Source organism: Hyphomonas sp., from assembly GCF_018402285.1.
In the GTDB taxonomy this organism is placed as follows: Bacteria; Pseudomonadota; Alphaproteobacteria; order Caulobacterales; family Hyphomonadaceae; genus Hyphomonas.
Map to the genome: position 1 here is coordinate 273690 of NZ_JAGYJH010000003.1, position 108472 is coordinate 382161.

121 protein-coding genes, 1 tRNA gene and 2 pseudogenes (1 of these 124 running past the window's edge) are annotated in these 108472 nt (G+C 63.2%); 70 read left to right on the top strand and 54 right to left on the bottom strand.

What is annotated here, in order from left to right; all coding sequences use genetic code 11:
• Nucleotides 1–108: 108 nt before the first annotated feature.
• From KG722_RS03800 to KG722_RS03810, 3 genes are all read left to right on the top strand, one after another.
• The gene (locus tag KG722_RS03800) at nt 109–987 is read left to right on the top strand and encodes a 3-hydroxybutyryl-CoA dehydrogenase (RefSeq protein WP_213269618.1); all 879 of its coding nucleotides are present in this window, start codon (nt 109–111) and stop codon (nt 985–987) included.
• Nucleotides 988–1102: 115 nt separating this feature from the next.
• Nucleotides 1103–1597 (top strand): thermonuclease family protein, encoded by a 495-nt coding sequence (locus KG722_RS03805; protein WP_213269620.1) that lies wholly within the window; start codon nt 1103–1105, stop codon nt 1595–1597.
• Nucleotides 1598–1672: 75 nt separating this feature from the next.
• Nucleotides 1673–2413, top strand: a complete 741-nt coding sequence (locus KG722_RS03810) for a hypothetical protein (RefSeq protein ID WP_213269621.1) — start codon at nt 1673–1675, stop codon at nt 2411–2413.
• Here KG722_RS03810 and KG722_RS03815 read toward each other — a convergent pair.
• Nucleotides 2410–3000 carry a TlpA disulfide reductase family protein gene (locus KG722_RS03815; protein WP_213269623.1) on the bottom strand — a complete coding sequence of 197 codons (591 nt, stop codon included), beginning with the start codon at nt 2998–3000 and terminating at the stop codon, nt 2410–2412. The two genes, KG722_RS03810 and KG722_RS03815, sit on opposite strands and share 4 nt — an antisense overlap.
• Before the next feature lie 46 nt (nt 3001–3046).
• Here KG722_RS03815 and argH point away from each other — a divergent pair, with 46 nt between their 5' ends.
• The 6 genes from argH to KG722_RS03845 all read left to right on the top strand — a co-directional run bounded on the left by argH (nt 3047) and on the right by KG722_RS03845 (nt 9882).
• Nucleotides 3047–4453: an argininosuccinate lyase gene (gene argH / locus KG722_RS03820; protein ID WP_213269625.1), complete on the top strand. Its 1407-nt coding sequence runs from the start codon at nt 3047–3049 to the stop codon at nt 4451–4453.
• Entirely contained in the window at nt 4450–4692 is a 243-nt protein-coding gene (locus tag KG722_RS03825; protein ID WP_213269627.1) for a lipoprotein, read from the top strand. Before argH ends, KG722_RS03825 begins: the two co-directional genes overlap by 4 nt.
• The gene (locus KG722_RS03830; RefSeq protein ID WP_213269629.1) at nt 4692–4922 is read left to right on the top strand and encodes a hypothetical protein; all 231 of its coding nucleotides are present in this window, start codon (nt 4692–4694) and stop codon (nt 4920–4922) included. The genes KG722_RS03825 and KG722_RS03830 overlap by 1 nt, the downstream gene beginning before the upstream one ends.
• A gap of 12 nt (nt 4923–4934) precedes the next feature.
• Complete coding sequence (gene lysA / locus KG722_RS03835; protein ID WP_213269631.1) at nt 4935–6209, top strand: diaminopimelate decarboxylase; 1275 nt, start codon at nt 4935–4937, stop codon at nt 6207–6209.
• Nucleotides 6188–8854 (top strand): DUF4175 family protein, encoded by a 2667-nt coding sequence (locus tag KG722_RS03840; protein WP_213269632.1) that lies wholly within the window; start codon nt 6188–6190, stop codon nt 8852–8854. The genes lysA and KG722_RS03840 overlap by 22 nt, the downstream gene beginning before the upstream one ends.
• A 65-nt stretch (nt 8855–8919) precedes the next feature.
• Complete coding sequence (locus tag KG722_RS03845) at nt 8920–9882, top strand: MBL fold metallo-hydrolase (RefSeq protein WP_213269634.1); 963 nt, start codon at nt 8920–8922, stop codon at nt 9880–9882.
• 2 nt (nt 9883–9884) lie between these two features.
• On the opposite strand, the gene KG722_RS03850 is transcribed toward KG722_RS03845, so the two are convergent.
• The 5 genes from KG722_RS03850 to KG722_RS03870 are packed head-to-tail and all read right to left on the bottom strand — an operon-like array spanning nt 9885 to nt 11998.
• A complete protein-coding gene (locus KG722_RS03850) occupies nt 9885–10457 on the bottom strand; it encodes a cob(I)yrinic acid a,c-diamide adenosyltransferase (RefSeq protein ID WP_213269642.1) in 573 nt (190 codons plus the stop codon).
• A gap of 20 nt (nt 10458–10477) precedes the next feature.
• Nucleotides 10478–10690, bottom strand: coding sequence for a twin transmembrane helix small protein (locus KG722_RS03855; protein ID WP_213269644.1), 213 nt, complete (start codon nt 10688–10690; stop codon nt 10478–10480).
• A gap of 42 nt (nt 10691–10732) precedes the next feature.
• A complete protein-coding gene (locus KG722_RS03860; protein WP_213269647.1) occupies nt 10733–11410 on the bottom strand; it encodes an EI24 domain-containing protein in 678 nt (225 codons plus the stop codon).
• The gene (locus KG722_RS03865) at nt 11407–11718 is read right to left on the bottom strand and encodes a cell division protein ZapA (protein WP_213269649.1); all 312 of its coding nucleotides are present in this window, start codon (nt 11716–11718) and stop codon (nt 11407–11409) included. Before KG722_RS03865 ends, KG722_RS03860 begins: the two co-directional genes overlap by 4 nt.
• Nucleotides 11705–11998 carry a DUF4164 family protein gene (locus KG722_RS03870; protein WP_213269651.1) on the bottom strand — a complete coding sequence of 98 codons (294 nt, stop codon included), beginning with the start codon at nt 11996–11998 and terminating at the stop codon, nt 11705–11707. Before KG722_RS03870 ends, KG722_RS03865 begins: the two co-directional genes overlap by 14 nt.
• Nucleotides 11999–12103: 105 nt before the next feature.
• Here KG722_RS03870 and tkt point away from each other — a divergent pair, with 105 nt between their 5' ends.
• Nucleotides 12104–14077 (top strand): transketolase, encoded by a 1974-nt coding sequence (tkt, locus tag KG722_RS03875; protein WP_213269653.1) that lies wholly within the window; start codon nt 12104–12106, stop codon nt 14075–14077.
• A 61-nt stretch (nt 14078–14138) separates the two neighbouring features.
• Here the strand turns inward: tkt and KG722_RS03880 are convergent, their stop codons facing one another.
• Together KG722_RS03880 and KG722_RS03885 are read right to left on the bottom strand one after the other, a co-directional pair.
• Nucleotides 14139–14585: a hypothetical protein gene (locus KG722_RS03880; RefSeq protein WP_213269654.1), complete on the bottom strand. Its 447-nt coding sequence runs from the start codon at nt 14583–14585 to the stop codon at nt 14139–14141.
• Nucleotides 14582–15067 (bottom strand): MmcB family DNA repair protein, encoded by a 486-nt coding sequence (locus KG722_RS03885; RefSeq protein ID WP_213269656.1) that lies wholly within the window; start codon nt 15065–15067, stop codon nt 14582–14584. Before KG722_RS03885 ends, KG722_RS03880 begins: the two co-directional genes overlap by 4 nt.
• 190 nt (nt 15068–15257) lie before the next feature.
• On the opposite strand from KG722_RS03885, the gene KG722_RS03890 reads away from it, so the two are divergent.
• Nucleotides 15258–16145: an RNA polymerase factor sigma-32 gene (locus KG722_RS03890; protein ID WP_213269658.1), complete on the top strand. Its 888-nt coding sequence runs from the start codon at nt 15258–15260 to the stop codon at nt 16143–16145.
• On the opposite strand, the gene KG722_RS03895 is transcribed toward KG722_RS03890, so the two are convergent.
• Complete coding sequence (locus KG722_RS03895) at nt 16146–16937, bottom strand: thermonuclease family protein (RefSeq protein WP_213269659.1); 792 nt, start codon at nt 16935–16937, stop codon at nt 16146–16148.
• A gap of 112 nt (nt 16938–17049) precedes the next feature.
• Here KG722_RS03895 and KG722_RS03900 point away from each other — a divergent pair, with 112 nt between their 5' ends.
• Nucleotides 17050–18342: a cystathionine gamma-synthase family protein gene (locus KG722_RS03900; RefSeq protein ID WP_213269661.1), complete on the top strand. Its 1293-nt coding sequence runs from the start codon at nt 17050–17052 to the stop codon at nt 18340–18342.
• 53 nt (nt 18343–18395) lie between these two features.
• Nucleotides 18396–18472 (top strand) — tRNA-Arg (locus KG722_RS03905).
• Between the two features lie 712 nt (nt 18473–19184).
• Here KG722_RS03905 and KG722_RS03910 read toward each other — a convergent pair.
• On the bottom strand, nt 19185–19646 hold the full coding sequence (locus KG722_RS03910; RefSeq protein WP_213269663.1) for a DUF2721 domain-containing protein: 462 nt from the start codon (nt 19644–19646) through the stop codon (nt 19185–19187).
• A gap of 318 nt (nt 19647–19964) precedes the next feature.
• Here KG722_RS03910 and rpsO point away from each other — a divergent pair, with 318 nt between their 5' ends.
• The 4 genes from rpsO to KG722_RS03930 all read left to right on the top strand — a co-directional run bounded on the left by rpsO (nt 19965) and on the right by KG722_RS03930 (nt 24115).
• Nucleotides 19965–20234, top strand: a complete 270-nt coding sequence (gene rpsO, locus KG722_RS03915; RefSeq protein ID WP_213269664.1) for a 30S ribosomal protein S15 — start codon at nt 19965–19967, stop codon at nt 20232–20234.
• A gap of 68 nt (nt 20235–20302) precedes the next feature.
• Complete coding sequence (gene pnp / locus KG722_RS03920) at nt 20303–22444, top strand: polyribonucleotide nucleotidyltransferase (RefSeq protein WP_213269665.1); 2142 nt, start codon at nt 20303–20305, stop codon at nt 22442–22444.
• 94 nt (nt 22445–22538) lie between these two features.
• Nucleotides 22539–23225 (top strand): uridine kinase, encoded by a 687-nt coding sequence (gene udk, locus KG722_RS03925; protein WP_213269666.1) that lies wholly within the window; start codon nt 22539–22541, stop codon nt 23223–23225.
• 62 nt (nt 23226–23287) lie between these two features.
• Nucleotides 23288–24115: a CAP domain-containing protein gene (locus tag KG722_RS03930; protein ID WP_213269668.1), complete on the top strand. Its 828-nt coding sequence runs from the start codon at nt 23288–23290 to the stop codon at nt 24113–24115.
• On the opposite strand, the gene KG722_RS03935 is transcribed toward KG722_RS03930, so the two are convergent.
• The 5 genes from KG722_RS03935 to KG722_RS03955 form a co-directional block, all read right to left on the bottom strand.
• Entirely contained in the window at nt 24105–24704 is a 600-nt protein-coding gene (locus KG722_RS03935) for an NAD(P)H-dependent oxidoreductase (RefSeq protein WP_213269671.1), read from the bottom strand. The genes KG722_RS03930 and KG722_RS03935 overlap by 11 nt on opposite strands.
• Before the next feature lie 110 nt (nt 24705–24814).
• On the bottom strand, nt 24815–25072 hold the full coding sequence (locus KG722_RS03940; RefSeq protein WP_213269674.1) for a YjhX family toxin: 258 nt from the start codon (nt 25070–25072) through the stop codon (nt 24815–24817).
• Between the two features lie 258 nt (nt 25073–25330).
• Nucleotides 25331–26149, bottom strand: a complete 819-nt coding sequence (locus KG722_RS03945) for an enoyl-ACP reductase (RefSeq protein WP_213269676.1) — start codon at nt 26147–26149, stop codon at nt 25331–25333.
• Between the two features lie 69 nt (nt 26150–26218).
• Nucleotides 26219–26773, bottom strand: a complete 555-nt coding sequence (gene fabA / locus KG722_RS03950; RefSeq protein ID WP_213269679.1) for a bifunctional 3-hydroxydecanoyl-ACP dehydratase/trans-2-decenoyl-ACP isomerase — start codon at nt 26771–26773, stop codon at nt 26219–26221.
• Nucleotides 26774–26846: 73 nt separating this feature from the next.
• Nucleotides 26847–27410, bottom strand: a complete 564-nt coding sequence (locus KG722_RS03955) for an SH3 domain-containing protein (RefSeq protein ID WP_213269681.1) — start codon at nt 27408–27410, stop codon at nt 26847–26849.
• A 137-nt stretch (nt 27411–27547) separates the two neighbouring features.
• Here KG722_RS03955 and KG722_RS03960 point away from each other — a divergent pair, with 137 nt between their 5' ends.
• Nucleotides 27548–28534 carry a D-glycerate dehydrogenase gene (locus KG722_RS03960; RefSeq protein WP_213269683.1) on the top strand — a complete coding sequence of 329 codons (987 nt, stop codon included), beginning with the start codon at nt 27548–27550 and terminating at the stop codon, nt 28532–28534.
• A gap of 10 nt (nt 28535–28544) precedes the next feature.
• On the opposite strand, the gene KG722_RS03965 is transcribed toward KG722_RS03960, so the two are convergent.
• The 5 genes from KG722_RS03965 to KG722_RS03985 form a co-directional block, all read right to left on the bottom strand.
• On the bottom strand, nt 28545–29543 hold the full coding sequence (locus tag KG722_RS03965; RefSeq protein ID WP_213269686.1) for an alpha/beta fold hydrolase: 999 nt from the start codon (nt 29541–29543) through the stop codon (nt 28545–28547).
• 75 nt (nt 29544–29618) lie between these two features.
• Complete coding sequence (locus KG722_RS03970) at nt 29619–30359, bottom strand: ThiF family adenylyltransferase (RefSeq protein WP_213269689.1); 741 nt, start codon at nt 30357–30359, stop codon at nt 29619–29621.
• Nucleotides 30356–30943 carry a nicotinate-nucleotide adenylyltransferase gene (locus KG722_RS03975; RefSeq protein WP_213269692.1) on the bottom strand — a complete coding sequence of 196 codons (588 nt, stop codon included), beginning with the start codon at nt 30941–30943 and terminating at the stop codon, nt 30356–30358. Before KG722_RS03975 ends, KG722_RS03970 begins: the two co-directional genes overlap by 4 nt.
• Nucleotides 30940–32226: a glutamate-5-semialdehyde dehydrogenase gene (locus tag KG722_RS03980; RefSeq protein ID WP_213269694.1), complete on the bottom strand. Its 1287-nt coding sequence runs from the start codon at nt 32224–32226 to the stop codon at nt 30940–30942. The genes KG722_RS03975 and KG722_RS03980 overlap by 4 nt, the downstream gene beginning before the upstream one ends.
• A gap of 49 nt (nt 32227–32275) precedes the next feature.
• Complete coding sequence (locus tag KG722_RS03985) at nt 32276–33967, bottom strand: SUMF1/EgtB/PvdO family nonheme iron enzyme (protein ID WP_213269701.1); 1692 nt, start codon at nt 33965–33967, stop codon at nt 32276–32278.
• 134 nt (nt 33968–34101) lie between these two features.
• Here KG722_RS03985 and KG722_RS03990 point away from each other — a divergent pair, with 134 nt between their 5' ends.
• Nucleotides 34102–35670, top strand: a complete 1569-nt coding sequence (locus KG722_RS03990) for a long-chain-fatty-acid--CoA ligase (RefSeq protein WP_213269702.1) — start codon at nt 34102–34104, stop codon at nt 35668–35670.
• A 6-nt stretch (nt 35671–35676) separates the two neighbouring features.
• On the opposite strand, the gene soxR is transcribed toward KG722_RS03990, so the two are convergent.
• Complete coding sequence (gene soxR, locus KG722_RS03995) at nt 35677–36132, bottom strand: redox-sensitive transcriptional activator SoxR (RefSeq protein WP_213269704.1); 456 nt, start codon at nt 36130–36132, stop codon at nt 35677–35679.
• Between the two features lie 81 nt (nt 36133–36213).
• On the opposite strand from soxR, the gene KG722_RS04000 reads away from it, so the two are divergent.
• Complete coding sequence (locus KG722_RS04000) at nt 36214–36651, top strand: VOC family protein (RefSeq protein ID WP_213269705.1); 438 nt, start codon at nt 36214–36216, stop codon at nt 36649–36651.
• A gap of 73 nt (nt 36652–36724) precedes the next feature.
• On the opposite strand, the gene KG722_RS04005 is transcribed toward KG722_RS04000, so the two are convergent.
• The 8 genes from KG722_RS04005 to KG722_RS04040 form a co-directional block, all read right to left on the bottom strand.
• Nucleotides 36725–36994, bottom strand: a complete 270-nt coding sequence (locus KG722_RS04005) for a hypothetical protein (RefSeq protein ID WP_213269708.1) — start codon at nt 36992–36994, stop codon at nt 36725–36727.
• A 231-nt stretch (nt 36995–37225) separates the two neighbouring features.
• A complete protein-coding gene (locus KG722_RS04010) occupies nt 37226–37630 on the bottom strand; it encodes a GFA family protein (RefSeq protein WP_213269710.1) in 405 nt (134 codons plus the stop codon).
• Nucleotides 37631–37770: 140 nt separating this feature from the next.
• Nucleotides 37771–38295 (bottom strand): CarD family transcriptional regulator, encoded by a 525-nt coding sequence (locus KG722_RS04015; protein ID WP_213269712.1) that lies wholly within the window; start codon nt 38293–38295, stop codon nt 37771–37773.
• Between the two features lie 281 nt (nt 38296–38576).
• Nucleotides 38577–38918 (bottom strand): ferredoxin FdxA, encoded by a 342-nt coding sequence (gene fdxA, locus KG722_RS04020; protein ID WP_213269714.1) that lies wholly within the window; start codon nt 38916–38918, stop codon nt 38577–38579.
• A 99-nt stretch (nt 38919–39017) separates the two neighbouring features.
• Nucleotides 39018–39464: a TerB family tellurite resistance protein gene (locus KG722_RS04025; protein WP_213269716.1), complete on the bottom strand. Its 447-nt coding sequence runs from the start codon at nt 39462–39464 to the stop codon at nt 39018–39020.
• Nucleotides 39461–39748 (bottom strand): RNA-binding S4 domain-containing protein, encoded by a 288-nt coding sequence (locus KG722_RS04030; protein ID WP_213269718.1) that lies wholly within the window; start codon nt 39746–39748, stop codon nt 39461–39463. Before KG722_RS04030 ends, KG722_RS04025 begins: the two co-directional genes overlap by 4 nt.
• 14 nt (nt 39749–39762) lie before the next feature.
• Nucleotides 39763–42606 carry a helicase-related protein gene (locus KG722_RS04035; protein ID WP_213269720.1) on the bottom strand — a complete coding sequence of 948 codons (2844 nt, stop codon included), beginning with the start codon at nt 42604–42606 and terminating at the stop codon, nt 39763–39765.
• Nucleotides 42607–42641: 35 nt separating this feature from the next.
• Nucleotides 42642–43115, bottom strand: coding sequence for a pentapeptide repeat-containing protein (locus KG722_RS04040; RefSeq protein WP_213269722.1), 474 nt, complete (start codon nt 43113–43115; stop codon nt 42642–42644).
• A 133-nt stretch (nt 43116–43248) separates the two neighbouring features.
• On the opposite strand from KG722_RS04040, the pseudogene KG722_RS15370 reads away from it, so the two are divergent.
• From KG722_RS15370 to KG722_RS04065, 5 genes and pseudogenes are all read left to right on the top strand, one after another.
• A pseudogene (locus tag KG722_RS15370) lies at nt 43249–43703 on the top strand (SAM-dependent methyltransferase).
• Between the two features lie 113 nt (nt 43704–43816).
• Nucleotides 43817–46123 (top strand): S8 family peptidase, encoded by a 2307-nt coding sequence (locus KG722_RS04050; RefSeq protein WP_300998221.1) that lies wholly within the window; start codon nt 43817–43819, stop codon nt 46121–46123.
• Between the two features lies 1 nt (nt 46124).
• Entirely contained in the window at nt 46125–46787 is a 663-nt protein-coding gene (locus KG722_RS04055; protein WP_213269724.1) for a hypothetical protein, read from the top strand.
• On the top strand, nt 46784–47446 hold the full coding sequence (locus KG722_RS04060; RefSeq protein ID WP_213269726.1) for a hypothetical protein: 663 nt from the start codon (nt 46784–46786) through the stop codon (nt 47444–47446). Before KG722_RS04055 ends, KG722_RS04060 begins: the two co-directional genes overlap by 4 nt.
• A gap of 44 nt (nt 47447–47490) precedes the next feature.
• The gene (locus KG722_RS04065; protein ID WP_213269729.1) at nt 47491–48597 is read left to right on the top strand and encodes a peptidoglycan DD-metalloendopeptidase family protein; all 1107 of its coding nucleotides are present in this window, start codon (nt 47491–47493) and stop codon (nt 48595–48597) included.
• 68 nt (nt 48598–48665) lie between these two features.
• Here the strand turns inward: KG722_RS04065 and KG722_RS04070 are convergent, their stop codons facing one another.
• Entirely contained in the window at nt 48666–49010 is a 345-nt protein-coding gene (locus KG722_RS04070) for a P-II family nitrogen regulator (protein ID WP_011648376.1), read from the bottom strand.
• Nucleotides 49011–49073: 63 nt separating this feature from the next.
• Entirely contained in the window at nt 49074–49817 is a 744-nt protein-coding gene (locus KG722_RS04075; RefSeq protein ID WP_213269731.1) for a methyltransferase domain-containing protein, read from the bottom strand.
• A gap of 56 nt (nt 49818–49873) precedes the next feature.
• Here KG722_RS04075 and gloB point away from each other — a divergent pair, with 56 nt between their 5' ends.
• Complete coding sequence (gloB, locus tag KG722_RS04080) at nt 49874–50644, top strand: hydroxyacylglutathione hydrolase (RefSeq protein ID WP_213269734.1); 771 nt, start codon at nt 49874–49876, stop codon at nt 50642–50644.
• A 47-nt stretch (nt 50645–50691) separates the two neighbouring features.
• Entirely contained in the window at nt 50692–51093 is a 402-nt protein-coding gene (locus KG722_RS04085) for a cupin domain-containing protein (RefSeq protein WP_300998222.1), read from the top strand.
• Between the two features lie 82 nt (nt 51094–51175).
• Here KG722_RS04085 and phbB read toward each other — a convergent pair whose 3' ends face one another.
• Nucleotides 51176–51901, bottom strand: coding sequence for an acetoacetyl-CoA reductase (gene phbB, locus KG722_RS04090; RefSeq protein WP_213269738.1), 726 nt, complete (start codon nt 51899–51901; stop codon nt 51176–51178).
• A 156-nt stretch (nt 51902–52057) separates the two neighbouring features.
• Between phbB and phaR the strand changes: the two genes are divergently transcribed.
• A complete protein-coding gene (gene phaR / locus KG722_RS04095) occupies nt 52058–52648 on the top strand; it encodes a polyhydroxyalkanoate synthesis repressor PhaR (protein ID WP_213269741.1) in 591 nt (196 codons plus the stop codon).
• Nucleotides 52649–52678: 30 nt separating this feature from the next.
• On the opposite strand, the gene KG722_RS04100 is transcribed toward phaR, so the two are convergent.
• Together KG722_RS04100 and KG722_RS04105 are read right to left on the bottom strand one after the other, a co-directional pair.
• On the bottom strand, nt 52679–53149 hold the full coding sequence (locus KG722_RS04100; protein WP_213269744.1) for a hypothetical protein: 471 nt from the start codon (nt 53147–53149) through the stop codon (nt 52679–52681).
• 212 nt (nt 53150–53361) lie between these two features.
• Nucleotides 53362–53691: a DUF983 domain-containing protein gene (locus KG722_RS04105; RefSeq protein ID WP_213269746.1), complete on the bottom strand. Its 330-nt coding sequence runs from the start codon at nt 53689–53691 to the stop codon at nt 53362–53364.
• Nucleotides 53692–53874: 183 nt separating this feature from the next.
• On the opposite strand from KG722_RS04105, the gene KG722_RS04110 reads away from it, so the two are divergent.
• Entirely contained in the window at nt 53875–54816 is a 942-nt protein-coding gene (locus tag KG722_RS04110) for a prephenate/arogenate dehydrogenase family protein (RefSeq protein ID WP_213269748.1), read from the top strand.
• A 3-nt stretch (nt 54817–54819) separates the two neighbouring features.
• Here KG722_RS04110 and KG722_RS04115 read toward each other — a convergent pair whose 3' ends face one another.
• Together KG722_RS04115 and KG722_RS04120 are read right to left on the bottom strand one after the other, a co-directional pair.
• Nucleotides 54820–55392 (bottom strand): ActR/PrrA/RegA family redox response regulator transcription factor, encoded by a 573-nt coding sequence (locus tag KG722_RS04115; protein WP_213269751.1) that lies wholly within the window; start codon nt 55390–55392, stop codon nt 54820–54822.
• Nucleotides 55393–55451: 59 nt separating this feature from the next.
• Nucleotides 55452–56819 carry an ActS/PrrB/RegB family redox-sensitive histidine kinase gene (locus KG722_RS04120; RefSeq protein WP_213269754.1) on the bottom strand — a complete coding sequence of 456 codons (1368 nt, stop codon included), beginning with the start codon at nt 56817–56819 and terminating at the stop codon, nt 55452–55454.
• Between the two features lie 62 nt (nt 56820–56881).
• On the opposite strand from KG722_RS04120, the gene KG722_RS04125 reads away from it, so the two are divergent.
• Nucleotides 56882–57508, top strand: coding sequence for an SCO family protein (locus tag KG722_RS04125; RefSeq protein WP_213269756.1), 627 nt, complete (start codon nt 56882–56884; stop codon nt 57506–57508).
• Nucleotides 57509–57513: 5 nt separating this feature from the next.
• On the opposite strand, the gene KG722_RS04130 is transcribed toward KG722_RS04125, so the two are convergent.
• Nucleotides 57514–58260 (bottom strand): glycosyltransferase family 2 protein, encoded by a 747-nt coding sequence (locus KG722_RS04130; protein WP_300998224.1) that lies wholly within the window; start codon nt 58258–58260, stop codon nt 57514–57516.
• Between the two features lie 206 nt (nt 58261–58466).
• Here KG722_RS04130 and KG722_RS04135 point away from each other — a divergent pair, with 206 nt between their 5' ends.
• Nucleotides 58467–60317, top strand: coding sequence for a glycosyltransferase family 39 protein (locus KG722_RS04135; RefSeq protein WP_213269759.1), 1851 nt, complete (start codon nt 58467–58469; stop codon nt 60315–60317).
• Here KG722_RS04135 and KG722_RS04140 read toward each other — a convergent pair.
• The 5 genes from KG722_RS04140 to ftsE all read right to left on the bottom strand — a co-directional run bounded on the left by KG722_RS04140 (nt 60290) and on the right by ftsE (nt 64060).
• Nucleotides 60290–60853 carry an HNH endonuclease gene (locus KG722_RS04140; RefSeq protein ID WP_213269762.1) on the bottom strand — a complete coding sequence of 188 codons (564 nt, stop codon included), beginning with the start codon at nt 60851–60853 and terminating at the stop codon, nt 60290–60292. The two genes, KG722_RS04135 and KG722_RS04140, sit on opposite strands and share 28 nt — an antisense overlap.
• 155 nt (nt 60854–61008) lie before the next feature.
• Nucleotides 61009–61650, bottom strand: a complete 642-nt coding sequence (locus KG722_RS04145; protein ID WP_213269764.1) for a DNA-3-methyladenine glycosylase 2 family protein — start codon at nt 61648–61650, stop codon at nt 61009–61011.
• Nucleotides 61647–62387, bottom strand: coding sequence for a lysophospholipid acyltransferase family protein (locus KG722_RS04150; RefSeq protein WP_213269767.1), 741 nt, complete (start codon nt 62385–62387; stop codon nt 61647–61649). The genes KG722_RS04145 and KG722_RS04150 overlap by 4 nt, the downstream gene beginning before the upstream one ends.
• A 45-nt stretch (nt 62388–62432) precedes the next feature.
• Nucleotides 62433–63305 (bottom strand): cell division protein FtsX, encoded by an 873-nt coding sequence (locus KG722_RS04155; protein WP_213269769.1) that lies wholly within the window; start codon nt 63303–63305, stop codon nt 62433–62435.
• On the bottom strand, nt 63302–64060 hold the full coding sequence (ftsE, locus tag KG722_RS04160; RefSeq protein WP_213269772.1) for a cell division ATP-binding protein FtsE: 759 nt from the start codon (nt 64058–64060) through the stop codon (nt 63302–63304). The genes KG722_RS04155 and ftsE overlap by 4 nt, the downstream gene beginning before the upstream one ends.
• Before the next feature lie 66 nt (nt 64061–64126).
• Here ftsE and KG722_RS15375 point away from each other — a divergent pair.
• From KG722_RS15375 to msrB, 6 genes and pseudogenes are all read left to right on the top strand, one after another.
• Nucleotides 64127–64222, top strand: a pseudogene (locus KG722_RS15375) (MJ0042-type zinc finger domain-containing protein); the annotation flags it as partial.
• Nucleotides 64223–64234: 12 nt separating this feature from the next.
• Entirely contained in the window at nt 64235–64873 is a 639-nt protein-coding gene (locus KG722_RS04165; protein WP_366910215.1) for an FxLYD domain-containing protein, read from the top strand.
• Nucleotides 64870–65403 carry a phosphoribosyltransferase family protein gene (locus KG722_RS04170; protein ID WP_213269785.1) on the top strand — a complete coding sequence of 178 codons (534 nt, stop codon included), beginning with the start codon at nt 64870–64872 and terminating at the stop codon, nt 65401–65403. Before KG722_RS04165 ends, KG722_RS04170 begins: the two co-directional genes overlap by 4 nt.
• 748 nt (nt 65404–66151) lie before the next feature.
• The gene (locus tag KG722_RS04175) at nt 66152–66775 is read left to right on the top strand and encodes a hypothetical protein (RefSeq protein WP_213269787.1); all 624 of its coding nucleotides are present in this window, start codon (nt 66152–66154) and stop codon (nt 66773–66775) included.
• Between the two features lie 19 nt (nt 66776–66794).
• The gene (locus tag KG722_RS04180) at nt 66795–67106 is read left to right on the top strand and encodes a transcriptional regulator (protein ID WP_213269789.1); all 312 of its coding nucleotides are present in this window, start codon (nt 66795–66797) and stop codon (nt 67104–67106) included.
• A 75-nt stretch (nt 67107–67181) separates the two neighbouring features.
• On the top strand, nt 67182–67694 hold the full coding sequence (msrB, locus tag KG722_RS04185) for a peptide-methionine (R)-S-oxide reductase MsrB (protein ID WP_213269792.1): 513 nt from the start codon (nt 67182–67184) through the stop codon (nt 67692–67694).
• A gap of 64 nt (nt 67695–67758) precedes the next feature.
• On the opposite strand, the gene KG722_RS04190 is transcribed toward msrB, so the two are convergent.
• From KG722_RS04190 to KG722_RS04210, 5 genes are read right to left on the bottom strand one after another with little or no spacing between them, the layout of a single operon-like run.
• On the bottom strand, nt 67759–68151 hold the full coding sequence (locus tag KG722_RS04190) for a hypothetical protein (RefSeq protein WP_213269794.1): 393 nt from the start codon (nt 68149–68151) through the stop codon (nt 67759–67761).
• Nucleotides 68148–68486 carry a heavy metal-associated domain-containing protein gene (locus tag KG722_RS04195; RefSeq protein ID WP_213269797.1) on the bottom strand — a complete coding sequence of 113 codons (339 nt, stop codon included), beginning with the start codon at nt 68484–68486 and terminating at the stop codon, nt 68148–68150. The genes KG722_RS04190 and KG722_RS04195 overlap by 4 nt, the downstream gene beginning before the upstream one ends.
• Nucleotides 68487–68498: 12 nt before the next feature.
• Nucleotides 68499–69134 carry a hypothetical protein gene (locus tag KG722_RS04200; protein ID WP_213269799.1) on the bottom strand — a complete coding sequence of 212 codons (636 nt, stop codon included), beginning with the start codon at nt 69132–69134 and terminating at the stop codon, nt 68499–68501.
• Between the two features lie 50 nt (nt 69135–69184).
• Nucleotides 69185–69556, bottom strand: a complete 372-nt coding sequence (locus KG722_RS04205) for a hypothetical protein (RefSeq protein ID WP_213269800.1) — start codon at nt 69554–69556, stop codon at nt 69185–69187.
• Between the two features lie 43 nt (nt 69557–69599).
• The gene (locus KG722_RS04210) at nt 69600–70382 is read right to left on the bottom strand and encodes a 3-hydroxybutyrate dehydrogenase (RefSeq protein ID WP_213269802.1); all 783 of its coding nucleotides are present in this window, start codon (nt 70380–70382) and stop codon (nt 69600–69602) included.
• A 95-nt stretch (nt 70383–70477) separates the two neighbouring features.
• Between KG722_RS04210 and KG722_RS04215 the strand changes: the two genes are divergently transcribed.
• The 6 genes from KG722_RS04215 to KG722_RS04240 all read left to right on the top strand — a co-directional run bounded on the left by KG722_RS04215 (nt 70478) and on the right by KG722_RS04240 (nt 76620).
• Nucleotides 70478–70912 carry a DUF350 domain-containing protein gene (locus tag KG722_RS04215; RefSeq protein WP_213269803.1) on the top strand — a complete coding sequence of 145 codons (435 nt, stop codon included), beginning with the start codon at nt 70478–70480 and terminating at the stop codon, nt 70910–70912.
• Nucleotides 70913–70915: 3 nt separating this feature from the next.
• Nucleotides 70916–71743, top strand: coding sequence for a serine protease (locus KG722_RS04220; RefSeq protein WP_300998225.1), 828 nt, complete (start codon nt 70916–70918; stop codon nt 71741–71743).
• Nucleotides 71740–72609, top strand: a complete 870-nt coding sequence (gene pyrF, locus KG722_RS04225) for an orotidine-5'-phosphate decarboxylase (protein WP_213269805.1) — start codon at nt 71740–71742, stop codon at nt 72607–72609. The genes KG722_RS04220 and pyrF overlap by 4 nt, the downstream gene beginning before the upstream one ends.
• A gap of 152 nt (nt 72610–72761) precedes the next feature.
• Nucleotides 72762–74888 (top strand): PQQ-dependent dehydrogenase, methanol/ethanol family, encoded by a 2127-nt coding sequence (locus KG722_RS04230; RefSeq protein WP_213271557.1) that lies wholly within the window; start codon nt 72762–72764, stop codon nt 74886–74888.
• Nucleotides 74889–75184: 296 nt separating this feature from the next.
• A complete protein-coding gene (locus KG722_RS04235; protein ID WP_213269806.1) occupies nt 75185–75724 on the top strand; it encodes a hypothetical protein in 540 nt (179 codons plus the stop codon).
• Nucleotides 75725–75795: 71 nt separating this feature from the next.
• A complete protein-coding gene (locus KG722_RS04240; protein ID WP_213269808.1) occupies nt 75796–76620 on the top strand; it encodes a sulfotransferase family protein in 825 nt (274 codons plus the stop codon).
• On the opposite strand, the gene KG722_RS04245 is transcribed toward KG722_RS04240, so the two are convergent.
• Together KG722_RS04245 and KG722_RS04250 are read right to left on the bottom strand one after the other, a co-directional pair.
• Nucleotides 76604–77296: a glutathione S-transferase gene (locus KG722_RS04245; RefSeq protein WP_213269810.1), complete on the bottom strand. Its 693-nt coding sequence runs from the start codon at nt 77294–77296 to the stop codon at nt 76604–76606. The genes KG722_RS04240 and KG722_RS04245 overlap by 17 nt on opposite strands.
• Nucleotides 77293–77589, bottom strand: coding sequence for a YciI family protein (locus KG722_RS04250; RefSeq protein ID WP_213269812.1), 297 nt, complete (start codon nt 77587–77589; stop codon nt 77293–77295). Before KG722_RS04250 ends, KG722_RS04245 begins: the two co-directional genes overlap by 4 nt.
• A gap of 166 nt (nt 77590–77755) precedes the next feature.
• On the opposite strand from KG722_RS04250, the gene KG722_RS04255 reads away from it, so the two are divergent.
• Entirely contained in the window at nt 77756–78445 is a 690-nt protein-coding gene (locus tag KG722_RS04255; RefSeq protein WP_300998226.1) for a TetR/AcrR family transcriptional regulator, read from the top strand.
• 362 nt (nt 78446–78807) lie between these two features.
• Here KG722_RS04255 and tsaD read toward each other — a convergent pair whose 3' ends face one another.
• Nucleotides 78808–79896 (bottom strand): tRNA (adenosine(37)-N6)-threonylcarbamoyltransferase complex transferase subunit TsaD, encoded by a 1089-nt coding sequence (gene tsaD / locus KG722_RS04260; RefSeq protein ID WP_300998228.1) that lies wholly within the window; start codon nt 79894–79896, stop codon nt 78808–78810.
• A 699-nt stretch (nt 79897–80595) separates the two neighbouring features.
• Here tsaD and KG722_RS04265 point away from each other — a divergent pair.
• From KG722_RS04265 to KG722_RS04275, 3 genes are read left to right on the top strand one after another with little or no spacing between them, the layout of a single operon-like run.
• Nucleotides 80596–80925, top strand: coding sequence for a thermonuclease family protein (locus KG722_RS04265; RefSeq protein ID WP_213269821.1), 330 nt, complete (start codon nt 80596–80598; stop codon nt 80923–80925).
• A gap of 53 nt (nt 80926–80978) precedes the next feature.
• Nucleotides 80979–81500, top strand: coding sequence for a sigma-70 family RNA polymerase sigma factor (locus KG722_RS04270; protein WP_213269824.1), 522 nt, complete (start codon nt 80979–80981; stop codon nt 81498–81500).
• Nucleotides 81493–82080, top strand: a complete 588-nt coding sequence (locus KG722_RS04275) for a hypothetical protein (protein WP_213269827.1) — start codon at nt 81493–81495, stop codon at nt 82078–82080. Before KG722_RS04270 ends, KG722_RS04275 begins: the two co-directional genes overlap by 8 nt.
• A gap of 43 nt (nt 82081–82123) precedes the next feature.
• On the opposite strand, the gene lepA is transcribed toward KG722_RS04275, so the two are convergent.
• Entirely contained in the window at nt 82124–83929 is a 1806-nt protein-coding gene (lepA, locus tag KG722_RS04280) for a translation elongation factor 4 (RefSeq protein WP_213271558.1), read from the bottom strand.
• A gap of 125 nt (nt 83930–84054) precedes the next feature.
• Between lepA and KG722_RS04285 the strand changes: the two genes are divergently transcribed.
• The 9 genes from KG722_RS04285 (at nt 84055) to KG722_RS04325 (ending at nt 90875) form a co-directional block, all read left to right on the top strand.
• Nucleotides 84055–84906 (top strand): hypothetical protein, encoded by an 852-nt coding sequence (locus KG722_RS04285; RefSeq protein ID WP_213269828.1) that lies wholly within the window; start codon nt 84055–84057, stop codon nt 84904–84906.
• A gap of 4 nt (nt 84907–84910) precedes the next feature.
• Entirely contained in the window at nt 84911–85705 is a 795-nt protein-coding gene (locus KG722_RS04290; RefSeq protein ID WP_213269830.1) for a hypothetical protein, read from the top strand.
• 86 nt (nt 85706–85791) lie between these two features.
• Nucleotides 85792–86370, top strand: a complete 579-nt coding sequence (locus tag KG722_RS04295; RefSeq protein ID WP_213269831.1) for a protease inhibitor I42 family protein — start codon at nt 85792–85794, stop codon at nt 86368–86370.
• Between the two features lie 8 nt (nt 86371–86378).
• Complete coding sequence (locus KG722_RS04300; protein WP_213269833.1) at nt 86379–87473, top strand: aromatic ring-hydroxylating dioxygenase subunit alpha; 1095 nt, start codon at nt 86379–86381, stop codon at nt 87471–87473.
• Nucleotides 87474–87617: 144 nt separating this feature from the next.
• Nucleotides 87618–88184 carry a fasciclin domain-containing protein gene (locus KG722_RS04305; RefSeq protein WP_213269834.1) on the top strand — a complete coding sequence of 189 codons (567 nt, stop codon included), beginning with the start codon at nt 87618–87620 and terminating at the stop codon, nt 88182–88184.
• A gap of 135 nt (nt 88185–88319) precedes the next feature.
• Nucleotides 88320–88823 carry a crossover junction endodeoxyribonuclease RuvC gene (ruvC, locus tag KG722_RS04310; RefSeq protein ID WP_213269835.1) on the top strand — a complete coding sequence of 168 codons (504 nt, stop codon included), beginning with the start codon at nt 88320–88322 and terminating at the stop codon, nt 88821–88823.
• The gene (ruvA, locus tag KG722_RS04315) at nt 88820–89440 is read left to right on the top strand and encodes a Holliday junction branch migration protein RuvA (protein ID WP_213269837.1); all 621 of its coding nucleotides are present in this window, start codon (nt 88820–88822) and stop codon (nt 89438–89440) included. The genes ruvC and ruvA overlap by 4 nt, the downstream gene beginning before the upstream one ends.
• Entirely contained in the window at nt 89437–90471 is a 1035-nt protein-coding gene (gene ruvB / locus KG722_RS04320; protein WP_213269839.1) for a Holliday junction branch migration DNA helicase RuvB, read from the top strand. Before ruvA ends, ruvB begins: the two co-directional genes overlap by 4 nt.
• Nucleotides 90468–90875: a GFA family protein gene (locus tag KG722_RS04325; RefSeq protein ID WP_213269841.1), complete on the top strand. Its 408-nt coding sequence runs from the start codon at nt 90468–90470 to the stop codon at nt 90873–90875. Before ruvB ends, KG722_RS04325 begins: the two co-directional genes overlap by 4 nt.
• On the opposite strand, the gene KG722_RS04330 is transcribed toward KG722_RS04325, so the two are convergent.
• On the bottom strand, nt 90872–91249 hold the full coding sequence (locus tag KG722_RS04330) for a DUF983 domain-containing protein (protein WP_213269843.1): 378 nt from the start codon (nt 91247–91249) through the stop codon (nt 90872–90874). The genes KG722_RS04325 and KG722_RS04330 overlap by 4 nt on opposite strands.
• Nucleotides 91250–91325: 76 nt before the next feature.
• On the opposite strand from KG722_RS04330, the gene KG722_RS04335 reads away from it, so the two are divergent.
• From KG722_RS04335 to KG722_RS04395, 13 genes are all read left to right on the top strand, one after another.
• Nucleotides 91326–92471: a DUF3137 domain-containing protein gene (locus KG722_RS04335; RefSeq protein ID WP_213269846.1), complete on the top strand. Its 1146-nt coding sequence runs from the start codon at nt 91326–91328 to the stop codon at nt 92469–92471.
• A complete protein-coding gene (locus KG722_RS04340; protein ID WP_213269848.1) occupies nt 92468–92926 on the top strand; it encodes a YbgC/FadM family acyl-CoA thioesterase in 459 nt (152 codons plus the stop codon). Before KG722_RS04335 ends, KG722_RS04340 begins: the two co-directional genes overlap by 4 nt.
• 210 nt (nt 92927–93136) lie before the next feature.
• A complete protein-coding gene (locus KG722_RS04345) occupies nt 93137–93847 on the top strand; it encodes a MotA/TolQ/ExbB proton channel family protein (RefSeq protein ID WP_213269850.1) in 711 nt (236 codons plus the stop codon).
• Between the two features lie 12 nt (nt 93848–93859).
• Nucleotides 93860–94309, top strand: a complete 450-nt coding sequence (locus KG722_RS04350; RefSeq protein WP_213269853.1) for a biopolymer transporter ExbD — start codon at nt 93860–93862, stop codon at nt 94307–94309.
• A 24-nt stretch (nt 94310–94333) separates the two neighbouring features.
• The gene (locus KG722_RS04355; protein ID WP_213269855.1) at nt 94334–95251 is read left to right on the top strand and encodes a hypothetical protein; all 918 of its coding nucleotides are present in this window, start codon (nt 94334–94336) and stop codon (nt 95249–95251) included.
• A 40-nt stretch (nt 95252–95291) separates the two neighbouring features.
• Nucleotides 95292–96647, top strand: a complete 1356-nt coding sequence (gene tolB / locus KG722_RS04360; RefSeq protein ID WP_213269857.1) for a Tol-Pal system beta propeller repeat protein TolB — start codon at nt 95292–95294, stop codon at nt 96645–96647.
• Nucleotides 96648–96879: 232 nt separating this feature from the next.
• A complete protein-coding gene (gene pal / locus KG722_RS04365; protein ID WP_213269860.1) occupies nt 96880–97425 on the top strand; it encodes a peptidoglycan-associated lipoprotein Pal in 546 nt (181 codons plus the stop codon).
• A 112-nt stretch (nt 97426–97537) separates the two neighbouring features.
• Entirely contained in the window at nt 97538–98488 is a 951-nt protein-coding gene (gene ybgF, locus KG722_RS04370; protein ID WP_213269862.1) for a tol-pal system protein YbgF, read from the top strand.
• Nucleotides 98476–99576 carry a tRNA lysidine(34) synthetase TilS gene (gene tilS, locus KG722_RS04375; RefSeq protein WP_213269864.1) on the top strand — a complete coding sequence of 367 codons (1101 nt, stop codon included), beginning with the start codon at nt 98476–98478 and terminating at the stop codon, nt 99574–99576. The genes ybgF and tilS overlap by 13 nt, the downstream gene beginning before the upstream one ends.
• 49 nt (nt 99577–99625) lie before the next feature.
• Nucleotides 99626–101545, top strand: a complete 1920-nt coding sequence (ftsH, locus tag KG722_RS04380) for an ATP-dependent zinc metalloprotease FtsH (protein ID WP_213269867.1) — start codon at nt 99626–99628, stop codon at nt 101543–101545.
• 125 nt (nt 101546–101670) lie between these two features.
• Entirely contained in the window at nt 101671–102276 is a 606-nt protein-coding gene (locus tag KG722_RS04385) for a hypothetical protein (RefSeq protein ID WP_213269870.1), read from the top strand.
• A gap of 181 nt (nt 102277–102457) precedes the next feature.
• Entirely contained in the window at nt 102458–102631 is a 174-nt protein-coding gene (locus KG722_RS04390) for a hypothetical protein (RefSeq protein ID WP_213269873.1), read from the top strand.
• A gap of 106 nt (nt 102632–102737) precedes the next feature.
• A complete protein-coding gene (locus KG722_RS04395; RefSeq protein ID WP_213269875.1) occupies nt 102738–103496 on the top strand; it encodes a YebC/PmpR family DNA-binding transcriptional regulator in 759 nt (252 codons plus the stop codon).
• Here the strand turns inward: KG722_RS04395 and KG722_RS04400 are convergent, their stop codons facing one another.
• Nucleotides 103497–104672 (bottom strand): CoA transferase, encoded by a 1176-nt coding sequence (locus KG722_RS04400; protein ID WP_213269878.1) that lies wholly within the window; start codon nt 104670–104672, stop codon nt 103497–103499.
• A 67-nt stretch (nt 104673–104739) separates the two neighbouring features.
• Nucleotides 104740–106167 carry a protein adenylyltransferase SelO family protein gene (locus tag KG722_RS04405; protein WP_213269889.1) on the bottom strand — a complete coding sequence of 476 codons (1428 nt, stop codon included), beginning with the start codon at nt 106165–106167 and terminating at the stop codon, nt 104740–104742.
• A gap of 187 nt (nt 106168–106354) precedes the next feature.
• Between KG722_RS04405 and KG722_RS04410 the strand changes: the two genes are divergently transcribed.
• Nucleotides 106355–108472 carry the 5' portion of a TonB-dependent receptor gene (locus KG722_RS04410; RefSeq protein ID WP_213269891.1) on the top strand. It continues 756 nt past the right edge of the window, so the window shows 2118 of its 2874 coding nt (coding positions 1–2118); the start codon lies at nt 106355–106357; the stop codon falls past the right edge of the window.

Sequence of the window (108472 nt, forward strand, 5' to 3'; positions counted from 1 at the left end):
GTGCCGGGCTTTTTCGTTTGATGGGCTGCGGCCCCCTGCGAGCCGGACTTTGACGCAGTGCACAATGGCGTATAACCATCACAAAAATAAGTTCAGGATGCAGCAGGTATGACAGCGATCAAGACGGTGGGCGTGATTGGCGCCGGGCAGATGGGTAACGGCATTGCGCATGTTTCCGCCCTGGCCGGGTATGATGTGGTGCTGAGCGATGTTTCCGAGGTCGCCTTGAAGGCCGGGATGGAAGCCATCGAGCGGAACATGAGCCGCCAGGTGGCGCGCGAAATGATCCAGCTTGAAGAAATGCAGGTCGCCCTCAAGCGCATCAAGCTCTCAACTTCAGTCAAGGCGCATGAAGCGTCCGACCTGATCATCGAGGCGGCGACCGAAAAGCGCGAAGTCAAAGAGCAGATTTTCCGCAGTGTTTGCGAAGTCGTGCAACCGCATGCCCTGCTGGCTACCAATACCTCCTCGATCTCCATCACCCGGCTTGCATCGGTTACCGATCGCCCTGAGCGGTTCATCGGCCTGCACTTCATGAACCCGGTTCCGCTAATGAAGCTGGTGGAAGTCATCCGGGGCCTGAACACCGATCAGCAGACCTATGAGACGGTGATCAAGTACACCCAGGCCATTGGCAAGACGACGACAAATGCCGAGGATTATCCGGCCTTTATCGTGAACCGTATCCTGATGCCGATGATCAATGAGGCGGTCTATACGCTCTATGAAGGCGTTGGATCGGTTCACTCGATTGATACCGCCATGAAGCTTGGCGCCAACCATCCGATGGGGCCCCTGCAGTTGGCTGACTTCATCGGCCTCGATACGTGTCTGTCGATCATGCAGGTGTTGCATGACGGGCTCGCTGATACGAAGTATCGCCCGTGTCCGCTGCTGGTAAAGTTTGTGGAGGCGGGCTGGCTGGGCAAGAAGTCTGGCAAGGGCTTCTACGACTATTCCGGCGACGTGCCCGTCCCCAGCCGGTAAGCCGGTTACCGGGTTTGCCGGAAAAATTAGAGATTCTTTCATTCCGGAAACGGTTCTAAACGCCCGGTTAATATCCTTTTGGCAGGCTCTGCGTGAATATTCCGGAGGCTGAGCTATGATTGTCCGCGCACGCATCGTGCCCGTGATGGGGTTCGTGGTATTCGTCCTGATCGCCCTGTTCGGCGCCAGGTTTGCCTCGGAGAATGCGCAGGCGGCAACCGAGCTTGGCGGAACGGTCTACTGGTCGGACGGGGATTCCGGCCAGCTGTCGGACGGCACGAAGTTCCGGCTGTATGGGATCGATGCACCAGAGACAGGCTCCATGAAGCAACGCGGCGGCGCCAAATGTGAAGCAGAGCGCGCACTCGGCTTTGATGCCAAAGCAGTGGCCGTAGAGTTGACGCGTGGACGGGAAGTGATCGTTACCCGCGTCATGGGCCGGGACCGGTACGGCCGCAATGTCGTTGCCCTCTCGCTGGACGGAGAGGACATGGCGAGCCTTCTCATTGGGCGCGGAACCCATCAGGCCTGGGACTATGATGGCGGCGCCCCCAAGCCGGACTGGTGTGGAAGTTTCGCGGATGGCGAGTCCAGCGCTGCGGCTCCGTGAAGTTTTATCAAGGTACTTGTAAACCGCCGACCGGTGGCTAGCGTTCTGGTCTCTACCTGGAATCGGAGGCCTGGGATGAAGCAAGCAGTGTTGGCTCTGTCTGCGGCCGCTTCTCTTGTGTTGGTGGTAGCCTGCGACGGCCAGCCCGCAGGACCGAAGCTTGGAGAGCTTGATCCGCAGGCGGGCAAGCCGGTCGCCATCGACACGATAGAGTCAGAGCAGTTTCGAAGCTGGGCGCTGTCCGAACGGGCGGCCTTTCTGATGGGCCGTGTGATCGCGGCAGATATGCTGTTCCGGGCAGGGGAGCGCGAAGCCGCGACCGCGCAGCTCGAGGGCCTCCCCAACCGGTTCATCGCCGCTGATGGCGGCGCGTTGCGGGCGCTGGGATTTGAACCGGAGCGGATCGACATGCTGTCGGCTGGACTGGAACTTGGGCGCGCCGAGGATGAAGTTGCTCGGCTCTTTACTGAGGCCGAGGCAAACCTCTCCGCTGCGCTCGCTGCGTCAGGAACGGCGCCGGAAGACACTGTTACCTTCCTCATGCGGCAATCAGCGCAAGCCTATGACCTTGGCGTCAGGTATGGCGAGGTTGAAGATGACAAGGCATATCAGGCAGCGTTCGGCTTTGCAGTGGCCGCGCGCGATCTGATTTCGCCGCTTGATCCGGCAGTCTATGGAGATCTGCGCCTGGAACTCGATATCCTCGTGCTGATGTGGCCCTCCTCCGGCCCGCTTCCAGGCCGCATACCGCCGCCGGAGATGCGGATGTCGGAGCAGTTCGCGCGGGTGAAGCTGGCGCTGACTAGGCTGCCTTAGCGGGCCGCCTTGATGGCTGCATCGATGAACTGGACCGCTTCATTCGACGCCCAGTCTGCCTCGCCGGCAAGGCGGGCGATCTCAAGGCCGTCCGGGCCGTAGAGGATGGTGGTGGGAAAGCCGCGCACGCCGGCGCCGTAGATGATGTCTCCTGAGTCCATCGGCGCGTGACGGAAAGGGATATGGGCCGCGCCCAGTTCTGTCAGGCGGCGTTTGGCATAGTCCACGTCTTCGGGTGCATCGACGCTGAGCGCGACGACTTCGAAGCCAGAGTCGCCGCGCGCGGTCTGCAGCGCGCCGAGCGAAGGCATTTCCTTTTCGCAGGGCGGGCACCAGGTGGCCCAGTAATTGACGAGGATGGTCTTTCCCTTGAACAGCTCCAGGCTCTGGGCCGTATTATCGGTGTCAATGAAAGTGCCTGTGGGGATGGGCTGGCCGGCGCTGCCGAAATCCAGCTTTTCCATCTGGCCGGTCGCGTAGGCGGCGAGCGGGTTTCCGGCGGGCCTTCCTGTCGCAGCGCTCATCAGCACATAGACAATCGCGCCAAGGCCGATCAAGAAGAGGCCGAGATAGGCGTAGCGGGTCATGGACAGGCCCTTCACTCACGTCAGTTACAAGTCGAAGGATATGGCAATGGCAGATGACAAAGGCCAGATGATGTGGGGCGGGCGTTTTGCCGCGACACCTTCTGCCATCATGGAAGAGATCAATGCCTCGCTGGATATCGACCGGCGGATGGCCGAAGAAGATGTCGCCGGCAGCCGTGCGCATGCCGACATGCTGGCTGAAATGGGCATTTTGGGCGTTGCCGACAATGAAGCGATCCAAGCCGGGCTGGACACGGTGATCGAGGAAATGAGGGCGGGCACATTCCCGTACCGCCGCGAGCTGGAAGACATTCACATGAATGTCGAAGCGCGCCTCAAGGAGCTGATCGGCGAGCCAGCCGGGCGTCTGCACACGGCGCGCTCGCGCAATGACCAGGTGATCACCGATTTCCGCCTCTGGACGCGGCGGGCGCTGGATGAGACCGGCCAGCTGGTCGTGGGCCTGCAAGGCATGCTGGTGCGCCGGGCGGCCGAGAATACGTCCACGGTGATGCCGGGCTTTACCCATCTGCAGACAGCGCAGCCGGTAACGCTTGGCCACCATTTGCTGGCCTATGTCGAGATGCTGGAGCGGGACCGCTCGCGCCTGCTTGACTGCGCCGTGCGGTTGAACGAATGCCCGCTTGGCGCGGCGGCTCTGGCCGGGACCGGCTTTCCGATCGACCGGGACATGACGGCCGAGGCGCTGGGCTTTGCCCGCCCGATGGCGAACTCGCTGGACGCTGTCTCGGCGCGCGACTTTGCGCTGGAGGCACTCAGCAATCTTTCGATTGCGGCTACGCACCTCTCACGCCTGGCCGAGGAGATCGTGCTTTGGACCAGCTCGCAATTTGGCTTTGCGCGGCTGAGTGACCAGTGGTCGACGGGGTCCTCGATCATGCCGCAGAAGCGCAATCCGGATGCGGCCGAGCTGATCCGGGCAAAGGCCTCGCTGATCACAGGACATTTTTTGGCGCTGCAGGGCGCGATCAAGGCGCTGCCGCTGGCTTATGCGAAGGATCTGCAGGACGACAAACGCCTCACTTTTGACGCCTTCGACACGTTCAATCTTTGCGTCCGGGCGATGACCGGCATGATCGAGACCATCAGCTTCAACCCCGATGTGATGCGGGCGGCAGCAGCCAAGGGCTTCTCCACGGCAACGGATCTGGCCGACTGGCTGGTGCGGGAGCTGGGAATGCCGTTCCGCGACGCGCATCACGTCACTGGCCGGATCGTGGCGCGGGCGGAAGCCAAGGGAGTTGATCTTGCTGGTCTGCCCTTGAAGGAGATGCAGGCGGTGCACGGCGCGATCACGCAGGAAATCTTTGGCGTGCTGAGCGTTGAAGCGTCAGCTGCGTCGCGTACTTCTTATGGCGCGACAAGCCCTGTTCGCGTTGCAGAACAGGTGGCACAATGGAAACAGAGACTTCGACTGGAGCAGCTCCCATGACACGTAAATTTGCCCTTGCGGCAGCCATCCTTCTCGCCACCAGCGTTTCTGCCTGCGGTCTTACCGGCCCGTTGCAGCGGCCTGGACCCTTGATTGGTAACCCTTCGGGCAGTGTCGATCCGGCGAGCCTGCCGGACGGCGAAGCGCGCGACCTGCCGGCGCTGCCTGATCGCCCGCAGAACCAGGAAAAGCCGCCCGAGGAAGAAGACGAACTTCTCGGCGGCCCGGGAGCGTTCTGATGAAGCTGCCTGCCACAATTGCAGCGGCACTCTCTGCGTCGCTGATCGCTGCCTGCCAGACAGCGCCGGCCGCGCCCGCGCCTGGACCTGCGGCTGAAGAAGTGCCCGAGGTGGAGCTTCCCATTCTGCCAGATTCCGATGAGCCGCGCGTCAACGAATGGGGCGGGGAAGTTCCCGAGAACAAGCCTGCCGGGGATGTCGACGAAGGCGGCCTTGGCGACCTCTCCTGATCTGGAGCCTGCATGCATCATTTCAATTATGCCGGAGGACGCCTCCAGTGCGAGGGCGTTGACCTTGGCCGCGTGGCGGACGAGGTCGGAACGCCGGTCTACGTCTATTCGACGGCGACCCTGGAGCGCCATGCCCGCGTCATTGCCGAGGCGTTCAGCAGCCAGAAGGTGCTGATCGCCTATTCGGTGAAGGCGAACGGCAATCTGGCTGTACTGGCGACGCTGGCGGGGCAGGGCTGCGGCGCCGATGTTGTCAGTGCCGGCGAAATGCAGCGCGCGATGAAGGCGGGCATTCCTGCTTCCCGCATTGTCTTCTCTGGCGTCGGCAAGACCGCTGCGGAAATGAAGCTCGCCCTTGAGGCAGGAATCCATCAGTTCAATGTGGAGAGCGCCGGTGAGCTGCGCCTCCTTTCCAGAGTAGCTAGCGGACTGGGTCTGAGCGCGCCTATTGCGCTCCGGGTAAACCCCGATGTGGCGGCCGGGGGGCATCCCAACATCTCCACCGGCAAGTCTGGCGACAAGTTTGGTGTGCCATGGGGCGATGCCGAAGCGCTGTATGCAGAAGCGGGCCGATTGCCAGGTATCCGGGTTGTCGGCGTGGACGTGCATATAGGCAGCCAGATCGGCGAACTCGGCCCGATGCGGGCAGCCTTCGAGAAAGTGGTTGCCCTCGCCCTGCGGCTACGCGGTCAGGGGCACGATATCCGGCGTATTGATGTTGGCGGCGGTCTTGGCATTCCCTATCGCGAGACAGACGCCCCGGCCCCGCCATCTGCTTACGCGGCGATGATTGCGGAGGTAACAGCGGGTCACGGCTTTGAGGTGATCCTCGAGCCGGGCCGCGTGATTGCGGGCAATGCGGGCGTCCTGCTGACGACAGCGCTGTATGAGAAAGAGGCTCCGGACCGGACCTTCCTGATCATTGATGCGGGCATGAATGATCTGATCCGCCCGGCGCTCTATGGCGCGCATCATGATATCCGGCCGCTCGAGGAGCCTGCTGAGAGCGCTGTGGAGAAGATTTATGACGTGGTGGGCCCGATCTGCGAGTCCACCGACAAGTTTGCCACCGCACGCGTCCTGCCGAAGATCGAGGCGGGTGACCGGCTGGCCTTCATGTCTGCAGGCGCCTATGGCGCAGTGCTGTCTTCTGCCTACAATGCCCGCCCACTGGTTCCCGAAGTCCTCGTCAGCGGTGATCGCTACAGTATTGTGCGCCGCCGGCCGGACTTTGACGAAATGACGATGCTGGAAGAGGTGCCCGATTGGATCACGGCGAAGGCCTGAACACGCTGGGGAGAAAGCTGGCGGCAACGCGCCGCCGGCTGACGCTTCTGGCGCTGGGCCGCGCCTGGTGGCCGCCTTTTGTTTATTCCGGCGCGTTCCTCGGCATAGCGCTGGCCGGCGGTTTCGACCGGCTGAGCAGCTTTGTGGGCGCTGCCATTCTGCCAATTCTCATTCTTGCCGGGCTTGGCCTTGTCTGGGTATCCTGGCGCCGTTATCGAAAGCCGCACGAGGCAGACGTTGTTTGCGCCCTTGATGGCCAATCGGACCTGCGCCCGGTTGCCTCCCTTTTCGACAGGCCGGCAGACCCCTCTTTTGCGCCGGCTCATCTCTGGCGGGCCCACCGCGAAAGACTGATCGCCGAGATCGGCAACCTTCGCCTGCCGCCCCTTGACGCTGAATGGGCTGCGCTTGACCCGGCCCGCCTGCGGTTCATTGTTCCGGTGGCCGTCATCGCCCTGGCGCTGATTGCCGGTTCTGCTGCGCCGGGCCGCATCGCGCGAGCATTCAGTCCTGATCTTGGCGCCCTGGCCGGGGCCGACAAGATGATCGTCGAGGCCTGGGTGACCCCGCCGGAATACACCGGACGCGCGCCGATTTTCCTTCAGGCCGGGATGAAGGATGTGCGCGTTCCCGTCGGGTCGGAAGTGACCTTGCGGACGCAGGCACCCTCTGCGCCAAAGCTGATCCTGCACGGGGACAAGCGCCATGCATCGCGCTTTACACGTACCCCGGACGGGGCGTTCGAAGCGCTCGCGCGGATCGAAAGCGACACCCGCCTGACCGTGAACTGGTGGGGCGAGCGGGCCCGGTGGAGTTTCCTCATTCTGCCCGATGAGGCGCCGCTGATTGCCTTCGACGCGCTTCCCGAACCCGGCGAGCGGGACCAGATCCAGTTCAAATGGAAAGCGGGCGATGATTACGGCGTATCGGCGGTTGAGCTTGCCATCCGTCTGCGCGAGCCCCATCCGGCGGCTCCGGACGCAGAAGACCGTGTGCCGGTTCCGATGCCGGGAGCGGCCGGCGCAAAGGAGTTGGCCGCCACAGCCCAACTCGACCTGACGCGGCATCGCTGGGCTGGCCTTCCCGTTGATCTGCAACTGGTCGCGCGCGACGGCGCCGGGCAGGAGGGTTTCAGCGAAACAGTCCCTTTCATTTTGCCGGAGAAGCTGTTCCTCGAACCCCTGGCGCAGGCCGTGCAGGAAGCGCGCGTGACGGTGCTGCGTGAGCCGCGCCCCTATGCGGAGCTGCAGAAGAACAATCAGGCGCTGTCGGACGGCGCTATCAACACCGCCGCCACCGGGCGGCTTGATGCGGCCCCTGAAGGTGTGCGCCTGGCGGCGTTGATGCTCGATTCGGTCACGTATCGGGGCGAGATGTTTTTCGATGATCTCGGCGCCTTTATGGGCCTGCGAATGGCGCTAGGGACGCTGGAGGCAGCCGGCACGAAGGCTGAGGCTGACGCGGTCGAGCCTCTGCTCTGGGCCATTGCCCTGAAACTGGAATACGGAAGTGTCGCAGATGCGCGGGCGCGGCTGGAGGCAGCACGCGCTGCGCTTGAGCGGGCTTTGCGCGACGGGGCCTCAGAGGAAGAAATCCGCAGGCTGATGGAAGCCTTCCGGGACGCGGCGAACGAATATCTTGCCGCCAAGATGGCTGAAGCGATGGCGGGCGGCCTTGATGCGCCCCAGCAGCAGGAAGACGGGCAGGCACAGGCAGGCGGCGACTCTCTCGGCGGCCAGGACTTTGAAGACATGCTCAACGCCTTGCAGGATCTGACCGAGACGGGCGCAGCAGACCAGGCCCGGCAACTTTTGTCGGACATCACGAACCTTCTCGAAAATCTCGAGTTCCAGCGTGGCGCGGGGCAGGGTGAGGGCATGCCGGGCCAGCAGGCCGAAGGCGAGGAAAGTGATCTGCCGCCGGAAGAGCAGGCAATGACCGACGCCATGCGGCGGCTGAACGAGATCCTGCGGGAGCAGCGCCAGCTGAATGATGACACGCTTGCCCAGCAGCGCGGGGAACAGCCCGGACAGATGGGCGATCAACCCGGTGTCGGCTCAGAGCAGGGTGAAGGCGGTAACCGGGACGGCCGGGAGCCAGGAGAGCAGGGACAAGGCGCGCAGGAAGGCGAGGGCGAGCCCGGGATCGGACGTGGCGGCACTTTGGCTGAGCGCCAGGCAGAATTGGGCGAGCTGGTGGAAGAACTAGCGCGTCGCGGCGGACGCAGCGGTGAGGAGGGTGAGGAGGGCGCGGGCCTGCCCGGCGCCCGGCTGGATGAGGAAACCTTGCGCGCGATCCTCGACGCCCAGCGCCGCGCCGAGCGTGCGCTGCAAAGCGGCAATGAAGGCCGCGCCGTGATGGATCAGGAGCGGGCAACGCAGTTGCTATCTGAGCTGTCACGCGAGATGGCCGATCAGATCGACCAGATGCAGGCGGCCCGGCGCGGCGAGCAGGGACAAAGTTCCGATGATCCACTGGGACGCCCGCTCACCGGGGCGGGCAATGACGGGCAGGGCGTTGAAATTCCCTCAGAGTCCGAGCGCCAGAGGGCGAAGGACATTCTGGATGAGCTGCGCCGCAGGTATGAGCAGGCCGAGGATGAAGAAGAGCGCGAATATCTCCGGCGGTTGCTTGAGCGGTTCTGATCTGTCGCTTGCGGGGCGGAGGGCCCCGTGGTCTCTTCAGGCAAAAGAATGACCGGGAGGAGAGCATGGCGGCGCGCTGGGAATATACCAAGGGCCTCAAGGATATCGGTAACGGGCTTTATGCCTGGCTGCAGCCCGATGGAGGATGGGGCTGGTCAAATGCCGGATTGATCTGTGACGGGGAGGCGTCACTGCTGGTCGATACTTTGTTCGACATGGCACTGACCCGGGAGATGCTTGAAGCGATGGCAGACGCCACAGGGATCGGGGCTGACAAGATCGGCGCCATCGTCAACACCCATGCCAATGGTGACCATTGCCATGGCAACGGATGCTGTCCGCAGGCTGAGATCATTGCCTCTGAAGCCAGCGCAAAGGAGATGGCCGAGGTGCCGCCTGCGATGCTGGCCCAGTTGAAGAAACTAGGCGCGCAGCTTGGCCCGGCCGGCAGTTACTTCGCGGACATCTTTGCGCCGTTTGACTTCGAGAATGTCGACGAGCGGGCGCCGACCCGGACCTTTTCCGGTACGCTCGATCTGAAAGTCGGCGACAAGGCCGTGACGCTGATCGAGGTTGGTCCGGCGCATACCGGCGGGGATGTGCTGGTGCATGTGCCCGGAGACAGGGCCGTGTTCACCGGGGATATCCTCTTCATTGATGGAACGCCCCTGATGTGGGCGGGGCCGGTGGCCAACTGGATCAGGGCCTGCGAGACGATCATTGCCATGGATGTGGATGTTATCGTGCCTGGACATGGTCCGGTCACGGACAAGGCTGGCGTGCGCCGGGTGGCTGACTATCTAGCCTTTGTGGACCGGGAGGCGCGGGCGCGCTTTGCTGCCGGGCTCGGCGTGCGCGAGGCGGCGCTCGATATTGCGCTCGGTGAGTATTCAGGCTGGAGCGACGCAGAGCGGATCGCTGTCAATGTGGACAGTCTTTACCGGGAATATCGAGGCGACGGAAAGGTAACGTCGGTAATCGATCTGTTCGCGCTGATGGCCGAGCTGCGGGACGCGCAGCGGCGCTAGCCTCAGCGGTTTGCGCCGGGTAACCATTTCACGTCATCGGCGCCGTCATTGTTGGCGGCGCGCCCGGCCACGAAGAGCCAGTCCGAAAGGCGGTTGACGAAGGCGAGCGCTTCGGCGGTGACCGGCTCGTTCTCCATCGAGGCCAGCTCTACCATGGCGCGTTCGGCCCGGCGGCAAAGGGTCCGGGCCACATGCAGCTGGGCGGCGAGACGTGAGCCACCAGGCAGAATGAAGCTGTCGAGCGGTGCGATGGACTCGTTCATCGCGTCGATCTCTTCTTCGAGGCGGGTGACCTGAGTGGCGATGATGCGCAGTGGCGTCCATTCCAGAACGCGGCCCCGGTCGGGGGTTGCGAGGTCTGCGCCAAGATCGAACAGGTCGTTCTGGATACGGCGGATCTGGATCAGCATGTCGCCGCCCGCTTCGAGCGCGGCAACCCCAAGGGCCGCGTTGAGCTCATCCACGGTCCCGTAGGCGGCAACACGCGGATGCCATTTGGGTACCTTTTCGCCGGTCGAGAGGCTTGTTTGTCCCTTGTCGCCGGTGCGCGTGTAGATCTTGTCGAGACGGACCATCAGCGGGTCTCCCTTGTGTTTCAGCCGCCGAAGTTGATGGCCCCGGAAGCGATACCGATGAGAACCAGGAAGGCAATCGCGATTGCTTGAAAGATAACCCGCATGCGCATTAGCTTGTTGGAGCGGCTGACTTGATCCCCGTCCCGGCGCGCAAGGTTAGCGATGCCGATGATCAGGACTACGGCCACGGCCGCCAGCGCGACATAGAAGCCGATCGTCAGAAATTGTTGCATGGCGTTTCGCCTTTCATCCTAGAAAGAGCCAATACTAGTGCGCTAACCGGGCCTGCGCCCTGCTGCATCGGGTCGCGGCAAAGTCTGCACCAGCCGGACCATTGCGCTGGCCCCGACAAGCGGCGCAAAGAAGGGGATGACCGAGCAGGCGAGCCCGACGAGAAACACAGACGCGGCGTGCTGGTTGCGCAGCCTGACGGCCTCTTGAAAGCCCATCTGCCGGGCCGCGGCGAGTGTCGCATATTCCCGCCCCATAAGGGCGCCATTGAGGCCGATGAAGACGATGAGGTTCAGGACCGGAACGAAGTAGAGCGGTATGACCAGAAGATTGAGCATCAGGGCGGGCAGGGCGATCTTCAGGCCGTTGGCCACCCCTTCGCCCAACGGAACAGCGCGCGCCGGCGGCGCGCCAACCGCCTTCTCGACACGCTCGGCGGCAAGGTCGAACAGGAAGCCGCCCACAACCATGGAAGCTGCAGGCGAGAGGGCGATGGCCAGAACGATCAGCACAAGGCTTGCGGCAACTTCCCCGGCAGTTGAAACGAGGCCCAGCCAGCCTGCGCCATCCGGGATCAGCGGCACGCCGTAGCGGATGACTGCAAAGGCAGCGCCGCCGGTCAGCGCCAGGGCGAGGATCAGGTTGAGCAGGGCAAACCAGGCAAGGCGGCCGAATGCGACATCCCGGATGCCGCCGATCGTGGCGGTGATTGCCCGCCTCATGTGCCCCCGCCGGCTTCCAGCCTTGCGGCAAGGGCCTCCACCTTGGTCGCCATCGCGGTCACCAGAGCGGCGGCGCGTTCATCAGCGGCGGTATCCGGAGCGGCCTGGCGGGCGGCGTCGAGTTCATCCATCAGGGCGAGCGCCGCGATCAGGAGCAGGCGATCATCGCCGATATCGCCCACCGCCGAAGAAATGCTGGCGAGGCGCGCGTCGAGCTGCTCGGCGAGGCGCTGTACCCGCATTTCCTGACCGGGCGTGCACGCGATGGAGTAGCTTCGGCCCCGGATGCGGATGTCAGCCTTGGCCATTTCCAGGCTCCTTGTCCTCAGGTCCAAGGGCGGCGCGGACTTCCTGGATTGCAGCGCCCAGGGCATCGCTGGCGGCATCTGCCAGTTGCTGCAACTCCAGCTCGCGCGCCAGGGCCTCATCGAGTTCTCCGGCGATCCTTGAGCGGTCAGAAACGAGCGCGGCGATCTCAGCTCTCAGGGCTGCAGGATCCCCCGCGCGGTTCAAATGGGCATCGAGCGCCACTTCAAGGCGTTTCAGGGCTGCGTCGAGGCGCCCGGCGGCCGAGTCCATCTCTTTCATCAAAATATGAAGTATCTGTATTGGTTTGCGCCGCCAAGCGCCTTGACGGGGCCAGTCAAGTCTGGCGTAGCACCCTCGGGCAAAAAATTCCGGGAGACCAGCAGAATGGCTGTCACGAACCGCGACATGGCCAATGCCGTGCGCGCCCTTTCCATGGACGCAGTTGAAGCCGCAAAGTCGGGCCATGTCGGCCTGCCGCTCGGTATGGCAGACGCCGCTACGGTCCTCTTTCGAAAGTTCCTGAAGTTTGATCCGAAGGATCCGAGCTGGGCCGACCGTGACCGGTTTGTGCTTTCGGCGGGCCATGGATCGATGCTGATCTATTCGCTTCTGCACCTGACAGGATATGCCTCGGTAAGTAGGGATGACATTCGCAATTTCCGCCAGATCGGTGCGAACACGCCGGGTCACCCCGAGAACTTCGTGACTGCTGGCGTTGAGACGACCACCGGCCCGCTGGGGCAGGGCATCGCCACGGCCGTTGGCATGGCGATGGCCGAGCGCCACCTCAATGCCCGCTTCGGAAACGACCTTGTCGATCACCGCACCTGGGTTGTTGCCGGGGATGGCTGCCTGATGGAAGGCGTCAGCCAGGAAGCGATCACGCTGGCCGGCCATATGAAGCTGAACAAGCTGATCGTCCTGTTCGACGACAATGCCGTTACGATTGATGGCTCGACCGATCTTTCCGATTCCACTGACCAGTGCGCCCGTTTTGAAGCGTCGGGCTGGGTCAGCCGCCATGTTGACGGGCATGACGAGAAGGATGTCGAGGCAGCCCTGAAATGGGCGACCAAGCAGAAGAAGCCGGTCTTGCTTGCCATTAAGACGATCATCGGTTTCGGTGCGCCGAAACTGGCTGGCACGGGCAAGGCCCACGGCGGTCCCTATGGCGCCGAGGAAATTGCCGGCATCCGCAAGTCGCTGGACTGGCCCCACGCGCCGTTCGAGGTTCCCGAAGCCATCGAGAAGGCCTGGGCCAAGGTCGGCGAGCGCTCCGCCGCAGAGCATGCTGCCTGGAAGAAGCGACTGTCGGCGAGCCCGCACAAGGGCGAGTTCAATGCGGCCATCGCAGGCCGCCTGCCGAAGAATCTCGGCAAGGCCATCAACAAGCACAAGAAGGCCGTCGCCGAAGGCGGGGCATCCAAGGCGACGCGCGTGTGGAGCGGGGAAGCGCTGGAAGTCATCACCGGCCTTGTGCCCGAGATGGTCGGCGGTTCAGCCGACCTGTCGGGCTCGAACAATACGAAGACCAGCCATACGTGCCCGATGAAGCCCAAGAGCTGGGGCGGGCGCTACATCCATTATGGCGTACGCGAGCATGCCATGGCGGCGGCCATGAACGGCATGGCGTTGCATGGCGGGATCATTCCCTATTCGGGAACGTTCCTAGTGTTTGCAGATTACAGCCGCGCGGCGATACGCCTTGGCGCCCTTATGGGCGCGCAGGTTGTCCATGTGATGACGCACGACTCGATCGGCCTTGGCGAAGACGGCCCGACGCACCAGCCGGTGGAGCATGTCGCCTCACTGCGCGCGATGCCGAACATGGTGGTGTTCCGCCCGGCTGACGGTGTCGAGACGGCTGAATGCTGGGAGCTGGCCCTGCACCGGACGGACGGCCCGGCAACGATGGCGCTCACCCGCCAGAATGTTGCCCCCGCCCGCAAGACGCATACGGACGAGAACCTTTCGGCCAAGGGCGCCTATGTCCTATCGCCTGCCGTTAAGGGGAAGGAACGCGGCACGCTGATCGCAACCGGCTCGGAAGTCGAGATTGCGCTGAAGGCCCAGGACATGCTGGCAGCAGAGGGGATTGCCGTGCGCGTCGTCTCCATGCCGTCGATGGAACTTTTTGGCCAGCAGGACGCAGGCTACCGTGAAGAGACGCTCGGCAAGGGCCTGCCACGGGTCGCCATCGAAGCGGGCGTCCGCTTCGGATGGGACCGCTGGATCGGCCCAGAGGGCGGCTTTGTCGGCATGGACAGCTTCGGCGCCAGCGCGCCCTACCAGCAGCTCTACAAGCATTTCGGCATCACGGCCGAAGCCGCTGCTGCGGCGATCAAGGAGCGGATCTGACCGTCAGGCCCGCATCTTCCGACAAGTGAGGCGCGGGGGTTTCCTCGCGCCGCCCTTCGTTTCAGCGTTTCAGATTTTTGCTGAAGAGGTCAAGCTGGTTCGGATCAACCGGCTTCTTTCGGCGGGTCTTGGTGCGGCCACGGCGAAAATAAAGGTCGTCGGTGTGATCGTCCTCAGCCGGAGGCGGGGGGAGCGGGGCCGGCTCGAAAGCGCGTTTTTCCGAGGTGGGTGCAGAGCCCGGGGCGACCATCTTCCACCAGCTGACGGCGACGACCGAATGACCGAGTGTATCCTCATAGCGCTGGAGATGCCCGGCCGGTCCATCAGCGCCCAAGGCCTTGAACAGGGCGTCTGCCTCGGTATCAGGAAGATGCAACCAGCTTGTCTCTAGGCCTTCCAGCGCGAGGCCCCGCGCAAAGGTTAGCGCTTCGCGGAGGCTGCGCGCGGTGGGCACGTCAGCTTTCAAGGCATCTTCAAGGGAACGGGCAACGGGATAGGAGAGGCTCATGGCAGAGGCGAGGTAAGCGTGTCCTCGCCCGGCGTCCAGCCCGTATCGCTCAGCCCGCTGAGCCGGGAGGCGGCAAGGCGCGCCAGACGAAGGGTCACCGCCTTGCGGCGTGCGGGAACAAGGCGGGTTTCCGGCGCCTCCCGGATGACGGCGCCATAGAAGGCGTCAGCGACGATTAGCCCGGTCTGCGGCGGGATCAGCTCCTGGGGAAAATCGGCCGCCACGGCGAAGGACAAGCGGTCGCAATAGTCCATGTACTCAGGCCATTTGGAATCACACCTGAAATCTTGGATGCTGGATTTGACCTCGATCATCCAGATGTCGCCGGCTGGGCCAACGGCGGCAATGTCGGCCCGCCGATTATTAGCGAGGGTCATCTCAGTGACGCCGAAATAGCCAAGCTCAGCCATTAGCCGCAGCGTGCCCCGGCAGATTTCAGCTGCCCGGCGCACGGGCGCCTGCTCTTTTATTGGGTCAGCCATAGTGGCGCGTTCCGGTATTGTTCTTTTTACCCTATTCCGGGGCGGGTTTTGGCGTCAAGGCCACCCTGGGCCTGTCCGGCCTGCTGGGGCAATCGGCGCGGAAATCAAGGGTGTGGGGTGATCCACCTTTGGCCCGGACGCGTAGAGCAGAGCAACAAGGGGCCAGACGTCCCTTCACAGGAGGTTGCACATGCCCAGTGCATATTCAGCGACAAGCCCGGCTGACAGACAGTTCGTCAAGACCGCCATGAAGGCACCCCTTCTCGATCCGGTGCATGAAGCCTCGCTGGCGCGGCGATGGAGAGAGGGGAATGATGAAGCGGCCCTCCACGAGCTTACCACTGCCTATATGCGCCTCGTCATCTCGATGGCCGCGAAGTTCCGCCACTACGGCCTTCCGATGGCTGACCTGGTTTCCGAGGGCAATGTCGGCCTGATGCAGGCGGCCGCCCGGTTCGAGCCAGCGCGGGAAGTGCGCTTCTCCACCTATGCCAGCTGGTGGATACGTTCTTCGATTCAGGACTATGTACTGCGCAATTGGTCTATTGTTCGCACAGGGACCACGTCAGCGCAGAAATCCCTGTTCTTCAATCTCCGCCGCTTGCGGGCCCGCATCTCCGATATGGGTGAGGGCACGATGACCCAAGAGAATCAGAAATGGGTCGCCGGGCACCTGGGTGTTCCGCTGCGGGATGTCGAGCTCATGTCCGCGCGCCTGTCCGGCTCTGACCGGTCCCTTAACGCGCCGTTGACAATGGATGGCGACGCCGAATGGCAGGACATGATTGCCGACGAGAGCGTCCCGCCTGAAGAAGCCGTGATGCGGTCCCGGGATACGGCGCGCCGCCATGGCTGGATCGAAGAGGCGATGAAGTCGCTGACGCCGCGCGAGACTTATATCATCACGCGGCGGCGCCTCTCCGAAGAGCCGCTGACCCTGGAAGCGCTTGGCGACGAGCTCGGTGTATCCAAGGAGCGCGTGCGGCAGGTGGAGCATCAGGCGCTGAGCAAGCTGAAGCGGGCGCTGGAAGAAATTGCCGGCGATCCGGAGACTGCCGGCCTGGTACCGGACGCCTGATCACGGATTTTCCAGAATTTCCAGATTCAGCGAATGATTGATCTCCATACGGAGATTTCGGACATGACCGCGTGCGCGAATCCTTGTCTCCGGATCAAGCCGGCAGAGCTCCGCCGCGCCGGTTTCGATTTCCAGTACCAGGAGGGAGCGATCCAGCATCACTTCGCAGGATACGCCGCGTATGTCCGAGCCCTGCATGCCGGCGGTTACCGCCTCGACCATCTGGAAGCCCTGGAAGCTGTCGGGCAACCCGGCGGCATCGGTTACCCTCCAGGCCGGATCCTTCCAGAGGCCGGTTTTTGCTTCACGCGCTTCGCGTTCCATAGGTAACAGCAGGTCATTGGCCGCGGCCGTATCGGGATAGACCCGGACGCGGGCGGCCCCGCGCCGGATCATTTCCGCATTGAGCCAGAGGGGCGGGGCGAGCGTATCGGTCGTCACGACATGCGCGAGGGCGCGCTCGTAGTGGTCGCGTGTCAGGCCGCCATAACGCAGCTCGACTTCCCGGCCGAGGGCCATCTCTTCCAGCGCGCGCTTGGACTCCTCGAAACCGTGATCGCCCTCCCGGTCGCGGTCGGGACCGGCCGGGGCCTCGATGCCGATGAGGCGCACGTTCTGGCCGGTGGAGAGGACGAGGGCGTCGCCGTCTATGACCCGGACCACCCGGCCGCGCTCTCCCTCGGCAAGCCCGGCGAGCGGATCTTCTGGCGCACGGCCGCAAGCCGCCACGAGCAGCGCGGCAGCCAAGGGCACCAGAATGCAGATCGGCGCCGGGCGCCCTGTATCGTCCATGTCCAGACTTATCACCTGTCCCATGGCAGCGATGCAAGCCACTTCGCCTTGCCAGACCTGACCGGCGCCCGTTAAGCCTTCCCTTACGATAAGTATCCCGGGAGGAACCCCAATGTCCAAACCACTCAAGTCCTATCGCAAGCGCGAGATTGCCGGCCACACGCTGAGCCCGGAATCGCTGGTGATGGGCTTTGGCTATGATCCCTTCATGTCCGAAGGCTCGATCAAGCCGCCAATCTTCATGACCTCGACCTTCGCGTTCAAGTCTGCCCGCGATGGGGAGGCCCTTTTCCGCCGGCTTGCGGGCCGGCGGGAGGAGGGGGACCCAGAAGACGCTGACCTGATCTACACGCGCTTCAACAATCCCAATATGGAAGTGCTTGAGGACCGGCTGACCCTCTATGATGACGGCGAAGCGGCGCTGGCGTTTTCTTCCGGCATGTCGGCCATTACCACCGCGCTCTTTGCCTGCGCAGAGCCGGGCACCGGTATCCTGCATTCCAGCCCTCTCTATGGCGCCTCTGAAGTTTTTATCCGGACATTCATGCCCGGCTGGGGCGTGCGCTCGGCGGAGTTTGATGCCTGGTCGACGGAAGATCAGATTCTCAAGGCGGCTCGCGATGCGGTTGCGCAGTTCGGGCCCATCTCGGTGATCTTCACCGAATCCCCTGCCAACCCCACCAATGCTCTGGTCGACATTTCGGCCTGCGCCAGAGTGGCAGATGTCCTTGAGAAGGAGACGGGCCGCCGCCCGGTGCTGATGTGCGATAACACGATGATGGGGCCGATCGGCCACAAGCCCCTGCGTCATGGGGCCGACCTCGCACTCTACTCGCTGACGAAGTATGTAGGCGGACATTCTGACCTCATCGCAGGCGGCATCGTCGGCAATGAAGAGATTTTGACAAAGGTCCGCCGTATGCGGAACTATCTGGGAACGATGCTGGATTCCCATTCTTGCTGGCTGTTGACGCGGTCTCTTGAGACGGTGCAGTTGCGGATGGAGCGGGCCTTCTCAAATGCCCGGGTCTGCGCCAACTACCTGAAGGGTCATCCCAACGTGGCCCAGGTCATGTATCCCGAGTTCCTGGCGGCGGACGACCCGCAGCGCAAGGTCTTCGAGGAACAGTGCGACGCGGCCGGAGCGACATTCTCTTTCGATGTGAAGGGCGGCAAGGAGGCGGCCTTCCGGATGCTCGACAAGTTGCAGCTCATTAAGCTCGCCGTCAGCCTTGGCGGCACCGAGAGCCTGATGTGCCATCCCGGCTCAACCACGCATTCGGCCGTTCCGGCCGATGTGCGCGCCCGGATCGGCTTTACCGACGGCCTGATCCGCTTTTCGGTCGGCATTGAAGCCCCCGATGACCTGATTGTGGACCTCAAGCAGGCCCTCGAGCATGTCTGAGGGCGCTTTTCCACTTCAAAATGGCGGCGTTTTCCGATAGGGAAACGCCGGCTGGTCCCGTAGCTCAGCAGGATAGAGCGACAGATTCCTAATCTGTAGGTCGTGCGTTCGAATCGCGCCGGGATCACCATCTTCTTTATTGCTCGGTACGTTTCTGGGATTTACCCACGGCACCTGCGCCTTCGCCTTGCTCGTAGGGGGCAGGTCTTATGAGCGCCTCGTGCACCGTTGGCCGGACTGGCGGAGCCATCCGCGTTCGGAGCAGTTTGGGTGGCTTAGCCAGTTGTTTTTCAGACAACTGGCCTTCTCGGGGCAATCGCAGTGCAATTGCTGATCCTTGGAGCCCCTCACTTTCGTGACCTCTTGTAAAAGAGGCGGGCCAGTCGGGATTCTCTACCGGCTTTCTGCTCCGGCTTGCCTGGATCAACGTCCCTCGAGATTGGCTGGACCGTAAAACCCAACCACTCCCATCTTCCGGGGCCTGCCCGGGAGATTGCAGTGTAGTCGCTGATCCTCGCAGTCCAACAAACGAAAGGTACCGGCGCGGCTCTTCGTGAGAAGGATGCTTGTTATGTGGCGGAGGTGGTGACCCTAGTCGATAAGTTGTCCGAAGAAATTCCGTTCATCCCCGCGCAGGCGGGGGTCTCGCTAGTAGCATCCGGACTGTCCTGGACCCCCGCCTGCGCGGAGGGAAGCGGAATTTTGGGGGAGCTTTCCGGGTCCCGGAGATTTGCTCTCGCTGAATCCAGGATGACGGGAGAAGGGGGCAGGGAATTGATGGATAGGGCTGTGCTTGTTCTCGCTGCCGAGCTCTCACCTCCCATGAATGGAAGAGGAGCGGCTCAGCGTCCGGTTTTACCGAGGACGGCGCGGGTGACGCGTAGGGAGCGGCTGGCGATGCGGACCTCCATCAGGAAGGAGACGAGGGCGATGGAGAGGAAGACCATCGAGGCGACAAACAGGATGGAGACGGCTTGCGCGACCGGGACGGGGGTGAGCTGGCCGGTGAACAGGAGGATGATGACAACGCAGATAAGCAGGGCCGCCAGCGTCGAGAGGGAAATCGCGAGGTGAATGCGCGCCATTCGCCTGTCGAGAACGCCGAGTTCCATGACGGCGAGGCGGCGCAGTTCCTCGGAGGACTCCGGCAGCCCGCCCTCCAGCGTGCGCCAGCGGTCCACGACGCGGGCGAGCCGGTTTGCCATAACGTTCAGAAGGGCGCCGATGCCGGCCAGGGTGAATACCGGAGCAATGGCCAGTTGGATTATGTGGGCGACGTCTTCGGGGAGGGGAACGGGGGTCATGTCAGGCCTGTGAGGATGATTCTGAGGCCGGTTTAGCCTAGATCATGACAACGATGTTGTCGTCCTGTGGCGAGGGGACAAAAAATGCCCTGCGGGGGCCAGGGATCGGTGGAAAATCTCCACACCGGGCCCTCTTTCATTTCCTCCCCAAATGGGTCATAAGCCGCGGTTTGGGGCGGAGGCCTGCCTGCTGACCCTGCTGGACGACATCCCGGCCGTGGCCAATTTGACAAGGGCCGCTCCCAAAAAACCCGCCAATTCAGGCGTTTAGAGAAACCCGCGTCCCTTTGGGGAAGCTTGAACAAGAAGGCTTTGCTGATGTCGATTACTGCTGAAAAGAAGCAGGAGCTCATCAAGAAATTCGCCACCAAAGAGGGCGATACGGGCTCCCCGGAAGTACAGGTCGCGATCCTCACCTACCGGATCAACAATCTGACCGATCACTTCAAGACCAACAAAAAAGACAACCACTCCCGCCGCGGCCTCCTGACCATGGTCGCCACGCGCCGGAAACTGCTCGACTATGTTAAGGGCAAAAGTGAGGATCGTTACACGAAACTCATCACGGAACTCGGCATCCGCCGCTAGGTCCGAAAAACAAGCCCGCCGGGCAATAGGGCTCTGGCGGGCTTTTCGTATGTGAAAGAAAGACTGAAATGTTCAACAAACAATCCGTGTCGCTGGAATGGGCTGGCCGCACGCTGACAATCGAGACGGGCCAGGTGGCACGTCAGGCCGATGGCGCCGTGATGGTGCAGTACGGCGACACAATCGTCCTCGCGACCGCCGTGTTCGCGAAGGAAGCAAAACCGGGTCAGGACTTCTTCCCGCTGACCGTCAATTACCAGGAAAAATACTTCGCCTCCGGCCGGATTCCCGGCGGATTCTTCAAGCGCGAAGGCCGACCCACTGAAAAAGAGACGCTAACCTCGCGCCTCATCGACCGTCCGATCCGTCCGCTCTTCGTCGACGGGTTCAAGCATGAAGTGCAGGTTGTCGTCACGACGCTGTCCTATGACCTCGAAAATGATGCCGATATCATCGCCCTCGTCGGCGCCTCTGCGGCGCTGGTGCTTTCGGGTGCGCCCTTCATGGGCCCTATCGGCGCCGCGCGCGTTGGATATAAAGACGGCCAGTACATCATCAACCCGACGATTGCCGAACTCGAAGAGTCCGAGCTTGATCTCGTTGTCGCCGGGACCAGCGACGCTGTAATGATGGTTGAATCGCAAGCCGCTGAGCTTTCCGAAGACGTTATGCTCGGCGCTGTGGTTGCCGGTCATGACGCGATGCAGCCAGTTATCGATGCGATCATTGCGCTGGCTGAAAAAGCTGCCAAAGAGCCGTTTGCCTATGAGCCGCCAGACCATTCGGCAGCGCTCAAGTCGGTGATCGACACGGTTGGCGCAGACCTCTCGAAAGCCTACAAGATCACCGCCAAGGGCGAGCGCTATTCTGCCATCGGCGCTGCCAAGGACAAGGCGAAAGCTGCCCTCGTAAGCACCGAGGACACCCCTCGGGCGATGACGGCCGAAGTGTTCAAGACGGTTTTCAAGGAGGCCGAAGCCTCTGTCGTTCGCGGCGACATCCTGAAGACCGGCGAGCGGATCGACGGGCGCAAGCTTGATCAGATCCGTCCGATCGTTGCTGAAGCGGGATTCCTTCCGCGTACGCACGGTTCGTCGCTGTTCACGCGCGGCGAGACGCAGGCGATCTGCGTTGCCACGCTTGGAACGTCCGATGACGAACAGTATATCGACGGCCTGGACGGCACGAAAAAAGAAAAGTTCATGCTGCACTACAACTTCCCGCCCTACTCGGTCGGGGAGACGGGCCGCATGGGCGGCGCAGGCCGCCGCGAGATCGGCCATGGCAAGCTTGCCTGGCGCGCACTCAAGGCTGTTCTGCCCAAGCATGAGGACTTTCCGTACACGATCCGTATGGTCTCCGAGATTACCGAATCCAACGGGTCTTCCTCGATGGCCACGGTTTGCGGTTGCTCGCTGGCCATGATGGATGCAGGTGTGCCGCTGAGCCGTCCGGTTTCGGGTATCGCCATGGGCCTCATCCTTGAAGGCACTGACTTCGCCGTTCTCTCTGACATACTTGGTGACGAGGACCATCTCGGCGACATGGATTTCAAGGTGGCCGGCACTGAAAACGGCATCACCTCGCTCCAGATGGACATCAAGGTGGCCGGTATCACAAAGGACATCATGGGCAAGGCCCTGGAACAGGCTAAAGGCGGCCGGATGCATATCCTCGGTGAAATGGGCAAGGCCCTGACTGCTTCGCGAGGCCAGCTGTCCGAGAACGCCCCGCAGATGGAAATCATCAAAGTGCCGACCGACAAGATCCGTGACGTGATCGGTTCAGGCGGCAAGGTCATCCGCGGTATCGTCGACGAGACGGGCGCCAAGGTGAACATCGATGATGACGGCACGGTTCAGATCTCCGCGATGGATCGCAAGTCGATCGAAGCGGCGATCAAGATGATCAAGGGCATTACGGCAGAAGCCGAAGTCGGCGAGATCTACGAAGGCAAGGTCGTGTCCATGAAGGACTTCGGCATCTTCGTGAACTTCTTCGGTCCCAAGGATGGCCTCGTCCACGTCTCCCAGATGGCCAATAAGCGCATTGGCCACCCCAAGGAGATGGTCAAGGAGGGCGACAAGGTGTGGGTGAAGCTGATGGGCTTCGACGAGCGCGGCAAGGTCCGCCTCTCCATGAAGGTCGTCGATCAGGAAACCGGCAAGGAACTCGCTGACGTTGCTGGCGACGACGCCTCGGAAGAGTAGACTTCCCACAGCTTGCCAAATGAATGAGGGCCGCTCCTTGATGGGCGGCCCTTTTTCGTGGAAACACCGGTCACACCAAAAGGGGCGCGCTGTCATGACCAAGAAGAAGAACTTCCTCATTGCGATGTCGGGCGGTTCAGGCTCGGGCAAGTCGACGCTGGCGCTGGCGCTGCTGGAGCGGCTGGGGCCAGGCCGAGCGGTGATGTTCGGCGAGGACGCCTACTACCATCCGATGAGCCATTATGGTGAGCCAAGGAGCGACGCGGAACGCGAGGCGCTGGTAGCGGGGATCAACTATGATGATCCCAAGTCCAAGGAAGTCGACCATCTTGTTTCCGACCTGAGGGCGTTGAAGGCGGGCGAGGGGGTTGAGCAGCCGATCTATGATTATGACCGGCATGACCGCTCGAAAAAGACCCGCCGGATCGAGCCGGCGCCGGTGCTGATCCTGGAAGGGATCCATGCGCTCTCTATGCCGAAAATCCGCACGCTCATCGATCTGTCGGTCTATGTCGATACGCCCGATGACCTGCGCCTTGCGCGGCGTATCCGCCGGGATGTGATCGAGCGCGGGCGGACAGTGGATTCGGTGCTGCAGCAATACATGTCGACCGTGCGCGCGGCCCACTACCGGTTCACCTATCCGGCGATGTTCGAGGCGGACCTTGTGATTGCCGATGAGGGCGTGCCTGCTTATGGCAATGTGAAACCGTCGGCCGAAGCGATCGAGCGGATGCTGGCGCCTGTGCTCTCGCGCCTGCAGACGGCCGGTGTAATTTGAGCGTTCGCGCCAAGGTGAATTGCCAAGGTGAAGTGCCAGGCCTTCCGTGATAGGAGGGGTGAATGCGCCGCCTGATTGCCAGCCTCGCTTTCCTGTTTCTTCTGCCGTTTCCGGCATTTGCCTGCGATCTGAGGATAGAGGGCCGGCCTGTTGCGGTGGCGGCCTATGTGGAGATGGCTCAGCCCTGCCTTGCCTGGCCGCCGGGTGGATATGGCTTTGAGGAAATGCTCGAGGCGCGCTTCCTGGACCTCGTCAACAAGGAGCGGGCAGCGGCGGGTCTAGCGCCTTTGCAGATGCGCCGCGAACTCACGGACGCCGCGCGGCTGCACAGTCTGGACATGGCGGTGAATGGTTTCTTCGGCCATGTCGGCCCGGACGGGCGGGGGCATGGGGAGCGGATTGCGGCGCTGGACCGGACGGCGCTGATGGACTTCTCGGCGGAGAATGTGGCCACGCTCTCGCGCGCCGGAGGGCGCATAGGGGCAAACTTTGCGGTCAAGCGGCTGCACGCCAACCTGATGGACAGCCCCGGCCATCGCGCCAACATTCTCCATCCCAAGGCGACGCATGCTGCTTTCGGCGTGGTGCGTACGAAGGAAGGAGTGTGGGTGACCCAGCTGTTCATGCGGGTATCGGGGACACTGCCTGCGGCCGCGCCGTTGCGGATCAGCGCGGCGCAGACTTTGCAGGGGCGCCCCAAGGGTCTCGAAGGCTGGCGGTTTGTGCGATATGAAGTGGTTGGCCCCTCCGGCGATCCGTTTCCCGGGGGCGGCAGGGCGAGGCCGGGGCGCGATGCGCGGCTGGCCGCTTATGCTACCCAGCCTGGGGATGATCCGTTGTCATACTACTGGATGCGGTTTCCGGGGCCTGCTGTGACAATTACGCCCTAGCAAGTTTCCTTGCCGCTGCCGCGCCACGCGCCTCTGCCTGTTTCAGCCATTGCTGGATCTTTTCTGGCCTAGCGGTCTTGACCGTTCCGACCTGCAGGGTACGGACGGGTTTGATGCCGGCAAATTTCAGGACGAGATTTTCGACCTGCAGCTTGGCGGGGCGTCCGTAGGAGAGTTGGTCAAACCAGGCCGGGCCATCGGCCGTCATCAGGACATCCGCCGAGCGGCCCGTGAGCAGCTTGTCCCACCACGGACCCGTATCGTGATAGCGCATGGCAAAGCCTGGGAGGTAGGCCCGGTCGATCACGCCTTTCATCTTGGCGGGCATGCCGCCCCACCATTGGGGATAGGCCCAACAGAGATGGTTTGCCCAGAGGATGTTCTCTCGCCATTCCTCCAGGCTGGGCTCCAGCGTCTTGCGGGACGTGTAGCCATCGGTGAGGTCTGGATCAAAAGTCATATCAAAGAGGTGCATGCGCCGGATTTCGGCGCTGTAGCCGCTCGCGCCACGGGTATAGGCGTCCGCCATGCCATGGCAGAGCGAACTTTCGCGAGGATTTCCGACCCAGATGAAGATGCGCGCTGACATGATGGCCCCCTGCGGAGCCATTGCTGCTCCAGGCTGAGCTTGTTGGCAAGAGGCCCCGACAAGCAACCCTCTCCAGTCCATGAAAGGAATGGAGAGGGGTCGGCCGGGGGCTAGAAATTGTCCGGCTGTGAACGGACGAGTTGCAGGCCGCGCCGCGTGATGCGGTAGGGCTGGCCGCCCCGCGAGGCGATGGTCCGCCGCCGCTTCAGCTTGCAGAAGAGGTCCATGTCGAGGCCAGTGTAATGCCAGCCATCGCGGGAGTAGCACTGGGCGTCTGTAAGTTCGCCTGCTTCGCCGCGGACAAGGTCGATCCGCCCGCCCTGGGCGAGCAGGTGGAGGATGCGCTGTTCAGCACGGAGTATATCCATGGTTGGTCAAGTCTCTGGTCCCGCGCCCCATACAGGATCTTGATTAGATCGGGGGAGCATGAAAACGTCTCCGGCATGGCTTCCAGGTGGAAGGGCGCCCGGCTCTACGCTTTCGCCGGCCTGCCTGCACGGATTTCTGTGCGGGAACGACAGGCCCTTCAGCGGGACGCAGACAGGGTACGGCCCATAAAGACGTCGAAAGGGCGAAGTACCTTTTTGGGATTATCTCGCCCTGAATTCAAGAATTGCGTTGAAAGACTACTCTTCCTCGCTTGCGTCCGGCACGCCGACGACGTGAAAGCCCGCATCGACATGGATGACTTCGCCCGCGATGGAGCGGCCAAGTGGGGAGAGGAGGTAAAGCGCGCAGCCGGCGACGCCTTCCATGCTGGTGTCTTCTTTCAGAAGAGACCAGTTGCGGCCGGTGCCCATCAGGCTCTTTCCGCCGCGGATGCCGGCGAGCGAGAGGGTGCGCATGGCTCCGGCCGAGATGGCGTTGACGCGGATGCCTTGGGGCCCGAGGTCACGCGCGGCATAGCGGGTGGAGGCTTCGAGCGCCGCCTTGGCAACTCCCATGACGTTATAGGAGGGCACGGTGCGCTCGGCGCCGAGATACGTCATGCAGATGATCGAGCCGCCATCGGGCATGATTTCCGAGGCGCGGCGGGCACAGTCGATAAAGCTGTATACGGAGATGTCCATCGCGCGGCGGAACCCTTCGCGGGTGGTGTTGGCGACCATCGAGCCCTGGAGTTCGTCTTTGCCGGCAAAGGCGATGGAGTGGACGAGGAAATCGATCTTACCCCATTTTTCTTTGATGGTGGCAAAGGCGACGTCCATCGAAGTGTCGTCGGTCACGTCTGCCGGGATCATCGTGTCCATGCCGATGGATTCGACGAGCGGACGCACGCGGCGTTCGAGGCTTTCGCCCTGATAGGTGAAGGCGATCTCGGCCCCCTGGGCGGCGAGCTGGGAAGCAATGCCCCAGGCGATGGAATTCTGGTTGGCAACGCCCATCACGACGCCGCGCTTGGCCTTCATCAGGTCGCCCTTGGGCATGTTCCAGTCGTCGGCCATGATCGCTCACTCCCTGATGGTGGCTATGTGTTTCTTCGGCAACCGGGCTAGGCGCGCCGGCGGGCCTCGTCAAGAAGCGGGCAGATCGCTCTCGCCGCCGAGCACGTTCTTGAGGCCGACTTTCATGTCTATCGCGGTGTAGACATGTTCCCCGTCGACGTAGACCCGGCCATCAGCGATGCCCAGATTGAGCTTGCCGCGGCGCACGCGCTTGATGTCGATCTCATAGCGCACGAGCTTCTTGTCCGGTGTGATTTCGCCGGTGAACTTCACCTCACCCACGCCCAGCGCGCGGCCCTTGCCGGGACTGCCCGACCAGCCGAGCCAGTAGCCGACGATCTGCCACATGGCATCGAGGCCGAGGCAGCCGGGCATGACGGGGTCGCCGGGGAAGTGGCACTGAAAAAACCAGAGGTCCGGGGTGATGTCGAGCTCGGCGATGACATGGCCCTTGCCGAAGGCGCCGCCATCCATGCTGATCTCTGTGATGCGGTCCATCATCAGCATCGGCGGGGCGGGTAGCTGGGCGTTGCCCGGCCCGAAATAGCCACCTTTGCCGGATTCCAGCAGGTCTTCCTTGGAATAGGAGGATTTGGGCGTATGAAAGTCGTGCGGACCCTGCATGTCGGGGTATCCTCGTTCAGTTTGGATGACGCCTTCGAGCCGACACCCTGCGGCTTGTCAACCATTTGTACCTTCAGGGGGCGCCCGGGGCCGTGCTGGCCCCCCAGAGGTCGGCGCGGGGCATCCAGCCGCGATAGCCGGCGGTTTCGACCTCGCAAAGGCTCTCGTCGCAGGCTTTAACCTCCACCAGGACACCCTTGCCGACTTCGGCCACACCTCCAGCGCCGCGTGCCGGGCTGTTGCCGAGGATGGATGTGCGTGTAACGATGGCGGTGGTGCCTTCGGCCAGCATCCGCATGTGGACCCAAACTTCGTCTCCGGCGGGGTCGCGGACGCGGTACCATTCTCCGCTCTCCTTCACGACCATGACAGGCAGGCCCTTGCGGTTATACTGCCAGGCGATGGGGGAAGAGAGGCTGGGGCCGGTTCGGCCGTTCACTTCGGCCCAGCGGAGGGTCTCGAAACGCGGAACGGGTTTCTTGGAAAAGCGGCTGATGACGGCTTCAGTGCCGGTTTCGCCGCCTGGGCTGGCGATCTGCACGGAGGCTGGCTCGGCGGCTGGGCGGCCGGCTGGATCGGCCCAGGCCCCGGCGGAGAGGGCTAGGAGGATGGCCAGAACGAGGGGTGCCCGTTTCATGTGCAGAGCTTCCATCAGGAGGGGAAGAGGCATTCTCGCATCACACCATGAATCCCCAGTAAAGCTGTGAGAGATTGGCGTGGCGGTTTGGCTCTGCTAAGCCCGCCGGAAACAATAAAAGCACCGATGGGAGTCCCATGCCGGCCAGCAAACTGAAAGTCGTCGTCACCCGCAAGCTTCCCGCGCCTGTCGAGCTGCGGATGAAGGAGCTGTTCGATGCGCGGCTAAACGAGAGCGACCGGCCGTTTTCCACCGAGGAACTGGCGCAGGCGATGCAAACTGCCGATGTGCTGGTCCCCACGGTGACTGACAAGATCGATGGCCGCCTGATGGCGCGCGCGGGCGACCAGCTGCGCCTGATCGCCCAGTTCGGGGCAGGGGTCGACAATATCGATGTGGCGAGCGCCGTGCAGCGCGGCATCACGGTGACGAATACGCCCGGCGTGCTGACCGATGATACTGCTGACGTTGCGATGGCGCTGATCCTGGCGGTGCCCCGCCGCCTGCACGAAGGCGTGCAGATAATGGAAGCCGGCAAGTTCGATGGATGGACGCCGACCTGGATGATGGGGCGCCGACTATCGGGCAAGCGCCTTGGCATCATCGGCATGGGCCGCATCGGCCAGGCGGTTGCCCGCCGCGCCAAGGCGTTCGGCATGCAGATTCATTATCACAACCGCAAGCCGGTGAGCTCGCGCATCGAGGAAAGCCTGGAGGCGACCTATTGGGATTCGCTCGACCAGATGCTGGCGCGGATGGACATCGTCTCCATCAACTGCCCGCATACGCCGGCGACCTTCCACCTGATCAATTCGCGCCGCCTCAATCTTATGAAACCGGAGGCCTACATCATCAACACCGCGCGCGGCGAAGTGATCGATGAGGCTGGGCTCGCTCGCGCCATCCGCGCCGGGAAGATTGCCGGGGCAGGCCTCGACGTGTTCGAGCGGGAGCCCGCGGTGAACCCCGAGCTCATTGGTTTGCCAAATGTGCTGCTGCTGCCGCATATGGGTTCGGCAACCATAGAGGGACGCACCGAGATGGGCGAGAAGGTCATCATCAACATCAAGACCTTCGCCGATGGCCACCGTCCGCCAGACCGCGTGATCCCCGCGATCCTCTGATCTGCTGGGATCAGTTGGTCGGCAGGTCGCCGCCGTCTTGCGGGACTGTCGTCACACGGCGCGCCAGGAAGTCCCGAAGGTCTGCCACCGACTGCGCGGCAATTTCTTCCTGTGGCAGGTGGCCGACATCCGGATAGAGCTTCAGCTCGGCTCCCGGAATGGCGGCAGCAAACTGCTCGCCATGTGAAGCGGGGATGATGTTGTCCAGCTCGCCGTGCATAACGAGGGTGGGGACGGTAATCGCCGAGAGTTTTTCCGGCGTGGCTTCAATGCGCGTTCCCCGGCCAGCGGAAAGGGTGAGCAAGGCTTCCCGGTGGCAGGGCGCGCGCGAGAGGGAAGCGTAGCGGTCGACCATCTCGTCGGTCACGAATGCGGGGTCTGCAAAACTGTCCTCAAGACCGGGGCGGATGAGGGAGGACATGTCGAGATCCTTGACCAGTTCCCGCGCGATGCCGATCTCGAGCAGGCGGAAAATGAAGGGCCGATCATCGCTTTCTTCGGCCGCGCGCGGCCAGCCGGCAGCGTCGACCAGAACGAGGCCTTCCAGCCTGCCGGGATGGGCGAGGGCAAAATTCCACGCAGCCCCGCCGCCCATCGAGTTTCCGGCGAGCGTGAAGCGATCGACCTTCAGGGCGCGCGTCACCTGGTCGATGATGGCGGTGAACTGCTCCATGCCGATCTCGTCATTGTCCACGCAGCGGGAAAGGCCATGGCCGGGCAGGTCCAGGCTGATCACGCGATAGTCGCGCTTCAGATCGGCAACCCAAGGCTCCCAGGTGTGCAGCGAAGCGGAAAAGCCGTGGACGAGAACAATGGTAGGCGCCTCGCGCGGGCCTACATCCCGGAAATGAATCCGCTTTTCCTCATCGAGCGCGAGGAAGCGGCTGTCGGAACTGGCATAAATCATTTCCAGCTGTTCATAGGGAATGTCGTCGCGTTTGAGAGACCACCAGCCTGCAAAAAGGATGACGCCGAGCGTGACGATGACAGCGAGGAGGCGGGAGAACATCTGGCGAGAAGTATCCGATCAAGAAAACTGCTTGGCAAATAACGCGCGCGCTGGCGCGCATGTCAAACCTTCTGTTCAGATCGAACAGACCGGACACTGAGAATCGCGGCGCAAATGAACGCCGCGCAACTCGGTTCGCAACCCGTCGATGAGAAGGATTCGCCCGATCAGCGGGTCACCAGCGCCAGTCATGAGCTTCACCGTTTCCAGCGCCATGGCCGAACCTGTCATACCGGTAATCGCGCCGACAACGCCAACCTCGTCGCAGGCTTCGGCAGCCGGTGGCATTTCTGGAATCCAGCAGCGATAGCAGGGCGCCTCAGCGATCACGCCGGAGGCAAAGACGCTGACCTGTCCGCTCCAGCCACTGGCCGCGCCGGACACGAGGTAGCGCCTGTTTGCATGCGCGAAGGCGTTGAGCGCGAAGCGGGTCTCGAAATTGTCGGTCGCATCAATCAGGATGTCCCCGGAGGGCGTGGCGCCTTCCACAAAGCGCGACAGCTGGACGGAGACAGTGATGCCAGGATCGAGCGCACTGATCCGGGCGGCGAGGGACGCGGCCTTTTCCGTGCCCGTGTCGGCGTCTGAAAACTGTATCTGCCGCTGCAGGTTCGAGCGCTCGACCCGGTCATCATCCCAGAGCTCAATCCGGCCCACCCCAGCTGCGGCGAGATAAAGCGCGGCGGGCCCGCCAAGGGCGCCGGCGCCGATAATCGAGACGGAAGCGGCGCGCAGTTTTGCCACGCCGGGCCCGCCGATTTCCTTCAGCAGGATGTGGCGCCGGTGGCGGTCGATATCTTCAGGCGAAAGGCTCATGCGCGGTTTCTCAATGCCGTTGACGAGTCGGCGTTTTCCCGTGTACGGATGTAAATCCAGGCGGGCGCGGATGCCTGCGATAGCTTTGGCGCCTCAGCTTCGGGCAGGCGTGCAGCGGAAAACTTCCGGGAAAAAGCGGACGCCTTGGAGATCCGCACGCCGGGCCGCGCGATGACGGCGATCGGCAGCAGCCGGGCAATTTCCTCCCACGCCTTCCAGCGATGAAACCCGTAGAGATTGTCCGCCCCCATCAGCCAGACAAACCGGGTCGTCGGCGCGGCCTTGCGAATCGCGCGGACCGTATCGATGGAATAGGTTAGGCCGAGGTCATTCTCGATTGCGGAGACTTTCATGCCGGCGCCGCGCGCCATGGTGCAGGCTGATTCCAGGCGGTCGGTATAATCTCCGTGGTCGGACTTCAGTGGATTGCCGCGCGCCACGATCCACCACACCTCGTCGAGCTTCAGGCGTTTCAGCGCGGTCTCCGCAACCAGTAAATGGCCCTCATGGGCAGGATTGAAACTGCCGCCAAAGAGCCCGATGGCGAGGCCCCGGGCGGGGCCGGGCAGGCGGGCGCGCTTCAAGGGCGGACCTGCCCTGTGCCGCGAACGGCATATTTGTAGGTGGTGAGTTGCTCGGCGCCGACCGGGCCGCGCGCATGAATGCGGCCGGTGGCAATGCCGATCTCGGCGCCGAAGCCGAACTCGCCGCCATCGGCAAACTGGGTGGAGGCGTTGTGCAGGACGATGGCGCTGTCGACGGCCGCGATAAAGGCTTCGGCGGCGGCAACGTCCTCGGTGATTATGGCCTCGGTATGGCCAGAGGACCAGCGGGCGATATGGGCCAGCGCGCCGGGCAGGCCGTCAACGACCGCGATGGACAAGATCGCGTCGAGATATTCGGTGGTCCAGTCGGCTTCGGTCGCAGGGGTGATGTCGCCGAGGATCGCGCGCGTTCGCCCATCGCCGCGAAGTTCGCAGCCCGCTACTGTCAACGCGCCGGCGATCTGCGGAAGCAGCGTTGCGGCGATGTCGACATCGATCAGCAGCGTCTCGGTTGAACCACATACGCCGGTGCGGCGCATCTTGGCGTTGACCACGATCTCGACCGCTTTCTTGGGGTCTGCAGCGGCATGGACATAGGTGTGGCAGAGGCCTTCCAGATGGCCGATCACGGGGACACGGGCTTCAGCTTGCACCCGTTCGACAAGGCTGCGTCCGCCGCGCGGCACGATCACGTCGAGTGCGCCATCAAGGCCTGCGAGCATGTGGCCGACCGCGTCACGGTCGGTGGTGGCGACGAGCTGGATCGCGTCGACGGGCAGCTCTTCGGATTTCAGGGCGCCGCGCATGGCATCTGCCAGGGCGCGGGAAGAGTGCGCGCTTTCCGAGCCGCCGCGTAGGATCGCCGCATTGCCCGAGCGCAGGCAGAGGACGCCTGCGTCCACGGTTACATTCGGGCGGCTTTCATAGATGATGCCGATGACGCCCAGCGGCACAGCGATGCGCGCAATGTCGAGGCCGTTGGGACGGGTCCAGCGAGCAAGCTCGCGGCCCAGCGGATCGGGCAGGGCGGAGACGGTCTCAACGCCGGCGGCGATGCCTTCCAGGCGCTTTTCGTCAAGCGCGAGACGGTCCAGCATGGACGGGGTAAGGCCATTGGCTCTGGCGGCGTCCATATCCTGCGCATTGGCCTTCAGGATTTCCGGCGCAGCAGCGCGGATGGCTGCAGCGATGGCCATGAGGCCGCGCGTGCGGTCCTGCGCTGTCAGTTGGCCAAGCTCGCGCGAGGCGGCGCGGGCGCGGGCGCCCATGTCGAGCATTGTTTCAGCAAGTGCCGCGTCAGGTAGCGGTGTCTGGATCGTCATCCGGTTGGTCTTGCCGCAAACGGGCCGGACCGGCAAGACCGGGCAAGGATCAGGATGGCGGTACCGAGCGTACCACCCGAAACCCGATATGGCGGTCCCGCGTGGTGATACCGACACGCGACCGGTTCGCCGCGCGGAGCTGGCCCTGCCCGCTCTTGACCGAACCGCCGCGCACCACACGCCGTGAGCAGTCCCCCGACAGAACAGCGCTCCCATCGGTCGGGGCGTCGGCATAGCCGTTGACATAGCAGTCCTCGACCCATTCGCTGAGATTGCCAAGCATACCCATGAGGCCGAACGGATTTTCCGGCAGGCTGGTCGTCTCGCGCACCCGGTCACGCGGCGCGTTTGCGGCGTCGAACCGGTCGCCCCACCAATAGGACGTCGTCGTACCGCCGCGCGCAGCATACTCCCACTCCGCCTCGGTTGGCAGGCGGTAGGCATCGCCCGTCGCGTTGGACAGCCAGGCGGCATAGGCATTGGCATCGCGCCAGGAAACTGATGCGACCGGATACGCGCCACTCTCCTGAAGGTTCGGGCGATAGCCGTTGCACCCGCCCGACTCAACGCAGGCTGTCCATTGTGCGCCGGTGATCTCGCCGCGGCTGATCTCGAACGGGGCGAGCGTGACTTCGTGCTGCGGGCCCTCGATCGGTTCACGTCCTGGCTCGTTGGTGGCGGAGCCCATCATGAAGGTTCCACCAGCAAGCGCTACCATGTCGGGGCAATAGTCGCATGGTGGTGCGGGTTCCGGAGCGATCTCTTCGACCTCGGGCGCCGGCACAAGTTCTGCCGTGCTCAGCGATACCGTCTCGGTGACCGGCATATCCTCCGGGGCCGCAGGTTCAGGCACCGTTGCCGCAGCCACCTGAGTATCGTCCGCGACAACGGCGGTTGCGGCAACAGGTTTGATCCGATCTTGGGGCAACAGCTGTGAGATAGCAAACCCGGCAAGCACGATGGCAACGAGCCCCCCTGCGAATATCGGCAGGGGCGACGATGATTTCTTTGCGGGCGGCGGCGCGGCGCGTTGAGGGGGAGGCGCAGGTTTTGGGGGCGAGGGTAGCGGCGGGACGGGCTGAATGCGAGGTGCCGGCGCCGGCACAGCTGGCCGCACGGCAGCTGCCTTCGCTTCGGCCCGCGCGATGGCCGCCAGCCGGTTGCGCGCAAGATCGGCATAGTGGCCGTTCGGATACCGCTTCAGGTAGGCCTCGAAATCGGCGGCATCATCGTCATCCTTAATCGACGTCCAGAAGGTCAGCTCCATCGTCATGTCGGGCGTGGGGGCGGTTGCGGGAGCAACAGGGGTTGCTGGCGCTGTGACGGGAACCGCTGCCGCAGACACCTCGTCCTCCGGCATTACCCGCCGGACATCTGCAACGAATTCGCGCCAGCGAGGATCGGCCCGGTCGCCGTTCCAGCCGATCAGGTCGGCCGACTGGGTGAGCTCGAACATGATCGGGCGTTCAGCGTTCTCGATCATCGCAGGGATCAGTACCGACGTGCGCTGGCCAAGTGTCGCCTCGGCGCGCACCCATTTCGATTTCACCGAAGTTGCCGACCAGAGAACGATCACCACATCGGCTTCGCGCAGCATGCCTTCGGTTACTTCGTCATAAGTCTGGCCGGCGCGCAGTACCTTGTCCCACCAGACCGCAAGGCCTTCAGCCATCAGTGCCTCGGCGACGATCTGGGCCTTCGGCCTGTCGGCCCGGCTATAGGACAGAAATATACTTGCCATGCGTCGTCCCCACGTGTTGCACATTGGAGGATTGCACAGAATTCACGTTGTCCAAAGAGGCAGGCAGGGAGGGGCTGACAGGCGCCTGAAATACCGTAATCTCAGTTCAAACAAGCACACGGCGGAGGACAGCCATGATCGACATCGAAGCGATGCCCTACATTGCGGATATTCCGCCTGTTCAGGCAAGGCTGCGCCCGGACGAAACGGCGCTCTGGTTTGAGGGCAGGGCGACGAGCTTTGCGCAGCTCGAGACGCGCTCCACCCAGATTGCCAATGGCCTTGTCCGCCTCGGTTTGCAACCGGGTGACCGGGTGGGCTACCTCGCGAAAAATACCGACGCCTATTACGAGATCCTCTTTGGCTGCGCCAAGTCGCGCACCGTGATGACCGGGGTCAACACGCGGCTCGCCCCGCCGGAAGTGAAGTTTATCCTGTCGGACGCGAAAGCCCGGGTGCTGTTCGTCGGCAGGGAATTCTACGGGATGATTGACCAGATCAAGGCAGAGCTGCCGGATCTGACGCGCATCATCACGCTCGATGGTGACCGGGAAGACTGGGACTATTTCCCTTCCTGGCGCGATTCCAAGAAGACCGATCCGGTCGCCATCGACGTAAAGGGTGAGGATGATGTCATCCAGCTCTACACATCGGGCACCACCGGCCTGCCCAAGGGCGTTCAGCTGACCAATGACAATTACCGCGCCTTCTTCACCCAGGCCGGCATGCTCGAATGGTCGAGCTATGATGCGGGCGAGGCGATCATGAACGCCATGCCGCAATTCCACGTGGCGGGGGTAAATGTCGGCGTGCTGGCCAGCCTTCAGGGTGCCAAGACGGTCATCCTGCGCGACATCGACCCGGGCCTGATCCTAAAGCTCATTCCCGAGCACAATATTGCCCACGCCTTCTGGGTGCCTGCGGTGATCCTTATGCTAACGCAGCAACCGGCCATCCGCGAAACCGATTTCTCCAGCCTCAAACAGGTCTTTTACGGCGCCTCGCCGATTTCCGAAGCGCTGCTGCGAACGGCCGTGGAGATCATGGGCGCGCGGTTCACCCAGCTTTACGGGTTGACCGAAACCGTCGGTGCCGGAACTTTCCTGCCGCCCGAGGCGCATGATCCGAGCTGGGGAAAACTCCGCTCTTGCGGCGTGCCCTGGCCGGGCGCGGTGGTGCGAGTGGTCGACGGGGAGGGCAAGCCCGTGCCCACTGGCGAGGTGGGCGAGATTGTCATCAAGTCCGGCTTCGTCATGAAGGGCTACTGGAACCGGCCCGACGCCACCGCAGATGCAGTTCGCAATGGCTTCTTCCATACCGGAGACGCAGGCTACTTCGACGAGGACGGCTTCCTCTACATCCATGACCGGGTGAAGGACATGATCGTCTCGGGCGGGGAGAACGTCTATCCGGCCGAGGTCGAGAACGCGATCTTCGGCGCGCCGGGCGTGGCGGACGTTGCCGTCATCGGCGTGCCCGATGAGAAGTGGGGCGAGGCGGTCAAGGCCATCGTGGTGAAGAAGCCGGGCGAAGATCCGTCCCCGGAGAGCATCGTTGCCTGGGCGAAGGAGCGTATCGCCGCATACAAGGCGCCCAAATCTGTGGACTTCATCGACGCCCTGCCGCGCAACCCGTCGGGCAAGATCCTGCGCAAGGACCTGCGTGAGCCTTATTGGAAGGGCATGACGCGGCGGGTCGGCTAAGCGCGGTCAGGGATGATCCTCGAAGACAAAGCGCGGTCCGCTACCGGTCTTACCGGCCTGATCGCCGGGATTGTAAAGCGCGCAGCGTTTCAGCGAGAGGCAGCCGCAGCCGATGCAATTGTTGAGCTTGCCGCGCATGTTTTCCAGCTCAGCGATTCTCCGGTCGAGAACGGCGCGAATGTCGGCGCTGATGGCGCGCCAGTCCGAGGCCGTTGGCGTGCGCCCTTCGGGCAGGGCGGCAAAGGCGCGTGCCACGTCCTCGATTGTCAGGCCGAGCGACTGCGCAATCTTGATGAAGGAGACGCGCCTTATGTCCGAGCGCAGGAAGCGGCGGTGTCTCCCGGCCGGGCGGAGGGAACGGACTAGGCCGCGTTCCTCATAATATCGCAGCGCCGAAACCGCGACGCCGGTGCGCGCGGCAAGTTCGCCAATTGTGAGGACGTCAGAATGTTTGAGGGCCATGCAATATTCTGCTTGATCTAAAGTGCACTTGAGATTGTAGCAGAGGTGTCAGGCACCAACCACCCTGAAAGAGGCCTGGCCATGACACAGAAAAATCCAAGACCCGCCCGCATCGAGCATGTGAACATCACCGTGCCCGATTCCGAGCACGCCGCGCAGATTTTCGAGAAGATCTTCGGCTGGCATGTCCGCTGGCGCGGCAGGGCTATGAGCGGAGGGCACACAGTCCATGTCGGCTCGAAAAAACACTATCTGGCGCTCTATTCTCCGCTGTCGGAGAAAGGCTGCCCTAAGCGGTTCCAGAAGGGCGTGCCGCTCAATCATATCGGGATTGAGGTGGACGACATCGTCGCCATCGAGACCCTTGTGCGCCAGGCCGGCTATGCGCCCTTCGGCCATGAAGATTATGAGCCCGGCCGCCGATTCTACTTCCTTGACGAGAGCAATATCGAGTTCGAGGTGGTGTCGTATGCGCCGGTTCTCGAATATGCCGGCAAAGCAGAAACACCTGCCCGGTAAAGGCGGCACGCGGCCCCGGCCAGCGCGTCCTGCACCGGGGTGACAGCCTGTAGACAAAAGCTGTGTTCGCGCCTCAGTTGGCGAGCTTCATCCAGTCGCGCGCCGATTGCAACGCCATCTTCACTTCGGCGGAGGTCAGCATTTCTGCCATTTCCTGGCGCTGGGTGCGGGCTTCCTCATGACCGCGGACGGCGGCGAGGTTGAACCATTTGTGCGCTTCAACAAGGTTGATCTCGGTGCCGGTGCCGGTCGCATAGGCAAGGCCTGCGCGGTAGAGATCGTCGGGAAGGGAGTGCGCGCCAAGCAGGCTTGCGGGCTCCACATGTGTATCTGAATAGGCCATGTCTCTTGTCTTTCACTCCGCTGCCGGCCGGCCGGGTTTTCCCGTGCGATGGCCGGTAATCCATCACTCGCCAGATCATCCGGCGACGGATAAACCCTGCCCTGAGAGCGTTTGAACATGGTTAAGATGGCATTTGCCATGACGCGGCTTTGTAAACGTCGCTTGTGCCCGCGTTAACAAATGACCGGAAACGGAGGATTTGAGCCTCAAATAGCTGCGCGAAGGTGGTATTTATTCCATTCCCGGATAGCGCGGAAAGGCGGGAATTTCGCTCAGATGCGCCATCCAGCCTGCTTGCTCGGCTGTCTGTACCTGCGCGTCGGGCGTGAATGTGCCTGGCTCGTCCAGCGTCATAAGCTGAACATCGACGATGCCCGGCAGGTAGGTCTCATTGATGTAATAGAGGCCTGTGCCGCAGGAGGGACAGAAATAGCGGAAACTGTCCCCGGAAGAGTTTGTCACCTGCGGCGCGCCGGCGCTGATCCGGAAATCGTTCTTGGGCACTATGGCCCAGGCGACCATCGGCGCCCCGGCGCTTTTCTGGCAATCCCGGCAATGACAGACCGAGACCCGCCCGGGCCCGTGCGCGATTTCATACCGCACGGCGCCGCACCGGCACCCACCTGAAAGGGACATGTTCGCCTCCCGCCATAAGTTCATGTTATGTTCTTTTGCCATGCGTGCTGCGGCGGGTCAATCGAAAGGCAGGGAGGGCCAAAGGAAAAGCCCCGCAGTTGCCTGCGGGGCTTTCCCGTTTACCGTGCCGCAGCCTGAAATCAGGCGGCGATCTTCTTCTTGGCCAGAGACTTGGCGAGTTTTTCCATCGCCTTGCCCTTGTCGATATTCTCGACAGCGGCGAGTTCGCGGGCCATCCGGTCCAGCGCGCTCTCATAGAGCTGGCGCTCGGAATAGGACTGCTCGGGCTGGTCATCGCCACGATGCAGGTCGCGAACGACCTCCGCGATCGAGATCAGGTCGCCCGAATTGATCTTGGCTTCGTATTCCTGGGCGCGGCGCGACCACATGGTCCTCTTGATACGGGCCTTGCCGCCGAGCGTCTTGAGCGCGTCATCGACCAGTTTCGAGCCAGCCAGGGCTCGCATGCCGGAAGCTTCAGCGCGGTTGGTCGGCACGCGAAGGATCATCTTGTCCTGGTCAAATGCCACGACATAGACTTCCAGCTGCATGCCCGCGACTGTCTGACTTTCGATACCGGTGATTTTGCCCACGCCGTGCGCTGGGTAGACAACACTCTGACCGACCTCGAACGCATGAGTCCGAGCTTCTGCCTTCTTCGCCATATAGGTAAGACCCTTTTCTACACACACATTAAGAGAGTCGAGTTCTTCCAGCCCAGTTCCTGATTCAGGTTCTGAGTTAGGATTTCCCGCTCTTCTTGATTGTTGTTCAGATCTTCCGTGTAGCACATTCTTACAGGAAATACAACAGCATGGCACATACGTTGCTGAGAGGTAAAAGATGAAGAATCAGGGAAATCGTTAACGGGCCCTGATCCTTCAACATCCCCGCAGCCACTGCAGACTGTCGATGCCGGGGGAATTTATTCCCCCTTAGGTGGCGGTCAGTCGCCCGTTCCCGGATTGGCGCTGAAGTATTTTTCCAGCTTTCCAGTTTCCTGGGCAAACTTCTCCCGGTCCGCTGGGGGTTCCTTGATCCGGGTGATGTTGGGCCAGACCTTGGCAAAGTCGGAATTGAGCTTCAGCCATTTGCCGTCCGGATCGTCCTCGGTGTCGGGCTTGATGGCCTCGACCGGGCATTCGGGCTCGCACACGCCACAATCGATGCACTCATCAGGGTGTATGACGAGCATGTTCTCGCCCTCATAGAAGCAGTCGACGGGGCAAACCTCGACACAGTCCATGTATTTGCAGCGGATGCAGGCGTCGACGACGATATAGGTCATGGTAGATCCGGGGTCTTCTGGCGGAATTTCAGCCTCGCCAATTGGCGATGCAAGGCGCACCTGTCAATGAGGCGTACTACACAGGGTCGGGAGATTGGCTCAAACCGTGCCTGATGTGCGCGCTTCAGCGCGGCGGCGGGCTTCGGCGCGCTGCACATCATCGACGTGCAACAGGCCGGCCACATGGCGCGCATAAGCGTCTTCTAGGTCTGAGCGTTCGCCATCGGCATAGATGACCCGGTAGACCGCCTCAATCACCTTCACGCGTTCCGCCATCGGCAGCTTCTTCGCGTGCTTGGTGAACTGGTGGCTGCCGACCGCCTCTTCGGCGAGGGTTTCTGCCTCGGAGAGCAGGGCATCGGCCTTGTCGGCGTCGAATTCGAACGCTTCGACCAGGATTTCGGCGATCATGTCGCTCTCGATATTCACGTAGAGGCCGTCGACCAGTGCCGCTTCCACCAGCAGCGCCGTGACCGCCACATAAGGCGGCATGGTCTGCTCGGCAGGCGTTTTGGGCGTCAGCAGGCGCTTGATGCGGTCCATCATAGATCGGCCTCCAGGGGGCGGTAGAGCGCCCGCGCTTCCTCTGCGGGCCCGCGGCGGTCGCCGAGGCCGGTCACTTCAACGCTGTAAATACGCCCGGCCTTTCCGAATGTCACCACGTCACCGGCAACCACCAGCGCGCCAGGTTTGTCGGTCTTCCGGGTCTGGCCTAAATGGGAAAGGCGCACGCCCTGCCCGCGCACATGCGCGGTGGCCAGCGCCCTGGTTTTGAAGAAACGGGCCCGCCAAAGCCAGATGTCGAGGCGGAGCGACGTTTCTTCCGGCATTTGCGCGCAGCCTGTTACTCGAAGGGTTTGTAGGTGAAGCCCGCCTTACCACTTGCCGGCTCAATTTTCTCCGCAGACTGCTCTCGCGGCTTTTTCTGTTTCTGCGGGCGCGGTGGTTTGGGCGGCTTGGGAGGGGGCAGCAGGGCGGCCAGAGCGGCAAACGGGCTGTCGGGATCAGCCACCTTGCGCGGCGGCGGGGCCGGGCGATTGTCCGGGCGATTTTCCTGGCGCCGGGCACCCCGACTGTCATTGCCGCGCTGGGGCCGGCGATCATCGCCGCCCCGGTTCCGGTCACGGCCCTGGCCCTCGCCCCGCGGGCCTTTGCCCTGCGGGCGATCCGTGGGCGGACGGCCAGAGCGCTCGCCTTGTGCGGGTTCACGCTGGGGACGCTCGCCCTGCGGCCGCTCGGCGCGAGGTGGACGGGCAGCCTGCCCTTCCTCGGGGCGGGAGCGGGCACCATAGCGCCAGAGTGTTACGGCGCCGGTTTCCTTGTCCTTTTCAGCGGGCGCCAGGCCAAAGCCCTTCAGCACGCCAGGCCAGTCATCGGCGGGGCAGGAGACCATCGAGGCAAGGTCGATAGCAATGGCGAAGGCGTTCTTGCCCGCGTCCTTGCGGCGCTTGGCAATTTCCCAGCCAAGGCGCTCTGCAAGGTCTGCGCGCACGGCGCGGCGGCCAAAGCGCAGATAGCCGTTCGCGGCGAGCGCTTCTTCCGGCCACGTTCCATCCAGCGCGAAGGAGCCCGCGCCTTCCGGGGCAAGGGGATATTCGGTTACAGATGCAACCGCTTTCAGGATGGCGATCACGCGCTGGGCGGCCGGCTTCTGCGCGTCGGGCGCATGCACGGCGACCCGGCCTGCACGGATGCCGGCAGCTTTGAGGGCTTCGCGCTGCTCAGGCGTGATGCGCGCCGGCGGATCGTCCGCTCGCAGATCAATCGCAGCGCCACTTTCCAAGATGCGGAAAGCAAGGCCCCGCGCCATGCCTTCCAGCCCGGCGCCGGTTTCCCCGCTCGCCAGTTTCGCATGGGTCGGCAATATGCGGGCAATGTCGCCCTTCAGCCATTCTTCGACGCGGGAGAGGGCGGGCGCGCGTTCGGCCGGATCCACTTCCACGGCGCCGATCAATTCCACGCGCGGGGCAATCCAGCTTGTGCCTTTCATCAGGCGGGCAATAGGGGCGCCCCTGAAGTCGATCTCGGCCCCTTCGGTCAGCTTGAAGGCGTCTGAAGGTGCCCCGGCAATCTCTGTTAGGCGCTGGCTCAGCATCGGGCGGATGGCGGCCAGGGCAGCCCCGCGCACTGCCTTGCCTTCAAGCGTCCTTGCATCGAGCACGGGCTCGAAGAAGAGGCCTTTCAGGCGGCCGACGAGATGGCCTTCAACGGTCACGTCGCCGTCGGGCGTCAGATTGGTCAAGAGCGCGTCTTCCTTCTTGAGACTGGCGAGCAGCGCTGTGGTGCGCCGATCGACAAAGCGGGCTGTCAGCGCTGCGTGTAGCGCGTCTGAAAGGGAGTCTTCTATCTCCCGCGTTTTCTGCTGCCAATAGGATGGGTTTTCCAGCCAGTCCGGGCGGTGGGCGGCATAGGTCCAGGTTCGGATCGCCGCAAGGCGCTGTTGCAGCTTGGCAATGTCGCCCAGCGGGGAGGCAAGGTCCTCCATCCGCCGCTCGAGCCCTGCGTCCGAAAGGCGGGCGTCCGGGTCGGCAAGGGTCTCGGCGAGTCCAAGCACCAGCCGCCCATGCCCTTCCGGGCCGGCCTTGCGAAAGTCCGGCAGCCGGGCAAGGTCCCAGAGGCGTCGCACCTTGCGCTCGCCGCTGATATTCGGCCCGATGCCGCCTTCCTCGCTCATCCGGCGCAGCACCCATTCGTCCAGCGCGCGGGGATTGTGGATCAGCATCGGATTGCCCGAGGGCTTTTCCAGGCTGCGGATCAGGGATTTGAGGCTTCCATAGTCGAGGGCTGAATTGCGCCACTGGATCGCGTCTACCGGATCAAATCGGTGAGCTTCGATGGCCTTCCACTCTTCGTCTGCAAATGCCGGGCAATTGCCTGTCTCGCCAAACTCGCCATCGGTGCGGAACCGCCCGGCGCGTCCGGCGATCTGCCCGCATTCGCCGAGGCTGAGCGGGCGGTGGCGGCGGCCATCGAATTTGGAGCGTGAGGCAAACACTACCCGTTCAACATCGAGGTTCAGCCCCATACCGATCGCGTCGGTCGCGACGATGTAGTCGACTTCGCCCGACTGGTAGAGCGCCACCTGCGCGTTGCGGGTGCGGGGGGAAAGGGCGCCCATGACAACGGCTGCTCCGCCTTTCTGGCGCCGCAGCAGTTCGGCAATCGCGTAGACTTCCTCTGCGCTAAAGCCGACGATGGCCGTCCGTTTGGGCAGTTTGGTGATCTTGGTGTGGCCGGTATAGCGCAGCTCCGAGAAGCGCTCGCGCGGCTCGGTCTCCACGCCCAGCTTCAGCTCGCGCAGGAGGCCTCGCATCGTGTCGGCGCCCAGCAGCAGCGTTTCATGGTTGCCGCGCATGTTGAGGATGCGGTCGGTGAAGACGTGTCCCCGGTCGTCGTCCTCGGCGAGCTGGATCTCGTCGATGGCCAGGAAATCCGGGCGGATGTCGGTGGGCATGGATTCCACCGTGCAGACGAAATATCGCGCAGTCGGCGGGCAGATGCGCTCCTCGCCGGTGATCAGCGCGGCGCTGGCATAGCCCTTGGCGGCGACCACCCGGTCATAAACTTCCCGCGCCAAGAGGCGCAGCGGCAGGCCGATCATACCGGTGCCATAGCCCAGCATCCGCTCGATGGCGTAATGTGTCTTGCCGGTGTTGGTGGGGCCCAGAATGGCCTTGAGCGTGGTCATGTGAAGGGAAGGGATGGGGGCGCGGGCGCGACAGGTCAAGCGCGCGGCATGTCAAAGCGGACCATGCCCTCGGTGCCTGGATGAAAACCGGGCGGCAGGCGTGTGGCTTCGTCATAGAGCGCCCCGGCAAAACGGGCCTTGCGGATGTCGCCCCAGAGACAGGCCGCGCCGCAGAGATTGGCCCCCGAAAGGTCTGCCTGCCAGAGGTTTGCCCCGGTCATGTCCGCGCCCATAAGGTTGGCATGGGTCAGCCTTGCGGCGCGCAGGTTAGCCCCCTTCAGGGCCGCGCCGCGCAGATGCGCATAGGTAAGGGAGGCGGTCATCAGGCGCGCATGGCTAAGGCATGACCCGACAAGGTTGGCCCAGTCGAGCCGGGTGCCTCGCAATTCGCAATTGCGGAAACGCACGCCGGCAAAATCCTGCCCGCGAAGGTCTGCGCCGTGCAGGTCGCGCCCCTCGATCAGGAGCGGGCGCAAGGCTGTGCCGGCCGGAACGCCTGTTCTCGTCACCAAAGTGTCCATCCGTGACCTATCTTGTCCCAGACTGTCCTTCTGTGGGCATTTGCCCTGGAATGGAAGGCCTTGATTTGACAGCAGGCTTTCCCGAGCGGATGTCTCTGCTCCCAGCAAGAGGGAGAGAGACATGGTCACACTTCAGCCGATTGGATGGGTGCGGGGCGGACGGGCTGATCCGGTCGATGATAATTGGGCCGGTGAGCGCGCCTTGATCGAGCTTGCCCCCGGTTCCCGGAAAGCGCCCTTTTTGGCCTCGAGACCTTCAGTCATGCCGAAGTGATCTTCTTTTTCGACCGGGTTCCCGAGCAGAAGATCGAAACCGGCGCACGCCATCCCCGCGGCAATATGAACTGGCCCCTGGTCGGCATCTTCGCCCAGCGGGGCAAGAACCGGCCAAACCGGCTCGGGCTCTGCACCTGTCGCATTCTCGGGGTTTCGGGCCGATCTGTCCGCGTCGGCGGCCTCGACGCGATCGACGGCACGCCGGTGCTCGATATCAAGCCGGTTATGCGCGAATTCCTGCCACGCGGGCCCGTGGAGCAACCTGACTGGGCTGGAGACCTGATGCGGGACTATTGGTGACAGCGGGCCGGAATATTCCGGGTTGGACAGTTCAGGCGCCTCGTCATAATCTGATCACAGCGTTAACTTATTGAGCTGGGGCGTTCAATGGCATTCGCAAGGGGATATCCGGCATGTTGAAACACTACACTGCAAGGACGGCGCGCGCGGCAGTCGCGATGGCTTTGGGCGGCGTGGCCTTGCTGACAGGGTGCGACCAGATCGATACACGGATCGACCGGGCCCGCGAGATCGCCGATGCGTCGGTCGATCAGATCAGCGGCGAGACCGTGATCGACCAGACCTATGTCAATCTTGAGCGTGCTGCCCCGGCAGACCGCGCGCTGGCTGGCACCGTGATGGCAGAATTCGTCATCGCCGAAGAGGACCGCCCGATGTTTGCCGTCGGCTCGATCATTGCCAAGCCCTTGAATATTCCTGCCACCGAAACTCTCGAACTCTCAGAAGACACCGCCATGATGGAGGAGGAACTCGACTATTTCGACTCCCCCGAAGGCGCGGAAATGATGGCCGAAGAGGAAATGATGCGCGCTGCGCCAGCGCCGCCGCCCTCGGTGGTCGAAGTCCCAGGAGGCGCCGGAGATATTGTCGCCGAGCCTGCCCAGGCCCTGCCCAAGATCAGGCTGGACCCCAACTCGGCCTTTGAGTCCCGCCAGGAAATCGCCAATGCCAGTCGGCAGATGGAGCAGGTCGCCATCTCCGATGACGCCCAGCGCGTGCAGATGCGGCGCCTCACCAAGGAAGACCTTCAGGCCATGGCTCCAGAAGAGAGAGTGGAAGTCCGCAAGCTGGCCCGCCGCGCTCCGGTGGAGCGCGCAGTGGTGCGCAAGCAGATCGATGCCAACACCGTCATGCTCGATGCGATGACCAAATATGGCGTCGGCGGTGAAGTGGCCCTATCGCGCCAGGGGCAGATGATCATCCAGATCGGGCCGGATGGCGCAAATCCCACCCAATTCACCGGCAGCAGCAATCCATCAGAGTTCCTCGCCCGGTCAGAAGCGGCCGTCTGCCCGGAAAATCCGGATGCGGAGCTGATCCGCCAGGACCTTGCCGTGGCAACCGCCTGCATCGTGAAGGACCTGCGCGCTTCGGGCCAGTTTGAATATGTCGAGCAGGACTTCATCTTCCAGAACCAGTTTGCCCGCAAACCCAAGGACCAGCCTTCGGGCACGCCAGGGGAGACCAAAGCCGGGTCGACCGGCTCGCCGGGCGTCCAGCCCGTCAAAAGCGCACCGAATGATCCGCTCTGGGCACTGCAATGGCACTTCCGTGACAAGGGCACCGCCGACGGCCGCACGGCAGGCGGGGCAGGCTTTGAAAGCTTCTGGACGCGTCAGGGCATTACCGGCTCGGACGGCATCGTTGTCGCTGTGGTCGATACCGGTCTGCAGATGAGTCATCCCGATATTGCCGGCTCGCCCAACATCATGCCGGGCTATGACATGGTCTCAGATCCGCGCATGGGCAATGACGGCGATGGCCGCGACACTGACCCCAATGACCCGGGCGACATGTGCGACCCGACCAAACCCAATGCTGCCGATAGTTTCCACGGCACGCACGTGGCTGGCACCATTGGCGCGGCGGCGACCAATAATAGCGCTGGCGTTGCAGGCGGGGCCTGGGATGTGCGCATCGTGCCGGTGCGCGCGCTCGGCAAATGCGGTGGGCGCCTGTCGGACATAAACGATGCCATCCGCTGGGCCGCCGGCCTCGTGCCGGCTGAAGTCTCAGACGAGAACAATGTCTGGACCGAAGTCTGGAATGAAAACCCGGCCGACATCATCAACCTCTCGATCGGTCTTCTGGGGGCCTGCCCGGCCTCGCTGCAGGACGCCATCGACTCGGTGACGGCAGAGGGCGTGATCGTCGTCTCCGCGGCCGGAAATGCCCGCATGTCGACCAGCCTCTACGCCCCAGCGGGCTGCCGGAACGTCGTGACAGTCGCCGCTAGTGACGCGCGAGGCCAGATTGCGCCTTACTCTAACTTCGGACCGGAAGTCATGGTCCTCGCCCCGGGCGGCGACCTGACGCGCGACGACAATGGTGACGGAAAGCCTGACGGCGTCCTCTCCACCAAGGCGGCCACTAACTGCTATGATCCGGTCACCGGCGAAGGCGTCGAGAACTGCTTCTACGCTTACGAGCAGGGTACCAGTATGGCCGCCCCGCATGTCTCGGCCGCGCTGGCGCTCCTGAAGGCTCGCGATCCATCGGCCAGCCGCGAAGAGATAATCAGCACACTGAGGGAGTCGCTCGATCCGCGCGAAAATCTGCAATGCGCAGGCCTCTGCAGCCGGTATCCGGGAACCACCCCTATCGAAGGCAGCCCGGACATGTGCGCCCGCCCATGCGGGCAGGGGCTGCTCAACATGGCGAATGTGCCGCTGAAAGCGACAGGCGGAGGCAGCCGATAAGATGGCGTTTCCCCGCATTCCACTCGATGTCCGCGGCCCGCTCGGGGTGCTCGGGATCGGCCTGATTGCCGGCGCCGCAGGCTTAGCGGCTGTCGGAACGCGGGGCGGGGAAGGGTCCGGAACGGAAGCCGGCGTTACAGGGCTGGCCGCAACCACCGGCCAGCCGGAGGCTGTGCCCCCGCCGGAGACATCCGGCATGGCGTTTGATCCCCCACCGGGACGGCCCTCCCTGATCATCGATCCGGAGCCCGCGCCCCTGCCTGCCGAAGAGCCGGAGGAGGAGAGGGCTTCCCCCCTCCCGCAGGTGACGATCCAGCGCGATGGCCAGGGCGCTGTCCTGCCCGCGCGCGCTGGAACGGCGGAGGTTGTCTTCATCGTTCGCCTGAAGGGTGCGCCCGAAGTCGATATCATCACCCGCAACTTCAAGCGCGATCCTGCCGCTGCGCAAGCCGCCTGGATCGCGCTGACAGAGCGCATCCCGGTATTGGCCGAGTTCGAGCTTTCCGGTGCCAGCTATTCCGGCGAGATGCGCCTCTCCCGTCGCCTTGCAGAGGCAACGCCGGCCGCCATCAAGGATGTGCAGGACCGCCTCCTCGCCATCGAGGGCGTTGCCTATGCAGACCCAGACTATGTAGCCCATCCCGGCCAGAAGGACATAAAATGAGATCGCTCCGTCTTCAGATCGTCCCCCTCATGATTTCCGGCGGCCTGCTGCTCACCGCGTGTGACCAGGTCCGCTTCCCGGGCGCCAGCGGCCAGCAGGACGCCGAGCCCAAGCTGATTGAAGAGCCTGCTGCTCCGGATACGGAAGAAACCGGCCCTACTGAAGTGGACCTTCCCGTGCGCCCGGAATCCTCCGCAGGTGAGGCTGCGATCGACTGGGAAGCCGCCCGGAGTGACCTGGCTGCCCGCCCTATCGAAGAGCGCGAAGGCAGCTTCCAGGTCGCCTCGGGAGATGCGGCCCCGCCGGTTCCGGTCTTCCTGCCGTCGGCCCCTGTATCGGTGCAGGGCGGGGAGTCGGACGTCCGTTTTCAGTCAATGAGCGATGGCTATTACGCTTTCTTCCCCGGCGAGAAATACGACACCGTCGTCAACGGCACCAACAAGATCATTGCCGCACCCGGCGAGCAGCCCGCCGCCCGCAATGAAGCCTTCAATTTCCAGCCGACCATGACCGGCGCCCAGATCTCCTTCTCGCGCTATGGCGCCGACTATCTCGTCGAGTTCGAGTGCAAGGAGCTGACCAACGGCCTACCGGCTTGCATCACGCAGGAAGAGGCTGAGGCTTTTGCAACGGATCTGGTAATATCGGGGACCCGCTGATGCTGAAAGCACGTTTATCCGCAATCGGAGTATGTGGCGTTTTGATGCTACTCGGCGGGTGCGACTTTGTCCGCCTGCCCGGCGATGGCGGCCCCCCGCCCGAGACGCCGGAGCCCGGCCCCGCCATTCCGCCCGGCGCGCCAGGTCCGCCCCCGCCCGAGCCGGGGGAGGACCCCTGGGCGCTGCCCCCGCTTGAGGAAGAGGAGGCCCCGGCGGTTGATCCCGTGGACGGACCACCCACCGAGGAAGAGCCAGCGTCCCCGGAGATGCCGGTGGATGAAGCGCCCGGCGGCGAAACGCCTACGGATGAAACACCGGCTGAAGACCCGGCCCTGCCGGATGACCCCGGCACCGATCCCGGCGAGCCGGAAACACCCGAGCCTCAACCCCAGCCGGAGCCAGAGCCGGAACCGGTGGTCGAACCGGTGTTCAGCTTCCACGCGCCCGGCGCCCTTCTGGCCGGGTCTGGCGGGGGCTTTTCCGAACAGATCGTGCATGCACCGGGCATTGTCTTCCCGATCAAGTCGGCTCCGGCCTTCCTCCAGTCGCAGGTGTTCATGTTCGGAGGCGGCGTTGCCGGCGGCGATCAATGCGATGCGCGCAATTACGAATATCCCTGGCGGGACAATTTCTGCGAAACCCGCTCGGCCAATCGCGGCTCGCCCTTCTGCCCGGTGAACAGGATCCATCAGGGTCAGGACATCCGCGTCGGCACGGCGGCCGACTGCAACACGCTGCGCCGCCAGAGTGCGGCTCAGCGCGGCATCCATGAAGTCGTCGCTGTCGAGGATGGCGTCATCTCTTCGATCGGCACGTACACGGTCAAACTCCGCGGCGAAGGCAGCATCTACAATTACATGCACCTCAACATGAACCGCCTCGCGGTTACCGCCGGTCAGTTCGTCAAGGCGGGCGATCTGATCGGTTATGTATCGAATGATTTTGGTGGCACACCGACCACGATCCACCTGCATTTCGAGATTACCCAGAACACCGCTGGCAATGGCTGGGTGCATGTCCCGCCTTACCTCTCGCTCGTGGAAGCTTACGAGCGCCGCGAAAACGGCCCAGGCGAGCAGCTGGAGCCGGAGATCGGCATTGCCTCGGCGCCAGACTGGGTCATCCCGGAAGGGTATGAGATCATCGAGTGAAGCAAGAAGGGCGGCCCTCGGGCCGCCCTTTTCGTATCTGGTGGATCTGGTCGAGCGCCAGCCGGGCGTCAGCCCGAAATCGCCTGCTCATCGCGTTCGCCGGTGCGGATGCGCAGGATGGAGTCTAGGTCATGGACGAATATCTTGCCGTCGCCGATGGTGCCGGTATTGGCCGCTTGGGTGATTGCCTCGATGAAGCGCTCCACATCCGCGTCTGCGCAGGCCAGCTCCACCTTCACCTTGGGCAGGAGGCGTACTTCGTATTCGGCTCCGCGATAGACTTCGGTCTTGCCCTGCTGGCGGCCATAGCCGCGTACTTCGGTGACGGTCAGGCCCGTTGCGCCTGCCTCGGAAATCGCCTCGATGACCGCGTCCAGGCGGCTTGGCTTGAAGACGGCTGTGATCTGTTTCATGGCGGGTTCCTGTCTGCTGGGCCGGACGCTGCAAGTGCGAAGGTAATCAACATGGGCGTCTCGTCAATGTTCTTCACGTCTTGCCGCGCGGGCAGGACGGGCAAGGCGCACGCGATCGGTCACCGGGGCGGCGGTTCCGCCCTTTGGCGGGGCATAGAGGCGTTTCACCGCTTCGATAAGCACCACCCCGCCAATGCCTGGCGCAATGAGCCGCCCCATCGCTTCCCAGCCTTCGGCCGCGGATGTGACAAGGCCAAGGTCGGTCGGTGGCATGTAGAGCGCGCTGGAAGAGGCGGTCACCTGGAACAGCCCGGTCGAGAGCAGGTTTGACAGCTGGCTGCGCGTCCAGGGCCGGCCATGCCCGAACGGCGTGCGGGTTGCCCGCGACCATAGCCCGGCGCGATTGGCCGCAGCCAGCACGATGCGGCCCTCCGGCGCGGTCACGCGCCATATCTCGCGCAAATAGGAGCGCGGGTCGCCGGTTTCTTCCAGGCCATGCAGGATGATCACCCTGTCAAACATCCCGTCCGGGAAGGGGAGGCGGGGGTCGCCCACAGCGACGGCAGCGTTACCCCGGCCGGAATAGTCCCATCGCACGGGCCCGTGCTCATGCGGCACGGCGGCGATCATCCGGCGCGGCCCGCCGGAGAATGCATCCAACACGGGCAGGGCATAGCCCAGGCCAAGTACCGAAAGCCCCTTGGACTCGCCCCACAGATCGGTCAGCTTGCCCGACAGGATGCGCGCGGCGGCCTTTCCGAGGTCTGACGCATAGAAGCGTTCAAGGGTGACGGCGTCCTGTCGCATCGTTATGGGTGGCTTGCGCGTTCCTGTCGTTCGGGGGCGGTTAGTGGAGGTAAGAAATGACTGTCGTGATTGAAATACACCAGTTTCCCTGCCTGAACGATAATTACGGCTATCTGGTGCATGAGCCCGGCTCCGGCCAGACGATTGCCATCGATACGCCGGACGCCGCTGTCTACCTCGCCGAAGCGGAAAAGATGGGCTGGCAGATCAGCGAAATCTGGAACACCCACTGGCATCCGGATCATGCGGGCGGAAACCTCAGGATCAAGGAAGCGACCGGCTGCCGCATTATCGGCCCGGCCGGGGAGGCGGCGAAAATTCCGGGCATCGACCGGGCGGTAAAGGGCGGCGATACGGTTGAGCTCGGCGGTGCCACCGCAATGGTTATCGATGTACCCGGCCATACGCTCGGCCACATCGCCTTTCACCTGCCCGATCAGGGCGCCGCCTTCGTCGGCGACGCGGTCTTCGCCCTCGGCTGCGGCCGCGTGTTTGAAGGCACCATGGAAATGATGTGGGAGAGCCTCTCCCGCATCAGGAAGCTGCCGAAGAAGACCCAGCTCTACTGCGCGCACGAATACACCGCCTCGAACGCGAAGTTCGCGGTCACCATCGAGCCCGAAAACAAGGCGCTGAAAGACTATGTTGCCTGGATCGAGAAACGCCGGGCCGAAGGCAAGCCGACTGTACCGGCGCTACTGGAGCGGGAGCTGGAGACAAATCCTTTCCTGCGGGCAGACCTGCCCGAGATGCAGCTCGCCATGGGGCATTCGGGTAATGCGGTAGCCACCTTTGGGGAAATCCGTGGCCGGAAGGATCGCTTCTGATGAGGCCTGCCATTTCCGGCGATTTGGGTCCAAATGAAATCATCAGGATGCTCGCCCTCCAGCCCCATCCGGAAGGCGGCCATTATGGCGAGACCTACCGCGCGGCAGGAGGAGACAGCCACCGCGCCAGTCTCACCGCCATATACTATCTCCTTCAGGTGGACGAGATTTCAGCCTGGCACCAGGTTGATGCCGATGAAGCCTGGCTCTGGCACGCGGGCGGTCCGCTCGCACTGACCCTCTCGCCGCCGGACGGGAAGGGCGCCTCAGGCGTCATTCTTGGCCCGGACCTGCGCGCCGGCCAGCGCCCGCAGGCAATCGTCCCGGCCGGGCACTGGCAGACGGCCGAGACGCTCGGCGCCTGGACGCTTGTATCCTGTCTTGTAGCGCCGGGCTTTGAATTTTCCGGTTTCACGATGGCTCCGCCCGGATGGCGGCCGGAGGTCTGATCAAGGCGCTCCAGACACCAGAAAACTCCAACTGCGCTGGAGTTTTTCCGGGGAATTATCCACAGGAGAAGCCCCCGCTTGTTCAGCCAGCGATGTACTGCGCGCCGTTCACCGTCATGGTAGCCCCGTTGATGAAGGCGGCTTCGTCTGAGGCGAGATAAGCGCACATCGAGGCGATCTCCTCGGCCTTGCCCAGACGGCCTACCGGGATCGTCGCAATGATGCCATCGAGCACTTCCGGCTTCACTGCCTGCAGCATCTCGGTATCGATATAGCCTGGCGCCACGACGTTTGCGGTGATGCCCTTCTTGGCGCCCTCATAGGCCAGCGCCTTGGTAAAGCCGATGAGCCCGGCCTTGGCAGCCGAGTAGTTGGCCTGGGTAAACTGGCCCTTCTGGCCGTTGATCGAGGAGATGTTGATGACCCGGCCCCAGCTGCGTTCGCGCATTCCGTCCCAGACCTGGCGGGTCACATTGAACGCCGAGGTAAGGTCGACATTTATGACCTCTTGCCACTGAGACAGGGTCATCTTGTGGAACGGCGCGTCCCGCGTGATGCCGGCATTGTTAACCAGAACGTCCACTGGTCCCAGATCGGCCTCGACCGCCTTCAGGCCTGCGCCAACGGCGTCATAATCGGCCACGTCGAACTTGTAGACCTTGATGCCGCTCTCTTTGGAAAAGGCCTGTGCGGCCGCGTCATTGCCGCCATAATTGGCCGCCACGGTGTAACCTTTGGCCTTCAGCGTTTCGCTGATTGCCTTGCCGATGCCGCGCGTTCCGCCGGTAACCAGAGCCGTCTTTGCCATGGTGCATTTCCTCCCAATTGTCTCATTGGGATAAGCCTTGCCCAGAAGAGGGTTCCACATCAATAGCGCATTGGTGTTGAAAGGGTTATGTGCAACTGTTTCGCACTAGCACAATAATTGCTTGCTCCATTGCAGGGCATCGCGCGAGGTGAGGAAATGGCCAGACAATCGGGCTCAGTTGGGCCGATTATCATAAAGAAATACGCGAACCGGCGTCTCTACGACACGTCGACATCGTCCTATGTCACTCTGGAACACCTGTCCGATCTTGTCCGGGAAGGCCAGGACTTTGAAGTCCGGGACGCCAAGTCTGGTGAAGACCTGACCCGGCAGGTGCTCACCCAGATCATTTTCGAGCACGAAACCAAGGGCCAGGGCGCTTTGCCACTCAATTTCCTGCGTCAGCTGATCGGCTTCTATGGCGGCGGCGCGCAGGCCTATCTGCCGTCATTCCTGGAAATGTCGATGAACAGCTTCTCGCAGGCCCAGAAGGAATGGCGCAAGGCCGCCAATCCGATGAGCATGTTCGAGGCTCAGACGCGGCGCAACATGGCGATGTTCGAGCAGGCGATGAAAATGTTCATGCCCGGCGTCGCGCCGGGCAGCACTGGTCCCGCCGAGCCCCGCAACGCGTCCCAGCCACCGTCAAATCCGTTCATGGAATATCAGGCTGAAGCACTTGCCGCGATGCAGGAGCAGATGGAAGCCATCCAGAAGCAGCTGGCCGACCTTTCCCGAAAGGAATAAGGCCGGCCGGGCGCTCGGACTGTCCCGAAATCAGACGTCGCCCGCCACGCCGAAGTCCCGGCGTGCAGAGACGATGGTGACGATGACACCGGCAAGGACATCGAGCAGCGTCATCGCCGTCAGGATGAAGAAGGTCGACGTGGCAAAATTCGGCATCAGCAGGAACTGCACCAGGCAGAGAATGAAGATCAGCAGCGAAATGCCGTGATTGATAATCGTGGCAGTGCCGGTGCTGGTGGATTTCAGGATCTCGAGGAAGAGGAAGATGACCGCCAGCAGGACGATCGCATCCCCCTTTGTAAGCACCCATTCGACCCCCGAGATCATTGGCAGGCCAAGGAACCGCTCGTTCAACAGGCTTGCCATGGGGGCGGCCTGCGACTGGATCAGCTGGCCGGAGGCGTCAATATCCTGAACGGGGCCACCAAAGGCCATGGCCAGGAGATTGTAGAGCACAACCGGTATAACCAGCAGCGGAAAGATCCCGAACATTAGACGCATGAATGACCCCTGTTTTTGAGTTTCGCCATTGCCCGCGCGACGTTTCTGGTCACGCTCCATCTTGGCAATAGCCGCGCCCGCCAATGCGATCTGAGTATCTTTCGAGGCATTCTTGGCCACGTCCACCCTCGCAAAGCCGGTTGCGTTTACCAACCCTGTCTAACGTATCGCGGCGAGGGTGGCGAGGAGATTTGCAGGGGCCCGGAACAGGCTCAGCTTTCCGGTGAGCTGATGGGTTTTTCAAAGCTGGCTTCTTCAGCCTTGTGATGCAGCTGCAGGTTCAGAAGAACCCCCTTGGCCGCTGGTAGCAGCCAGAGGCAGAGCAGGGTGACGACTGCCGCCACACCCAGCATCGCAAGCAGTTTCAGCCCGAAGGGCAGCGGGCTCATCGGCACCAGGAACAGGAAAGGTGCCATAAGGATGAGCACCCCGAAGCCTACGAAGAAAGCCGGGCCATCGGCCGTATCGGCTGCGGTCATGTCGCGCCCGCAATAGGGGCACGCATCGTTGAGCTTGAGATAGCCCCTGAAGAGTTTGCCCACACCGCATGCACCGCAGCGCTGACGAATGCCGGATAGGATTGGGGTTGGTTGATCGCTCATGTTCAATAGTTAGGCATTCACCCTTGTCCTGGCGCCGTGACAAACGCCCGCGCCTCCTCTTGACGCGGGCAAGCGCATTGCCCACGAGTGCGCCGGTTTCCACGCCCTCCCGGAGCGCCTCTCATGTCCGATCCTGTTTTCAGCCGCCTCGCCATCATCGGTGTGGGCCTTATTGGCTCCTCGATTGCACGGGCCGCGGCGGAGTATGGCGCGGCTGGAGATGTCGTTCTCTATGACGCAAGCCCGGACGTGCGCGCCCGGGCCACGGAGCTGGGGCTCGGCACCATTGCCCCGACCTTGGAAGCGGCCGTGGCCGAAGCAGACTGTGTGATCGTTTGCGTGCCTGTCGGCGCTATCGGCGCAGTCGCGGCGGGCGCTGTGCCCGCCATGAAATACGGCGCCATTCTCACCGATGTCGGCTCGGTCAAGAGCGAGGCGGCCCGCGCTCTGCATGATGCCGGGGATGGCCGTATCCATGTGATTCCGGGCCATCCCATCGCCGGAACGGAACAATCGGGCCCGGAGGCCGGTTTTCCAACGCTGTTCCGCGGCGCGTGGCATATCCTGACGCCCCTGTCGGGCCAGGATGAAGCCTACCAGACCGCCACCGACCACCTTGCGGCCTTCTGGACCCGGCTTGGCGCCCGAGTGGAAGCGATGGACGCCGCCCGCCATGACCGCGTGCTGGCCATTACCTCGCACCTGCCCCACCTGATCGCGTTCAACATCGTCACCACCGCCTTTGATCTTGAATCGGTGGAGCAGGGAGAAGTGGTGAAATACTCGGCCGGCGGTTTCCGAGATTTCACCCGCATTGCCGCATCAGACCCTGTGATGTGGCGGGACGTGTTCCTCAACAACAAGGATGCGGTACTTGAATGCCTTGGGCGGTTTTCTGAAGACCTTGCCGTCCTGCAGCGCGCCATACGCTGGGGCGACGGGGATACGCTCATCCGGGAGTTCACGCGCGCCCGCTCGATCCGCAAGGCGATTATCGATGCCGGTCAGGATTCCAGCGCCGTCAACTTCGGCCGGAATGCGCCAGAGCCCGACGAGCCTGCCTGAGGCTTACTTGGGCGCGCGCTTGGCGAGGATCCGCTGCAGCGTACGGCGGTGCATGTTGAGGCGGCGCGCCGTTTCCGAGACGTTGTGATTGCAGAGTTCATAGACGCGCTGGATGTGTTCCCAGCGGACCCGGTCTGCTGACATCGGATTTTCTGGCGGGGCAGGGCGCTCGTCCTGCGTGGCGGTCAGCGAGCGGATTATGTCTTCCACATCAGCGGGCTTGGAGAGATAATCGACGGCGCCGGCCTTGACCGCCGCAACGGCTGTCGCAATCGCGCCATAGCCGGTGAGGATCACCGCGCGGGCGTCCGGGCGATGCTTTTGCAGCACTTCGACCACGTCGAGGCCGCTGCCGTCTTCCAGGCGCAGGTCCAGCACGGCAAAGGCCGGCGGGTTGAGGCGGGCGATATCCTTGCCTTCAGACACATTCGTCACCGCCGAAACGATGAAGCCACGCTGGGCGAGCGCGCGCGCAAGACGCTGCACAAACGGACCGTCATCGTCCATGACGAGGCAGGATTTGTCTTCGACGCCCTCAAGGCTCGGATGCAGGTTCACGACAGCGGGGCGTTCCATACGCACTCTCCTTTGGGCGGTCTTGCCGCCGGTAAGGGGATATATGGAGGAATTGTCAACTATTCCAAGCTTCGCGGCAGCAGCGCGGACAGCGGCCAAACAGCCTGAACTATGGCGCCGGTGGCAGGTGGCGTCCGGTTGCGGGAGGCAATTCGGCCGCCAGTACGCTCGATCAGCGTCTTTGCGATGAAGAAACCGAGGCCCATGTCGCCTCCGCCAAGGCGGGCTTCGGAACGTTCAGAAATATACGGCTCACCCAGTTTGGGCAGCACTTCGGGTGAGAAACCCGGCCCGTCATCGGTGATGGTGATCACCACCTGATCGGCCGTCCAGCTTGCGGTGGCGTCGACGCGGGTGGCGGCAAAGCTGACGGCATTCTCGATGAAGGCGCCGAGGGCATGCAGGATTTCCGGGCTGCGGGCGAGGATGGGAGGCTTGTCTGAGCCGCCTTCGCCGGGCACGGCCCGCACGACGAGCGCAACGCCCAGACCCTTCATCGGAGCGGCGGCTTCTTCCACCAGGGTATCGAGCGGCATGCGCGCATGCACGATATCGGTCGCGTCGCGCGCCTCACGGATTGCCGAGAGGATCGAACGGCAGCGGTCTGCTTGTTCGGCAATCAGCCGGAGATCTTCGGCGTGCGGATCATCCGGGTCCATCTGCTGGACGAGCTCTTTTGCCACAAGGTGAATGGTGGCGAGCGGTGTCCCGAGTTCATGCGCGGTCATGGCCGACATGGCGCCGAGCGCGGAGAGTTTCTGCTCGCGCGCCATGACGACGCTGGCCGCATCAAGCGCGCGCACGAGGCGGGCTTCGTCCTGGCTGACGCGGGCGGCCGACAGGGTGAAGAAGACAACCCCGACGGCGAGGGCGGCAAACTGGCCCCACTGGAATAGAATGGGCAGGTGCGTGCCGCCGCTTTCGTCCCAGGGCAAGGGCAGGCTGATGAAGGCCATCAACCCGGCAAGGCAAAGCGCCAGCAAGGCGATGGCGGTTGCCCGCAGGCGCCGGAGGCTGAGGGCGGCAACCGTGACCGGTGCCAGTATCAGAAGGAGGAAGGGGTTCGATAGCCCGCCGGTGGCGGCAATGAGCGCGGCCAGCTGTACCGTGTCAAAGCCGAGCTGGAGCACGGCCTCCCAGCCACTTGTCAGGCGTTGGGACTGGAAGGCGAAGGAAAGGAACACGTTGAGCCAGGCAGACGCCGCGATGATTGCGAGGCAAAGCGCCAGGGGCAGGTCGAAGCCAAGGATGAACGCGACCAGCAGTACGGCCGCCGTCTGCCCCGCCACTGCCAGCCAGCGCAGGGTTATGAAGGTGCGCAGCCGCGTGCGCCCTAGCGCTGATTGCGCCGAACCCAGCCCCTCGGGCGCGAGGGTGAAGATCGCGTCTTCGAAGCCCAGTCTCGAATCTCGGGAGAAATCATCCATGCCGGACTTATGCGGCAGCGTGTCCCTTGCGCCAAGCGCCCGAATGAGCGCCTATCCCGGCCATGCGTACATCCCTCTCCTTCGTCCTTCCCGCTTTCCTGCTACTTGCGGCCTGTGGCGGGTCCGAAGCGCCCGCATCCGGCGGCACCGCGGTTGCCAGCTCCGGCGGCACGCAGTCAGGCTGCGCCAGCCGCGCCTATTCTGAGATCGGCGGCCCGATCTCGCTGATCGATCATACCGGCGCCCGCGTTACCCAAGAGATGTACAAGGGCCAGCCCACGGTCATCTATTTCGGCTTCACCTATTGCCCTGATGTTTGCCCGGCAGCGCTCTCCACACTCGGCGCGGCTTACCGCCGCCTGCCTGAGGGTGAAACGCCGCCCCAGACCCTGTTGATCTCGGTTGATCCGGAGCGGGACACCCCCGAAGCGCTCGCCACCTATATCACGACCCCGGCCTTTCCGGCGGGGCTTACCGGCCTAACCGGCACGCCGGAGGAAATCCGCGCTGCAGCTGACGCTTTCCTCGCCGACTATGCCCGGATCGAGCAGCCCGAGAGTCTTGCCGAATACACTATGGACCACACCAATCTCATCTATGTGATGGATGCGGACTGGAGGCTGAAGACCTTCTTCACCCATGAGGACACGCCCGAGACGATCTCGGCCTGCCTTACGGAGTTGTTCTAGGCTGGCTATAGCTCGTCAGCCCCGCCGGGATTGCGGCGGCGGCGGATGAGCCACATCACGCCGCGCAGGTCTGACAGGGCGTCCTTCAGGCGGCCGAAATTGGTGTAGTTCGAGCGTCCTTCGCCGCGCGGGCGATGGTTCACTTCCCGGAACTCCACGTCATGGCCCTCGGCCCGCATCAGTGCAGGCATGTAGCGGTGCATGTGGTCGAAATAGGGAAGCAGAAGGAAGGTTGTCCGGTCCATCACTTTGATGCCGCAACCGGAGTCGTCGCAATTGTCCTTGAGCATCCGTTGGCGGATGTTGTTGGCAAAGCGGCTTCCGAAGCGTTTCCAGGCGGTGTCCTTTCGGCTGCCGCGCCGGCCCATGACCATCTTCAGCGTTGGCGGGGCGTCTGCTCGGGTGAGCTGGCGGTAAAGGTCTGGCAGGTCGGCCGGGTCGTTCTGCCCATCGCCGTCCAGAGTGCCAACGACCGGGCCGCGCGCCGCCAGGATGCCTGACCGGATCGCCCGGCTCTGACCTGCGTTCTTGCGGTGGCCGAGCACGCGCAGCATCGGGAACCGGGCTTTCATCGCGGCGAGTTCAACCCGCGTGTCGTCGGTCGATGCGTCATCGACAAAGATCATTTCGAAGGCCCGGCCATCAAGGGCGCGGGCAATCTCGGTGGCGAGTTGTTCGACATTTCCGGCTTCATTGTGAACCGGCACGACGACGGAGAATTCAAGCGAGTCGGCCACGGCCAGTCCATTCATTCAATTCGATTATCTGCGGCACATAGCCGTCCCGGCGCCCAAAATCGAGTGCTGGCTGGCACGCGCGGGCAAGTGCAGCGGCCATTTCTTCGGGAGTGTGTCCTAATTGTCCGGTGTCAACTGGCTGTATCGGGGCTTGCGGGTGTCCAAATGGGCGCCGCCAATTGTGCAAGACGAATGATCCAAGGGACGCTAATAAGCTGGCCATGACACTGCTCGACCGTCTCTCCACCGGCTGGAAGGCCTGGGTTCTTCTGTTCGTTATCACGTTTGGCGCAGCTGCGCCGGGTGTATTCCTCCTCCCGGCGCTGGACCGGGACGAGAGCCGCTTTGCGCAGGCCTCCAAGGAGATGCTGGAGGAGGACAATTACATCCTGATCCAGTACCAGGACGAGCTGCGCAACAAGAAGCCGGCCGGTATCCACTGGATGCAGGCGGCGTCCACGGCGATCTTCACCGGGCCGGAAGCCAACGAAATCTGGACCTATCGTGTCCCCAGCTGGCTGGGCGCCGCTTTCGGTACGCTCGCTTGTTTCTGGGCCGGCATCCCCCTTATCGGGCGACGGGCGAGTTTCCTTGGCTCGGCCCTCTTCGGGGCGACGCTGCTGCTGACGTCTGAGGCGCACATTTCCAAGACAGACGGCATGCTGATCTTCCTGACGACGCTCGGCATGGGTGCGCTGGTGCGGCTCTATGTCGGGAAGTCCCAGTCGAAAGCGATGGCGCTGCTCTTCTGGGCCTGCATGGGCGCCGGCTTCCTGATCAAGGGACCCGTGACGCCGATGGTCGTGGCCTATGCCGGTATAGGCGTCTGGCTCTGGGACCGCTGGAAGACAGGACAGGGCGGTAACTGGTGGCGGGTCCTCCTCTGGTGGCCGGGCCCGCTGATCTTTGTGGCGATGGTTCTGCCCTGGCTGATCTGGATCCAGGTGGCGACCGACGGGCTTTATGTGCAGGGGGCCGTCGGCAAGGACCTCAAGGACAAGTTCGTCGGCGCCTCTGAAGGCCATGGCGGCTGGCCGGGCTATCACCTGCTGCACATTCCGGCCTGGTTCTATCCGGCGAGCCTCCTGGTGATCCCGGCCATTATGGCGACGCGCCGCGCCCTGCGGGGCGAGACACTCAGTGCCTTGGGTCATGGCACCGCCGGCCTGAAGTTCCTGCTCGCCTGGGGCGTGCCGACCTGGATTTTTTTCGAGTTCCTGCCCACCAAGCTCAGCCATTACATCCTGCCGGCCTATCCGGCCTTCGGTCTTCTCTGCGGCTACGCTGCCGTCCAGATGATGGACGGGATGAAGATGCCGCTGGCGCGCGGGCTCGGCATGGTCACCTTCGCGCTGGGCGCGGCGCTCCTGCTGGTGGTCTCCTATCCCGGCGTGACCAGCTATTTCATGGCCGAGACGACCGGTGACTTCACCACAGTTTCCAGCGAGGAAGTGCTGGCTTCCTGGACGCCCTACCGGGACTTCCCACTCTGGCTCTGGGCGGCGGGCTTTGCGCTTGCCGGGCTGGCGCTGGTGGAATCTGCCCGTCTGCGCATAGGAGCGGCGATCACGATGGCCATCCTCTCCAGCGTCGCTATCGGCTGGCATGTGCGCATCTTCATGCTGCCCAGCCAGATCTGGGTGCAGCCGACGGAGACAGCGCGCCTGGCGCTTGAGGACGTGTGCGGCGTTCCCGGCGAAGACGATGTGTGCAATGTTCCGACGCCGGAACGCGTGCTGGCGCTTGGCTATGCCGAGCCCTCCTATGTGTTGTCGCTTGGCACGCAGAACCTGCACCCCCCGCAGACGCCGGTGGAGCTGCCTACGGATGCCGCAGCCTATCCGGTGGTCTACCTCCTGAATTTCGAGGACCGGAAGGCGGAGCGGCCGATGACCGAACTGGCGGCAGCCCTGCGCGAACAGGGCGTTCGGCTCGGCCTCTGCCTGACGGAAGGAGCGCCGCAATACGCGCTCAACTATTCGAACGGCGATCCGGTCCACTTCCGCGCCTGGCGGTTCGACTGGGGCGGGTGCCCCGACGGCGATCAGCCTTCCAGCTCAACATCCCAATAGAGATAGTCCATCCAGGTATCGTGGAGATAGTTCGGCGGGAATTTCCGGCCGATATCCTGCAGCTGGAAATTGTTCGGCCGGAATGGCCGGTGCTGGAGGTCCAGCCCGCTCTCGCGAAGCAGCTTGCCGCCCTTGGCAAGATTGCACGGGCTGCAGGCGGTGACGATGTTGTCCCAGGTAGTGCGCCCGCCCTTGGAGCGAGGGACGACGTGATCGAAGGTCAGGTTGTCTTGCGCGCCGCAATAGGCGCACTTGAAGCCGTCGCGCAGGAACACGTTGAAGCGTGTGAAGGCCGGGGACCGGTCCTGGCGGACGAAATCGCGCAGGGCGATGACCGAGGGAAGCCGCATTTCCCGGCTGGGGCTGCGCACGACATAATCATACTCGGCGACGATATCGACCCGGTCGAGGAACACTGCCTTGATGACTTCCTGCCAGGGCCAGAGGGACAATGGATAATAGGAGAGCGGCCTGAAATCAGCGTTCAGGACGAGCGCGGGACGGCCATTGGGCGGGGTGGTGATGATCTCAGCCATATGTCCCTCCTGTGTGGCCCCTATGGGCATGATCCGGGTTGATCCTGCTGAAGACGCGCGCTCCTGGTGCTTCTGATTAACGCCCGTTTAGGCGATTCCTTTGATAAGATTATGACAGCGGAGGCTGAACGCAAGGGCCTGTGCGCCGCGCGCTGTCAGGCAGAGGGCGCTGCGTCCCGGGCCCGTTTGGCATTCAGCCAACCCCAGAGCAGGTGGGCGGCAACTCCCCGATGGGGCCGCCAGGTCTCGGCACGCTGGGTAAATAGCTTTGATTCCATGCGGGTTTCATAACCGCCCAGCTGTTTGTGGGCTTCCATCAGGCCAACATCGGCAATCGGGAAGGCATCCATCGCGCCGACGGCGTAGAGCAGGAACAATTCTGCCGTCCAGGGGCCGATCCCGCGCACCGCGACAAGCTCTGCCCGGGCGGTATCGAGGTCAGCGGCGCACACGCGGGTAAGGTTTAACTCGCCGGTCACCATGGCCTCTGCAATCGAGGTAAGATGCGCAACTTTCGGCCGGGAGAGGCCGCAGGCCCGCAGCGCCTCGGGTTCGGCGGCGAGCAGGGTTTCTGGTGTTACCTCGCCGAGGAAGACTTCCACCCGGCCCCAGATCGTCGCGGCGGCCTTGGTAGACAGCTGCTGATGGGCGATCATCCGGCCGAGCATGTTGAAACCCGGCTCGCTGGTGCGCCAGGCGGGCACGCCGAGGCAGTCATAAGCACGAGCAAGGGCGGGGTCTGCCAGGGCAAGGCGTTCGCAGGCGGTTTTCAGCTTGCGGCGGCTTGGCGCAGTCATCCCAGCTTTTCCTTCTGAATGGCGGCGCCCTCTTGAAGGAGCCGGTTTGAGGCTGTCTCAAGAACCTCCTCAAGACGCGGCATCAGGGACTTGCGGTCAAGCCCTGCAGGAATGGCGGGCAGGATTTCGTAGATGATCTTGCCAGGCGTGCGCCGGGTTCCCCGCCCACGCCAGCAGAGGCCCGCATTAGTCGCCACCGGCACGATTGTCAGGTTCAGCGCCTTGTTGAGCGCCGAGATGCCGGCAGGCTGGTAGGCGGGCGGCGTATAGGGGGCCGTGCGGGTGCCTTCTGGGAAGATTATGACGCTGCGGCCCTTGGCGACGCGCTGCTTTGCCGAGGTGATCATGCCCTTGAGGGTTTTCGACGTGCCAGCCCGGTCGATGGGGATCATGTGGGTTTTCAGCGCGTACCAGCCGAGGAAGGGATAGAATAACAGCTCCCGCTTCATGATGATGGCGGGGTCGTTGCAGACAATGAAGGGGATGAAGATGTCGAGCATGCAGTGGTGCTTGCCGGCATAGATGTAGGCGCCTTGCGGCAGGTGTTCCCGGCCCCGGATCTCCGTCTCGATATTGCAGATCAGCTTCAGGCCCACGCGGATGATCTGGGCATAGAGCCGGATGGCGCGCTGGGCCACGATGCGGGGCAGGAACAGCGTCGGCAGGTAGAGGATGCCGCAGATGGCCATCCAGCCATAGAGCCAGGCAACGAACAGGTAGGAGCGCAGCGCAATCATGACTGCGCTGTAGCGACGTTCCGGCCGCCCGTCACTATAGCGGGACTACATCACCGATTTGAGCGCCCGCATGACGGTGACGCCCGCCGCAATGCGCGCAGCCAGTCCGGCAATCACCGGGGTGACAACGAGCACGGCGAGATCGGGGAAGTCGAGCGTCAGTTCTGGCAGCAGGCCAGAGCGGTTGCCGCTGGTCCGCGCGACGGCGATCAGCAGCGCCACGGAAGCGAGGGCGACAAGAGCGCCGACTGTGCCTGCCCGCAGGCCCAGCAGCCAGAAGCGGCGCTCGAACAGGGCGGCGATGAACCGGTCCCGCGCCCCTGCAATATGCAGCACTTCGACAATATCCCGCCGCGCCAGAAGGGCTGCGTGGGTGGCAAACGCAATGACGGCGATGGCTGTGGAGGCGAGGAGGGCGACAATACCGAGTGCCACGAGCCGCGCGGTACCTAGCATCCGGCGCACATCACCTGCCCAGGCCGAATGGGAATCCACGGCGGCCAGATAGCCTGCCTCTTCCAGCACCGTGGTCAGCGCCTGGCCGATGTCGCCGGCTTCTGGCGCAGCGGTGACCGCGATGAGGCGTGGAACCGGCAGATCCGCTGGAAGGCCCCGGCTGCCAAAGGTTGGCTCCAGCAGCACGGAGATTTCCGCCTCGGATAGGAGGCGGGCGCCGTCCACCCCCTCAACCGACTGGACGAGCAGAGTGGCAGCCTGCGCGTCCTGGGGGGCGGCGTCTGACAGGGAGACGGTGTATTCCCCCTCCACTTCGGCGGTCCATGCGCGAGCAGCGCCGTAGGTGGATTTCGCCGTCAGTGCGGCGAGCGCGGCGAGGAAGCAGAGCGCGCCGACGACGAAGAACAGCGCCGCCTCACGGGCGTCTTCCAGCGGGAGGAGGGAGGTTTCAGCGCGTTTCATTCGCTTGCCTTTATCTCGATGCCATCGCCCCGGCGGCGGGAGGCCTTGCCGGCCTCGGGTGCATTCTTTACCAGAAGGCCATTGGCGAGGTGATAGACCGGCGCCTCGATCTGGCGGACTAGGCCGAGATCATGGGTGGCGATGATGACGGTGGTGCCAAGGCGCTTGTTGAGCTCGATGAAGAGGCGCATCAGCCGCGCGCCCATTTCAGGGTCGACGTTCCCGGTCGGCTCGTCGGCAATCAGCAGGTCGGGCTGGGTGACTACCGCGCGGGCAATCGCCACACGCTGCTGCTCGCCGCCCGAAAGGGTTTCGGGGCGCTTGTGCATCCGCTCGCCGAGGCCCACCCAGGCGAGGAGTTCCTCCACATCGGCGCGGTACTGCGCCTCTTTCCGGCCCATGACGCGCAAGGGCAGGGCGGCGTTCTCATAGGCGGTCAGGTGGCCGAGCAGGCGAAACTCCTGGAACACGACGCCAATCCGGCGGCGCATGGCCGAGAGCTGGTCACGGGTCAGCCGGCTGGTGGGGCGCCCGAATAGGGAGACTTCGCCGGTGCTGGGAGGGCGGGCGAGGTAGAGCAGCTTCAGCAGGCTCGACTTGCCCGCGCCTGAAGCACCCGTGAGGAAGCTGAACGAGCCGGGTTTCAGTGCGAGATCAATCCCGCTAAGGATTTCACCGGACGCATCATAGCGAAGCGTCACCGCGTCGAGGCGGACGGCCGCTTCGTCGAAAATGTCCGGTCGTAGCTGGGTCATATCTTTGGCGCGTCCGGTGTTTGCGGGTTCAACGAACGGGGCGAGTAGCGGGGAAGACTTCGGGCCATGATCCTAACCTGTCCTTCCTGCGGGACCCATTATTTCGCCGATGACTCAACAATCGGTGAAAGTGGGCGGACTGTTAAGTGCGCGAGCTGCGGACAGTCCTGGTTCGTGCAGCCGGCCCACCTTGCCGAAGAGGCGCCCGCCAAGCCCGCCCCGCATGAGCTTTACCGCGAGAAGATGCGCGAATCGCGCCGCGAAAAGAGCCGATGGGCGGCGCTGATGTCGTGGGTGGTGATCGGCGTCATCTTTGTTGCGCTGACGGGCGCATTTTTCTTCTTCCGTAATGAGGTGGTGAAGGCCTGGCCCCAATCGGCCAGCGTCTACCGCCTGTTTGGCCTGGAAGTGAACCGTTTCGGTCTCGAGTTCGAAGGCGTTGTTCACACCCGTACCTTCAATGACACGATCCCCATCGTCACCGTCACCGGCCGGGCCGTGAACGTGGCCAAGGCAACGATCGAGACACCCGGCGTGCGGGTGGACCTGAAGGACGAGGCGGGCGAGATCGTCGCCACCCGTTTCAGCTATGTGACCCCGGTGGAGCTGGCGCCCGGCGCGGCCGGCCAGTTCGGCGTCGTGGTCGAGCCAACCCCGATCGAGAGCTATGAGATCGAGCTGACCTTCGTGGACCGCTCGGCCGTGCCGACCGAACCGCCGGTGGAAGACCCTGCCGGGGAGGTGATCGAACCGGCCCCGCCGCTGCCGCCAGCTTTGATGCCGATGGAAGAGGGAGCCCCCGGCCCGCAATGACCGACCTGCCCAAGATTGATGTGGTGATGCCCGAGGCCGAGCTGATGGCCCGTGTGGAAGGGCTGGCCACCCGCCTTGCCCCGCGCCTTGCCACCCCGGACTGGACGGCGGTGTCGATCCTGATCGGTGCGACGCCATTCACCAGCGACCTGATGAAGGCGCTCGCCCGGCGCCACATCCACCCCGTTCTGGACGTTATGTGGCTGGAGAGCTACCGTGACGCGCGCGAGAGCTCGGGCCGCGTGGTGGTGCGCGCCGACATTGCCCGCAGCGTGGAAGGGCGTGGCGTGCTACTGATCGACGATGTGTTCGACACCGGCCGCACGCTGGACTTTGCCCGCCAGCACCTCCTGGCCAAGGGCGCGCGGGAAGTGATCACCGTGGCGCTGACGCAGAAGCCCTGGGCCCCACGCGGCGAGCTGGGCGTCGATTTCTGCGCTTTCGACGCGCCGGGCCGTTTCCTCGTCGGCTATGGCATGGACGACAAGGGGCTCTATCGCGGCCTGCCGTTTATCGGGGCGCTTGATTAGATTGCTCGCGGCTGTTTCCGCGTCTGCGCCGCGGCGCCCGGGGATCAGGTTTAGGTTGAGGAGTAGGCGCTTTCGCCCGCCGCGCACTGCCAGCGGCGTTTCGGGCAGTTTTCGGGATGACTTAGGCGCTGCCGGGCCTTGATCGCCCCTCTGGCAAGCACAGCGGGATCGCTGATCCTCGGGGCCCCTCACGTTCGTGACCTCTGCCAAAAGGGGCGGACCAGTTGGGATTCTCTCCCGGCTTTTGCTCCGGCCTGCCTGGATCAACCACCCTGGAGATTGGATGGGCCCTTACTCCCGTCACACCCCATCCTCCGGGGGTCTGCTCGGCCGATTGGAGAGTAATCGCTTGTCCTCGCTGCCCACAAACCGAAGGGTACCGGCGCGGCTCCTGCAGGAAGGATGCGTGGAGCTTGGCCGGGCGGGGGACCCAGGCGGATAAGTTGCCCGGAAAATTTCTCGGTTCGTCTTCCGGTTTTGCCTCAGGTAAAGACCGGGACCGAGCCTGCGCTTTGGTTCTGCGGGACTTTCTGGAGACCGGACATTTGCTCTCCCAAATTCTGGGATGATGAGGAGCGCGGGATGCGGAGGATAGGGCGGCGCTTATCCCCAACTCCCGAGTCCTAAACTCCCGGCCCTCTCAGACTTTATGGAGGAGGGGAAATGGTGTCTTGGGCCCGATTCCGGGCTTGACTTCACATAAAATAAAAAGCACTTTGTAAATCAAAGCAATCTCTGGAGAACAGATATGACCCGTACGCCGAGCCTTGCCGATGACCTGAACTACATTCGCGACCTGGCGGAAGCGGGCCAGAAAGCGCCGCTCCTGGGCGGGCGGTTCCTGGCGATGTGGGGCGGGCTCGTATCGCTTGCCTATCTGGGGCACTTCCTGATTGCCACCGGCGCCTTCCAGCTGGACGGTATGGCTTATCTTTATCTCTGGATCGCGTTTGGTTTGCTCGGCGGGATCGGCCAGTTCCTGCTCGTCTCCGGCGTGCGCGGCAAGGCAGGGCAGGCCTCGGCCGGCAATCGGGTGCAGGCGGTGCTCTGGACCACGTCCGGCATATTTCTCTCGGTCTATTTCCTTGGCCTGATTGCCCGCATGTTGCTGACCGGTGAAGGGGTGGAGGGCTTCTACTGGTCGGTTCCGATGGTGCTCGGGCTCTATGGCATCGGCCAATTCGTGACCGGGGAGATCTCCGGGCAGACGGCCCTGAAATTTGCCGGGATCGCGGCGTTTGCCGGTGTTCTGGCGGCAGTCTTCCTGACGGGCACGGAATACATCTGGCTGGTTGGCGCGGTCTCTGCTTTCCTCGCGGTTTGCGTTCCGGGGCTCCTGATGATGCGGGCTGAGCCCTCCGAGACGGTTTGAGCGACGGGAAGGATACGCCATGAGCGACGACAATCCCTTCGACCATAATGACATTGATGACGTGATCCACGGGCGCCTGCGCCTTGGCGTGATGGCCTACCTGTCGACCGCCAGCCCGGCGGTGTTCGGGGAGCTGCGCGACAAGGTTGGAGCGACGGATGGGAACCTCTCCACGCATCTCAAGAAGCTGGAAGAGGCAGGCTATGTGACGCAGGAGAAGCGCTTTGTCGGCAAGAAGCCGCAGACGCGCGTGTTCCTGACAGACGCAGGCCGCAAGGCCTGGCTCGCATGGCTGGCGCGGATGGATGCGATCATGCGGCCGGCCGAATAGGCTGCACGCAAAAGACATCCGGGCTCACGCGGCGTTGATTTGAACCGATGAGGCCCCTGTGGCGTATAGCGACACATGAGACAGCCCCTGTTTACCCGCCGCCTGTTCCTTGCCTCCAGCGCGCTCGGCCTTGCCGCCTGCACGGCGGCTTCGGCCAAGGACCTTCCGAAGTCCCCCGTCAGCACAAGCTATGATGATGATGATTGGCGCAATCTCAGCGATGCGGACTGGAAGGCGCGCCTGTCTCCGGCCGCCTACGCCGTACTGCGCGAGCATGACACTGAGCGGGCGTTTACCTCGCCGCTCGACCGGGAAACACGGACGGGTGTCTATCATTGCGCAGGCTGTGACCTGGCATTGTTTTCTTCCGATACAAAGTTTGACTCTGGAACCGGCTGGCCGAGCTTCTGGGAGCCTTTGCCAGGCGTGATGGGAACGAGCGTTGACCGGCTTCTGTTCTATCCGCGAACGGAATATCACTGCGCGCGATGCCTTGGCCACCAAGGGCATGTGTTTGATGACGGCCCGGCGCCGACCGGCCAGCGCTGGTGCAACAACGGCGTGGCGCTGGCATTCAAGGCGGCCTGAGACCGGCCTCAAAGGCGGTTATGAAAAGCCCCTCTCTCGATACCGGGAGAGGGGCTTTCCTTTGTCAGTAGAAGATTGCCGCGGCGAAGAAGGCGAAGAATGCTCCGATCACAAAGAGTGCGACGCTCAGCCCCCAGACAATCCAGCTGACGCTCCGGGCCCGGGCACAGGCGGCCGCCTGGGCCCTGTCGGCCGGGCAGGGGAGATTGCGGGCGTGCCATTGCCAGGCGCCGCTGGCGATCAGCAGCGCGCCAGCGAAGGCGAACACCAGTTCCTTGTTCTTTCCGAGCCAGGTGATCTGCGGTACCGTCTCGACGAGACCCGCCATTACCGCGCCTGCCCCGAGGCTCACGAGCAGGGCGGGCAGGGCGCAGCAGATCAGTGTGCCGGTCGAGGTGAACAGCGTCAGGAAGGCCGGCAGGGTGCTGGGCGGACGGATTTCATCGGTGTCTGTCATTCGGCTGCCTCCCGCTCGATTGAGGTCAGGGAATAGCCCGATTTGCGGATCAGTTTTTCGATGGCGGCGTCATCCATGGTCTGGCCGGGGTTCATCGAAATATGCACTTCGCCGCTGTCGAGATCGACATGTACGCCTTTGACGGCGGCTTCCTTCTTGAAGACTTTCTGGATGGACTGGGCGCAGAAGTCACAGACGAGGCCGTTGACATAGGCAGTAACGAATTCGCCTTTGGCCTTGCTGGCGGTGGCCGGTGTTTCCGGGGCGGCGAGCGCGGGGCCGGCGGCCGTCATTGTAAGGGCAGCGGCGAGGGCGAGGGTTTTGAAGAGGTTCATGTCGGATTTCCTTTAGAAACGATAGATCCAGTTGAGGAGGAAGCGGTCTTCTTCCAGCGTGTAGCCTGCCTCGACGAGGACCGGGCCGGTGAAGAGGCGCAGGAGCGGGGTGACCTGGACGGGATTGTCCGCCTCAGGATGGTGTTCCACCTGAAGCATGGCCCAGGTGTGGAGGTCGCCATAGCCGGCCACATAAGGGGCAAGGCCGAACCGAGCGGCATGAGAGACAGATTGGTCTGTGCCATAATCCCGGGCGCGCACGTCATAGGAGACGAAGACGCGCCGGGTTTCCCAGTCTGCTGCGAGGCCGGCAAGGCCGGCGGCGCGCTGGCCGCCCCCGTCATAGGGATCGGCGGCGCCTGCGCCGAGCTTCAGGTAGAGGTTGCCCTGGCTCTTGGGCGCGTTCCAGCGCTTGACCAGGCGGTTGTACTGAAGGCCGGTGAAGACCGTGTCCATGTCCCAGTTGTTCTCGGTATAGAGACCGATCGAGTCTGTGGCGGTGGGCGAGTAGTGCAGGTGCAGGGAGGAATACATCCCATTATTGTCCTGCATCACCGTCCAGCCGCCCGCATACGACACGGGCCGGGCGCTCGCAGGCGCTGCGAGGGCCGCAAGGGCGAGCCCCGCAGCAATGAATTTGGATGGCATGAGCCGATTGTCCTGTCTGTTGATTGATCCAGTGGCGGATTATCGACAGGTCAGGCTTTCGGGGGCGGGGGCTCGGGGATTAGGGTGCGCGAGGGGGCGCTGTCGCCAGGTGGGAAGCTGGCGGGGAGGATGAAGTGCACGGTGGCTGCGTCCGGCATTTCGGGCGCGGGGAGAGCGGCGAGGACGGCAGGGCAGCAGCAGGCAGCATCTGTGGCCATGGCCTCTTCCGGGGAATCGCCGGGTGTCTGGGCCGGGGCTGCGTCCGCCATCATGTCGCAATGGGCGTGGGCGTCATCCGAATCAATTTCTGTTGCGGCGTGCGTCACCTCGTCCTGCATGTGGCAGGGGCTGGCATGGGCGCCAAGGCCGCCAGCGATCATCAGCCACAGGCTGAGGGAGAGAAGAAGCGCGCGTTTCAGCATTCAGCCTCAACATGGGGCGCCGGAAGCGCAGCGTCAAATAAACTTACTGTGCGGTCCAGCCGCCATCGATGGAGAGGTCCGCGCCGTTGATCTGGGCGGCGGCGGGCGAGCAGAGGAAGCTGGCGAAGGCAGCGACTTCTTCGGCGGTGACGAATTCCTTTGTCGGCTGGGCGGCGAGGAGGACATCGGTTTTTACCTGTTCCTCGGTCATGCCGCGGGCCTTGGCGGTGTCGGCGATCTGGCCTTCGACCAGGGGGGTGAAGACATAGCCCGGACAGATGGTGTTGCAGCGCACACCGTGGACAGCGCTCTCCAGGGCGGTGGTCTTGGTGAGGCCGGAGAGGCCGTGCTTGGCGGCGACATAGGCGGATTTGAAGGGCGAGGCGACCTTGGCATGGGCCGAGCCCATATTGATGATGCGGCCCCATTTTTTCGATTTCATGTGGGGCAGGGCAAGGCGGGTAGTGTGGAAGGCGGCTGACAGGTTCAGCGCGATGATGAGGTTCCACTTGTCGACCGGGAATTCGTCGATGGGGGCAACGAACTGCGTGCCGGCATTGTTCACGAGGATGTCGATGCCGCCGAAAGTACAGGCAGCTTCGGCCATCATGGCCTCGATGGCGTCGGGCTTTGTGAGGTCGGCGCCGGTGAAGGCTGCTTTTACTTTATGATCCTTTTCAATACCCGCGCGAACTGCCTCGATCTCCTTTGCGTCACCGAAACCGTTAAGGACGATGTTAGCGCCGTCGGCTGCCAGTTGCAGCGCGATGGCCTTTCCGATGCCGCTGGTGGAGCCTGTGATAAGGGCGGTCTTTCCGGCGAGCATGGTCCTGTCTCCTTGAGGCGCCGGGACGCACTGGATAGGGTCGGGTGGTGGTTTCCAGATGCGGGGGGTAGACCCGCCAGCGAGGATAAACAAGGGTGATACTGGGAGAACTGAGCGCTTTTGATGCAGCCTTTCCGCGCTTCCTTTTGTCAACAGGGATGGCGGCTGTGATGCTTCTGGTGGCCTCCACCGTCTATGTCCTGCTCACACCGTGGAAGGAACTTGCCCTCGTCAAGGATGGCAACGCTTCGGCTGGTGTGGCGCTGGGCGGGGCGATCGGGGGGCTGGCCATTCCGATCGCGTCAACGCTGGCGTCTTCTGTCTCGCTGCCCGAGCTTGTGCTGTGGGGCGCCATTGCGCTGCTCATGCAACTCATTACCTACCGTCTAGTGGACCTTATCCTGCGGGGCATCCCGCGCCGCATCTCGGACGACGAGATGGGCGCTGCGGTGGTCCTGGCAGCTGCAAAACTCGGCACAGGGCTGATCTTTGCGGCAGGGCTGTGGGATCCGGTGTTGCAAAGGGTCTGACAGATGCGTGGCTTCGACTGGGTGATTTATGCGGCCGCCCTCGGCTTCATCCTCCTGGTCGTATTCTCGCTGGCGCCTGAAGCCGAGGCGCCAGCGCCGCCGCCGCCTTCGGAAATTGCCGAGGAAATGGGGCCGTTGTTGCCTGACCCCTCGCCGCTGGACGAGCTGGTGGTTGTGCAAGCCGGCCCGCCCAAGAACGGGGTGGGGACCGCTTTTGCCGTCAATTCGCGAGGCGACTGGCTGACCGCGCGCCATGTTGTGGATGGCTGCGCCAAGGTGAGCCTTGAAGTGGCGCCCGGAAATTATGTTCCGGTGGCGCGGATCGCGCTCGATGACGGCCATGACCTTGCGCTGCTCTCAACCGGGCGGAGCCCCAATCCGGTCACCCTGGATCTCGCCTCACCGATGTTCCTCGGCAGCGAGGGCTACCTGGTCGGGTTCCCGCAGGGGCAGCCAGGTGAACTCGCCGGCAAGCTGGTCGGTCGCTCGCGCCTCGTCACGCGCGGGACGCGGGAAGCGGATATGCCGATCCTGGCCTGGGCAGAAATCGGCCGCACCGAAGGGCTAAGCGGCACCTTGGGCGGCATTTCAGGCGGGCCGATCTTCAGCAAGGACGGGGCGGTGCGCGGCGTGATCGTGGCCGAAAGCCCGCGGCGGGGCCGGATCTACACCACAGCGCCGCAATCGGTGGAGGCATTCCTGACCAGCATCGGCGTTGCCCGCGAGGCGGGGCCAGCAGGAACCTTCGGGATGCGCGACTATGGCGCGGCATCAGACACCGCCCGGCGGCGCTTGCAGGTGGTCAAGGTAATGTGCGAGGTGGGCACATGACTGATTTTGCAGCCAGGCTCATCAACGGCACACGGAAATTTGGCCCGCTCTGTGTGGGGATTGATCCCCATCCGGGCCTGATCCCGGATATTTTAGGTGGCGATACGCCTGAAGGCGTCTGGAAATGGTCGCAGGCGATCATCGAGGCGGCTGCCGGCAAGGTGGCGGTGGTCAAACCCCAGGTCAGCCTGTTCGAGCGGCATGGCCCCGAAGGCATGGCGGCGCTTCAGGCGGCGGCAAAGGCTGCGCGCGCGGCCGGGCTGATCGTGCTGATGGACGCCAAGCGCGGGGACATCGGCAGCACGGCGGAAGGCTACGCGCAGGCCTATCTGTCGCCTGGCGCGCCGTTTGAAGGCGACGCGCTGACGGTGAACCCCTATATGGGGCTCGATACGCTGGAGCCTTATGCAAAGCTCGCCAAGACCCATGGCAAGGGCGTGATCGTACTGGTGCGCACTTCCAATCCCGGGGCTGCCGATTTCCAGTCGCGGATCATGGGCGGGGCGCCGCTCTATGTGCGCGTGGCCGAAGCGCTTGGCCCCTTGACCGAGCGCCTGATGAGCCCGTGTGGCTGGTCGAGCCTGATGATGGTGATTGGCGCAACCGCGCCCGAAGAAGCCCGCGCTGTGCGCGCGCTGGCGCCCAAGGCGCTGTTCCTGGTGCCTGGCTATGGCGCGCAGGGGGCTGCCGCTTCTGAGGCCTGCTCCGGCCTCGTGAACGGGGAGGGCGGGGTGGTGAGCGCGTCACGGTCAGTCAATTTTCCGAAGGCGGCGGCCAGCGCCGGCGACAAGGCAAGCTGGCGCCAGGCCATCGAGGACGCGATCCTTGAGGCGCGCGACGAGCTCCGGCTGGCGGCCATCGCCTGAGGCAGGCCGCTCCCGCCGCGTCATGGCTCGACTTTACACCACAAGCAGATAGTCTCCCGGCAAATTGACCCTGCGCGCGTGGGCGCGGCAGGGCGAAGTCTGGGAGGATTAGCGTGAGCAAGTTTGTGATGGCCCGCCGGGCCAGCCCCGTGATGGCAGGCGCCCTGGCGGCACTGATACTGGTGGCCTGCGGGCAGGGGCAGGTGCAGAAGGCAGAGCCGCGCGGCTTTGCGGCGGTGGATACCGCGCGTATTTCAACCGAGAGCGCGGGCCATGAGTGGCTGACCTATGGCGGCACTTATGACGAGCAGCGCCATTCCAAGCTGACCGCCATCAACACGGAAAATGTCGGCGAGCTGGGCGTTGCCTGGACGTATGACCTAGCGACCAATCGCGGCGTTGAATCCACCCCCATCGTGGTCGACGGGGTTATGTATGTCACTTCCGCCTGGTCGGTGGTCTATGCGCTGGACGCCAAGACCGGCGAGGAGAAGTGGGTATATGATCCGCAGGCGGATCGCGCCGTGGGCGTGAAGGCCTGCTGCGATGTCGTCAACCGGGGCGTGGCGGTCTATGACGGCAAGGTGTATGTTGGTGTGATCGACGGGCGGCTTGAAGCGCTCAACGCTGAAACCGGGCAGGTCATCTGGAGCAAGGTGACCGTGGACCAGGAAAAGCCCTACACGATCACCGGCGCGCCGCGTGTGGTGAACGGCAAGGTGCTTATCGGCAATGGCGGGGCAGAACTCGGTGTGCGCGGCTATCTCTCCGCCTACGACACAAGTTCGGGTGATCTGGTGTGGCGGTTCTATACCGTTCCCAATCCAAACAAGCAGCCGGACGGCGCGGCGTCGGATGATGCGTTCGTAAAGGTCGGCAACGTGACGTGGGGCGATGAAGGCGCCTGGACGACAGATGGCGGCGGCGGCACAGTCTGGGATTCGATCGTTTATGATGAGGTGAACAACCAGATCATCTTCGGCGTCGGCAATGGCTCGCCCTGGAACCGCACGTTCCGCGATCCTTCGGCCGGGGATAACCTTTTCCTCTCTTCCATCGTGGCGGTGGACTTGGAGACCGGCGCCTACAAATGGCACTTCCAGACGACGCCGGGGGATAACTGGGACTATACCGCAACGCAGACGATCATCCTGGCGGACCTGCCGCTCGGCGAGGGCGGCGCTTCACGCCGTGTTGCGCTGCAGGCGCCCAAGAACGGCTTCTTCTATGTGATCGATGCGGCAACCGGCGAGTATATTTCGGGCGACGCCTACGTGCCGACGAACTGGGCGACAGGCCTTGATGAAAACGGCCGGCCGATCGAAGTGCCCGAGGCGCGCTACACCAAGCAGCCCTTCGAGCAGACGCCGGGACCGCTGGGCGGCCATAACTGGCACCCGATGGCGTTCAACCCGGATGTGGGCCTAGCGTATATTCCGGCCCAGGAAATTCCGCAGGCATATGCGGAAGATCCGCGTTTCCTCTCTCGCCCTGTCGGCTGGAATACCGGGATCGATTTCTCGGCCGGGGTTCCCCCGATTGCGCCACCGGAAGTGGTGAAGTTCCTGCGCGCGAGCCTGAAGGGACGCCTGATTGCGTGGGACCCGATTGCCCGGGCGCCGCGCTGGAGTGTGGAGCATGAAAACGCCTGGAATGGCGGCGTCCTGTCGACGGCTGGCGGGATTGTCTTCCAGGGCAAGCTAAACGGCGAGTTTGTCGCCTATGACGCCGCCACCGGCAACAAGCTGTGGAGTCATGACCTTAAATCCGGCGGGGCATCCGGTCCGGGGACGTACATGATCGACGGCGAGCAGTATGTCACGATCACCACCGGCTGGGGTTCTGCCTTCGCGCTGGCGGCGGGTTTTGCCTATGACGAGAAGGTTGAGTCCACGGTCGGCAAGGTCGTGACCTTCAAGCTTGGCGCGACCGGTGAGATTGCCGATTCAGGACTGCCGCCGATTGACGCGACACCTAAGGCCGAAGCGTTCGGCTCGATGGCGCTGATCGCGGAAGGCACGGTGCACTATGCGCGCAACTGCGCAGTGTGCCACGGCCCGCTGGGCGTATCTTCCGGCGTGCTGCCGGACCTGCGCTGGTCGGCGATCACCGCCAATCCCGACGCCTGGAAGGGCGTGGTGCTGGAGGGCAACCTCGCTGCAAATGGCATGGTCTCGTTTGCCGACTATATCACGCCGGACGAGTCCGAGGCGATCCGCGCCTATGTGCTGACACAGGCACATGCGGCCGCCGCCCCCGCAGAGCAACCCACCCCCTGACGCGCAGTAGGAGGGCGGGGCCGGAGAGTGCTCCGGCTGCGGAGCAAGAGCCCCGGAAGGGGCCGGCGCTAATAGCTTAACCGCGCAACTGGCCGTTCGACCGGCTGGTTGCGCTGGTCTCCTCGATTGGCTTGTTGGCAGCGAAGGGCGCGTCGAGCCGGGGTCGATCTGGTTGAAGGCGGTTGAGGCAAACCGTCTCCTGCAGGCCGCGCCGGAATGAGCAGGGCGGGCACCTTATCCGTAACCTTACAGAATTGGTCATGGCGCGCGCGGCTCAGCGGGATTAGAGTGGCAGGATGCATATCGTCTTTGCCGCTCTTGCGATCCTTACTGCAGTTGCCGTGTGGGCCTGGCGCCTTCGGATGGCGCGGCGTGGCCTGGATGAACTGAGCGAGGTGGCCAAGACGGTTGCCAATGCGCCCCGGCGGCTTGCCTTCAAATGGCGCGCCGGAAAGGGCGGGGTGGAGCTGATTGAGGATCCGCGCGAGGCGGCCGCTATCATGATGATGATGATGGCGCTGGCGCGCGGTGGGCCGCTCAGCCCTCATCAGGCCGACACGATTGAGGAAGAGATCAAGACCCATTTCGGTTTTTCAGATCCCGAAGCCGAAGATCTCGCCGCGCATGCGGCCTGGGTGGCGGGCAGCCAGCTGCCGGGCGAGGAGCAGATGCGCCGGCTCAGCCGACTGGTCGTGAATGCGCCCCAGCTGAGCGCCAAGGAAGTGGTCGATCTCGACACGATGCTGGAGGCGGTCTCGGAAGCCGAGGGGTTGCCGACCCGGGCGCAGTTGGCGCTGCTGCAGATCTACCGGGATATGGCGGGCCTGAAGACTTGAGACGCAGAGCGCCCTGAGGTTGCAGGGATTGCCTGTTGCATTGCCGCATTCGGGCATTAACCCTCATTGGCATGCAGAACGTGTTGCCAAAAGAGTATCTCGCCAAAGCCCGGTCCGAGGCTTGGGTAAACTTTTCCGTGCTGCGGCATGGCCGGTTTGACGGATTCCTTGTCACCTCGAAGAATTCCGGCACGCACTGGATGATGTACATGCTGTCGGTGGCGCTCGCCGATACATACGGCATCGCGCGGCCGAAGTACTACTCTGAGAATGCGCTGCGCCCGTATATCGGCTTTCCGACAGACAAGCCGGTGCATCCGCAGCTGCCGCGCCTTGCGCGGAGCCACACGATCCCGCACCGGCTGGCCGACTGGGGCTGGGCGCGTTCGCTGGCGGGCTTGCCCAACTATGCACTCGGCATTCGCCATCCGATGTCGATCCTCGCCTCCCATCACGCCAAATGGGAATACGATATCCAGGTCAGCTGGACCGAATACCTGAAGGGCGATCCAGGCGGCAGCCGGTTCCGCTGCGACCTCTACTGGCTGGCGCGTTTCTGGAACCGCTGGGGCGATATCGAGGCGACTTATCCGGATAGCATCCTGCGGGTGCAGTATGAGGAAACCCAGCGCGATCCGCGCGCGACGCTTGAAAAGATTGCTGCCCATTGGGGCATCACGCTTAAGCCCGAAGCGATCGAGGCGGCGCTGTTTGCCGGCACCAAGGAAGAGATGGCCAAGAAGACTGACCCCAACGGGGAACCGAATGTGGTCCAGAACCGAAAACAGTCACTCGAGGCGCTGTTTTCAGATGAGGCTATGGACATCTATGCCGATCATGTCCGCGCCTTGTTCCGGCATGATCTTGGCTATGACCTTCTCAGGCCTCCGGCTTGAAATAGCCGCTTGAGCGGCCTTCCGGGCCATAGCTTATCCACCAGGGCTCAGCCTTGGCCTCTTTTTCCAATGTCCTGAAAAGCGGGTCTTCCAGGACCGCAGCGGCGTATTCTGCTGCGGCGCCTTCTAGCGGCAGGCCATAGGTGCGGAAGCGGGTGACGACGGGCGTGTAGAACGCGTCGGCGCCTGACCAGGCACCTAAGAGGAAGGGGCCGGGTTCGGCAGTGTTCCGCCCATGGGTCTCGCGCAGCTGTGACCACATCTGCTGGATGCGGGCGATGTCGGCTTCCAGCGCGGAGGTCATGGGTGGGGCGGGCGCTCTGCCGCGAACATCCATCGAGCACGCCTGACGCAGGGCGGCGAAACCGGCATGCATTTCGGAGGAAACCGCGCGCGCGATAGCGCGGCGGGCGGCGTCTTTCGGCCAGATCAGGCCAGGGGCGGCCAATTCCGCGACAAATTCGGTGATGGCGAGGCTTTCCCAGATTTCCGTCCCGTCCCAAATCAGCAGGGGCACCTTGGCGGTGGGGCTGATCTGCCTGAGGCGAGTGGTCGTCTCGGGAAAGTCGAGCGGGATGATTTCCTCCTCGATCCCCAGACCCGCCTTGCGGACCGCCAGAAGCGGGCGGATCGACCAGCTGGAATAGTTGAGATTGCCGGAAATGAACTTTCTCATGCAGGCTTTCCTTCGCCGATGGCCCAGCGGGTTTCGTTGATCCGGACATCCCCGAATACGCCCGCTTTCGTGTAGGGGTCCTCAGCATGGAGATCGCGGGCCGCTTCAATGCTTTCGGCGGCAATCAGGAAGACCGAGCCGATCATCTTTCCCTCTTCACTGAGCAGGGGGCCGGCCATGCGGCAGGCCTCCCCGATGCTGGCAGCCCATTCCAGATGGGCCGGCCGGGTGGCAGCGCGGCGCTCGGCCCCATCGGTCTCATTGTCGAGGCAGTGCAGGCAGAATAGCGGCATGGCGGGCATTTCCCTGTTGATCAGACGCCGCTATGGCACAGTCCTGCGGGGAGTGTCATCGACCTTTTGGGAAAGCCCGTGCCACCGGCCGAATGTCCGCTAGGCGACACAAATTGGTGATTGAACGCTGTATTGATCGTTCAGCAATTTGCTGTACACTGGCGCGATGACCCAGATGGACGACACCCGCAAAATGATCCTCCACGCAGCCGTGGAGCGCATCCTTCATTACGGCTACTCAAAGACAACGATGGCGGAGATTGCCAAGGACTGCAACATGTCCGCCGGCAACATCTACCGCTTCTTTGCGTCGAAGCTGGATATTGCCGAGGCGATGGCCCGGAAGTTCAATGAAGAGGCCTACGAGACCTTTTCGGTGATTGCGGCGCGCAAGGTTTCTGCAGGAGACCGACTACGCGAGATATTCCATTACGAACTCGCCCGCACCTATTCGGCAATCGACGAGGACGCAAAGATCCTTGAAGTGGCCGAGGTGCTCTCCGACGAGCGCCCGCTCTACATGAATGACAAGCTGGCGACCGAGCGCATCTATCTGGTGCAGATCCTCAATGACGGCGTGGCATCCGGCGAGTTCCGCAAGATAGCGAACCCTGAAGAGGTCGCCGAGATGTGGCAGTCGGCGCTGATGAAGTTCCGCTTCCCGCAGCTGTTTTCAAAGCTCACCCTGCCGAAGCTACAGCGGGAGCTGGACGGCGTCATGGACCTGCTGCTGGCCGGTTTGTCTCCCGGCGCAACCACCCCGGCGCCCTGGGACGGCGTGACGGCGGCGACTGATACGCACTGCCCGGTAACGGGCGAATTGCTGCCGGTGAAGAAGCTAAACGCTGATCATTGAACGAAATCGAATTTATTCATTGATTATCCCTCAATGGAATGCTATAGGAGGTTCATGGGCGGCGGTGGTCGCTGCCCTCTACCATCGAAAGCACCCTCCCATGTCTTCTTCGTCCCAGGAAAACCGTCAGGCCCTAATGTCCTTCCTTGCGGCCATTCCCGCGACCGCCCTTGTCATGTGGGCGACGCTGCAGCTGGCATATTTCGTCGGTTGAGACTGCCTCGGATCGAGGCTTCGCCGCGGGCATTTCCCCTGCCGCGCAGGCACGAGCCAGGCGTCGGGGTTTCCTCCCACCCGCCGCCTCGCGAAACGGGCGCCTCCCAGACAGGCGCCCGTATTTTTTTGATCTGAAGTCAAGGAAGTCAGGCCTTGGCGCCGCGCCGCCCGGCGCCGAACACCGGGTCGGCCTTGGCAGAGGCTTCATCCAGCGGCCAGCGCGGCCGCGCCCCGGAGACGAGCCCGTCTGCGTCGCCAAGACCGGCAGCGAGATGCTCGGCCCCGGCGAGGGCAATCATTGCGGCATTGTCCGTGCAGTGGCGCAGGGGCGGGGCGATCAGGCGCGCGTCCTGAGCTTGTGCGGCAGTTTCCAGCGCGGCGCGGATCGCCTTGTTCGAGGCCACCCCGCCTGCCACGACGAGGCGTTTGTCGCCTGTGCCCGCGTCAAAACTCTCCAGCGCGCGGCCGGTCTTCTCCGCCAGCACATCGCAGATGGCGGCCTGGAAGCTGGCGCAGATATCGGCCTTTTCCACGTCCGTGCCGGCGTTTGCCGCCGCGCGAGCCACGGCTGTCTTGAGGCCGGCAAAGCTCATGTCGAGGCCGGGACGGCTGAGCAGAGGACGGGGAAAGTCATGGGCCTGCGGGTTGCCGCTGCGCGCCATCGCTTCCACCGCCGGGCCGCCGGGAAAGCCGAGACTGAGGAGCTTGGCCACCTTGTCGAAGGCTTCGCCGACGGCGTCGTCAATGGTGGAGCCGAGACGGCGGTAGTCGCCGAGACCGCGCACATCGAGGAACTGGCAATGCCCGCCTGAGACGAGCAGCAGGAGGTAAGGGAAGGGACAGTCTTGGCTGAGACGCGGTGAGAGGGCGTGGCCTTCCAGATGGTTGACAGGGATGAAGGGTTTGCCGGCGGCCTGGGCGATGGCCTTGCCGGTCATCAGGCCGACGAGCACGCCGCCGATCAGGCCGGGACCGGCCGTGGCGGCGACGCCGTCAAGATCGGCGTAGGAAAGGCCCGAGGCATTCATGGCGGCAGCAACGGTGAGGTCGGCGAGCTCAGCATGGGCGCGCGCGGCAATTTCCGGCACGACACCGAGATAGGGCGCATGTTCGGCGAGCTGCGTGCGGATGACATCGGAGAGGAGCGTCGCGCAGCCATCCTCATAACGCAGCACGGCGGCGGCGGTCTCGTCGCAGCTCGTCTCGATGCCGAGGATTGTCAGGGGCTTGCTCATCGCCCGCATATAGCGGGGCAGCGCCCCGGATAGAAGCGGCTAAGTCAGGGCGCCTCGGGCTTGGGCGGGCTGGTGAACTCCGCGTCGATCCAGAATTTCACCTCATCGCTGACGCCCATCTTCGAGCCTTCCGGCGGCAGGCCAGAGTTCATGCCGAAGGCCGAGCGGCTGAGGCGGCCCGAAGCGTGGAGGCCCGCGCGCGCATGGCGGGATCTTTTCGCGGTCAGGCCTGGTTTTGTGCACGCTTCGGCACGCTGTGGCCAGCCGGACGGATCGTTGAAATTTCACCGAACCCGCAAACGCTCTGTGAGGCTCTTGCTGGCAGGCTTTTCGGACTCGGCGGGGGAGGCGTATCCGATGGCGCGCAAAAGCTCGGTTCTGGAATTCCGGCGGCAAAGGCGGCGGTTTGTTGCGCCCGGTCCGGTGCGCGGTAACAAGCTGAGGTTCTCCCGAAAGGGGGGCGCTCGGGCGCGCGTGATCGGGCCAGCGGGTGGACTGGCGATCTGCACAGCGATCTGCCTGCTGCTGTTTGCGTGTGTCATGTTCTGGGATGCCCGGACGGCACCTGGAAAGTCAGACTTGCATGCTGCCGCTCCCGTTCAGATCGCTCCGGGCCAGGGCGCGCGAGATCGTCAGCACACCTCAAACAGCGCAAGTTTGCCCGTCGCTTTTGTACGGGAAACGGACCTGCGAGCGCCGGTGAGTATCCGGTGGGTGGACGGCGACAGTGGTTGGATAAACGGCCGCGCGTTCCGGCTGTATGGGGTCGATGCTCCGGAAGGATCGCCTTCGCGTGCAGACTGTCAGGCGGAGCGGGCACGGTCTGCGCAGGCAAAGGATGCTGCCCGGGCTTTGACCAATGCCGGGACCGTAGAAGTCCGGGGCTCCATGGGGACGGACAAGTATGGCCGGGACCTTCTGCTGCTGACGGTCGATGGCAAGGATGTTGCTGGATCCCTCGTTGGGCGCGGACACCTACAGTACTGGGCCTACGAGGCCGGGCAGGACAAGCCGGACTGGTGCGGCTGAAAAAATCCGCCTGAGGATTGTAAGAAACCGCGCTGCTGCCAGACTGTCCTGTCATGAAGACGGTGCCCGATCAGGATCAGCGTTACATTGAAGCGGCGCAGGCGCATGGCGCGGCGCTGCAGAGGCTCGCGCGCGCGATGGAGGCCAATCCGGAGCGGCGGCGGGACCTGTTGCAGGAAATGCATGTGGCGCTTTGGCAGAGCCTCGCGAAGTTTGACGGTCGGTGCAGCCTCAAGACCTGGGTTTACCGGGTGGGGCACAATGTGGCCTCGACCCATGTGGGCCGAGAGATCCGGCGCAATCGCGGGCTGGTGGGCGAGGAGGCCATTGCGCCCGTCGCCTCGCCGGACAATCCGGCCTCGGACTATGAGCGGGAGGACGCGCTGGAACGCCTCAACGCCTGGATCCGGGCGCTGAAGCCTGCCGACCGGCAGGTGATGACGCTCTATCTGGAAGAGCTTGATGCGCTCTCGATCGCGGAAATTACCGGCTTCACGCCGGGCGCGGTGATGACGCGCATCTCGCGCCTCAAGGCGCGGCTGGCACAAGATTTCAGGGAGAAAGCCGATGTCTGATCGTTCCCCGGACCAAGACCCGATCCGCACGCTGTGGCGGGAGCAGGCAGCCGATGGCTATGTCATGCCGGTTGAAGAGGTGCGGCGCAAGGCAGGCGCGTTCCAGTCCCGTATCCGTACACGAAACATCACTGAGTATGCTGCTTCGATTTTCGTGCTGATCGCGTTTGGCGGAATTGCGCTCACCGTGCCCGACTGGGGCGTGCGGGCCGGGGCGGCGCTCATCATGCTCGCAACGCTCTATGTGGTCTGGAAACTGCACACGATGGCGCGCGCCGCGGGGGCGGGCCAGATCGACGCCGCGCTCAGCCTGACGGACTTTCACAAGGGCGAGCTGCTGCGCCAGCGCGCCGCGCTTTCGACAGTGTGGCGCTGGTATCTGATGCCGTTCGTGCCGGGAATGGTCGTCTTCCTCTCCGCGGTGAGCTTTTCGCCTGACAATCCTGCGCCGCTCGCGCTCAAGATGGCCGTGTTCCTCTTCAGCCTCGGCATTGTGGGCGCCCTCTTTGCCGGGATCGTCTGGCTCAACAGGCGCGCCGTGAAGGCGCTGGACGCGGAGATTGCGGTATTTGAAGAATGAGCCGCTTGCCGTTTCCCGGTTCCGGGAAGCGGCAAGCGAGAGATCAATCCCCATCCATCCGAAGCGCTGCCACGAAGGCTTCCTGCGGGATTTCCACCTTGCCGAACTGGCGCATGCGTTTCTTGCCAGCAGCCTGTTTGTCGAGGAGTTTGCGTTTACGGGTGGCGTCGCCGCCATAGCATTTGGCGGTGACGTCTTTCCTCATGGCACTGATGGTTTCGCGCGCCACGACCCGCCCGCCAATGGCCGCCTGGATCGGGATCTTGAACATCTGGCGCGGGATCAGTTCCTTGAGGCGTTCGCACATCTGGCGGCCGCGGCTTTCCGCGCGGTCGCGGTGGACGAGCATGGCGAGCGCGTCGACGGGCTCTTCATTGACGAGGATCTGCAGCTTGACGAGGTTTTCGGCGCGGTGGCCGATGAGGGTGTAGTCAAAGCTTGCATAGCCGCGCGAGATGGATTTCAGGCGGTCGTAAAAGTCGAACACCACCTCGTTGAGGGGCAGTTCGTATTTTACACACGCCCGTCCGCCGACATACGATAGCTCGGTCTGGATACCGCGGCGGTCCTGGCAGAGTTTCAGGATCGAGCCGAGATATTCGTCCGGGGTGTAGATGGTCGCGGCAATCCAGGGCTCGCGGATTTCCGAGATACGGACAACATCGGGCATGTCTGCCGGGTTGTGCAGTTCGATCTCGGTGCCGTCGGTCATCGACATTTCATAGACAACGCTCGGGGCGGTCGCGATGAGGTCGAGGTCAAACTCGCGGGAGAGGCGTTCCTGGATGATTTCGAGGTGAAGCAGGCCAAGGAAGCCGCAGCGGAAGCCCATGCCGAGCGCGGCTGAGGTTTCCATCTCCCAGGTGAACGACGCATCATTGAGGCGCAGCTTGCCCATCGCGGCGCGCAGGTCGTCAAAATCGCCCGCATCCATCGGGAAGAGGCCGCAGAAGACGACCGGCTGGACATCCTTATAGCCGGGCAGGGCCTTTTCGGTGGGGCGTTTGTCTTCGGTGATCGTGTCACCGATCGAGCAATCGCCGACTTCCTTGATCGAGGCGACGAAATAGCCGACCTCGCCGGGGCCGAGCGCGTCGGTTTCTGTGAGCTTGGGATTGAAGGTGCCGACCTTGTCGATCTCGTAGACCCCGCCGGTGCGCATCATCCGGATGACCTGCTTCTTCTTCAGCACGCCCTCATGCACGCGCACGATGACGACGACGCCGAGATAGGGGTCGTAATACGCGTCCACCAGCGCCGCCTTGAGGGGCGAAGCCTGATCGCCGCCTTTGGGCGGGGGCAGGCGGGTGACGATGGCTTCCAGCACATCGGGAATGCCAAGTCCGGTCTTGGCCGAAATCTGCACCGCGTCGGAGGCGTCGAGACCGATGATCTCCTCGATCTGCTCCTTCACCCGGTCGACATCGGCCGCCGGCAGGTCGATCTTGTTGAGAACGGGGACGATCTCATGGTTCTGGTCGATGGCCTGATAGACGTTGGCGAGCGTCTGGGCCTCCACGCCCTGGGAGGCGTCCACCACCAGCAGCGAGCCTTCACAGGCGGCCAGGCACCGGGAGACTTCATAGGCGAAGTCAACGTGTCCGGGGGTGTCCATGAGGTTGAGCGTATAGGTCTCGCCGTCGGCCGCCGTGTAGGCGAGGCGTACGGTCTGGGCCTTGATGGTGATGCCCCGTTCTTTCTCGATATCCATCGAGTCGAGCACCTGTTCACTCATTTCACGGTCGGTGAGACCCCCGCAGGCCTGGATCAGGCGGTCTGCTAGGGTCGATTTCCCATGGTCGATATGGGCAATGATCGAAAAATTACGGATTTTATCGCGCGGTGTCATCGGGCGCATATAGCGGGCACTGCCGCGCTGGGAAAGTGGGGGATGGCGTGCGGTATGTGGGTCTTCGCCTTGCGAGTGCCATAAACGCTCATTAGCCTGTTGTTTCCCCTTTGGAGGATGACCCTATGGCGGACAATGCAGATCGGGGCGCCTCGTCCATTCACGTTATCGGGAGTGGCAAGGCTGTGGACCGCGCCGCCGCCAAGGATGCCAAGGTCGAGCGCCTGAACGCCCTGCATGAGGGCAACATGAAGGCGATCGAGACCCGGTATGGCGGGCGCGTGGCTGACGCCAAGGAGCATTACGACACGATCAATGGTAAATGGGATGCCATCCAGGCCGAGGTTGACCGCCAGCCTCGATATGCGCGCGCAATCTTCTACTGGCCCTTCATGCTGGGCCTAATGCTATTCGAGATTCCGGTTAATCGGCTCAGTTTCGAGCTGTTCTTCCGGGAAAGCCCGACCGTTTCGCTGGGCGTTGCCTTCCTTGTGGGGGTTATCCTCGTGACGCTCGCCCACAGGCTCGGCCTCGTGCTCTGCCGGTTTGGCTATCATGTGAAGAAAGCTGGCTGGGCCGGGCAGTTGCTGCAGGTGGTCCTGATCACAGCGATCATTCTGGCGCTGATCTATGGCGTCTCGGTGCTGCGCCAGGGCTTTCTCGACTTCGAGACACAGCCGCAGGCGAGCTTCTCCGATATGCTGGGGGGCACCGGCGCGGCGCAGATGGCCGGGGAAATGTTCAAGGCGGGCCTCGGCATTTCCGGCTGGATCTTCTTCGCCATCAATCTCGGGATCATCGCGGTCGGCCTTACGGCAGCGTATTTCTCACACGATCCGCATCCGGATTTCCAGGAGGCCGACATTGCGCTGAAGAAGGCGGAGAAGAAGCTCGCCCTGGTCAAGGGCCAGCGAGCGGACGCTGAGTCCATCGAGCAACGCCGCCACGCCAACCAGATCAACAGGGCCAGCGCCTGAACCTATGACCCGTTTCTCCGGACGCCGGCTCGCCCTGCCGGTTCTTGCCTTCACTTTCCTTGTCGCGGCCTGTTCGGGCGTGTCGGGCGAAGGCTTCGTCAACCGCACACCGGACGACTATTGCAAGCTCAGCGACCGCTCGACCCTGTTCCTAATCGACCGGACAACGACGTTTGATGCCGGTGACCAGACCGTTCTGATGGAAAGCCTTGGCGGGGTGGTGGACCGGCTTGAGACAGGAGACCGGATCATCATCGCCACGATTTCCGACCACTACTCCAAGACGCGCCGGCTTGCGGATGCCTGCAAGCCCGGCTGCCCGCAAAGCGGCGGCGTGGTCGACGAGATCATGGGCAGCTGCAGCACGATGAAGGCGAAACAAGACCAGCAGCAGTACATCAGCAGCCTCGCTGCCTCCCTGCGCGAGGTCATCAACACCGCTGAGGACGCTTCGGGCTCCGACATCATCCGCACGATCGGCCATTGGACCGGCTCGACGGAAGCTGAGCCCTATACGCGGATCATCGTCTATTCCGACATGCTGGAGAACAGCGACATGATCGCCTGGAGCAAGTTTGCCGCCCTGCCGGAAGACGAGCTGATGGGTATCGTCGCCGATCATAGGGCAGGGGCAAGGACCCCGGGAACGCTGGTTCGGGTCATCGGCTATGGCCGCCTGCACGACAAGGCGCGCTCGCCCCTGCCGGCTGAGCTTGATGCCAAGCTGCGCGGCTTCTGGAGCCGCTATTTCTCCGAAGGCGGCGGTCAGGTCGAGTTTTCGGCCCAGTCGGGCGGCTGATCCTGCCCCCATATCGTCAGCCATGCCCAGTTGCTTTCGCCGCGCGGCGAACTTAGCGATATTCCGGACAGGAACAGGAGCGTCTGATGCGATACCCGTTTGGAATGACGATGGCCGGTGCGCTTGCGTTGGGGCTTGCCGCCTGCACGCCGGTCGAGACCGAGGTTGATACCGGCAGCGTGGAGCCGTCGACTGTGGACGCAGAAACCGCCGAAACAGAGGCCGAGGAGCCGGGGATGGGTGAATATGAAATGGGCGAAATGCCCAGCGAAGAGGCCCAGACAGCTGCTGCTGATGCCGCGCAGGCAGAAGCGGAGGCCGGGGTTGTCTATGCCGGCGCCGATCGGGCGGGCGGAGAAGTGTCGTTGGCTGCAGGTGAAACCCTGCGCATCGAACTCGAGACCATTCCGACGGCGGGCTATGTCTGGCAGATCGTCGAGAAGCCGGACTTCCTGGCTGTCGCAGCAGAGAATACCCGGGCGACCAATCCGGCGCTGCAGAACCTTCCCGGCTTTACTGGTGGCAACCACTATATGAGCTTCGACCTGACGGCGTCGGGCACCGGCACAGGTGTGGTGAAGCTGACCGAAGGCCGTCCCTGGGAAACCGAGGAAGAGCCGATGGATGCCTATGAGCTGACGGTTACCGTCACGGCGGCGGAGTAGGCCGCCCCTTGGCAGATACCCACGCCGCCCCGAAGACCGGCATCACCGCCGACGGCTTCCTGACCGACAGCTGGTATCTGGCTGCCCCGTCTGCGGAGCTGAAGGCGGGCCAGCATCAGCGGATCATGATGTTGGGTGAGCCGGTCGTCGTGGGGCGCACCCCGGCGGGGGAGGCGTTTGCCCTGCGCGATATCTGCCCGCACCGCCTGGTGCCGCTGTCGGCGGGCGAGCAGGTGGAAACGGATGGTCAGTGGACGTTGCAATGCCCCTATCATGGCTGGCGGTTTGGCACCGATGGCGGCTGCCGGCTGATGCCGAGCCTGACCGAAGGCAGCCTGTATGACCCCTCAAAGGTCAAGGTGCGCCGCTATCCGGTGCATGAGGCAAACGGGGCAGTGTATGTCTATGTGACGCATGACGCGCGCAGCACGGAGCCGCCCGCCGTTCCGCCTCCGGACTTCGGACCGCTGCCCGACAAGCCGAAATTCGTCATCCACGACCTCTTCAATGCGCATATGGATGACGCTGTCGTGGGCCTGATGGACCCGGCGCATGTGCCCTTTGTGCATAACCAGTGGTGGTGGCGTCCGCCCTCTGCGGGGTTGAAGCTGAAGCAGAAGCCCTTCATCCCGACCCTGCGCGGCTGGGCGATTGACCGGCATGCGCCTTCTTCCAATTCCAAGCTTTACCGCTGGGTGTTCGGCGGGGACGTGATGACGGAGATCCGCTTTCAGCTACCCGGCTACCGGTGGGAGATCATCTCCAACGCGACCGCGCGCCTCTTGACGCTGACCTGCCTGACACCGGAAGCGCCCAAACGTACACGGATCACCCAGTTCACCTGGTGGACGGGCGCCCCGCTGCTGAACCTCGCCGTCCCGGTGGCAAAGCATATGGGCGCAACCTTCCTGGCGCAGGATGGCCGGATGGTGGACCTGCAGAATGAAGGCATGGCGCATCAGAAGGCGATGCTGTGGATCGACGACATCGATGTGCAGGCTAAATGGTACCAGATGCTCAAGCGCGAATGGACAGCCGCCCGGAGCGAGGGCCGTGAGTTTGCCAATCCAATCGAGCCGCGCGTGCTGAGATGGATGAGTTGAGGCAGTCTGCCTCCAAAATGCCCTGAAAAAGCCTTGGACAAATGAAAAGGTGCCCACTGGCCGGAGCGCGTGATCGCCCCATGTTATGGCCCGCGCCGCGCTTGTCCCAAGCTGCAACGGCGCGCCACCAGAAGGATTTACCGAATGAAACTCTATCTTCTTGCCGCTGCGGCCAGCGCTCTGACGCTTGCTGCCTGCGCCCCCGCCGAAACTCCTGCGCCGGTCGTCGAGCCGCCGGCTGTTGAAGAACCCGTCGCCGAACCGGTTGCTGAAGCCCCTGCTCAGACGATTGTCGATATTGCCGCTGGCAATCCCGACTTCTCCACCCTGGTTGCCGCCGTTCAGGCCGCGGGCCTGGCTGAAACCCTTTCTGGCCCCGGCCCGTTCACGGTGTTCGCGCCGACGAACGCTGCCTTTGCCGCCCTTCCGGAAGGCACCCTCGACAGCCTGCTGCTGCCCGAGAACAAGGACCAGCTGACCCAGATCCTCACCTACCACGTCGTGGCAGGCAAGGTCATGGCCGCTGACGTTCCCTCGGCCGATGCCGGTGTAGCGACCTCGACGGTTGCCGGTCTTGACCTCTCCGTGCGCGCCGAAGCCGACGGCTCGGTTAAGGTAAATGATGCGACCGTCACCACGGCCGACATCGAAGCTTCCAACGGCGTCATCCACGTCATCGACACCGTCGTCCTGCCGCGCCCGGCTGAATAAGCCGCAAGCGCCCTTTCTGGCGGACAATCAAAACCGCGCCTGCTTCATTGCAGGCGCGGTTTTTTTTCAGCGGCGCGAACAAAAAGTGAAAATGGGAAGATTCCATTTACTGCCCAGCCTGTTAGGGTGTCGGCGATGAGCAACCCGATTCGTATCCTCGGCATCGATCCGGGCCTCCGCCATACCGGCTGGGGCGTCATCGAACAGGTGGGCGCGCGGCTTGTGCATGTGGCCCATGGCGTGATCGAGGCGCCGACCGACATTTCGATGGCTGAGCGGCTCGGCCATATCTTCGAGGCGGTCGGAGAGCTTGCCCGCCACCATGGGCCGGATGCGGCCGGCGTCGAGGAGACCCTCGTGAACGCCAACCCCCGCTCGGCGCTGAAGCTCGGCCAGGCGCGCGGCGCGGCGATGGCCGCCCTTGCCATGGCGGGCGTGCCGGTTGCCGAATTTGCCCCGCGCCAGATAAAGCTGACGGTTGTGGGCACCGGCACGGCCGACAAGGACCAGGTGAAATTCATGGTCCAGCGCCTCCTTCCGAGGGCAGGGGCGATGAAGCTCGACGCGGCCGACGCGCTCGCCTGCGCCATCTGCGCGGCCCATCACCGGCCCCTCCAGATGAAGAAAGGCGCGGCATGATCATCGGGCGTCTGAAGGGCGAGGTTGCAGCCATCGGGCTCGACCATGTGCTGATTGATGTCAACGGCGTGGGCTATGTCGCCCTCGCCGGCACGCGCTTGCTGGCAAGGCTGCAGACGGGCGACGCGATCACGGCGCATATTGAAACGCGCGTCACCGAAAGCTCGATCACCCTGTTTGCCTTCGCCACCGATGAAGAGCGCGCCTGGTTCGTGCGCCTGCAGGATGTGCCCGGCGTTGCCGGAAAATCTGCCCTCGCCATTCTCGACGGGCTTTCCCCGGCTGACATCATGGACGCGATTGCGCTGGGCGACGCAGGCGCGTTCACACGCGCCAAGGGTATTGGTAAGAAACTCGGTGAGCGGATCGTTACGGAGCTGGCCGGAAAGGCGCCCCCGCTCGGCCGGTTTGGCAAGTTTGAAGTCGCCGCTGTGGCCGGTCTTGCCTCGGCGCGCCCTGAGGGCGTCACGGGCAGCCGCGCCGAAGCGGTCAGCGCGCTCGTCAATCTCGGCTACACCCAGGGTGAAGCGGCCAGGGCCGTTGCCGCCGCCGCCAAGAACGGGGCTGAAGAAGTTGGCGCGCTCGTGAAAGGCGCGCTTAAGGAACTGGCGCGATGAGCCGCGAGGGAAGCCTCTCTGATCCTAACGCCCAAGGGCCCGACGCGCTGGACCGTGCCCTCCGTCCACAGACGTTTGAGGATTATGTCGGCCAGCGCAAGGCGAAGGCCAATCTCAAGGTTTATGTCGAGGCGGCACGCGGGCGCAAGGAAGCGCTCGATCATGTGCTGCTGTTCGGGCCGCCCGGCCTTGGCAAGACCACGCTGGCGCAGATCCTTGCCCGGGAGATGGGCGTCGGCTTCCGCGCCACCTCCGGCCCCGTGATTGCCAAGGCGGGCGACCTTGCGGCGATCCTTACCAATCTTGAGCCCAATGACGTGCTCTTTATTGATGAGATTCACCGGCTCCCGGCAATCGTGGAAGAAATCCTCTATCCGGCGATGGAGGATTATGCCCTTGACATCGTGATCGGAGAGGGGCCGGCAGCGCGGTCTGTGCGGCTCGATCTGGCCCCGTTCACGCTTGTGGGCGCCACGACGCGCGCCGGCCTTTTGGCTACGCCGCTGCGCGATCGGTTCGGCATTCCCGTACGCCTTGAGTTTTACGAGCCCGAAGAGCTTGGCCGCATTGTCATGGCAGCGGCCCGCAAGCTCGGTGTTCCAATCACGGAAGACGGGGCGGTGGAAATCTCTGCCCGCGCGCGCGGAACGCCGCGCATCGCCCTGCGCCTCCTTCGCCGGGTGCGCGACTTTGCCGAGGCCGAAGGGGCCGACATCACCCGCGCCTCTGCAGCCCGGGGACTGAAGCGGCTCGAGATCGACGAGGATGGGCTCGATGCGCTGGACCGGCGCTATCTCCACGCGCTGGTAAAAACCTATGCGGGCGGGCCCGTCGGTGCCGATACGCTGGCGGCGGCCCTGTCCGAAGCGCGCGACGCGGTGGAAGACGTGATCGAACCCTACCTGATGCAGAAGGGTTATGTCGCGCGCACGCCGAGGGGTCGGGTGGCGGCGCCGCTCGCTTATGAACGGCTCGGCCTGAAGGCGCCCAACGGGCAGCAGTCAGCGCTCTTCGGGGAAGACGAAGCATGATGGAAGGAAGCTGTTTTTGCGGCGCGGTCGCTTACCGGGCTGAAAGCATGGGCCCGATCGGGCATTGTCATTGCCGGACTTGCCAGAAAGTGCACTCAGCAGCTTTCGCACCCACGGCGAGGGCGCCCCGGACCGGATTCGGCTGGACAAGGGGCGAAGATATCGTCGCCAGCATTGAAACCACGCCTGGCAAGCTGCGCTATTTCTGTCCGCGGTGCGGATCACACCTTGTGGCCGAATTGAAAGATCAGGGCTCGGTTATTCTGCGTGTTGCCAGTCTCGATACGCCTCTGCCTTCCAAACCCGTCATTCATATTTGGACGAGCCATCAGGCAGCCTTCTTCGATTTTGACGATGGCTTGCCGCGTTTGGCTGAAGGTGTTCCCAGGCCGCCGGAAAGTTAACGGTCCAGGTTCATCGCCCAGAGCAGGCCAATGATCGCCCCCTTGATCCGGGGAAGGAGCATCAGGACAGCCAGGATCGCAAATGCGCTGAGCGCAGGCAGGGTGATCCAGAGCGGCCAGCTTTCCTGCCGGGAACTGATGAAGGTCAGGCCCGCGAGGAATGGCCCGAGAATCAACACCGTGAGCCAGGGCGGCCCGTCTTCGGCGCGGATGCGTCCGATGGGCGCGCCGCAGGCCGCGCAGCTCTCCACCTGCTTCAGATACCGCGCATAGAGTTTTCCCCGCCCGCATTCCGGGCAGCGATGGCCAAGGCCCCGCAGCACGCGCCGCCAGGGGGGCAATGGGGCCGGGGAGGGCGCGCCGGGATCGATCATGCATCGCTCTTACACCCGCCGCGGCCCCGCTGTTATGAGGGATGACGCCGCACGGGTCTCCTGCTAGCTTCCGGTCATGGCGCTGGGTTGGGACGATATCGAGCAGGCAGAAGGCTTTGCAGGGCTGCGCGCCCATGCAGACGCTGAGGTTGTGCCCCTGCTTAACGACGCAGACATGCGCCCGATGGACGGCAAGAAACTGAAAGGCCGGATCAGCGGGGTGCTTACCGGCGGATTTATTTTCTTTGTAATCAGTTTCCTGATCATTCAGGGCCTCCTGCCCAATACATGGTGGGGCGAAACACTCGTCTTCATCCTTTTTCCAGTGCTGTTTTTCGGGAGCTTTATCGGCGCGCTGTTCCTTTTCCGGCGCACTCTTGTGAACGTATTGCTGGACGCAAAGCGCCGATTCCTTATCCGGGGAAAGGCGCTGGCCGTCCTGTGCGCGCCCTTGGGGCTCTCCTATGTGCCCACGCCGGGCGGCTCTCCTGGCGCGCTCAAATGGCTGGCGCAGCAGAGCTGGGCACCGGCCGAGCTGCGCAATCTTGCCACGACCTTCGATGAAGCCGGCGGGATGGACGAGGCGGTCGCGGCCGCGCGCGAAACCGGTCTAATGATTGAGTCCAACGTCTATGTCGTTGGCAGCAAGGAGCAGAAGGAACGCTATCAGGAACTCGCCGCCCGGCAGGCGACGATCGAGGACGGGTTTCACGGGGTCCGGCGTGGGGTCGCATTCGACATGTTCGAATGGGTCGAGCGGGTCGAGGACGCGCCCGACATTCATCACCTCGTGATCGTGCTTGATGCGCCCTTTGACCTGCACGGGGTCACCCAGCTGCGCGCCCGCAAGACCAGCTGGCCGCAGGAAGCCTCGGGCGTGCGCTTTGCCGATGTCGATCTTGGCCCGAAGGCGTTTGACGCAGCCTACCGTCTGCGAGCCACCGACCAGGTGGAAGCGCGCGCGATCTTCAATCCGGCGGTCATCGAGCGGGTGATCGGCCTTGCCCATGACGGCAAGTTCCGGGGCGTCGCCAAGAGGCGCCGGCTCGTGTTTGACTTTCCGGGAGTGAACCGGTTCAACCTGGTAGATGTTGTGAGCGGCGCCTGGAGTGAGGAAACCCTGCGCCAGACCATTTCGGATCTGACCGAAGCGCTTACCCTCGTCGATACGCTGGCCCATGCCTTCATGCTGGCGCGCAAGTCTGATACGGGCGGGGAATGACACTTCCTGCTCTTGATTCCCGGAACTTCGATGCGGCCCGCCAGCACTGGATTGCCGTGCGCGTTTATTACGAAGACACAGACTTCACCGGCATGGTATATCACGCCAATTACCTGCGCTTCTTCGAGCGGGGCCGGTCAGACCATTTGCGCGACGCCGGGGTCTCCCACCAGTCGCTGCTCGCACGGGAAGATCCGGCCGCCTTCACGCTGACGAATGTGAACGTCACCTATCGAAAGCCCGGCAAGGTGGACGATCTGCTGCATATCCGTACCCGTTATCTGGGCATGGATGGGCCCCGCATCCGCTTCTCGCAGGCCTGCCTGCGGGACCGGGAGCAGATCGCCGAGGCCGAGATCACGGCCGTGATGATCCATGCTGACGGGCGCCTGCGCCGCCCGATAAGGGAAATCGCGGAGCTGCTGGAAGCCTTCAAATGGGCCGGCAAAGATTAAGAATCCGCCATAATGGCTTAACCATCATGCAGTAAGGCTCATATCGACTGAGCAAAGCCTGCAACACGCCGTGTTTCTGCCGGATTTGAACTAGATTACAGAGCATAAATTACCAGTGGCCGCAGTTGAACCCCCCCGCATTTCTGGTACCGCAGGTGCGGCCCGGGGAGCTGTGATCTGCCCTGGCTCGCCAAGGAGATGACGAGACCCATGGAAACAGAAGCAATCGGCGTGGTTGCCAGCCATTCGGATTTTTCCCTGATCAGCCTGCTGATGGCCGCAGACCCTGTGGTGAAGCTGGTGCTTGTCGCCCTGTTTCTTGCGTCGGTATGGTCCTGGATCGTGATCGGCGAAAAATTCTTCAAGCTGGGCGGCCTTAAGAAGTCCTCACGCGAATTTGAAGAGGCGTTCTGGAGCGGCCGTGCCGGCGAGATCGACATGCGCCCGGGGCAGGGTGGCAAGGACCCCGCCAGCCGGGTGTTCATCTCCGCCGCCCGCGAATGGTCAGACGCCGGCAAGGGCCAGCCCGCCGCTGAAGCCACCGCCATCGTCAGCCGCGCCGAACGCTCGATGCGCGCCGCCGTCGACCGCGAGATCGGCCGGGCCAGTTCCGGCCTGTCCATTCTGGCGACGATTGGTTCTGCTTCACCCTTCATCGGCCTCTTCGGCACGGTCTGGGGCATCATGAACGCGTTCCTGAAAATCGCAGAGCAGCAGGATACGAGCCTCGGCACCGTGGCCGGCCCGATCGCTGAAGCCCTGTTTGCCACCGGCCTTGGCCTGATCGCCGCCATTCCGGCGGTCATCTTCTACAACAAGTTCACCAGCGACCTGACCAAGCTCGGCGATCAGCTCGACACATTTTCCCAGGATGTCCTCGTGCGCCTCTCCCGGCGCGCGTCGGATGCCTCGCGCGATTAAGGCGGCCAGCCCATGGGTCTGATCCTCGGTTCTGGTGGCAAAGGCGGACGGCGCGGACGGCGTGCGCTGAACGCCGAAATCAACGTGACACCCTTCGTGGACGTCATGCTGGTGCTGCTCATCGTGTTCATGGTCACCGCGCCGATGCTGGTGCGCGGTGAGCAGCTCAACCTCCCGCGGACAACCTCCGCGCCGCTCAAATCCGATCCCAATGACGCTCCGCTCACCGTCTGGGTCAAGCAGGACGGCACGGTTCTCGTGCAGCAGACGGAGATGGAGATCGACGGCCTGGGCGCCCAGCTGCAGGCGATCGTCGGCGAGGGATATGACAAGGACGTCTTCCTCTATGCCGATGAAGCGGTGCCCTATGGCATCGTGATGCAGGTGACCGCCGAAGTGCGCGGCGCAGGTTTCACCCGCATGTCCTTCGTTACTGAACAGAAGACCGATCAACCCCGCTGACCGCATAAGGAACCCGCCTAACCGATGCTTCGTGGCCTGACAGTTTCCGCCCTAGTACATGCCAGCGTACTGGCCATGGCGGTTGTCTCATGGCCGCAGCAGAGGGATGACTGCCAGGAACAGATCGACCGCCTGCGCCGGGAGCAACCGGGCATCAGCTCGGTTGAGATTCTGATGCAGCTGCCCCAATGTGCCTCTTCGGCGGACCTCCCGATCGACTTCCTTGAGATCGGCCGCATCTCTGACGTCGCCGAGCTGCGCCGCTCCGATACACCTGAGCCGGAGCCCGAAGCGGCGCCTGAAGCGGCGGAGGAAACCCCGCCGCCCCCGGAACCTGAAGCGGCTGAGCCAGAGCCAGAGGTCGAGGTGCCTGATCCGCGCCAGCCAGAGCCCGAGCCGCTAAACAAGCCAGAGCCCAAGCCCGAGCCGAAGAAAGAGGAACCCAAGCCGAAGCCTAAGCCGGTGGAAAAGCCCCCGGCCAAGCCGAAGAATGACCTTGATTTCCTAGATGATTTTGAAAGCGCGCTACAGTCCAAGCGCACTTCGGAGCAGCGCCCCGATGCCCAGCAATCGGACCGGCCCGTGCTCGCCAATTCCGACCGCGACCAGGCTGGGGCAGGGGCGCGCACCGGCGCGACCGCCTCGCTTCAGGCCGCCCTGCGCCGTCAGATAATGGAATGCTGGACGACCGTCGATGACCTTCCCCCGGAGCACCAGATTGACGTTACGGTGAATGTCAAACTCGCTCGCGATGGGTCGCTGGCGGAGTCGGTCAAATTGCTTGAGCCCCGCTCGCGTCCAGTCGGCCGGTCCGGCATTGCGGTTGACCGCGCGCTGCTGGCAGTCCGTAAATGCGGGGAAATCGGGAATTACCGTCTTCCGGCGGAAGATTACGAGCTTTGGAAAGATATCAACGTTACGCTTGGCCCGAAACAGGGTTGAGACGTCTGCGTCGCAAGAATTCGATGAGGAGTCCGAACTGATGCTGAAACGCCTGATGCCACTCCTGGCAGTCATCCTGCTGGCCCTTGGGCTGGCGGCGCCTGCCAGTGCCCAGCTGCAGGTCCGGGTGGATGAGGGCAACTTCAAGCCCACACCCATCGCCATTCCGGACTTCCAGGTGACAGGGAGCAATACCCAGCTCGCTCGGCAGATCGCCGACGTGGTGCGCGCTGACCTTGCCTCCACTGGTCTGTTCGACATGCAAAACCCGGCCTCCTTCATCCAGCGCGATCTCTCGATCAATGCCGAGCCGCGCTTTGCCGACTGGAAGATCATCCGTACCGACGCGCTGGTCGTCGGCGCCTTCGAGGAACTCCCCGATGGCAAGCTCGCCGTCTCCTTCCGTCTGTGGGACGTCTATGGCGGGGAGCTGATGCGCATCAATGGCGAGCCCGGCCGCCGGCTGACCACGACGCCGGAAAACTGGCGCCGAATCGCCCACAAGATTGCCGACTCGATCTACACGCGCCTGACCGGTGAAGACCCGTATTTCGACACGCGCCTTGTCTACATCGCCGAAACCGGCCCGAAGACCGAGCGCGTCAAAAGGCTCGCCATCATGGACAGCGACGGGGCCAACCAGCAATATCTCACCTCCGGCCGCTCGACCGTGCTGACGCCCCGCTTCAGCCCGTCTTCCCAGGAAATCACCTACATGTCGTTTGAAGGCGGCCGGCCGCGCGTCTATCTCTTCAACATCGAGACAGGCCGTCAGGAACTCCTGGGCAATTTCCCCGGCATGACATTCGCGCCGCGTTTTGCCACCGATGGCCAGAGCGTGCTGCTCTCCCAGGCCCAGCGCGGCAATACCGACGTCTACATTATGAACCTGCGTACGCGGGAAAGCCGCCGCCTGACCGACCACCCAGCGATTGACACCTCGCCGTCGATGTCGCCGGACGGTCAGTCGGTCGTGTTCAACTCCGACCGGGGCGGCACGCCGCAGCTTTACATCATGAATACCGATGGCTCACCGCGCGCCTGCCCGTCGGGCGGCCGGGATACGGCTTGCCGCATCACCTTCGGCAAGGGCCGCTATTCAACGCCCGTCTGGTCGCCGCGCGGAGACCTGATTGCCTTCACCAAGCAGGAAGGCGGCAAATTCTATATCGGCGTGATCGGCATCGATGGCAGCGGCGAGCGCCTGTTGTCTGAATCGTATCTTGATGAGGGTCCGGACTGGTCGCCCAACGGCCGTGTCATCGTCTTCTTCCGCGAAAACCGTCCCGGCGCGGGTCCCCAGCTTTGGTCGGTTGACCTGTCTGGCCGCAATGAGCGCCGCGTGATGACGCAGACCGATGCCTCTGACCCGGCCTGGTCGCCGGTGCTGCAGTAAGCTTTGTCCCGGCCCGTGCCCAAGGAGTGGGCTCAAGAACGGGCCGGGGAGCCAGAGTAAGGCCATTTTGTGGCAAAAACACCACAAAGGCCCGAAAAATCGGCGGAATACAGATTGTCGCGATAAAACAGTCAGAATAAGGAAATATAGGCCCGACAAGACGGCCGCCGACAAAAATAAGCCGCGAAGCGGTCCGTTAGTGCCACCTGAAGTAAACTTGGAGCCCCGACATATGCATACTCTCCTGAAAGCCTCTGCCGCTGCCGCTTTGTTGGCTGCCATGGCAGCTTGCGCTTCCCGCCCCCCGCCGGTCGAAGAACAGCCGGTCGCCCCTCCGCCGGTTGAAGAGACCGTCGAGGAAACCGAAACCGTTGTCACAGAGCCGGTTGAGACATCTTCGATCACGCCCGGCTCGCTGGAAGACTTCCGCGTGAACGTTGGCGAGCGCGTCTATTTCGACCTCGACCAGTTCCGTCTGGATTCTGACGATCAGGAAATCCTGAAGCGTCAGGCCGCCTGGCTCAACGCTTACCCGAACGTTCGCGTTCTCGTCGCCGGCAACGCTGACGAGCGCGGAACGCGCGAGTACAACCTCGCCCTTGGCGAGCGCCGCGCTTCGGCTGCAAAAGACTACCTCGTCAGCCTCGGTGTCAGCGCTTCGCGCATCGACACAGTGTCTTACGGCAAGGAGCGTCCGATCGCTGGCGGCTCGAACGACGAGTCGTGGGCAATGAACCGTAACGCCTGGACCCAGATCGTTTCTGGCGCCACCAGCTAAGCTGACTGCGTTTACGTGATGAAAAGGACAGCCGGGTGCCATAATTTGGCCCCGGCTGTTTCTTTTAGTCCCGGGGGCTGAAGTTTGCCCCCCGCACCCGGAGATACCCGTCATGCTGAAAGCCTCTCTTACCGGCCTCGCCGCCCTTGGACTTCTCGCCACGCCTGCCTTTGCGCAGGCCCGTGGCGCACCGATCGTGAAGGGCGTGACCACCGGCGATCTCTCCGTTCAGGTAGACCAGACCCGTCAGCAGACGGCAGATCTGATGCTCGAGATCAACCGCAATTCTGACCGCATCAATCAGCTGAGCGGGCGTATTGAAACCCTCGAGTTCGAGCTTTCGCAGACACGCAATGCCAGCCAGCAGCAGATGCTGGACAATGAAGCGCTGGCAGACCAGAACGCCGCGCTGCGCGCGCAACTGGAAGCCCAGGCCCGCGCGATCACCGCGCTGCAGATGGTCATGGGCATAGAGCCCTCAGAGCCCCTCGATACCGGGGCAGGTGGCCCCGCCGCCTCCCTTCTGTCTTCGTCAGGTCCTGCACCGGCCGGCCCGATGCCCGGCGCGCAGGAAGGCTCCAGCGGTGGCCCCTCGGTGCTCACACCGACGCGCACGGCTCAGGGCGGCCTGCCGGAAGGATCGCTCGGAACCATCTCTGCCAGCCAGCTGCCTGGCGAAGCTGGCCCGCTCTTCGCGGTGGCCCGCCAGCGCCTCCTGGCGCTCGACTATGCCGGCGCTCAGCAGGCTTACCAGGAATTCATCAACAAGTTCGGCGATGACCCGCAGGCCGGCGAAGCCTATTTCTGGCTGGGCGAAACGCTCCACCAGCAGAATGCCTATGCCGAAAGCGGTCAGGCCTACACCACGATGATCCGCTCTTTCCCGGATGACGCACGCGCGCCTGATGCGCTCGCCCGCCTTGCCCGTTCGATGCGGCTCATCGGGGACACCGCCAAGGCCTGCCAGGCACTGGACACACTGCCCAAGCGCTATCCTGACGCTTCCAAGGTCGTACGTGACCTGGCTGCGGTCGAGCGCACGCGCTCCGGATGCAACAACTAAGGCCGCAATCTGCCTTTGAGGCGGCGCTATCGGCGCTGCCTGCCTGCCTGCTTGATGCCCCCGTCGGCGTTGCCGTTTCCGGCGGCAGCGACTCTCTGGCGCTGCTGATCCTTGCCCAACGCTGGGCGTCAGGGCAAGGGCGCAAGCTGGTTGCCTTCACCGTCGATCATGGTCTGCGCCCGGAAGCGCGTGAAGAGGCTGAAGCAGTCGGCTGTCTGTGTGCCGGGCTCGGCATTGCCCACCAGATTCTCAGCCTCGAAGGCGCCCCGCCGCGCCAGTCGGCGCTCCGGCGCCTGCGCCACGGCGCGCTCGCCCAGGCGCTTCGCGGAAAATCAGGACGGCTGCTCCTGACCGGCCATACGGCGAACGACCAGGCCGAGACATTTCTCATGCGCGCCCGTCAGAGGTCAGGCTGGTATGGCCTTGCCGGGATGCGCCCGCTTTCGCTCTCGCCGGTCTGGCCGGAAGGGGAGGGCGTGTTCATCGCGCGCCCGCTTCTGGCGGTCCCCCGGGAAGCGCTCCGGGCGCTTCTCCGGGCTGAAGGGATTGGCTGGGCGGAGGACCCGTCAAACGAGAATCCTGCCTTCGAGCGGGTGCGCATGCGCCGCCTTCTCAGCCTGGAAGTGGCCGGAAGTATCCATTTTTTGTCCTTGATTGACCGCTTTGCGACATTGAGAATGCTTGAGGATGGCGCGATCTGGCGCTGGATGGCCGTAAACGTCCGGGCCACGCCGGAGGGTCTGGAGGCCGGAGCAGTTGCCAACCTGCCCCCCGAAAGGGCCGCCCGGGCGCTGGGCATCCTGCTGCAGATTGCCGCCGGACGGGACCGGCCACCCCGCGGGGACGCCCTCGCCCGCCTCGCCGAACGGCTTGTATCCAAACAAGATTTCAGAGGCGCCACGCTGGCGGGCTGCCGGATCCGGCCCCGCCGGGGCGGCGTGAAACTGCAGCCCGAAACCGGCCCGTCGCCGCTCGGCATGGCCGCCCGCCTCGACGCCACCCTCGCCATCCTTTCCGCCAACCCGAATGAAATTGCCGCATCAGCAGGAAAGGAGTCGTTTTTAGAGGAATTGGTGCCTATCTTCTAACATCAATCCCATATGGTTGGTTGAATCAGTTTCTGACGGAACCTTTGCTATGAATGTCCGGAATTTGGCGATCTGGGGCGCGCTCGCCCTGCTTGTGATCGGTATGGCTGTGATGATGGGGGGCAACCCCGAGGTTGCTCGGGCCCAGCCCACAAAGCTTTCCGAGATTTACCAGTTGGCCGAAGACGGCAAGCTCTCCGAAGCGACGCTGGGCGATACGACCATCATTGCCAAGACCACGGACGGGCAGACGCTGAAAAGCGAGCTGCGCGCCCTCGACATGAAAACCGAGGACGTGCTCACCCAGAACAACGTTCCCTTCTCAGTCAAACCCGACACCGGCCGTAACAATGTCGCGTCGGTTCTTCTCTCGCTCCTGCCGATCCTGCTGATCGTCGGCTTTGTCTTCTTCATGATGCGCCAGATGCAGGGCGGCGGTACGCGCGGAGCGATGAGCTTCGGCAAATCCCGCGCTCGCCTGCTGACCGAAAAGCATGGCCGCGTCACCTTTGACGATGTTGCCGGCGTCGATGAAGCCAAGGAAGAGCTTCAGGAGATCGTCGAATTCCTGCAGGACCCGTCCAAGTTCCAGCGCCTCGGCGGCAAGATCCCGAAAGGCGCCCTGCTCGTCGGCCCGCCCGGCACAGGTAAAACCCTGCTGGCCCGCGCGGTTGCGGGTGAGGCGGGCGTGCCGTTCTTCACCATTTCCGGTTCCGACTTCGTCGAGATGTTTGTCGGCGTCGGTGCCAGCCGCGTGCGCGACATGTTCGAACAGGCCAAACGCTCGGCGCCCTGCATCATCTTCATTGACGAGATCGACGCGGTTGGCCGTTCGCGCGGCGCAGGCCTTGGCGGCGGCAATGACGAGCGCGAGCAGACGCTGAACCAGCTGCTGGTCGAGATGGACGGTTTTGAAGCCAACGAAGGCATCATCATCATGGCGGCGACAAACCGCCCGGACGTGCTTGACCCGGCGCTGCTGCGTCCCGGCCGCTTTGACCGGCAGGTTACCGTCGGCAATCCGGATATCATCGGGCGCGAAAAAATCCTGCGCGTTCACATGCGGAATGTGCCCCTCGCCAAGGATGTCGAGACCAAGACGATTGCGCGCGGCACGCCGGGTTTCTCCGGCGCAGACCTCGCCAACCTCGTAAACGAGGCAGCTCTCCTGGCGGCTCGCCGCGGGAAGCGCGTCGTTGCGATGCAGGAGTTCGAGGACGCCAAGGACAAGGTCCTGATGGGCCCTGAGCGCCGCTCGATGGTCATGTCGGAGAAAGAAAAAATCCTGACAGCCTGGCACGAAGCTGGTCACGCGGTTGTGGCGATGAAAGTGCCTGCGGCCGATCCGGTCCACAAGGCAACGATCATTCCGCGCGGCCGGGCTCTCGGGATGGTCATGCAGCTGCCGGAAGACGACAAGCTCTCCATGTCCAAAGTCGAGATGACCTCGCGCCTGGCGATTATCATGGGTGGCCGCGTCGCGGAGGAGCTGAAATTCGGGGATGACAATGTCACCGCCGGCGCCGCGTCCGACATCCAGCAGGCTACGCGCCTTGCCCGGGCGATGGTCACACGCTGGGGCTATTCCGACATCATCGGTCCGGTCGATTACGGCTCGGACCAGGGCGACGTGTTTCTTGGCCAGCAGCTCATGCAGTCTAGCCACATATCGGAAGAAACCTCGCGCAAGATCGAGGAAGAAGTCCGTAAGCTGATCGAAAAGGGCAAGGAAGACGCCCGCCACATCATGACGCAGTACCGCAATGATTGGGAAGCGATTGCCACCGGCCTACTCGAATTCGAGACCCTGTCGGGCGAAGAGATCGCCGGCCTTCTTAAAGGCACGCAGCCTAGTCGGCCTGACATTTCCGACGATGACGGCGGTCCCTCTTCGGCTGTGCCTGTGATCGGCAAGCGCAAGAAGCCCAAAGATAGCGGCATTGGCGACGCAGAGCCCAACCCGGCCTGACGCTCAGATTAAACCCGTGTTCTGAAGGCCCTTCCGGCGATCCGGGAGGGCCTTCTGATTTTGGCGCGCGGTGCAGAAAAGGCGAAAGGCTTGCCTTTCCGGGGCGTGTCGGTAGTCTGGCGGTCATGACGTTGAAACTGGCTGCCGCTCCCGCTTTCGCCCTTGTTCTAGCCGCTTGTGCGAGCGCGCCGGAAGCCCCGGCCAATATTCCGTTTGCGGAAGGCCTTGCGGCGGCCTGCGGCAAGGCGTTCGAGGGCCGGGTGGTCAGCGACGATGCGGTTGATGATGACTGGCGCGAGAACCGGTTGGTCGTTCATGTGCGTGATTGCGAGCCGGGCGTTTTCCGCATGCCGCTAAGCGTGGGCGAAGATCGCTCGCGGACCTGGGTGCTGACCGCCACGGGTGAAAACGGCGGCTGGGAACTGCGCCATGTTCATCGCCACGAGGATGGCGGTCTTGACGTACTGACCGATTATGGCGGCTTTTCTGTATCCGATCCTGCTGGGGCGCGACAGGAATTTCCGGCTGACCAGGCGACCAAGGACCTCTTCGACAAAGAAGGTATCCCGGTTTCCAAGACGAACGTCTGGGCGGTTGAAATGCGGTCTGCGGATCAGGTGCTGGCATATGAACTGAAGCGGCCAGAGCGTTTCTTCCGGGTAGAGATCGATCTTTCCAAGCCGGTGGAGATCCCGCCGCCGCACTGGGCGCCCCCTGCGCCTCCGATGTGAGTACAGCGGGCAACCGGTCCGGACGCCGGTCAGCCCCTATGTCCACCGCCCGGTGGAGGGCGCCTTTCAAGCGGCGACGCGCTTTGATCCACCTTTCCCGCCGCAGGAAGTTGGGAAGGGGTGACCCATATGGGTTCTGGAACATCGCCGCCATGAACTCTATTTCGCAAGCCCGCTCGAGATGGCGCATATCGCCGGTATTCTCAGAAAGCAGATCCTGCCGGACCCGCGCGATCTGGGCGCCGAGTACAGCGCGGTGAATTCGCACTGGCTCTCCCGCATGGACAAGGACTGGCTGGGCTGGAAGGTGCGGCAGGAAGTGGCGCGCCGGCTTTCGGCTGCCAGTAAGATCTAAGTCCCGCACTCAATTGTGATTGACACCCTCCTGGCTTCCCAAGGGCCGCCCCGCGCGATAGACAGCCGCGACAGCTGAGTAACAGACAATATCGAGGGGTTTTCCCATGGCCGGGCATAGTAAATGGGCCAACATCCAGCACCGTAAGGGCAAGCAGGACAAGAAACGCGCCGTGCTATTCGCGCGCCTGTCCAAAGAGATCACCGTGGCGTCCAAGATGGGCGGGCCGGACCCGGCGATGAACCCGCGCCTGCGCCTGGCAATTGCCAACGCCAAGGGCGTCTCGGTGCCCAAGGACAACATCCAACGCGCCATCGACAAGGGTCAGAGCAGCGGCGGGGCAGACTATGCCGATATCCGCTATGAGGGCGTCGGCCCGGGCGGTGTCGGCATCATCATCGAAGCGTCGACCGACAACAAGAACCGCGCGGCAACCGACATTCGCACAGCCTTCTCCAAGAATGGCGGCGCGCTGGGCACCACGGGCTCTGTGTCATTCAATTTCGACCAGCTGGGCGAGATAGAATATCCCGTCAGCGCCGGGACGACAGACGAGGTTATGGAAGCGGCCATCATGGCCGGCGCGCAGGACGTTGAGTCCGATGAAGAGGGCCATTGGATCTATACGGCCCGGGAAGACTTTGCGGCGGTTTCAATGGCGCTGGCGGAACACTTTGGAAGCAAGGTGGAGCCCACATCAGCGAAGATCATCTGGAAGCCGAAAGTGACCACGGCCGTTTCTGGAGATGCTGCCGATCAGCTCATGAAGCTGCTGGATGTTCTCGACGAGCTGGATGACGTTCAGAACGTCTACGACAATTCAGAGCTTTCCGAAGAAGAGATGGCACGTCTCTCCGGGGGGTGATCAGCTGAAGGCGCCCAGGCCGAGGCTTTCGAGGATGCACTCTGAGTCTGCGCCTGGCCGGGGCGGCGGCAAACGCAGGCTGGCCGGGGTCTCTGAAAACTTCACCGGATGGCGCATGGTCCGGTAGCTGCCTGCTTCGGGATGGTGCGCTGCCGTAAAAAATTCCGTCGCAACCAGATGCGGGTCTGTCAGGACTTCCGCCATTGTGTTGTAGCGCATGGCCGGAATGTCGGCCTGGTCCATCAGTTCAAGCCATTCGGCGGTTGTCTTGGTGGCGCTGACCTCTTCGATCAGCGCGTAGAGCTCGCCGACATTTTCTGTGCGCGCCTGATAGGTGGAAAAGCGGGGGTCCTTGAAGATCCCCGGCATGCCGCCGATTTCAAAGAACCTCTCCCATTGCTGATCCGAGTACGGAACAAGACCTATGAAGCCGTCCTTGGTCGGGTAAGGGCGGCGGTTGGGGTTGATCGAGCGGGTGTAGGCCAGCTTGCCGTTTCCGGGAAGAAAGGTTTCGCCATATAGATTTTCGACCATGTTGAAGAAGGTGAAGCTTTCCAGCATCGGAACCTGGACGAACTGTCCCTTTCCCGTGCGGGCGCGGTGGAAGAGGGCAGCGAGGGTTGCGTAGGTCGCAAACAGGCCGGCGGTCTTGTCCGCAACGAGGGAGGGGGCGTATTCGGGCCGGCCGCCTGAGCGCAGGGCATTGAGATCTGCGAAACCGGAGGCGCCCTGGATGAGATCGTCATAGGCCTGACGATGTTCATAGGGACCGCCCTGGCCAAATCCGGCGCAATGAACATAGACGATGTCGTCTTTCAGCGCCTTGACCTGCTCGTACCCAAAGCCAAGCCGCTCCATGCCAGCCAGCCGCACATTGTGGAAGAAACAGTCGGCTGTCTTCAGGAGTTCGGTAAGTGCGGCCTTGCCCTCCGGTGACTTGGCGTCGAGCGTGAGCGCGCGCTTGTTGCGGTTCAGCGCCATGTAGATAGGGCCCAGATCGCCGGTTGGGGAAGCGCCGGCATAGCGCATCGTGTCACCCCGGCCGGGCGGCTCGATCTTGATGACCTCTGCTCCGAGATCGGCAAGGATCAGGGTTGCAAATGGTCCAAGAACCACCGAGCTCATGTCGACAATGCGGATGCCTGAAAGCGGGCCGGAAGGGGTCGTGTCGGTCATCTGGGGCCTCCATATTCTGGCGGTAACTGCCCGCAGGGCAAGGGTAATATCAAGGCGTTCCCCAGCGTTACAGCGCGAGGGCGCGACGTGCCTCTTCGATATGGTCTGTCTTGGCGGAAAAGGCTGACCAGTCATCGGCCTCCGCAATCGGGTCCCAGAGTGCTTCCACCTCTGCGATCAGTAGGCTGACTGGGGCTGGCCGTTTGAAGTAGGGGTGGTTGAGGCGTTCAGGGCGCTCGGTTTCCCGGTCCTTCAATGCTGCCCGAACTGGTTCGAATCCTGTATCGGCATAAAGCCCGGCTTGCGGCGAGGCAGCAGCGCGGGCGTCACTGACTGCGCCGCCGAACCAGTCAAAGAAGGTTTGCGGCCAACTGGCCTTGCTCTGTGTCATCCATCCATAAAATGACTGGAGGAAGGCAAGGTTGCCAGCTTCGTCCTGCCCAGGCTTAAGGCCAAGCAGGGCATGTGTGTGTGCGATGAAGCTCTCGCGGTAGGCCGCCTCATACGGAATGAGCGACCGGGCGAGATTTTCAGCGTCCGCCAACAGCAGCATGGAAGAGGCCAGCTGTTGCAGAGCCCAGCCGCCCTGGACAGGCTGGCGTCCAAACCGGTAAAGGCCCTGAGCATCGAAATAGGCTGCAGTAAAGTTCGGATCCGAGACCGGCAGGAAGCGCCAGGGACCGAAATCAAAGGTTTCGCCGGTAATATTGAAGTTGTCCGTATTCATGACGCCGTGAACGAAGCCTGCCGCCATCCATTGGCCAATCATCCGGCCGGTTGCGATCGCGATGGATTCGAGCAGGTTGCTGGCCTTGCGGGCCATGTCCGGATCATCGGCGCCGGGAAAGAATTCCGAAATGCAGTAGTCGACAAGCTGCGCCAGGCTTTCCTTGTCTTCGAGCCAGGCGCAGCGCTGAAACGTTCCAAACCGGACATGGCTGTGTGAGAGGCGGACAAGGACGGAGGAGCGGGTCGGAGAGGGCTCGTCATTTCGGCTGAGTTGCTCGCCGGTTTCTATCAGGCTGAACGCTTTCGACGTATTCACGCCGAGGGCCTCCAGATAGCTGGCGGCAAGGATTTCGCGGATGCCTCCTTTCAGGGTCAGGCGGCCGTCGCCCTGACGGGACCAGGGTGTCTGGCCAGAACCTTTCGTTCCCAGATCAAGAAGGCGTCCGGTCCTGTCGCGTAGCTGGGCGAAGAGAAAGCCGCGCCCGTCTCCGAGCTGGGGATTGTAGGTTCCGAACTGATGACCGTGATACCGCATGGCCAACGGTTGCGGCAGGTTTGCCGGAAGTGGCGTAAACCGGGCAAAATGATCCAGCCAGGCTTCATCCGTAAGGCCGCCGAGGCCTGTCTCATCCGCCCAGCGCTGGTTGCGCCAGCGCAACACGGCAGATGGAAAATCTGCCGGAGCCACTGCGTCTGCGAAGGATCCGGCAATCCGAAGGAAGGGAGGCGAAGCCCCCTGGGCGGTTGGAGGTGGGCTGTTCTGCATGAAATACACCAGCTTGTGGGTGAGCGGAGGAAACAATGCGCTTAACCAAAGTTCCTTTTTTGTATGCGGCGCCGCAGCACAAGTCACCCCTATGCGACTTTACAATACCGCATAAGAGTGCAGCGGGTCTAATTATGACAAGCGGCAAAAGCTTGCGCCAGACCGTAACTGTTTCGGGAGGAAACGAATGAGAACTTTCAAGGGAATGCTTTACTGTGCGTCGGCCATTGCGCTGGGCGGCTCCTTTGCTGCGCACGCGCAGGAGGACGAGAACGAGCGCAAGCTCGCAACGGTGACGGTCACAGGGTCGGCCATTGCCGGAACGCCGGAAGACGCCGCCTTGCCGGTCGATGTGCTGACTGCAGCTGACCTGAAGCTGGAAGGCAATCCGACGATCACCGAGCTGATCCGCAATCTCGGCGTCTCCTCGGGCGTCGACGGACAGACCAACCAGTTCGCATCTAACGGCCTGGAAGGCACCTCGAATGTCAACCTGCGCGGCCTTGGCCCGGCGCGGACGCTGGTGTTGATCAATGGCCGCCGACAAGTCTATTCGCCCGTCGCGATCGGCGAGCAGGCCCAGCTCTTCATCGACACCAACATGATACCGACCGCCGCTGTCGGCCGGATCGAGGTGCTAAAGGATGGCGCTGCCGCGATCTACGGTTCTGATGCCATCGCGGGCGTGGTGAACTTTATCACTCGCAGCGACCTCAAGGGGCTCGAGATCAGCGGGGACTATTCGACCTTCGACGGCAATGACGACGGCGACTACAACCTGTCGGCGGCCTATGGCTTCCAGGGTGACAACTGGAGCTGGGTGACCTCGGTCGGCTATAACTTCCGCTCCGAAGTCAGTTTCCTCGAGAAGGACTGGGGCACGCCCCCCTTCACGGAAAACCCGGTCGCGGGCTATTCCGGGCTGTCCAATCCGGGCCGCTTCGTGACGATCGGCCCTCTGCCCGGCGGTGGCTTCGGCGTGAACGGCAACGTTGCCGACACCGGCTGCGTCCCGCTTGGCGGACAGCTCGGCCCGGACAATCAGTGCCGCTTCCAGTTCCTCCAGTTCGACAATCTGCAGGAGAAGGAGGAGCGCTATCAGATCTTCTCCGAATACAATCATACCTTTGGCAACGGGGCCCAGTTCCACCTCGAAGCCCTTTACGGCAAATCCGAAGTGCCGGAGTGGAAGACCTCGCCTTCCTATCCGCCGCAGGCGCTGACCAACCAGGTCATCTTCCCGAGCCATCCGGGCTGGCAGCAGTATATCGCCGACAATCCGGGTACCACGCTCGACACCGCCTTACAGGCGCTGTTCATCGGCCGCGTTTATGGCTGGGGTGGCTTCCCGGGCACAGATTTTGGTGCGCAGGAAGGCATTCGTGAGCACGAGACCTGGAGGATCGCCGGCGACCTGACTGGCGCATTCGAGAACGGCGTCACTTATGATATCGGCCTCGGTTATTCGACCTCCGAATTCTACGGCAAGACGAATGACACCTACATCGTTGGCCTGACGGCGGCTCTGCGCGGTTTTGGCGTCTGCACCAATCCGATTAACGGCACGGATCCGGCGACCGGAACCCAGCCCTGGGCAGCCGGCTATTCCGGTTCGCTGACGGCGGGCGGCGGCACCTGCGAGTATTACAACCCGTTCTCCAACGCCATCCCTGCAGGCGCCATCAACGGCGCGCCGAACCCGCAGTACAATCCGGCGCTGGCCAATTCTCTTACGCTCGCCAACTGGATGACCGATGGCGGCGCCGAAGGCACCCAGCAGAACGAACTCCTCGTCTTCGACGCAGCCCTTTCTGGAATGAGCGGTGTTCAGGCGGCAGGCGGCGAGATCGGCTGGGCGCTCGGCGCGCAGATCCGTAACGAGGCCCGCACGACCTCTCCGACGGACCTGACCAACCTCAACCTCACGCCGGGACCCGGCGGCACGGGCGCTTTCTCCTTCCTCGCCGGCACGGTGCCGACGGATTCTGACCAGACGATCTATGCCGTGTTTGGTGAACTGCAGATCCCGCTCTATGACAATCTCAACATCCAGGTCGCGACCCGGTTTGAGGATTATGGCGGCGACATCGGCTCGACCTTCGATCCGAAGGTTGCGGCCAAGTGGCAGGCCACGCCGAACTTCGCCCTGCGCGGCTCGGCCCAGACCTCGTTCAAGGGCCCGACCCTGAATCAGCTTGGCGGTGTTGGCACCACGTTGCAATTCGTGGCGCCGACCAGCGCGTTCAAGGCGGTCGACCAGTTCGGCAACCCTGAACTCAGCCCGGAAAGCGCGTTCAGCTTCAAT

Excerpts from the sequence above, each read along its gene's own strand:
- pal (WP_213269860.1), top strand. The coding sequence starts at position 96,880 with ATGCATACTCTCCTGAAAGCCTCTGCCGCTGCCGCTTTGTTGGCTGCC.
- KG722_RS03990 (WP_213269702.1), top strand. The coding sequence starts at position 34,102 with ATGATCGACATCGAAGCGATGCCCTACATTGCGGATATTCCGCCTGTT.
- KG722_RS03880 (WP_213269654.1), bottom strand. The coding sequence starts at position 14,585 with ATGAGCCTCTCCTATCCCGTTGCCCGTTCCCTTGAAGATGCCTTGAAA.
- ruvC (WP_213269835.1), top strand. The coding sequence starts at position 88,320 with ATGAGCAACCCGATTCGTATCCTCGGCATCGATCCGGGCCTCCGCCAT.
- KG722_RS03850 (WP_213269642.1), bottom strand. The coding sequence starts at position 10,457 with ATGGTCCGTCTCGACAAGATCTACACGCGCACCGGCGACAAGGGACAA.
- KG722_RS04075 (WP_213269731.1), bottom strand. The coding sequence starts at position 49,817 with ATGCGACAGGACGCCGTCACCCTTGAACGCTTCTATGCGTCAGACCTC.
- KG722_RS03940 (WP_213269674.1), bottom strand. The coding sequence starts at position 25,072 with ATGGATATACTCCGTGCTGAACAGCGCATCCTCCACCTGCTCGCCCAG.
- KG722_RS04155 (WP_213269769.1), bottom strand. The coding sequence starts at position 63,305 with ATGAAACGCGCTGAAACCTCCCTCCTCCCGCTGGAAGACGCCCGTGAG.
- KG722_RS04070 (WP_011648376.1), bottom strand. The coding sequence starts at position 49,010 with ATGAAACAGATCACAGCCGTCTTCAAGCCAAGCCGCCTGGACGCGGTC.
- KG722_RS04065 (WP_213269729.1), top strand. The coding sequence starts at position 47,491 with ATGCTACTCGGCGGGTGCGACTTTGTCCGCCTGCCCGGCGATGGCGGC.
- ruvB (WP_213269839.1), top strand. The coding sequence starts at position 89,437 with ATGAGCCGCGAGGGAAGCCTCTCTGATCCTAACGCCCAAGGGCCCGAC.
- KG722_RS04100 (WP_213269744.1), bottom strand. The coding sequence starts at position 53,149 with ATGCGTCTAATGTTCGGGATCTTTCCGCTGCTGGTTATACCGGTTGTG.
- KG722_RS03800 (WP_213269618.1), top strand. The coding sequence starts at position 109 with ATGACAGCGATCAAGACGGTGGGCGTGATTGGCGCCGGGCAGATGGGT.
- KG722_RS04390 (WP_213269873.1), top strand. The coding sequence starts at position 102,458 with ATGGCGCATATCGCCGGTATTCTCAGAAAGCAGATCCTGCCGGACCCG.
- KG722_RS03970 (WP_213269689.1), bottom strand. The coding sequence starts at position 30,359 with ATGAGCCTTTCGCCTGAAGATATCGACCGCCACCGGCGCCACATCCTG.
- KG722_RS04350 (WP_213269853.1), top strand. The coding sequence starts at position 93,860 with ATGGGTCTGATCCTCGGTTCTGGTGGCAAAGGCGGACGGCGCGGACGG.
- tkt (WP_213269653.1), top strand. The coding sequence starts at position 12,104 with ATGGCTGTCACGAACCGCGACATGGCCAATGCCGTGCGCGCCCTTTCC.
- KG722_RS03965 (WP_213269686.1), bottom strand. The coding sequence starts at position 29,543 with ATGTTCTCCCGCCTCCTCGCTGTCATCGTCACGCTCGGCGTCATCCTT.
- pnp (WP_213269665.1), top strand. The coding sequence starts at position 20,303 with ATGTTCAACAAACAATCCGTGTCGCTGGAATGGGCTGGCCGCACGCTG.
- KG722_RS04340 (WP_213269848.1), top strand. The coding sequence starts at position 92,468 with ATGACACTTCCTGCTCTTGATTCCCGGAACTTCGATGCGGCCCGCCAG.
- KG722_RS04035 (WP_213269720.1), bottom strand. The coding sequence starts at position 42,606 with ATGACCACGCTCAAGGCCATTCTGGGCCCCACCAACACCGGCAAGACA.
- ybgF (WP_213269862.1), top strand. The coding sequence starts at position 97,538 with ATGCTGAAAGCCTCTCTTACCGGCCTCGCCGCCCTTGGACTTCTCGCC.
- KG722_RS04295 (WP_213269831.1), top strand. The coding sequence starts at position 85,792 with ATGCGATACCCGTTTGGAATGACGATGGCCGGTGCGCTTGCGTTGGGG.
- KG722_RS04115 (WP_213269751.1), bottom strand. The coding sequence starts at position 55,392 with ATGGAACGCCCCGCTGTCGTGAACCTGCATCCGAGCCTTGAGGGCGTC.
- KG722_RS04085 (WP_300998222.1), top strand. The coding sequence starts at position 50,692 with ATGCTCGCCCTCCAGCCCCATCCGGAAGGCGGCCATTATGGCGAGACC.
- KG722_RS04285 (WP_213269828.1), top strand. The coding sequence starts at position 84,055 with ATGGCGGACAATGCAGATCGGGGCGCCTCGTCCATTCACGTTATCGGG.
- phaR (WP_213269741.1), top strand. The coding sequence starts at position 52,058 with ATGGCCAGACAATCGGGCTCAGTTGGGCCGATTATCATAAAGAAATAC.
- KG722_RS03830 (WP_213269629.1), top strand. The coding sequence starts at position 4,692 with ATGAAGCTGCCTGCCACAATTGCAGCGGCACTCTCTGCGTCGCTGATC.
- KG722_RS04355 (WP_213269855.1), top strand. The coding sequence starts at position 94,334 with ATGCTTCGTGGCCTGACAGTTTCCGCCCTAGTACATGCCAGCGTACTG.
- KG722_RS04050 (WP_300998221.1), top strand. The coding sequence starts at position 43,817 with ATGTTGAAACACTACACTGCAAGGACGGCGCGCGCGGCAGTCGCGATG.
- KG722_RS04235 (WP_213269806.1), top strand. The coding sequence starts at position 75,185 with ATGCATATCGTCTTTGCCGCTCTTGCGATCCTTACTGCAGTTGCCGTG.
- KG722_RS03955 (WP_213269681.1), bottom strand. The coding sequence starts at position 27,410 with ATGAAACGGGCACCCCTCGTTCTGGCCATCCTCCTAGCCCTCTCCGCC.
- msrB (WP_213269792.1), top strand. The coding sequence starts at position 67,182 with ATGAGACAGCCCCTGTTTACCCGCCGCCTGTTCCTTGCCTCCAGCGCG.
- KG722_RS03825 (WP_213269627.1), top strand. The coding sequence starts at position 4,450 with ATGACACGTAAATTTGCCCTTGCGGCAGCCATCCTTCTCGCCACCAGC.
- KG722_RS04305 (WP_213269834.1), top strand. The coding sequence starts at position 87,618 with ATGAAACTCTATCTTCTTGCCGCTGCGGCCAGCGCTCTGACGCTTGCT.
- fabA (WP_213269679.1), bottom strand. The coding sequence starts at position 26,773 with ATGCAGGGTCCGCACGACTTTCATACGCCCAAATCCTCCTATTCCAAG.
- KG722_RS03910 (WP_213269663.1), bottom strand. The coding sequence starts at position 19,646 with ATGACCCCCGTTCCCCTCCCCGAAGACGTCGCCCACATAATCCAACTG.
- KG722_RS04180 (WP_213269789.1), top strand. The coding sequence starts at position 66,795 with ATGAGCGACGACAATCCCTTCGACCATAATGACATTGATGACGTGATC.
- KG722_RS04060 (WP_213269726.1), top strand. The coding sequence starts at position 46,784 with ATGAGATCGCTCCGTCTTCAGATCGTCCCCCTCATGATTTCCGGCGGC.
- KG722_RS03885 (WP_213269656.1), bottom strand. The coding sequence starts at position 15,067 with ATGGCTGACCCAATAAAAGAGCAGGCGCCCGTGCGCCGGGCAGCTGAA.
- KG722_RS04010 (WP_213269710.1), bottom strand. The coding sequence starts at position 37,630 with ATGTCCCTTTCAGGTGGGTGCCGGTGCGGCGCCGTGCGGTATGAAATC.
- KG722_RS03865 (WP_213269649.1), bottom strand. The coding sequence starts at position 11,718 with ATGGCCAAGGCTGACATCCGCATCCGGGGCCGAAGCTACTCCATCGCG.
- soxR (WP_213269704.1), bottom strand. The coding sequence starts at position 36,132 with ATGGCCCTCAAACATTCTGACGTCCTCACAATTGGCGAACTTGCCGCG.
- tilS (WP_213269864.1), top strand. The coding sequence starts at position 98,476 with ATGCAACAACTAAGGCCGCAATCTGCCTTTGAGGCGGCGCTATCGGCG.
- KG722_RS04015 (WP_213269712.1), bottom strand. The coding sequence starts at position 38,295 with ATGGCGAAGAAGGCAGAAGCTCGGACTCATGCGTTCGAGGTCGGTCAG.
- pyrF (WP_213269805.1), top strand. The coding sequence starts at position 71,740 with ATGACTGATTTTGCAGCCAGGCTCATCAACGGCACACGGAAATTTGGC.
- KG722_RS04325 (WP_213269841.1), top strand. The coding sequence starts at position 90,468 with ATGATGGAAGGAAGCTGTTTTTGCGGCGCGGTCGCTTACCGGGCTGAA.
- KG722_RS03930 (WP_213269668.1), top strand. The coding sequence starts at position 23,288 with ATGCGCCGCCTGATTGCCAGCCTCGCTTTCCTGTTTCTTCTGCCGTTT.
- KG722_RS04345 (WP_213269850.1), top strand. The coding sequence starts at position 93,137 with ATGGAAACAGAAGCAATCGGCGTGGTTGCCAGCCATTCGGATTTTTCC.
- KG722_RS04130 (WP_300998224.1), bottom strand. The coding sequence starts at position 58,260 with ATGAATGGACTGGCCGTGGCCGACTCGCTTGAATTCTCCGTCGTCGTG.
- rpsO (WP_213269664.1), top strand. The coding sequence starts at position 19,965 with ATGTCGATTACTGCTGAAAAGAAGCAGGAGCTCATCAAGAAATTCGCC.
- KG722_RS04195 (WP_213269797.1), bottom strand. The coding sequence starts at position 68,486 with ATGAACCTCTTCAAAACCCTCGCCCTCGCCGCTGCCCTTACAATGACG.
- KG722_RS03890 (WP_213269658.1), top strand. The coding sequence starts at position 15,258 with ATGCCCAGTGCATATTCAGCGACAAGCCCGGCTGACAGACAGTTCGTC.
- lysA (WP_213269631.1), top strand. The coding sequence starts at position 4,935 with ATGCATCATTTCAATTATGCCGGAGGACGCCTCCAGTGCGAGGGCGTT.
- KG722_RS03845 (WP_213269634.1), top strand. The coding sequence starts at position 8,920 with ATGGCGGCGCGCTGGGAATATACCAAGGGCCTCAAGGATATCGGTAAC.
- KG722_RS03895 (WP_213269659.1), bottom strand. The coding sequence starts at position 16,937 with ATGGACGATACAGGGCGCCCGGCGCCGATCTGCATTCTGGTGCCCTTG.
- KG722_RS04335 (WP_213269846.1), top strand. The coding sequence starts at position 91,326 with ATGGCGCTGGGTTGGGACGATATCGAGCAGGCAGAAGGCTTTGCAGGG.
- KG722_RS04395 (WP_213269875.1), top strand. The coding sequence starts at position 102,738 with ATGGCCGGGCATAGTAAATGGGCCAACATCCAGCACCGTAAGGGCAAG.
- KG722_RS04005 (WP_213269708.1), bottom strand. The coding sequence starts at position 36,994 with ATGGCCTATTCAGATACACATGTGGAGCCCGCAAGCCTGCTTGGCGCG.
- KG722_RS03900 (WP_213269661.1), top strand. The coding sequence starts at position 17,050 with ATGTCCAAACCACTCAAGTCCTATCGCAAGCGCGAGATTGCCGGCCAC.
- KG722_RS04190 (WP_213269794.1), bottom strand. The coding sequence starts at position 68,151 with ATGACAGACACCGATGAAATCCGTCCGCCCAGCACCCTGCCGGCCTTC.
- KG722_RS04135 (WP_213269759.1), top strand. The coding sequence starts at position 58,467 with ATGACACTGCTCGACCGTCTCTCCACCGGCTGGAAGGCCTGGGTTCTT.
- KG722_RS04230 (WP_213271557.1), top strand. The coding sequence starts at position 72,762 with ATGGCAGGCGCCCTGGCGGCACTGATACTGGTGGCCTGCGGGCAGGGG.
- KG722_RS04240 (WP_213269808.1), top strand. The coding sequence starts at position 75,796 with ATGCAGAACGTGTTGCCAAAAGAGTATCTCGCCAAAGCCCGGTCCGAG.
- KG722_RS04025 (WP_213269716.1), bottom strand. The coding sequence starts at position 39,464 with ATGATGGACCGCATCAAGCGCCTGCTGACGCCCAAAACGCCTGCCGAG.
- ftsE (WP_213269772.1), bottom strand. The coding sequence starts at position 64,060 with ATGACCCAGCTACGACCGGACATTTTCGACGAAGCGGCCGTCCGCCTC.
- KG722_RS04030 (WP_213269718.1), bottom strand. The coding sequence starts at position 39,748 with ATGCCGGAAGAAACGTCGCTCCGCCTCGACATCTGGCTTTGGCGGGCC.
- KG722_RS03855 (WP_213269644.1), bottom strand. The coding sequence starts at position 10,690 with ATGCAACAATTTCTGACGATCGGCTTCTATGTCGCGCTGGCGGCCGTG.
- KG722_RS04400 (WP_213269878.1), bottom strand. The coding sequence starts at position 104,672 with ATGACCGACACGACCCCTTCCGGCCCGCTTTCAGGCATCCGCATTGTC.
- KG722_RS04125 (WP_213269756.1), top strand. The coding sequence starts at position 56,882 with ATGCGTACATCCCTCTCCTTCGTCCTTCCCGCTTTCCTGCTACTTGCG.
- tolB (WP_213269857.1), top strand. The coding sequence starts at position 95,292 with ATGCTGAAACGCCTGATGCCACTCCTGGCAGTCATCCTGCTGGCCCTT.
- KG722_RS03805 (WP_213269620.1), top strand. The coding sequence starts at position 1,103 with ATGATTGTCCGCGCACGCATCGTGCCCGTGATGGGGTTCGTGGTATTC.
- KG722_RS04245 (WP_213269810.1), bottom strand. The coding sequence starts at position 77,296 with ATGAGAAAGTTCATTTCCGGCAATCTCAACTATTCCAGCTGGTCGATC.
- KG722_RS04330 (WP_213269843.1), bottom strand. The coding sequence starts at position 91,249 with ATGATCGATCCCGGCGCGCCCTCCCCGGCCCCATTGCCCCCCTGGCGG.
- KG722_RS03810 (WP_213269621.1), top strand. The coding sequence starts at position 1,673 with ATGAAGCAAGCAGTGTTGGCTCTGTCTGCGGCCGCTTCTCTTGTGTTG.
- KG722_RS03980 (WP_213269694.1), bottom strand. The coding sequence starts at position 32,226 with ATGACGATCCAGACACCGCTACCTGACGCGGCACTTGCTGAAACAATG.
- KG722_RS03870 (WP_213269651.1), bottom strand. The coding sequence starts at position 11,998 with ATGAAAGAGATGGACTCGGCCGCCGGGCGCCTCGACGCAGCCCTGAAA.
- udk (WP_213269666.1), top strand. The coding sequence starts at position 22,539 with ATGACCAAGAAGAAGAACTTCCTCATTGCGATGTCGGGCGGTTCAGGC.
- KG722_RS04170 (WP_213269785.1), top strand. The coding sequence starts at position 64,870 with ATGACCGACCTGCCCAAGATTGATGTGGTGATGCCCGAGGCCGAGCTG.
- KG722_RS03985 (WP_213269701.1), bottom strand. The coding sequence starts at position 33,967 with ATGGCAAGTATATTTCTGTCCTATAGCCGGGCCGACAGGCCGAAGGCC.
- KG722_RS03960 (WP_213269683.1), top strand. The coding sequence starts at position 27,548 with ATGCCGGCCAGCAAACTGAAAGTCGTCGTCACCCGCAAGCTTCCCGCG.
- phbB (WP_213269738.1), bottom strand. The coding sequence starts at position 51,901 with ATGGCAAAGACGGCTCTGGTTACCGGCGGAACGCGCGGCATCGGCAAG.
- KG722_RS04405 (WP_213269889.1), bottom strand. The coding sequence starts at position 106,167 with ATGCAGAACAGCCCACCTCCAACCGCCCAGGGGGCTTCGCCTCCCTTC.
- lepA (WP_213271558.1), bottom strand. The coding sequence starts at position 83,929 with ATGACACCGCGCGATAAAATCCGTAATTTTTCGATCATTGCCCATATC.
- KG722_RS04200 (WP_213269799.1), bottom strand. The coding sequence starts at position 69,134 with ATGCCATCCAAATTCATTGCTGCGGGGCTCGCCCTTGCGGCCCTCGCA.
- KG722_RS04000 (WP_213269705.1), top strand. The coding sequence starts at position 36,214 with ATGACACAGAAAAATCCAAGACCCGCCCGCATCGAGCATGTGAACATC.
- tsaD (WP_300998228.1), bottom strand. The coding sequence starts at position 79,896 with ATGAGCAAGCCCCTGACAATCCTCGGCATCGAGACGAGCTGCGACGAG.
- KG722_RS04255 (WP_300998226.1), top strand. The coding sequence starts at position 77,756 with ATGACCCAGATGGACGACACCCGCAAAATGATCCTCCACGCAGCCGTG.
- KG722_RS03815 (WP_213269623.1), bottom strand. The coding sequence starts at position 3,000 with ATGACCCGCTACGCCTATCTCGGCCTCTTCTTGATCGGCCTTGGCGCG.
- argH (WP_213269625.1), top strand. The coding sequence starts at position 3,047 with ATGGCAGATGACAAAGGCCAGATGATGTGGGGCGGGCGTTTTGCCGCG.
- KG722_RS04275 (WP_213269827.1), top strand. The coding sequence starts at position 81,493 with ATGTCTGATCGTTCCCCGGACCAAGACCCGATCCGCACGCTGTGGCGG.
- KG722_RS04270 (WP_213269824.1), top strand. The coding sequence starts at position 80,979 with ATGAAGACGGTGCCCGATCAGGATCAGCGTTACATTGAAGCGGCGCAG.
- KG722_RS04385 (WP_213269870.1), top strand. The coding sequence starts at position 101,671 with ATGACGTTGAAACTGGCTGCCGCTCCCGCTTTCGCCCTTGTTCTAGCC.
- KG722_RS04145 (WP_213269764.1), bottom strand. The coding sequence starts at position 61,650 with ATGACTGCGCCAAGCCGCCGCAAGCTGAAAACCGCCTGCGAACGCCTT.
- KG722_RS04140 (WP_213269762.1), bottom strand. The coding sequence starts at position 60,853 with ATGGCTGAGATCATCACCACCCCGCCCAATGGCCGTCCCGCGCTCGTC.
- KG722_RS03860 (WP_213269647.1), bottom strand. The coding sequence starts at position 11,410 with ATGAGGCGGGCAATCACCGCCACGATCGGCGGCATCCGGGATGTCGCA.
- ruvA (WP_213269837.1), top strand. The coding sequence starts at position 88,820 with ATGATCATCGGGCGTCTGAAGGGCGAGGTTGCAGCCATCGGGCTCGAC.
- KG722_RS04205 (WP_213269800.1), bottom strand. The coding sequence starts at position 69,556 with ATGCTGAAACGCGCGCTTCTTCTCTCCCTCAGCCTGTGGCTGATGATC.
- KG722_RS04210 (WP_213269802.1), bottom strand. The coding sequence starts at position 70,382 with ATGCTCGCCGGAAAGACCGCCCTTATCACAGGCTCCACCAGCGGCATC.
- ftsH (WP_213269867.1), top strand. The coding sequence starts at position 99,626 with ATGAATGTCCGGAATTTGGCGATCTGGGGCGCGCTCGCCCTGCTTGTG.
- fdxA (WP_213269714.1), bottom strand. The coding sequence starts at position 38,918 with ATGACCTATATCGTCGTCGACGCCTGCATCCGCTGCAAATACATGGAC.
- KG722_RS03935 (WP_213269671.1), bottom strand. The coding sequence starts at position 24,704 with ATGTCAGCGCGCATCTTCATCTGGGTCGGAAATCCTCGCGAAAGTTCG.
- KG722_RS04175 (WP_213269787.1), top strand. The coding sequence starts at position 66,152 with ATGACCCGTACGCCGAGCCTTGCCGATGACCTGAACTACATTCGCGAC.
- KG722_RS04150 (WP_213269767.1), bottom strand. The coding sequence starts at position 62,387 with ATGATTGCGCTGCGCTCCTACCTGTTCGTTGCCTGGCTCTATGGCTGG.
- KG722_RS04250 (WP_213269812.1), bottom strand. The coding sequence starts at position 77,589 with ATGCCGCTATTCTGCCTGCACTGCCTCGACAATGAGACCGATGGGGCC.
- KG722_RS03945 (WP_213269676.1), bottom strand. The coding sequence starts at position 26,149 with ATGGCCGACGACTGGAACATGCCCAAGGGCGACCTGATGAAGGCCAAG.
- KG722_RS04120 (WP_213269754.1), bottom strand. The coding sequence starts at position 56,819 with ATGGATGATTTCTCCCGAGATTCGAGACTGGGCTTCGAAGACGCGATC.
- KG722_RS04220 (WP_300998225.1), top strand. The coding sequence starts at position 70,916 with ATGCGTGGCTTCGACTGGGTGATTTATGCGGCCGCCCTCGGCTTCATC.
- KG722_RS04055 (WP_213269724.1), top strand. The coding sequence starts at position 46,125 with ATGGCGTTTCCCCGCATTCCACTCGATGTCCGCGGCCCGCTCGGGGTG.
- KG722_RS04110 (WP_213269748.1), top strand. The coding sequence starts at position 53,875 with ATGTCCGATCCTGTTTTCAGCCGCCTCGCCATCATCGGTGTGGGCCTT.
- gloB (WP_213269734.1), top strand. The coding sequence starts at position 49,874 with ATGACTGTCGTGATTGAAATACACCAGTTTCCCTGCCTGAACGATAAT.
- KG722_RS04290 (WP_213269830.1), top strand. The coding sequence starts at position 84,911 with ATGACCCGTTTCTCCGGACGCCGGCTCGCCCTGCCGGTTCTTGCCTTC.